The organism is Haloferax sp. AB510 (assembly GCF_024136985.1).
Taxonomy (GTDB): Archaea; Halobacteriota; Halobacteria; order Halobacteriales; family Haloferacaceae; genus Haloferax.
This window is the reverse complement of sequence record NZ_JAMYJY010000001.1, coordinates 1-93,379: the sequence shown is the minus strand read 5'-3', so window position 1 is coordinate 93,379 and position 93,379 is coordinate 1. Positions and strand designations below refer to the sequence as shown.

General features: G+C 64.9%; 79 protein-coding genes, 1 tRNA gene and 4 pseudogenes. 45 read left to right on the top strand and 39 right to left on the bottom strand.

Annotated features, from left to right (window positions below; all coding sequences use genetic code 11):
- From NKF06_RS00425 to NKF06_RS00405, 5 genes and pseudogenes are all read left to right on the top strand, one after another.
- Positions 1-383 (top strand): annotated as a pseudogene (locus NKF06_RS00425) (acetyl-coenzyme A synthetase); the annotation flags it as partial.
- 54 nt (positions 384-437) lie between these two features.
- Positions 438-875 carry a DUF4212 domain-containing protein gene (locus NKF06_RS00420; RefSeq protein ID WP_042662659.1) on the top strand — a complete coding sequence of 146 codons (438 nt, stop codon included), beginning with the start codon at positions 438-440 and terminating at the stop codon, positions 873-875.
- Positions 872-2,521 (top strand): VC_2705 family sodium/solute symporter, encoded by a 1,650-nt coding sequence (locus tag NKF06_RS00415; RefSeq protein ID WP_058826480.1) that lies wholly within the window; start codon positions 872-874, stop codon positions 2,519-2,521. The genes NKF06_RS00420 and NKF06_RS00415 overlap by 4 nt, the downstream gene beginning before the upstream one ends.
- 3 nt (positions 2,522-2,524) lie before the next feature.
- Positions 2,525-3,007 (top strand): universal stress protein, encoded by a 483-nt coding sequence (locus NKF06_RS00410; protein ID WP_253244152.1) that lies wholly within the window; start codon positions 2,525-2,527, stop codon positions 3,005-3,007.
- Between the two features lie 68 nt (positions 3,008-3,075).
- Positions 3,076-3,291: a hypothetical protein gene (locus NKF06_RS00405; RefSeq protein ID WP_042662661.1), complete on the top strand. Its 216-nt coding sequence runs from the start codon at positions 3,076-3,078 to the stop codon at positions 3,289-3,291.
- 72 nt (positions 3,292-3,363) lie between these two features.
- Here NKF06_RS00405 and NKF06_RS00400 read toward each other — a convergent pair whose 3' ends face one another.
- From NKF06_RS00400 to NKF06_RS00375, 6 genes are all read right to left on the bottom strand, one after another.
- Positions 3,364-3,807, bottom strand: coding sequence for a DUF5518 domain-containing protein (locus tag NKF06_RS00400; protein WP_253244151.1), 444 nt, complete (start codon positions 3,805-3,807; stop codon positions 3,364-3,366).
- 596 nt (positions 3,808-4,403) lie between these two features.
- On the bottom strand, positions 4,404-6,071 hold the full coding sequence (locus tag NKF06_RS00395) for an MFS transporter (protein ID WP_253244150.1): 1,668 nt from the start codon (positions 6,069-6,071) through the stop codon (positions 4,404-4,406).
- A gap of 77 nt (positions 6,072-6,148) precedes the next feature.
- Positions 6,149-6,988, bottom strand: a complete 840-nt coding sequence (locus NKF06_RS00390; protein ID WP_253244149.1) for an ion transporter — start codon at positions 6,986-6,988, stop codon at positions 6,149-6,151.
- 72 nt (positions 6,989-7,060) lie between these two features.
- Entirely contained in the window at positions 7,061-8,389 is a 1,329-nt protein-coding gene (locus tag NKF06_RS00385) for a metallophosphoesterase (protein WP_253244148.1), read from the bottom strand.
- 69 nt (positions 8,390-8,458) lie between these two features.
- Complete coding sequence (locus NKF06_RS00380; protein WP_253244147.1) at positions 8,459-9,829, bottom strand: TIGR00341 family protein; 1,371 nt, start codon at positions 9,827-9,829, stop codon at positions 8,459-8,461.
- A 54-nt stretch (positions 9,830-9,883) separates the two neighbouring features.
- Entirely contained in the window at positions 9,884-10,387 is a 504-nt protein-coding gene (locus tag NKF06_RS00375; protein WP_253244146.1) for a hypothetical protein, read from the bottom strand.
- Between the two features lie 238 nt (positions 10,388-10,625).
- On the opposite strand from NKF06_RS00375, the gene NKF06_RS00370 reads away from it, so the two are divergent.
- On the top strand, positions 10,626-11,090 hold the full coding sequence (locus tag NKF06_RS00370; RefSeq protein ID WP_309142098.1) for a DUF1269 domain-containing protein: 465 nt from the start codon (positions 10,626-10,628) through the stop codon (positions 11,088-11,090).
- A gap of 662 nt (positions 11,091-11,752) precedes the next feature.
- Here the strand turns inward: NKF06_RS00370 and NKF06_RS20945 are convergent.
- The 3 genes from NKF06_RS20945 to NKF06_RS00355 all read right to left on the bottom strand — a co-directional run bounded on the left by NKF06_RS20945 (position 11,753) and on the right by NKF06_RS00355 (position 14,921).
- Positions 11,753-12,007: a hypothetical protein gene (locus NKF06_RS20945; protein WP_309142097.1), complete on the bottom strand. Its 255-nt coding sequence runs from the start codon at positions 12,005-12,007 to the stop codon at positions 11,753-11,755.
- An 89-nt stretch (positions 12,008-12,096) separates the two neighbouring features.
- Complete coding sequence (locus tag NKF06_RS00360; protein WP_253244143.1) at positions 12,097-13,290, bottom strand: ABC transporter substrate-binding protein; 1,194 nt, start codon at positions 13,288-13,290, stop codon at positions 12,097-12,099.
- Between the two features lie 380 nt (positions 13,291-13,670).
- Positions 13,671-14,921, bottom strand: a complete 1,251-nt coding sequence (locus tag NKF06_RS00355) for a tyrosine-type recombinase/integrase (protein ID WP_253244142.1) — start codon at positions 14,919-14,921, stop codon at positions 13,671-13,673.
- Between the two features lie 207 nt (positions 14,922-15,128).
- Here NKF06_RS00355 and NKF06_RS00350 point away from each other — a divergent pair, with 207 nt between their 5' ends.
- Complete coding sequence (locus tag NKF06_RS00350; protein WP_253244141.1) at positions 15,129-16,601, top strand: APC family permease; 1,473 nt, start codon at positions 15,129-15,131, stop codon at positions 16,599-16,601.
- The gene (locus NKF06_RS00345; RefSeq protein ID WP_058826488.1) at positions 16,594-17,370 is read left to right on the top strand and encodes a universal stress protein; all 777 of its coding nucleotides are present in this window, start codon (positions 16,594-16,596) and stop codon (positions 17,368-17,370) included. The genes NKF06_RS00350 and NKF06_RS00345 overlap by 8 nt, the downstream gene beginning before the upstream one ends.
- Positions 17,371-18,221: 851 nt before the next feature.
- Here the strand turns inward: NKF06_RS00345 and NKF06_RS00340 are convergent.
- Complete coding sequence (locus NKF06_RS00340) at positions 18,222-19,037, bottom strand: IclR family transcriptional regulator (RefSeq protein WP_253244140.1); 816 nt, start codon at positions 19,035-19,037, stop codon at positions 18,222-18,224.
- 423 nt (positions 19,038-19,460) lie between these two features.
- On the bottom strand, positions 19,461-20,708 hold the full coding sequence (locus NKF06_RS00335) for a Zn-dependent hydrolase (RefSeq protein WP_253244139.1): 1,248 nt from the start codon (positions 20,706-20,708) through the stop codon (positions 19,461-19,463).
- A gap of 403 nt (positions 20,709-21,111) precedes the next feature.
- On the opposite strand from NKF06_RS00335, the gene NKF06_RS00330 reads away from it, so the two are divergent.
- Genes NKF06_RS00330 through NKF06_RS00315 form a run of 4 tightly spaced genes read left to right on the top strand, consistent with a single transcriptional unit; the run spans position 21,112 to position 26,809 of the window.
- On the top strand, positions 21,112-22,785 hold the full coding sequence (locus tag NKF06_RS00330; protein WP_058826490.1) for an ABC transporter substrate-binding protein: 1,674 nt from the start codon (positions 21,112-21,114) through the stop codon (positions 22,783-22,785).
- 15 nt (positions 22,786-22,800) lie between these two features.
- The gene (locus NKF06_RS00325; RefSeq protein WP_004977946.1) at positions 22,801-23,760 is read left to right on the top strand and encodes an ABC transporter permease; all 960 of its coding nucleotides are present in this window, start codon (positions 22,801-22,803) and stop codon (positions 23,758-23,760) included.
- Positions 23,760-24,659 carry an ABC transporter permease gene (locus NKF06_RS00320; RefSeq protein ID WP_253244138.1) on the top strand — a complete coding sequence of 300 codons (900 nt, stop codon included), beginning with the start codon at positions 23,760-23,762 and terminating at the stop codon, positions 24,657-24,659. Before NKF06_RS00325 ends, NKF06_RS00320 begins: the two co-directional genes overlap by 1 nt.
- A complete protein-coding gene (locus NKF06_RS00315; protein WP_253244137.1) occupies positions 24,656-26,809 on the top strand; it encodes an ABC transporter ATP-binding protein in 2,154 nt (717 codons plus the stop codon). Before NKF06_RS00320 ends, NKF06_RS00315 begins: the two co-directional genes overlap by 4 nt.
- Before the next feature lie 44 nt (positions 26,810-26,853).
- Here NKF06_RS00315 and NKF06_RS21105 read toward each other — a convergent pair.
- A pseudogene (locus NKF06_RS21105) lies at positions 26,854-27,541 on the bottom strand (DUF1028 domain-containing protein).
- Between the two features lie 405 nt (positions 27,542-27,946).
- Here NKF06_RS21105 and NKF06_RS00300 point away from each other — a divergent pair.
- Complete coding sequence (locus tag NKF06_RS00300; protein WP_253244136.1) at positions 27,947-28,141, top strand: hypothetical protein; 195 nt, start codon at positions 27,947-27,949, stop codon at positions 28,139-28,141.
- 32 nt (positions 28,142-28,173) lie between these two features.
- Here the strand turns inward: NKF06_RS00300 and NKF06_RS00295 are convergent, their stop codons facing one another.
- The 4 genes from NKF06_RS00295 to NKF06_RS00280 all read right to left on the bottom strand — a co-directional run bounded on the left by NKF06_RS00295 (position 28,174) and on the right by NKF06_RS00280 (position 33,401).
- Positions 28,174-28,770 (bottom strand): SprT-like domain-containing protein, encoded by a 597-nt coding sequence (locus NKF06_RS00295; protein WP_253244135.1) that lies wholly within the window; start codon positions 28,768-28,770, stop codon positions 28,174-28,176.
- Between the two features lie 147 nt (positions 28,771-28,917).
- Complete coding sequence (locus NKF06_RS00290) at positions 28,918-30,252, bottom strand: phosphoglucosamine mutase (protein ID WP_253244134.1); 1,335 nt, start codon at positions 30,250-30,252, stop codon at positions 28,918-28,920.
- Between the two features lie 49 nt (positions 30,253-30,301).
- Positions 30,302-32,038, bottom strand: a complete 1,737-nt coding sequence (locus NKF06_RS00285) for a hypothetical protein (protein WP_253244133.1) — start codon at positions 32,036-32,038, stop codon at positions 30,302-30,304.
- A gap of 10 nt (positions 32,039-32,048) precedes the next feature.
- The gene (locus NKF06_RS00280; protein ID WP_253244132.1) at positions 32,049-33,401 is read right to left on the bottom strand and encodes an aryl-sulfate sulfotransferase; all 1,353 of its coding nucleotides are present in this window, start codon (positions 33,399-33,401) and stop codon (positions 32,049-32,051) included.
- Positions 33,402-33,540: 139 nt separating this feature from the next.
- Here NKF06_RS00280 and NKF06_RS00275 point away from each other — a divergent pair, with 139 nt between their 5' ends.
- From NKF06_RS00275 to NKF06_RS00255, 5 genes are all read left to right on the top strand, one after another.
- Positions 33,541-35,007: a hypothetical protein gene (locus NKF06_RS00275; RefSeq protein WP_253244131.1), complete on the top strand. Its 1,467-nt coding sequence runs from the start codon at positions 33,541-33,543 to the stop codon at positions 35,005-35,007.
- A gap of 61 nt (positions 35,008-35,068) precedes the next feature.
- Positions 35,069-36,949 (top strand): ABC transporter substrate-binding protein, encoded by a 1,881-nt coding sequence (locus NKF06_RS00270; protein ID WP_253244130.1) that lies wholly within the window; start codon positions 35,069-35,071, stop codon positions 36,947-36,949.
- A complete protein-coding gene (locus NKF06_RS00265) occupies positions 36,946-37,779 on the top strand; it encodes a phosphatase PAP2 family protein (protein WP_253244129.1) in 834 nt (277 codons plus the stop codon). The genes NKF06_RS00270 and NKF06_RS00265 overlap by 4 nt, the downstream gene beginning before the upstream one ends.
- Positions 37,776-38,495: a helix-turn-helix domain-containing protein gene (locus NKF06_RS00260; RefSeq protein WP_342766456.1), complete on the top strand. Its 720-nt coding sequence runs from the start codon at positions 37,776-37,778 to the stop codon at positions 38,493-38,495. The genes NKF06_RS00265 and NKF06_RS00260 overlap by 4 nt, the downstream gene beginning before the upstream one ends.
- A 379-nt stretch (positions 38,496-38,874) precedes the next feature.
- Complete coding sequence (locus tag NKF06_RS00255; RefSeq protein ID WP_253244127.1) at positions 38,875-39,354, top strand: hypothetical protein; 480 nt, start codon at positions 38,875-38,877, stop codon at positions 39,352-39,354.
- 201 nt (positions 39,355-39,555) lie between these two features.
- Here NKF06_RS00255 and NKF06_RS00250 read toward each other — a convergent pair whose 3' ends face one another.
- Positions 39,556-39,717, bottom strand: a complete 162-nt coding sequence (locus NKF06_RS00250) for a hypothetical protein (RefSeq protein ID WP_157575435.1) — start codon at positions 39,715-39,717, stop codon at positions 39,556-39,558.
- 268 nt (positions 39,718-39,985) lie between these two features.
- Positions 39,986-40,594 (bottom strand): hypothetical protein, encoded by a 609-nt coding sequence (locus tag NKF06_RS00245; RefSeq protein ID WP_058826500.1) that lies wholly within the window; start codon positions 40,592-40,594, stop codon positions 39,986-39,988.
- Positions 40,595-40,843: 249 nt separating this feature from the next.
- On the opposite strand from NKF06_RS00245, the gene NKF06_RS00240 reads away from it, so the two are divergent.
- The 4 genes from NKF06_RS00240 (at position 40,844) to NKF06_RS00225 (ending at position 45,461) form a co-directional block, all read left to right on the top strand.
- Positions 40,844-41,986 (top strand): DegT/DnrJ/EryC1/StrS family aminotransferase, encoded by a 1,143-nt coding sequence (locus tag NKF06_RS00240; RefSeq protein WP_253244126.1) that lies wholly within the window; start codon positions 40,844-40,846, stop codon positions 41,984-41,986.
- Positions 41,979-42,968, top strand: a complete 990-nt coding sequence (locus NKF06_RS00235) for a Gfo/Idh/MocA family oxidoreductase (protein ID WP_253244125.1) — start codon at positions 41,979-41,981, stop codon at positions 42,966-42,968. Before NKF06_RS00240 ends, NKF06_RS00235 begins: the two co-directional genes overlap by 8 nt.
- 262 nt (positions 42,969-43,230) lie before the next feature.
- The gene (locus NKF06_RS00230; protein WP_058826503.1) at positions 43,231-43,833 is read left to right on the top strand and encodes a hypothetical protein; all 603 of its coding nucleotides are present in this window, start codon (positions 43,231-43,233) and stop codon (positions 43,831-43,833) included.
- Positions 43,834-44,156: 323 nt separating this feature from the next.
- On the top strand, positions 44,157-45,461 hold the full coding sequence (locus tag NKF06_RS00225) for a MarR family transcriptional regulator (protein WP_253244124.1): 1,305 nt from the start codon (positions 44,157-44,159) through the stop codon (positions 45,459-45,461).
- 34 nt (positions 45,462-45,495) lie between these two features.
- Here NKF06_RS00225 and NKF06_RS00220 read toward each other — a convergent pair whose 3' ends face one another.
- The gene (locus tag NKF06_RS00220) at positions 45,496-46,410 is read right to left on the bottom strand and encodes a glycosyltransferase family 2 protein (protein WP_253244123.1); all 915 of its coding nucleotides are present in this window, start codon (positions 46,408-46,410) and stop codon (positions 45,496-45,498) included.
- A gap of 115 nt (positions 46,411-46,525) precedes the next feature.
- Here NKF06_RS00220 and NKF06_RS00215 point away from each other — a divergent pair, with 115 nt between their 5' ends.
- Positions 46,526-47,494 carry a MoxR family ATPase gene (locus NKF06_RS00215; protein ID WP_253244122.1) on the top strand — a complete coding sequence of 323 codons (969 nt, stop codon included), beginning with the start codon at positions 46,526-46,528 and terminating at the stop codon, positions 47,492-47,494.
- Here NKF06_RS00215 and NKF06_RS00210 read toward each other — a convergent pair.
- From NKF06_RS00210 to NKF06_RS00195, 4 genes are read right to left on the bottom strand one after another with little or no spacing between them, the layout of a single operon-like run.
- Positions 47,472-48,155: a hypothetical protein gene (locus tag NKF06_RS00210; protein ID WP_058826507.1), complete on the bottom strand. Its 684-nt coding sequence runs from the start codon at positions 48,153-48,155 to the stop codon at positions 47,472-47,474. The two genes, NKF06_RS00215 and NKF06_RS00210, sit on opposite strands and share 23 nt — an antisense overlap.
- Positions 48,152-49,414 carry a DUF58 domain-containing protein gene (locus tag NKF06_RS00205; RefSeq protein WP_253244121.1) on the bottom strand — a complete coding sequence of 421 codons (1,263 nt, stop codon included), beginning with the start codon at positions 49,412-49,414 and terminating at the stop codon, positions 48,152-48,154. The genes NKF06_RS00210 and NKF06_RS00205 overlap by 4 nt, the downstream gene beginning before the upstream one ends.
- The gene (locus NKF06_RS00200; RefSeq protein ID WP_253244120.1) at positions 49,411-49,992 is read right to left on the bottom strand and encodes a hypothetical protein; all 582 of its coding nucleotides are present in this window, start codon (positions 49,990-49,992) and stop codon (positions 49,411-49,413) included. Before NKF06_RS00200 ends, NKF06_RS00205 begins: the two co-directional genes overlap by 4 nt.
- Positions 49,989-50,816 carry a DUF4129 domain-containing protein gene (locus tag NKF06_RS00195; RefSeq protein WP_058826510.1) on the bottom strand — a complete coding sequence of 276 codons (828 nt, stop codon included), beginning with the start codon at positions 50,814-50,816 and terminating at the stop codon, positions 49,989-49,991. Before NKF06_RS00195 ends, NKF06_RS00200 begins: the two co-directional genes overlap by 4 nt.
- A 201-nt stretch (positions 50,817-51,017) precedes the next feature.
- On the opposite strand from NKF06_RS00195, the gene NKF06_RS00190 reads away from it, so the two are divergent.
- Together NKF06_RS00190 and NKF06_RS00185 are read left to right on the top strand one after the other, a co-directional pair.
- On the top strand, positions 51,018-51,980 hold the full coding sequence (locus NKF06_RS00190; protein ID WP_253244119.1) for a hypothetical protein: 963 nt from the start codon (positions 51,018-51,020) through the stop codon (positions 51,978-51,980).
- Between the two features lie 130 nt (positions 51,981-52,110).
- Positions 52,111-54,666 (top strand): oligosaccharide flippase family protein, encoded by a 2,556-nt coding sequence (locus tag NKF06_RS00185; protein WP_253244118.1) that lies wholly within the window; start codon positions 52,111-52,113, stop codon positions 54,664-54,666.
- 102 nt (positions 54,667-54,768) lie between these two features.
- On the opposite strand, the gene NKF06_RS00180 is transcribed toward NKF06_RS00185, so the two are convergent.
- The 3 genes and pseudogenes from NKF06_RS00180 to NKF06_RS00170 all read right to left on the bottom strand — a co-directional run bounded on the left by NKF06_RS00180 (position 54,769) and on the right by NKF06_RS00170 (position 58,817).
- The gene (locus tag NKF06_RS00180) at positions 54,769-55,992 is read right to left on the bottom strand and encodes a glycosyltransferase (RefSeq protein ID WP_253244117.1); all 1,224 of its coding nucleotides are present in this window, start codon (positions 55,990-55,992) and stop codon (positions 54,769-54,771) included.
- Between the two features lie 60 nt (positions 55,993-56,052).
- Positions 56,053-57,681 carry a right-handed parallel beta-helix repeat-containing protein gene (locus NKF06_RS00175; RefSeq protein WP_253244116.1) on the bottom strand — a complete coding sequence of 543 codons (1,629 nt, stop codon included), beginning with the start codon at positions 57,679-57,681 and terminating at the stop codon, positions 56,053-56,055.
- 105 nt (positions 57,682-57,786) lie between these two features.
- Positions 57,787-58,817: pseudogene (locus NKF06_RS00170) on the bottom strand (glycosyltransferase family 2 protein).
- A gap of 163 nt (positions 58,818-58,980) precedes the next feature.
- Between NKF06_RS00170 and NKF06_RS00160 the strand changes: the two are divergent.
- Positions 58,981-59,652, top strand: coding sequence for a helix-turn-helix domain-containing protein (locus NKF06_RS00160; protein WP_082677670.1), 672 nt, complete (start codon positions 58,981-58,983; stop codon positions 59,650-59,652).
- Between the two features lie 59 nt (positions 59,653-59,711).
- On the opposite strand, the gene NKF06_RS00155 is transcribed toward NKF06_RS00160, so the two are convergent.
- The 4 genes and pseudogenes from NKF06_RS00155 to NKF06_RS00140 all read right to left on the bottom strand — a co-directional run.
- Complete coding sequence (locus NKF06_RS00155; protein ID WP_253244113.1) at positions 59,712-61,223, bottom strand: hypothetical protein; 1,512 nt, start codon at positions 61,221-61,223, stop codon at positions 59,712-59,714.
- A 160-nt stretch (positions 61,224-61,383) separates the two neighbouring features.
- Positions 61,384-61,953: a metal-dependent hydrolase gene (locus tag NKF06_RS00150; protein WP_253244112.1), complete on the bottom strand. Its 570-nt coding sequence runs from the start codon at positions 61,951-61,953 to the stop codon at positions 61,384-61,386.
- Positions 61,953-62,561: a DUF1616 domain-containing protein gene (locus tag NKF06_RS00145; RefSeq protein ID WP_253244111.1), complete on the bottom strand. Its 609-nt coding sequence runs from the start codon at positions 62,559-62,561 to the stop codon at positions 61,953-61,955. Before NKF06_RS00145 ends, NKF06_RS00150 begins: the two co-directional genes overlap by 1 nt.
- Before the next feature lie 73 nt (positions 62,562-62,634).
- Positions 62,635-62,964 (bottom strand): annotated as a pseudogene (locus tag NKF06_RS00140) (DUF1616 domain-containing protein); the annotation flags it as partial.
- A 384-nt stretch (positions 62,965-63,348) separates the two neighbouring features.
- Here NKF06_RS00140 and NKF06_RS20935 point away from each other — a divergent pair.
- The 8 genes from NKF06_RS20935 (at position 63,349) to NKF06_RS00105 (ending at position 71,551) form a co-directional block, all read left to right on the top strand.
- Positions 63,349-63,477 carry a hypothetical protein gene (locus tag NKF06_RS20935; RefSeq protein WP_256364932.1) on the top strand — a complete coding sequence of 43 codons (129 nt, stop codon included), beginning with the start codon at positions 63,349-63,351 and terminating at the stop codon, positions 63,475-63,477.
- The gene (locus NKF06_RS00135; protein ID WP_058826517.1) at positions 63,474-64,055 is read left to right on the top strand and encodes an acyltransferase; all 582 of its coding nucleotides are present in this window, start codon (positions 63,474-63,476) and stop codon (positions 64,053-64,055) included. The genes NKF06_RS20935 and NKF06_RS00135 overlap by 4 nt, the downstream gene beginning before the upstream one ends.
- Entirely contained in the window at positions 64,052-65,440 is a 1,389-nt protein-coding gene (locus NKF06_RS00130) for a nucleotide sugar dehydrogenase (RefSeq protein ID WP_253244110.1), read from the top strand. Before NKF06_RS00135 ends, NKF06_RS00130 begins: the two co-directional genes overlap by 4 nt.
- Positions 65,433-66,719, top strand: coding sequence for a nucleotide sugar dehydrogenase (locus NKF06_RS00125; RefSeq protein ID WP_253244109.1), 1,287 nt, complete (start codon positions 65,433-65,435; stop codon positions 66,717-66,719). The genes NKF06_RS00130 and NKF06_RS00125 overlap by 8 nt, the downstream gene beginning before the upstream one ends.
- Before the next feature lie 9 nt (positions 66,720-66,728).
- On the top strand, positions 66,729-67,754 hold the full coding sequence (locus NKF06_RS00120) for a DUF354 domain-containing protein (RefSeq protein WP_253244108.1): 1,026 nt from the start codon (positions 66,729-66,731) through the stop codon (positions 67,752-67,754).
- A 186-nt stretch (positions 67,755-67,940) separates the two neighbouring features.
- Positions 67,941-68,999 carry an ATP-grasp domain-containing protein gene (locus NKF06_RS00115; protein WP_253244107.1) on the top strand — a complete coding sequence of 353 codons (1,059 nt, stop codon included), beginning with the start codon at positions 67,941-67,943 and terminating at the stop codon, positions 68,997-68,999.
- A gap of 35 nt (positions 69,000-69,034) precedes the next feature.
- A complete protein-coding gene (locus NKF06_RS00110) occupies positions 69,035-71,002 on the top strand; it encodes a glycosyltransferase family 39 protein (protein ID WP_253244106.1) in 1,968 nt (655 codons plus the stop codon).
- A gap of 99 nt (positions 71,003-71,101) precedes the next feature.
- The gene (locus NKF06_RS00105; RefSeq protein WP_253244105.1) at positions 71,102-71,551 is read left to right on the top strand and encodes a hypothetical protein; all 450 of its coding nucleotides are present in this window, start codon (positions 71,102-71,104) and stop codon (positions 71,549-71,551) included.
- Between the two features lie 183 nt (positions 71,552-71,734).
- Here NKF06_RS00105 and NKF06_RS00100 read toward each other — a convergent pair whose 3' ends face one another.
- Positions 71,735-72,763 (bottom strand): thioredoxin domain-containing protein, encoded by a 1,029-nt coding sequence (locus tag NKF06_RS00100; RefSeq protein WP_253244104.1) that lies wholly within the window; start codon positions 72,761-72,763, stop codon positions 71,735-71,737.
- 366 nt (positions 72,764-73,129) lie between these two features.
- On the opposite strand from NKF06_RS00100, the gene glmS reads away from it, so the two are divergent.
- The gene (gene glmS, locus NKF06_RS00095) at positions 73,130-74,938 is read left to right on the top strand and encodes a glutamine--fructose-6-phosphate transaminase (isomerizing) (RefSeq protein ID WP_253244103.1); all 1,809 of its coding nucleotides are present in this window, start codon (positions 73,130-73,132) and stop codon (positions 74,936-74,938) included.
- Between the two features lie 24 nt (positions 74,939-74,962).
- Complete coding sequence (locus tag NKF06_RS00090) at positions 74,963-76,672, top strand: asparagine synthase-related protein (protein ID WP_253244102.1); 1,710 nt, start codon at positions 74,963-74,965, stop codon at positions 76,670-76,672.
- 209 nt (positions 76,673-76,881) lie between these two features.
- Here the strand turns inward: NKF06_RS00090 and glmU are convergent, their stop codons facing one another.
- The 3 genes from glmU to glmM form a co-directional block, all read right to left on the bottom strand.
- Positions 76,882-78,063: a bifunctional sugar-1-phosphate nucleotidylyltransferase/acetyltransferase gene (glmU, locus tag NKF06_RS00085; protein ID WP_058826188.1), complete on the bottom strand. Its 1,182-nt coding sequence runs from the start codon at positions 78,061-78,063 to the stop codon at positions 76,882-76,884.
- 100 nt (positions 78,064-78,163) lie between these two features.
- Positions 78,164-79,531, bottom strand: a complete 1,368-nt coding sequence (locus NKF06_RS00080; protein ID WP_253244101.1) for a succinylglutamate desuccinylase/aspartoacylase family protein — start codon at positions 79,529-79,531, stop codon at positions 78,164-78,166.
- A gap of 298 nt (positions 79,532-79,829) precedes the next feature.
- Positions 79,830-81,155: a phosphoglucosamine mutase gene (gene glmM, locus NKF06_RS00075; RefSeq protein WP_253244100.1), complete on the bottom strand. Its 1,326-nt coding sequence runs from the start codon at positions 81,153-81,155 to the stop codon at positions 79,830-79,832.
- A 391-nt stretch (positions 81,156-81,546) separates the two neighbouring features.
- On the opposite strand from glmM, the gene NKF06_RS00070 reads away from it, so the two are divergent.
- Positions 81,547-81,777 carry a helix-turn-helix transcriptional regulator gene (locus NKF06_RS00070; RefSeq protein ID WP_082256459.1) on the top strand — a complete coding sequence of 77 codons (231 nt, stop codon included), beginning with the start codon at positions 81,547-81,549 and terminating at the stop codon, positions 81,775-81,777.
- 117 nt (positions 81,778-81,894) lie between these two features.
- A complete protein-coding gene (locus tag NKF06_RS00065) occupies positions 81,895-82,920 on the top strand; it encodes a rhodanese-like domain-containing protein (protein WP_253244099.1) in 1,026 nt (341 codons plus the stop codon).
- A gap of 246 nt (positions 82,921-83,166) precedes the next feature.
- Here the strand turns inward: NKF06_RS00065 and NKF06_RS00060 are convergent, their stop codons facing one another.
- Together NKF06_RS00060 and NKF06_RS00055 are read right to left on the bottom strand one after the other, a co-directional pair.
- On the bottom strand, positions 83,167-84,156 hold the full coding sequence (locus NKF06_RS00060) for a hypothetical protein (protein ID WP_253244098.1): 990 nt from the start codon (positions 84,154-84,156) through the stop codon (positions 83,167-83,169).
- Positions 84,157-84,252: 96 nt separating this feature from the next.
- Entirely contained in the window at positions 84,253-84,906 is a 654-nt protein-coding gene (locus tag NKF06_RS00055; protein ID WP_253244097.1) for a ribonuclease HI family protein, read from the bottom strand.
- 373 nt (positions 84,907-85,279) lie between these two features.
- On the opposite strand from NKF06_RS00055, the gene NKF06_RS00050 reads away from it, so the two are divergent.
- Positions 85,280-86,002 carry a hypothetical protein gene (locus NKF06_RS00050; RefSeq protein ID WP_253244096.1) on the top strand — a complete coding sequence of 241 codons (723 nt, stop codon included), beginning with the start codon at positions 85,280-85,282 and terminating at the stop codon, positions 86,000-86,002.
- 437 nt (positions 86,003-86,439) lie between these two features.
- Here the strand turns inward: NKF06_RS00050 and NKF06_RS00045 are convergent.
- Positions 86,440-86,514, bottom strand: a tRNA-Met gene (locus NKF06_RS00045).
- Between the two features lie 250 nt (positions 86,515-86,764).
- On the opposite strand from NKF06_RS00045, the gene NKF06_RS00040 reads away from it, so the two are divergent.
- The 5 genes from NKF06_RS00040 to NKF06_RS00020 all read left to right on the top strand — a co-directional run bounded on the left by NKF06_RS00040 (position 86,765) and on the right by NKF06_RS00020 (position 91,042).
- Positions 86,765-87,406, top strand: a complete 642-nt coding sequence (locus tag NKF06_RS00040) for a hypothetical protein (protein ID WP_058826301.1) — start codon at positions 86,765-86,767, stop codon at positions 87,404-87,406.
- Between the two features lie 127 nt (positions 87,407-87,533).
- Positions 87,534-88,370 (top strand): hypothetical protein, encoded by an 837-nt coding sequence (locus tag NKF06_RS00035; protein WP_042665517.1) that lies wholly within the window; start codon positions 87,534-87,536, stop codon positions 88,368-88,370.
- Between the two features lie 108 nt (positions 88,371-88,478).
- Positions 88,479-89,231: a pirin family protein gene (locus NKF06_RS00030; protein ID WP_253244095.1), complete on the top strand. Its 753-nt coding sequence runs from the start codon at positions 88,479-88,481 to the stop codon at positions 89,229-89,231.
- Between the two features lie 99 nt (positions 89,232-89,330).
- Complete coding sequence (locus NKF06_RS00025) at positions 89,331-90,329, top strand: ring-cleaving dioxygenase (protein ID WP_253244094.1); 999 nt, start codon at positions 89,331-89,333, stop codon at positions 90,327-90,329.
- Positions 90,329-91,042 (top strand): dienelactone hydrolase family protein, encoded by a 714-nt coding sequence (locus NKF06_RS00020; protein ID WP_058826285.1) that lies wholly within the window; start codon positions 90,329-90,331, stop codon positions 91,040-91,042. The genes NKF06_RS00025 and NKF06_RS00020 overlap by 1 nt, the downstream gene beginning before the upstream one ends.
- A gap of 130 nt (positions 91,043-91,172) precedes the next feature.
- On the opposite strand, the gene NKF06_RS00015 is transcribed toward NKF06_RS00020, so the two are convergent.
- A complete protein-coding gene (locus tag NKF06_RS00015; RefSeq protein WP_058826284.1) occupies positions 91,173-91,757 on the bottom strand; it encodes an FAD-dependent oxidoreductase in 585 nt (194 codons plus the stop codon).
- 174 nt (positions 91,758-91,931) lie between these two features.
- On the opposite strand from NKF06_RS00015, the gene NKF06_RS00010 reads away from it, so the two are divergent.
- The gene (locus tag NKF06_RS00010) at positions 91,932-92,819 is read left to right on the top strand and encodes an EamA family transporter (RefSeq protein WP_253244093.1); all 888 of its coding nucleotides are present in this window, start codon (positions 91,932-91,934) and stop codon (positions 92,817-92,819) included.
- Positions 92,820-92,923: 104 nt separating this feature from the next.
- Here the strand turns inward: NKF06_RS00010 and NKF06_RS00005 are convergent, their stop codons facing one another.
- Positions 92,924-93,106, bottom strand: coding sequence for a hypothetical protein (locus NKF06_RS00005; RefSeq protein WP_058826282.1), 183 nt, complete (start codon positions 93,104-93,106; stop codon positions 92,924-92,926).
- Between the last annotated feature and the right edge of the window lie 273 nt (positions 93,107-93,379).

Here is a 93,379-nt window from a genome sequence, read left to right as displayed (position 1 = left end):
TCTCGGGTCACCGCCTCGGAACGATGGAAATCGAGTCGGCCATCGTCGGCGTCGAAGGCGTCGCCGAGGCGGCGGTCGTCGGCGGCAACCACGAGGTGAAAGGTGAGGCCGTCTACGCCTACGTCATCACCGAAGACGGGTACGAGGAGGGGGAAGACCTCCGCGCGCGCATTATTGAGGGCGTCGAGGACGCCATCGGGCCCATCGCCAGACCCGAACAGGTCGTGTTCACGCCGGAGCTGCCAAAGACGCGCTCAGGCAAAATCATGCGTCGCCTGCTCGAAGATGTGGCGAACGGCGCGGAACTGGGCAACACCTCGACGCTCCGGAACCCCGATATCGTCGAACAGATAGAAGCGAAGGTCCACGCACAGAGCGACTGAGCGGCCGCCTTCGGCCGCCCGTATCGAGTGTAACTACGAGACGACCAACAATCTATGTCACGTGAATCAACCGAGTCAGAAATTGACTCACACGCCGCGAACACCGACCGGAGCACAGCTCCCGAACACGACGAGGTAGACTACCTGTCGAGGGAGGTGAACCTGCTGAAACCGAGTACCCCGTTCATGCGAGACCACCTGAAAATAATCTGGGCCGGATTCATCGCGTGGGCGCTCCTCACGTTCGGACCGCCGGTGCTCACCTACTTCGCACCGGCGACGATGACCGCGGAGCTTCCGGTCATCGGCTTCCCGGCGCACTACTTCCTCGTCGCCGTGTTGTCGCCGACCAGTTCGCTCGTCCTCGCGTTCGTCTACTCCCGCAAGCGCGACCAACTCGACAGGCGGTACGGCATCGACCACGCGGCCTCGAAGTCGCGCTCGAAGAGTGAGAGCGAGGCCGCCGTCACCGACGGAGGGAGCGTCGAATGACGCCGAGCGTGTTCCTCCAGTCGAGTGATCTGCTCCCCGAGGCGCTCAACATCTCGTTCAAACTCGTGCCGGCCATCATGGTCGTCGGGATGTTGGCCCTCTTTCTCGCCATCGGCTACGTGTTCAAAGTCGCCGACACGGAGGGGATGTGGGTCGCCGGCCGGTCCATCGGAAACGTCGAAAACGGGATGGCAATCGGCGCGAACTGGATGTCGGCGGCGTCGTACCTCGGATTAGCGGGACTGGTCGCCCTCGCGGGCTTCTACGGGCTCGCGTTCATCATCGGCTGGACGGCCGGCTACTTCGTCCTCCTCATCTTCCTGGCCGCGCAGATGCGTCGGTTCGGGAAGTACACGGCACCCGACTTCGTCGGCGACCGATTCAACTCCGATACGGCGCGGGCGATCGGCGCGCTGACGACCATCCTCATCGGGTTCGTCTACTCAGTCGGACAGGCCCGCGGGATGGGCCTCGTCGGACTGTACGTGTTCGGGACCGACTACGTCACGATGGTCGTCGTCATGATGGCGATTACGGTCGGCTACCTGACCATCTCCGGCATGATGGGCGCGACCAAGAACATGGCCGTCCAGTACGTCATCCTCATCGTCGCGTTCCTGACGGCCGTCTACGTCGTCGGGTTCACCGGCGGCTACTCGACCGTCCTCCCGCAAATCGAATACGGCCAGCTCATCGGCGAGCTGTCGGCCGAGTTCTCCGAACCGTTCGCCAACGCGGGGTTCTACCTCTGGATCGCCACGGCGTTCTCGCTCATCTTCGGGACCTGCGGCCTTCCACACGTGCTGGTGCGGTTCTACACCGTCGAAAACGAAAAGACGGCGCGGCAGTCGACCGTCTGGGGGCTGTTTTTCATCCTGCTCCTGTACTGGAGCGCCCCGGCGCTGGCGGCCTTCGGTGTCGACCTCTACGACGCCTCCCAGTACGGCCCGACGTTCGCGGCCAACGGCGGCATGAGCGGCGGTGAGGGCGACCTCATCGTGGTGCTCGCAGCGCAACTGTCGAACCTGCCGACGTGGTTCGTCGGCCTCGTCGCGGCCGGCGGTATCGCCGCCGCCATCGCGACGACGGCGGGGCTGTTCATCACCGCCTCGTCCGCCGTCTCCCACGACATCTACACGAACATCATCAACCCCGACGCGACCCAGCGCCAGCAGGTGTTCGTCGGTCGGGCGACGATCGTCGCGCTCGGTATCATCGTGACGATAACCGCGTTCGACCCGCCCGCGCTCGTCGGCGAACTGGTCGCGCTCGCGTTCTCGCTCGCGGCTATCGTGCTGTTCCCGATGTTCTTCCTCGGTCTCTGGTGGGAGAACACCAACCGTCAGGGCGCGCTCGCGGGTATGAGCGTCGGCCTCGTGCTCTGGATTGCCGCGGTGGTCAACGACCTCATCTTCCACTTCAGCGACCTCTTCGCCGAGTTCGTGCCGGCCATCGGCGCGGCACTCGTCGGCACGCCGCTGGTGTTCGTCATCACCATCGCCGTCTCGATGGCGACGGACGAACCGCCCGAGCGAATCAAGAAGATGGTTCGGCAGTGTCACAGCCCCGAACCGATGGGTCAGCAACAGTCCGCAGAAGACGTCGTCATGAATGCCGACGGGGGCCAGTCCCCCGCGGACGACTAACCAATGTACGAACATATCCTCATTCCGACTGACGGAAGCGACGCGGCGGAGTACGCCGTCGAACAGGCGGTCGACATCGCGTCGAAGTACGGGGCGACGGTTCACGCGCTGTACGTCGTCGACGTGGACGCCACCAGCTACTCGCTGGGAACGGAACAGGTCGACCGCATCCGACAGGGCCGCCTCGACGACATGCCCGAAGTGAAGGAGGCGGCCGACAAGGCGACGGGCTACGTCGCCGACGTCGCCGCCGAACACGGACTGGCCGTCCGCGAACACGTCGTCCCGGGCGAACCGGCGCGAGCCATCAGGAAGTTCGTCGAGGACAACGACATCGACCTCGTCGTGATGGGCTCGCACGGCCGTTCCGGGCTCTCCCGGGTCGTCCTCGGGAGCGTGACCGAACGCGTCCTGCGGCGGACCCGACTTCCGGTGCTCGTCGTCGACGTCCACGAAAAGGAAGCGGAAACGGAAGCGGAAGCGTAACGCATGTACGATACGACCCACGCGAGGATGACCGCACCACCCGCGGCTCCCGACGGGGTGACCCGCCGATGAGCCTCGCGGAGACGATTCGAACCCACGTGCGCGAACACCGCTCGGGAATGCTGACCGACCTGCTGTTCGCCCTCGCGTGGGTAACTGTCGTTTCGGTCCTGTTCGACGTGGTCGACGGGCCGCAGTGGGCGTTCTACCTCTGTCTGGGTGCGGGCGTCGTCGCGTACTTCGGCTTCTTCGCGTCGGTCGAAGCCGCGCGCGAGCAGCGCTGACACCGGATTCACTCCCGGACTATTTTCTCGTACGGACTCGGAGCGGTTGCGGGTTCGTGCTCGCCGGTGCGGTCACTCGTTGGTCGCCGTCGGTGACGGCGGGTCAGACGTCGTCAGCGCCGCACCGACTCTCGCGCCCGCTTCGCCAAGGAGCGCGGACAGACCGAACCCGAGCAGGCCGACCGTGGCGACTCCGCCGAGCACCATCAGCCAGCCCGCGACGACGAACCACGTCGGGCCGGACAGTCCGGTCGCGAACGCGAGCACGTCGAACAGTACCCAGAGGATGGGAAGCCCGCCGACGAGGCCCGTCCGGACGCCGACACCGGTCGCCGTTCCGTGCCGTCGCTTCGCCACCGCGCCGACGACGAGTCCGGCGAAGAACACCGCGGTCAGCGACATCGCCGACCGCCCGTCGAGATAGCTCCACGAGACGAACACCGCCGCGACGAGGCCGCCGACGAGGCTGTACCGCCGTCGCCACGAGCGTTCGCTTGGAGGGCTGAGGCGTTCCATACATTCGATAGTGTATGCTATCTAATAACTCTGTTCACGAATCGGGGAAAAATTGGACCGCTCCACGACTACTCGTCTCGCTCCCGTTGTCGGGAGGCGACGCTCACTCCAGCGGCGAGTAAGACGGCACCGACGACCTGTTCATCTCTCTGTCCCCCGCAACCTGCCTTGTGTACGCTTGGATATTACTTCCCTGCCGAATTAGATTTCATCTCCGATAATTAGGCGATCCGGGCTGTTTGGATATAATATACTAAATTTGATGAAGTCGAAATATACGGTGTATCTATTCTGGTGTATAACTGAACGAAACCGTAGCAATACTAATAATGTGTACTACTATCTGGGTGAAATGATTTTTGTCCTAAAATCCTGATTTAGCGATCGCATCCAAAATTTTGGAAAACCATGCTATATGTGGTGTGAGGGGTTCTGAAACATAATATGATACTCTCGTTAGGATTATCAAACTGGATATCTTGGCGAGCCTGACGTACCACCGATGTTCCCTCCGTCTGAACATCCGCGGCGCAGATTCTTCCGAGGCGTCGGTCGAATATACCGTTCCGCTCTTCGGAAGAGCAGTACCGCTGCGCTCACGGTCCGCTGTCGGTCTCATCGTCCGGGAGGAGCGTCGAAACGAGGAGCACGAGCAACACGAGAAGCGCGAGGAGCAACAGCGTCTCCCGCTGTGCCTGCACTATCGCGGCGTCGAACACGTCGGCCAACAGTTCTCGCTGTGCCGGAGCGAGGCCGTCGAGGACTGCCCGCTGGGTCTCTTTGGTCGCCGTCTCCGCGGCGTCTTCGAGCGCGATGACGAGCGCTTCCCGGTCGCTCGTCGACACGCCCGCGCCAGCGACGGCCAGCACGCCCTCCACGACGCCGCCGTAGAACCGCCGGAGCAGGTACGTTCCCACGATAGCGGTCCCGAACGAGTAGCCGAGCATCATCGTCGCGTTCAGCAGGCCGGACGCCGCCGCCGAGTCCCGCTGTTCGACGGCCGAGAGCGTCATGTCGATGAGCTGTGCCATCACGAGGCCGAGGCCGAGGCCGACGAGCGCCATCGGCACGGCGAGTTGCGTGACCGTCGCGTCCAGCGCCGTCTGCGACACGAGCGCGAGAACCCCGAGCCCCATGAGGACGACGCCGCCCTGAATCAGTAGTTTCGGCGCGACGAACCGCCGCCAGCCGGTCGTGAAGATGGACGCGACGAACGTCGCGACGGAGAACGGAAGCATCGCGACCCCGGTCTCGAACGCGGTGTAGCCGGCCCCGGACTGGAGGAAGACCGGAACGACGAAGATGAACCCCGCGAGGACCAGCGACCGCGCGGCGTTCGTGACGATACCGGCCGTGAACGGCGCGTTCGACAGGAGACGGACCGGGACGAGCGGCGACCCGCCCTCGCGCTCGACGCGACGCTCGTACTGGACGAAGGCCGCGAAGACGACGATTCCGAAGCCGACGAGCCAGACGGTCGGCGACGCGCCGAACAGATCCAGTCGAACGCCACCGACGGCGAACGGCCGGCGGGCCGATATCCATCCGTACCGCCCGGCCAAGAGGACGCCGGCGACGAGGGCGGTCGTCCCCGCTATCGAGAGGACCGTCCCGCCGACGTCCAGTTTCGTCCGCGTCTCGCTCAGGGACTCCTCAGGGAGATACCGGACGAACGCGAGCGCGACGAGAACGATGAGTACCTCGACGCCGAACCCCCACCGCCAGCTGGCGAACGTCGTGACCGCGCCGCCCAAAAGCGGCCCGAACGCGGCCCCGGCCGCGTTCACCCCGGCGAGGATACCGAGGGCTTTCGCCCGGTCTGCGCCCTCGTAGCTGACGAGGAGGACCGTGAACGTCAGCGGGAGCAACACGGCTGCGGCGGCCCCCTCGATGACCGACCAGCCGACGTAAAGCACGGCGACGTTCCAACTCAGCGCCGCCAGCGTCGTCCCGACGCCGTACACGAGTAGGGTCGCGGTCATCAGCCGGCGAATCCCGTACATCGACGACAGCTTGCCGCCGGGAAGAATCAGCGCCGCCATGACCATCGCGTAGAACGAAATCGCGCCCTGTACGACCGTGACGGTGGTATCGAGGTCGGTGACGATGGACGGAATCGCGACGTTCATCAGCGTCGAATCGATGACGCCGATGAACATCGCGAGACTCACCGCCACCGCGGGGCCCCAGTACGCCAACCCTCCCGCCGAACCGGTCGTCGCCGCTCTTCTTTCGGGAACGTGAGCGTTCGCGTCTGCGTCCATTGGCCTTCGATAGCACGCCTCACTCAATAAATCTCTCTGACAGAGCGGAGCGGCGTTGGTCTCTCGGTCGGCTCGGTTCAGCCGTGAGACGACTCCGAGCCAAGCGACTCGCCACAGTACGGGCACCACTCGAACCTCGGTCTCTCTCTTGGTTGTGTCTGTTCGCCCGGCTGCGCCCGCTCTTCCGTTCGCTCTGCGAAAAAGCCCGCGGCCAAGATACTCGACGGGAGCGCAAAGAAGGCGACACCGCCCAGCATGGTCGCCGCCCCGAGCAGACGGCCGAGCGGCGTCACGGGAACCACGTCACCGTACCCGACCGTGGTGAGCGTCACGACACCCCACCAGAGCGTCTCCGGAATCGACGAGAACGCCTCCGGTTGGACGCTCCCCTCGACGAAGTACATGAGCGTCGACGAGACGAGGACCAACATCCCGGCTCCGCTGAACGCGACGCCGAGGTCGGAGCGCTGCGCGTCGATGACCCGCTTGAACCGCCCTCGCGAGCGCCTGAACCACGAGAGGTTGAGGACGCGAGCCAGCCAGAAGACGCGGAACAGTCCCGACTCGAACAGCCGTATCTCGAAGAGGAGTCCGACCCAGAACGTCACGATGACGAAGCAGTCGACGACCGCGATGGGGTCGCGGACGAACGCGACCCGACTGTGCCGACCAGACTCGGCCGCGTCGGAGCCGGCGGCCCAGAGCCGGACGACGTACAAGAGTGTAAAGAGGACGATGGAGACGACGAGCAGGCCATCGAAGTAGACGCCGAACCGTGCCGAAAGCGACTCGACGGTCGATAGAACGACGGCGACGACGTTCGCCGAAGCCAAGAGGAACACGAGCCGGCTGAACCGCTCGCCCCATCGGTTCTCGGACTCCGGGTCGACCACTGTCCACACCTGGTCTCGGGACATCTGTGCCATGCCACAGTTATCTTCGCCGAGCAATATGTCGTTACCTCTCGCCTGACGGGTCGGGCCGAGCCGTCAGCGTCCGCTCGGGTCGGACTCGGCGCTCGTCTCGTTCGGCTCTCTCGTCGGTCGGACGACGGTCCGCGGCGGAATCGTGTCCTCCCGCTTCGGCGCGGACGTGACGAGGCGCTGGAACCACGTCTCATCGTCTGGCGCTTGTTTTGCGACGAGTTCGTAGTCGACGGCGACACCGCCGTCTTCCGTCGCCGACACGCGCACGTAGTTGAGTTGGTACCACGAGTAGAAGACGGGCGGGAGGACGCCGAGCACGGACTCGACGCGTCGCAGTCGCTTCAGCCACGTTCCCGTGTTGACGACGACCCGGTCCGCCACCTCGGTGACCGCGGGCCGGTGGGTGTGGCCGTAGACGAACACCGCGACCGTCGGGTCGGACGCGAACAGCGCCCTCGCGCCTTCCAAATAGGTGTCCGCCGAGTCCCGCCCGTCCGGCTGGTCGATGCCGAACCGTCTGAGCGTCTTTCGGACATCTCTGGCGAAGACGAAAAGCGGTATCGCGACGAGTATCAGCAACAGCGTGACGGCGAGGTTCGCAGTTAAAAACAGGTCGACCAGCGTTCCGGCCGGGCCGAACAGCCCGAGGAACCGCTCGATGAGATTCATCGGGAGCGACCAGAGCCCTACCGCGTCGAGCGCGAACGCGAGCACGTAGAGGAACCCGACGTTGAACAGGAGGAGAAACGGGGCGGAGACGTATCTGAGCCACGGGCTCATCTCCCGATAGAAGTAGTTGGACAGCATCCACGCTGGAATCTGCGTCATCGGCGTCACCGCCTGAATGTCTTTGAGCCAGTTGAACTTCCCGCGCTCGGAGAGCCTGCCGGCGCGACTCGTGAGCTGTCTGTTGACGAAGTAGCCAGGTGGGTTCGCGTAGGGGTTTCCGAAGTCGGGAATCCGGTTGTTCGGGTCACGTTGCATCCCGTGTTCGACGTAGACGACGTAGTCGCCGACGTCTCGGGTTATCGAGACCTCCTGTCGGAGCGTGACGTTGAACTCGGCCAGCCGGTCGACGTACGCCGGATAGGCGGCGAGTTCGTAGTCGTGGTTGCCCGGGATGAGCGTGATGGGGATTCGGTCACCGGTCGCTTCGAACTGCTCGAACAACTCCGGATAGCGCTCGACGAGGGCGTCGAACTTGTCGAGTCCCTCGACGTCGGTGAACTCCCACAGCCCGAACGCGTCGCCGTTGATGATTAGCTCGGCGTCCTCGTCGCTCGCTTCGAGCGTCCGGAGGAACGACAGCAGTTCGTCGAGGAAATCGACCTTTCCCAGTTGCTCGTCGCCGCCGATGTGGAGGTCGCTGATGAAGTAGTACGCGTCGGTCACGGTCGGTCCTCCGGGCCGTTTCGGGCCGAGACCCTTCCGCGGCGGTTCACCCCGCGCGGTTCGCATCGCTCACGCATGGTTGCCCCGCGTGATGCGGTCGAACCGCGCGGTACGGTCGAACGCGAAGCCACTCACCGAGGCTCTCGTCGCTGCTCCATCTGAGACCTGCGCCTCGACGAACCCGACTCTGACGATTACGTCTCGGTCAAACTGCTCGGTCAGCCGGTCGTCGAACCGCTGTGCGAGGTCGGGCGGCGCTTGCAAGTCGCGGGGAATCCCGACCAGCACGTCGACCCGCGGCTGGTTTCCGAGGAGCAGGTCGGCCGGTTCGTACTCCACCGTGACGCTGACGAGTTCGACGCCCTCGATGTCCGCTTCGTCGAACTGACGTTGGAGTTCGACCTGCGTCTGCTGTTCGAACGACGTGGTCTGGAACGACGCGTAGGTCACGCCGGCGAGGACGAGCGAAAGGACCGCGATAGCCACCCCAATGACGGCGATTCGGGAGGCGATAGACGCTTTGACCCGCTCCCGTTGGTCGGTGTCGAACGGCTTGAACCCCGATAGATAGAACAGAATCAGCGCCGAGAGGTTGATTGCGAGGAGGTTGACGACGACGAGCACCGCGCCCGCGACGGTGACTCCCGGGAGACCGAACGCCAGCCCCAAGCCGGACGTCGCCGCCGGCGGGACGAGCGCGACAGCGATGGCGACCCCGACGAGAGTCGAACCGGAGCCGCGCATGATGCTTATCGCCCCCGCGATTCCCGACCCCAACGCGAGGAACAGCGACAGGACGTTCGGGCTGGTTCGCTCTGCGACCTGTGGAATCGATTGAATGTCGAGCCCCGGCGGGATGAGTATCGTCTGCTGGAGTACTACTCCGAACACCGCGGCCGTCGCGATGGCAGCTAAGAGACCCAGAACCTGCAGGGCGACGCCGCGAGACGCCATCTGGCGGTCGGCCAGCACCGCCCCGACGGACGCGGAGACCGCCGGTCCCATGAGTGGAGCGACGACCATGGCTCCGATAATCGTCGCCGCGGAATCGAGCAGCAGGCCCGTCGCGGCGATGACCGTGCTGAGTAGCAAGAAGCTAAAAAACGTCGAGTTCGCCGGCGCGAGGTCCTCCGCTCGGGCGTGCAGCTCCTCGCGGGAGATTCTGAGGCCGGGAAAGCGCTCCTTCAGGGCCGAGATGCGCTGCGAAACGACCGTCTCGGTGGGGAGCACGATGGTGTAGGTGTCGTCCCGGACGCCCGCGTTCGTCAGTTTCTCCATCACCGTCTCGACGCCGCTGGGCGGAACCGGAAACTGCACCATCGCCTCGAAGTCACCTCGACCGACCTCTTCGAAGACGGCGTAGTCGATGCCCTGATCGTCAAGTGACTCAAGTACGCTCTCTCGTCTCCCCCGTGGTATCAACACCTGAACGAGTCGCATACTGGCTACAACGTCACGTGAACACAAAAAGTATGAGTGCTTTGATACGATGGCTCACTTGATTGTCTCGCTCGACGCGTCGTCGATGGCGAGCGTCTCCCCGATAGCGTCGATGAACGCCCGCTCGGCCGGGCTGACCCGCCGGCCGCCCAGTCGGAGTATCCCGCCTTCGATGCCGGCGTCCGCGACTCGTTCAGCGCACCACGTGACGAACTCCTCGTACTCGTTTTGCTCCGCCGCGGTCGCCCGCACTCGGACGATTGCCGTCGCCTCCCGACAGTAGTCGTGCGCGCGAGCTATCGTCACCGCGCGGTTGAAATCGCGCGTCTCCGCGTCGTGTCGCACCCGGTCGGCGTTCACCCGGACGAACCCGGCGAGGTGCGTGACGAGTTCCGACTCCGGGTCGAACTCGTCCGTGTGTCGGAGGGTCTGGCGAACCGTCTTGAGCTCTCGCCGCAAGCCGCCGTTCGAGGCGACGACGACGCCGAACATCACCTCGACCGGCGTCTGCGCGAGCGTTCGCCACTCCTCGGGCGTGAACGACTCTCGACTGGTCATAGCGAACTATTGGCGGGCGACGAATATAGCGTCGCAGGTCGTCGCGGGCCGAATCGGCGGACTCTCTCGGGCCACCGGGTGCGGTCGGTTCGGGACACCGCCCGGCCGCTTTCGCGCCCGACGAATTACGGGATGTGAGACAATCAGCACCTCGATAAATGCAGTTTATTATGTTATCTCACTTACGTGTGGTCGGGTTGAAAAGATGAGTTCACTAGTAGTACTCGCGTTCGATACGATGGACGGCGCGGAGAACATGCGGGAGAAACTGTATCACCTCCAGCGTCGCGAACTGATTACGATCGAGGACGCCGCCATTGCCGTTCGAAAAGAGAACGGTCAGGTGAAAGTCAAACAGGCCCAGAGCCTCGTCGGCGTGGGCGCGCTCGGCGGGTCGTTCTGGGGGCTCCTCATCGGCGTCATCTTCTGGATGCCGTGGCTCGGGATGGCTGTCGGGGCGGTGACGGGCGCGCTCAGCGGGAAGTTCACCGACATCGGCATCGACGACTCGTTCATCAAAGAGGTCGCGAACACGGTCGAACCCGGAAATTCAGCGCTGTTCCTCCTGTCCCGCGGCGCGCAGATGGACCGAATCAAGGCGGAACTGTCGGACGACGAGTTCGAGATTATCGAGACGAACCTCTCGCCAGAGGACGAAGACCGACTTCGTGAAGCGTTCGCCGCCGAGGAAATCGCGGGATAGGTTCCGAACGCCGACAGGCGACCGTCTGCACGGTGCGGAGAGCATCGCCCACGCGCGACGAGGTGTGCGCCGGTCGCCCCGGCACGGTCCAGGTCCAACTTGCTAGTTTTTGTCTCACCTGCTTCGCTCGCGTTATCTCTCGGAGACGTGCGAAGAATATCTGCGAACCGCCTCAGACGGACGTTTCGGCGCTCGCAAGTATCTTACTCCCCAGAACGAGATTCACTATACTTTACAAAGGTAGTTGTGTAACAAAAACGTCGGTGAGACATCATTATCGGGGGTTGACGGGTGCTTGATGGCGGCGTAGTCTGCCACCGATTCGGTGGAGAGGGCCATCCTCTGGTCTGAAATAGGCGTTCTCAGTGAACAGTCGGTGCGTTCCGAACGCTGGTTGGCTTTTCAGTACAGAAACGCGTCTCCACGACCTCGGAGGATAATTTTGATGCGTGCCTTTGTTTCACCAAAGTCAGATCTATATCACTGATCATCGCACAGGAACCGGCTAGCGAGGCTGACCGGCGCAGTGCTCTCGACTCGATCGTCCTGCTGACCATTCCAGTCGGCATCGAACCGTATCATAGTCACTTTCCGGAACGCTATCTGTCTCCGCGGAAACGCTCCGACAGTACGTCTATGGTATTCTTAACTCATTGTCTGATTCAAGCGTAGAGACGGCCGTGTTCGTCAAAATCACGGAGTTGATACACCAATTCACGAATCTGCGATGCTTCACCGTGACAGAATATGGTCTCTAAGCACCATTCGCATTGGTGCATATGGCCAGTAGTTTCGATTATCTCCTGAAAATCGTGTTGAATGCTATGGAGGTCACCAATACTCGGCTCGGTCGATGAACTGAGCGAGCAAGAGCGTGAAGAACTAGTCGAAGAACACAGTGTGGAAGAGCTCCGCACTGAGCACACCGAGGACGAACTCACGAAGCTCGGCGTCACTGCCTGAAACAGAAGTTGTCCCTCGGCGAGTGATTTATTTATAAACCGTCTCAGATATTTCCTTTGACAATTTCTGCGATGCGTTCACGGTCGAACAGCGTCACGTCCTCAAACGAATCGGGGTAGATGTCTTTCGCCGCCCGGTCGGTATGGTAGAAGTTGATAATTGGGCCTTGGTCAAGATAGCCAGCGCTGTAGATGGCACCGTCTTGAACTGCTTGTACACTGTTCGATCCACCTTCTTCTTGCAGTGGCTCGACAACTTCTGTTTGGAACTCAGATTCGGACGCTCCTCCGTAATTCCGCACTAGTAGTACCTCGGGGTCGATTTCAATCAAGGCTTCTAGATCAAGCGTTCCCCTGTCAGAGAAACTGTAGTGTCCCACATCTGTCGCGGCAAGTGCATCGGTCAGACCGAGTTCGCGCCACTGCTTGGTGCTGACTCCTCCATCATCAAACCGAAACGGATAGAATTGGAACCCTGATCCGTCAGCCGGATACACCAGTAAGGCAGTCGGTCGCTGGTCGGCCGGTGGCAAGTGCTCATCAATGGACTCAAGCATCTCCTCGTGGAGTTTGACGTACGCTTGGTAGCGCTCCTGTGCCTGAAAAACCTCAGCCATCAATTCGAAGGCCTCATAGAGGCTGTAGTAGCGGTAATCGTGCCAGTCGTCACTATGACGACGGATAAAATTGCCAAAGAACGGGCCGAGGTTCTCCGAAACCTCATCGACGTCAGCCTGGTCCCAGTCGTACCAGAGTCGCAGGATATGTGGATCAACGAAATGGACGTCGGCATTCATTTCATAGAACAGTTCCTTACTCACGCCGCCTGCAACGAGTTCCACGATGTCATCTGCGTTAAATTCTATTCCGGGGAGTTCCTCGAAGGCCTCGTTCGCAAACCGGTTGTGGTTCTGAATGCCGAGTGTCTGCCCACCGCCGAGTGCAAACGCCATATCGGCGAACGTCGGTAGCAATGCGGTCCACCGCTCGGGCGGGCTATCGAACTCAACTGCACCCATCGGCTCGATTTCGACAGTGTACGAATTATTCGTTTCCGTCCCAGCATCCGTTTCAGAGACGGCTTCCTGTGTCGATGATGTGCTTGATTCTGTCGACGAACTCGTTGACTGGGAGTTGCTCGAGCAGCCCGCAAACAGACCGCCACCGATGATTGCCCCGCCGTACCTCAGGTAGTCACGCCGCGTCGGCGCCTCGTGGTCGCTGGAATCGCTTGGCATATATTTTAGGCCTACCTAAATATTCAAAAGCGTTCCGAATTTTAGGCCTGCCGAAAATATCAGCGAGGCGCACCGCAGCGCGGACACATCGGCGGGCCGCTCTCGGGCAGCGAGCCCGCAGTGTGGACACGCGCTGCCGTCAAGTGTGGTGATCTCCTCGACCACCTCATCCGTGGCTTCCCGACTCGACTCGCTCGTCCCGACTCCGTCTGGGGCTTCGCCGGTCAGTGGGATGCAGGGCGAAGAAGAGCGGGCGTTCAAGTTCGCGATCCGAAACTGTGGACGTCTCGCCACGGCTAGTTGCATATCGCGATATACAATTTATGGCGGCCACCACTCCACCTCGTGCCTTACGCAGAGACCCGTGACAAGCCTAACAGCTACTGCAGCACGTGCTCTTCGACGGTCACGGACTCGTCGGTAGATTCGAACACGTCGGCCAGCGTCTCGCGCATCGCCTGCCGGCGGAAGGACCGCCGGCGCTCCTCAGAGAGGTAGTTCGACATGACGATGTCGGCGCTCTTCGACCCCTGGTCGGCGGCGACGCCCTCTAACTGTGCGAGCATCTCGTCGACCGCCGCCTGATAGGCTGTGTACCAGAAGCGCCGACAGAGCTTCGCGGTCGGGACCTCGCCGTCGACGGTCACGCCCGCCTCGTCGGCGAGGCGCTTGAACCGCCGGTTGACCGTCTCGCGGGCGATGTGCCCCGAGGCGGCCCGCGAGGAGGGGAACAGCGCGCCGTTCCAGTCGTCGTCCTCGGCGAGCGCGTCGATTCGGGCGGCGACGGCGTCGACGCCGTAGAGGAGCGCGACGGTCCCCGGGCCGTTCTTCCGCGCTTCGAACGCGATGTGGGGGTCGTCGCCGGAGAGAACGAGTTGCGACGCGCGGAGCGACGCGAGTTCGTTCGGGCGGAGCCCCCACCCGGCGAGACCGAGGACGAGAAGCCGGTCTTCGAGGTCGTCGGCGACGGCGTACACGTCGCTCACTTGGTCCGCGGTCATCGTGCGGTTGTCGGGTTGCCCCTGCTCCCAGCGGAACTGCTTCGCCGCGTTCTCGACGGGATTGTACCGCGCGCGCCGGAAGTCCACGAGGTACTCGTAGAACGACCGGACCGTCTGGAGGTATTTGAGCTTCGTCCCGTCGGTGGCGAGTTCGGCGTCGAACTCGTCGAGGACCGCGAGACAGCGGTCTATCTCGTCGGGTTCGGCGTCGCGGTCGTCAAGTCGTGAGAGCAGGTCGGCCGACTCGTGGCGGTCCCGGTAGACTCGGGCGAACCGCGCGAGGTGCGTCCGGCGGGTCGGCAGTGTCGAGTCCGCGAGGCCGCGCCGCGATTCGAGCATGTCGAGGTAGGACTCGAACGCCTCGACGGTCCGGTCGTCGTCGATGCCCCAGTCGTAGCCCTCGTCGGCGTCCTCGTCGCCGAGGCCGACGACGCCGACGAAGAACTCCCGCGGCGTGAGGTCGTGTTTCTCGCGGAGCGCGTAGGCGATGCCCGACCAGCCGCGTTCGGTCAGCCACGCGTAGGTCGGCACGTCCCGCGTCGGGTCCATCCCGTCGCGGTCCATCGCGGGCGCTATCGTCTCCCAGTAGAACGCTTCGAGTTCGTCGAGTGACTTTCGCGACCAGTTCACCGCGGCTCACCCCGCTCGAACCGGCCGCCGCGTCGCGTTCCGTGCGCCATCGTTCTGCATGCAGGGCGTGCCGCGGACGGATTAACACTTTCTCTCGTCGCGGGCGACGACGCGTCGGCGGTGGCGTTGCACCCACCGGCCGACCCGACCACCCTATATATGACGGGTATTAGATATATTGGGGAGCCGTGATAACAGGAACCCACAATGTCCGATGGAAACGACGGCGGTTCGGTACTTGGGGCGGACCCGCCCGACGACGGGCCGGGGGTCGGTGACGCGGACCCGGCGGTCGACGTCGGGGCCGCGGCCGACGAGGTGACGGTCCTCGAAAGCGGGACCGAGTTGGAGCGAACGATCGGTCTTCGCGGCGGGTTGGCAATCGGTATCGGGACGATGGTCGGCGCGGGTATCTTCGTCTTTCCCGGCCTCGCCGCCGGGCAGGCGGGTCCCGCGGCCGCGCTCTCGTTCGCGCTCGGGGCGGTCATCGCGCTGTTGGTCGCGCTCCCGACCTCCGAGTTGGCCACGGCGATGCCGAAAAGCGGCGGCGCGTACTACTTCATCTCCCGCGGGATGGGCTCAGCGTTCGGCGCGGTCGTCGGTATCGGTCTCTGGCTGGGACTCGTCTTCGCCTCGGCGTTCTACCTCGTCGGCTTCGCACAGTACGCTATCGCCGTGCTGGCGGAGCTGGGGATGATGTCGATGATTTCCGACTCCCAACTGCTCGTGGCAGTGCTCGGCGTCAGCTTCGGGGTCGTCCTGACAGCCCTCAGCATGTTCGGGACCGAGAACGCGACGAAGCTCCAGAACGGTATCGTGAGCCTGCTCCTCGGCATCCTCCTCGTGTTCCTCGTCTACGGCTCGCTCGACACGCTCGGGTTGTTCGGCCGCCAGACCGTCCCCGAGAGGTTCATGCCCTACGGGACGCTCAGCATCTTCACCACGGCGGCGCTCGTGTTCACCTCGTACCTCGGATTCGCGCAGGTGGCGACGGTCGCGGGCGAGATAACGAAGCCCGGCCGGAACCTCCCGCTGGCGATGGTCGGGTCCGTGGTCGTCGTCGGGGTGCTGTACGTCGTGACCATCCTCGTCTCGACCGGCGCGTTCGGGAGCGCCAGACTCGCCGCCTTCGGCGAGACGGCCATCGTCGAGGTCGCCCGCTCGTATCTCGGGTTCCCCGGCGCGGTCGCCATCCTCCTCGCCGGGCTTTTGGCGACGGTATCGAGCGCGAACGCCTCGATTCTCAGCTCGTCGCGCGCCCTCTACGCGCTCAGCCGCGACGCGCTGGTCCCGCCGCAACTCGCGCGAATCAACCTCCGGTACGGGACGCCCCACATCGCGCTCGCGCTGGTCGGCGGACCGACGGTCGTCCTCGTCACCGTCGGCCGGACGGAGGTGCTCGCCGAGGTCGCGTCGTTCCTGCACCTCGTCACCTACGGGCTGATCTGTGTGGCGCTCGTCGCCCTCCGTCGATCGAACCCCGCGTGGTACGACCCGTCGTTCCGCGTCCCCGGTTACCCCGTCGTCCCGGTCCTCGGGGCGCTCGCGAGTTTCAGCCTCGTCGCGTTCATGCAACCGCTCTCGCAGGCGGTGGGCGTCGTCGTCGCGCTCGCCGCGCTGGTGTGGTACTTCGCCTACGCCCGCGACGTGCGCCTGAAGGGGGTGAGCACCGATGCGTGACTCCCCCGACGTTCGCGTGCTCGTCCCCGTCGCGGTGCTGGAGGGGCAGGTGATTCCCGACCAACTGGTTCACCTCCTCTCGGAGACGACGGTCGTCCTGCTCGCGTACCACGAGATACCCGAGCAGACGGCCCCCGAACAGGCCAGAGAGCAGTTCGAGCCGAAGGCTCGCGAGGAACTCGACGAACTCGTCTCGGTATTCGAATCCGCCGGTGCGACTGTCGAGACGCGGCTCGTGTTCACTCACGACCTGGACCAGACGACAGAGCGCATCGCCACGGAGGCGGAGTGCGACGCGGTGTTGCTCTCGAACCCCGCTCCGACCATCGACCGCATCATCGTTCCGATAAAGGAGGCTATCAACCTCGACACGATTACCAAAGTCGCCGCGGCCGTCGGAAAACGCGGAGACGTCGACCTCACCCTGTTCCAAGCCGTCCAGGACGACGGCGCGGTTCCGGACGGCGAAGCCCTCCTCGGCGAGGTCGCGAACGACCTGGCCGTTCTCGGCGTCAACCGCGAGCATGTCTCGCGCGTCGTCGTCGTCGCACAGAACCCGATCCAGGCGCTTATCGAGGGCGCGGATGACCACGACGTGGTCGTGATGGGCGAGGAGAAACCCACGCTCCGCGGCCGACTGTTCGGCGAGACCTCCGAGCGAGTCGCCGAGCAGACAGTCGGTCCGGTGCTGGTGGTACGGCGGCCCCTTGAGCCTGAGCCTGATGCCGACGACGCCGACGGTCCCGCTAACCCTGACGGTCCGACGTGAGGCAAACTCACCCCGGACCGCGTTGGCTTCCCAATGTATTCTTGTGTATATAAAACATTTCTGTTGGTACTCCCCCGACTGCCTGAGCACAACTGTCAAATCTGAAAATTATACAATTTTTACAATTTCTACAAATTGTAAATTGTTAGGGTGGATAGAGGCGTCTGAATCGGTTTCCACCGAACCTCAGTCGCTCTTTGATTATCTGGCGAATCCTGACCACTCTCGAAGCTCTGTTTGATAGCTCGTATTATTGCTAAACAGATACATTTCTCTGTTGGTCAGAACACCGTGCTCGGTCCGGTTCGGCCGTCCGCGCACGACAGCCAAACCGCGTCGGCGTGCGTATTTTCATTACACTCTTAATTGTGTCATGGATGTCGAGCCATCGTCCAACGGGTGGTGGCCGTCGCCCGCCCCGCCGGTGCGGCCTCTCGATTTCCACAGAAATCTTTGGAGACTTGCTTGAATGTGGCGTATCATTGAATCTTCTCACACCGATTCCTGGTTCGTGTTCTTATATGGTCAATACGACCGGATATTCGTTTTCCTGTGTCGCTTCTTCGATGTTCCGTTCTCGCAACTTTTCGGGGCGCGTTGACCGTCCGACGTTCGAAACCGTCACTCTCGGCCGACGGACGACATCGACGAGCCGAGTGCGGCGTTGCCGGCGGCGACGCCGAGATTCGAGGATAGAGAAGCCGTTCGGGCCGCCGCGCCGGTATCGTCGGTAGCCGCTGACCCGGCCGCGACTCGGCTGAGACGTCGGTTCTCCGTTTGTGAACCGTGCCGGGCAGTCGGCGACGGGAGGACGATACCGTCGCGGAGGCGTTGGGTGTGACGCGGCCCGACTAACTGAACGTCGGGAAGTCGTCGTCGGACTCCTCCATGTTGACGTTGACCTCGATGACGTTGGCGGTGTTGACGACGCTCTCGATGAGCTGTTCGTGGTACTCCGGCTGTTTCATCCGGCGGACGGGGCCGGAGACGCTGATTGAGCCGAGGACGCGCCCGTGGCGGTTCGTCACCGGCGCGCCGATGGCCTGCAGGCCCTTTATCTCCTCTTCGTCGTTGAGGGAGTAACCCCGGTCGCGAATCGACTCCAACTCCTCGAAGAGTTCCTCGCGGGTCGTGATGGTCGCCTCGGTCTTGCCCGGCAGGCCGTACTGGTCGATAATCCACTCGACGCGCTCTTTCGGGAGGTGCGCGAGAATCGCTTTTCCCGTCGCCGAGAAGTGGAGGTAGTCGGCGCGCTGGAGTTTGTTCACCTGGTAGTCGCTCCCGACGGCCTTCTCGCCGCTCACCTTGTAGAGGTTGACGCCCAGCCCATGCTGCTCGGTCGCCAGATGCGCGTACTCGCCGGTCTTCTCCGCGAGTTCCTCGATTTCGGGCTTGCCGATGCGGTAGAGGATGTTCTGGTACCGGACGTACTCGCCCACGAGGAGAAACTGCAGGGACAGCCGGTAGGTGTCTTCTTCCTTCACGACGAACTTCTCGGCTCGAAGCGTGCTCAGGTAGTTGTAGACGACGCTCTTCGAGAGGTCCAGATGGTTTGCTAACTCCGTCACTCGCGCGCCGTCCAACTCCTCGAGCGCCCGAACGACATCGAACGCACGAGACACCGTCTTCAGCGTCCGCGGCGAACCGGTCGTGTGTTCGTCTGCCATAGTCCAGTTCGAAGCCCCCGCGGCATAGGTGTTTGTATTTGACGAACGTCCACTTCCGTATCGTCGGGGCATTCGCATATATTGCCGCAAAGTGGCGTTGTTTGAGGGATTTCAACTACGTACATCCGCTGAACAGACGCTGAAACAGTCGAATACGCCTGTTAAGGTCTCGCGTTCTCATTGTACAAACATCGCGGTGTTTCGAGCGGTGCGTGTCGCGTCTAATCGCGACCAGAGACGGGAACTGGCGTCTCTAACCGGCGATTCCCGATTCACTCTAGCGGGCGTTTCGACTACGCGGTCGGCGCGGAGATACTGGTCGCAGTCGGTTCGAGCGTGCCGACAGCGCGGGCTTCGGGGGACGGAATCGAAACCGGCGTCGAGAACAGAGTCGAAAACGGAGTCGTCGAGCGGGCGGTCTCGTCACTCGGTCGCGAGGTCGGCGAGCGCGCCGGCGAGCACGCGGGTCGCGTCGGCGCAGTCCTCCCAGTCGGTCCACTCGCGGGGGTTGTGCGAGATGCCGTCGCGGGAGGGGGCAAAGAGCAGCGCGGCGTCGGTGACGGCCGCGACGTGCATGGTGTCGTGACCGGCCCCGGAGTGGAGGTCGAGGGTTTCGAGGTCGGCGTCGATCCCGGCGTCGTGGAGCGCGGCGCGGCAGCGCTCGCTCATCTCGACGGGCTTGCGGTCCCACGGGTGCGAGAGCGCGGCCTCGACCGGGCGTTCGGCCTCGATGCGGTCGAGGCTCGCCTCCGCCTCGTCGATGACGTACTCGATGGAGTCGTACTCCACGTCGCGGATGTCCACGGTCAGGTCGACCTTCCCGGCGATGACGTTGGGCGCGTTCGGCGAGACTTCGAGTTTGCCGACGGTTCCGACCGCGGTCTCCGAGACCTCGTTGCGTTCGTTCGTCGCGCGTTCCACGTCGAGGACGAACTCGCTGGCGGCGGCGAGCGCGTCCGACCGGTCGTCCATGAGCGTCGACCCGGCGTGGTCGGCCTCACCCGTGATTTCGACGGCACAGCGCGAGAGGCCGACGATGCTCGTGACGACGCCGGCGGGGACCGCGGCGTCTTCGAGGCGCTCGGACTGCTCGATGTGAAGTTCTATCCACGCGTCCCAGTCGGCGGCGTCGACGCGCCCTTCGCCCCGGTAGCCGATGTCAGCGAGGGCGTCGCCGAGCGGAATCCCGTCGGCGTCCTCGATGTCGAGGGCCTCTTCGACGCCCAACTCGCCGACGGCGACCGCCGACCCGATGAGGCCGCCGCCGAACCGCTGGCCTTCCTCCTCGGTGAAGTTGACGACCTCGACGGGTCGGACGGGTTCGATTCCGGCGTCCTGCATCGCGCGGACGCTCTCCAACCCCGCGTAGACGCCGAGCGGACCGTCGAAAATGCCGCCCTCGGGGACCGAATCGAGGTGACTTCCCGTGGCGACGGGTGCCGCGTCGGGGTCCGCGCTCTCTGGCTCCCACCGACCGACGATGTTGCCGACTTCGTCGATGGTGATAGAGAGACCGGCGTCCCGGAGGCGCTCGCAGAAGAACTCTCTCGCCCGCCGGTCCGCCTCGCTGCCGCTCAGGACCGTCCGCCCCCGTCCCTCGTCCGTCGGGACGGCCCCGAACTCCGCGTTCGACTCGATGTCGCTGCGGAGTCGCTGCTGATTGACTCGCATGGTTCCCGGATTCGTGACTAACCCTATTTTACTGTTTGGAATTGAATCACATGCGTGACAGTACCGGGCGGCCGCGAACTCCCCGAAATCAGCAGGCATGATGCGCTGGATGTGGGTTCTGCGACTCTGCCCACCACCATGTCGTTCGAGGACGCGCGTCGGCGACGGTTCGGTCGCCCACGAGTGACCTGCGGGACGCCGATGTGGGCCGTCGTTTGCGAGAGGTGGGTTGACATTTGTGGAGCAATCCCGGATAGAGACGAGACGAAATTGGTCATTCTACAGTTTACTCGCGCTCGGCGCTCGGAACGGTATCTGTTATTACATCTCTCTCGTCTCGATATGGTGATTGTACCCACACAACCACAATTTTTATCACACAGTAGCGGATTTGAGCGACTGTATGCAAGAGAATGGCAAGGGGAGCGACTCCTCCGACAGCACCGGCGACGGCACGCGTCGCAGTCGGTTCGACCGCCGTACCTTCCTCGGGGCGGCGGCGACGACCGGCGCGGTGGCGCTCGCCGGATGTACGGGCGGCGGTTCGGACGACGGCACGACCGAAGATTCGGGTTCCACGGACGAGGGCGGCGACACCGAAAACACCGACACGACCGCCGCGAGCGGCGGGAAGCAGGGCGGCACGCTCCAGTGGGGCGGCGCGGTGCCGGTGCAGGGGCTCGACCCGCACATCGACACTTCGGCGGCCTCGAAGCGCGTTCTGGAGAACATCTACGAGGAAGTCGTCGCGCTGCAGGACGACTACTCTATCCAGCCGCACCTCGCGGAGTCGATGGAGCAGTCCGACGACAACACGCTCCTGACGTTCAACCTCCGGCAGGGCGTCACCTTCCACAACGGCAAGGAGATGACCTCCGAGGACGTGCTGGCGAGCTACGAGCGCGTCCAGAACGGCGACTACCTCGCCACCGGCTTCTTCGACTACGTCGAGGAGCTTCGCGCTCCCGACGACTACACCTTCGAAGTCCAACTCACCGAACCCTTCGCGCCGTTCCTCGCGAAGATGGCGACGGCGGAGCTGTCGGTCATGCCCGCCGAGAACGCCGAGAAGGACATGGTCGAAGAACCCATCGGGACCGGCCCGTACGTGTTCGAGAGCCGCGAAATCGAGACTTCGTTCACGATGTCGCGAAACGAGGACTACTGGGGCGCGTCCGACGAGGACGGCCCGTTCATCGACACCATCGTCAAGAGCGAGGTTCCGGACCCGAGCGTCCGCCTCCAGTCGTTCCTCGCCGGCGAGTACGACTTCATCAACGGTATCGCGCCGAAGGACGTCTCCCGCGTCGAGCAGGCCCCCGACGTTCGATTCGAGAAGCAGTTCCCGAAATCGCTCGTCTACCTCGGCTTGAACTGCGACGTGGCTCCGTTCGACAACAAGGACGCCCGCCTCGCGCTCGACTACACCATCGACAAGGAGAAGGTCGCCGAGGCGGCCCTCTACGGGACCGGCCAGACCACCGCGTCCCCGGCGACGCCCGGCAGTCCGTGGGTCAACCCGGACATCGAACCGCGCCCACGTGACCTCGACAAGGCACAGGAACACCTCGACGCCGCCGGCATGTCCGACGGCTTCACGGCGACGTTCAAGATTCCGCAGTCCTACCCGACGCAGGTGCAGGCCGCGGAGGTCATCGCCGCCGACGCCGCCGAGGTCGGAATTAACCTCGAAATCCAGCAGATCACGTGGAGTACGTGGCTCTCCGACGTCTACTCCAACCGCGACTTCCAGGCGACGACGAGTTCCTACCTCGCGCTCTGGTACCCCGACGTGTCGTTCTACAAGTTCCTGCACCCCAACGGGGCGTTCTTCTTCACCAACTGGGTGAACGAGGACTACAACGCGCTCGTCGAGGAGGCGCGCACCATCTACGACGAACAGGAGCGCGCCGACCTCTACCACCAGGCGACGGAGATTCTCCACGAGGAGCGCGCCGGCCACCTCTTCCTGTGGTGGCAGCCGAGTCTCTACGGGGCCGCCTCGCAGTACAAAGGCGACATCGGCGCACCCGACGGGTCGACGCTGCAGTTCGGCGACAACTGGCTCGACCGCTAACAGAGATTCCACACAATGTCGATGTACAACTACGTCTTTCGGCGCGTCGGGTTCATGGCGGTGACGCTGTTCTTCGTCACGCTCATCGCCTTCGCCGTCACCAACATCCTGCCCGGTGACGTGGCCCTGCTCATCTTGGGCCCCAACGCGACCGAACAATCGCTCGAAGCGCTCCAAACCCAACTGGGACTCAACCGCCCGCTGTACGTACAGTACATCGACTGGGTCGTCGGGCTCCTTCAGGGGAACATGGGCGAATCGCTCCGGTTCGGTGAACCCGTGGCGCAGCTTATCGCCGAGCGCCTGCCCCGGTCGATGATGCTCGCGGTCGCCGCGACGCTCGTCGCCGTCGTGTTGTCGGTCCCGCTCGGCGTCTACGCCGCCGTCAACCAGAACGAAGCGCCCGACGTGAGCGCCTCGATGTTCGCCTTCGTCGGCATCTCGATGCCGATTTTCCTGTGGGGATTGGTGTTCATCCTGGTGTTCGCCGTCTGGCTGAACCTCTTTCCGACCGGGGGGTACGTCTCCCCGAGCGAGGACCTCGTCGGGTCGCTCACGCGACTCGTCCTCCCCGCGGGGGCGATGGGCTTCGCGCTCACCGCCTACATCATGCGGATGACCCGGTCGTCGATGCTGGAGGTGCTCAGCGAGGAGTACATCAATCTCGCGCGTGCGAAGGGGATGAGCCAACGGGTCATCGTCCTCAGACACGCGCTCAAGAACGCAATCATCCCCGTCATCACGGTCATCGCGTTCCAGTTCAGCTACGCGTTCGGCGGGGTCGTCGTGCTCGAAGAGGTGTTCTTCTGGCCCGGCATCGGTCGGCTGACGCTGACCGCGATTCAGAGCCGCGACATCCCCCTGATTCAGGGGTGCATCCTCGTGGTCGCACTCATCTACATGTTCTCGAACTTCGCCGCAGACCTGCTGTACGCGTACTTCGACCCGCGCATCCGCTACGGAGGTGACGACTGATGGCGACCGAACAAGAGACCGAACGCGGTCGGTTCACCATCACGCAGTCACAGCGCGACCGCATCGCCCGGTTCGTCCGGAAGTTCCGGAGTAACACGAAGGCGATGCTCGGCTTCTCCATCGTGGTTCTGCTCGTGCTCGTCGCCATCTTCGCGCCGGTCATCGCGCCGTATCCCATCGACGCGACGAACATCGAAGACCGCTCGCAGGCCCCGTCGGTCGAACACCCGTTCGGCACCGACGACCTCGGCCGCGACATCTTCAGCCGCGTCGTCATGGGGAGCCGTATCTCGCTGTACGTCGGCTTCGGCGCTATCTCCGGCGCGCTCGCGGTCGGGGCGGTCGTCGGCGTCGTCGCCGGCTACGCCGGCGGGTTAACCGACGAGATACTGATGCGCGTCATGGACGCCGCGATGGCGTTCCCACCGGTGTTGCTCGCACTCACCCTGCTCGTCGTCCTCGGCCCGGAGTTGAGTAACGTCATTATCGCGCTGGCGTTCGTCTACACGCCGTACATCGCCCGCGTCTCGCGGAGCGCGGCGCTGGCCGAACGCAACGAGGCGTACGTCGAGGCCGCCGTCGCCCGCGGCGAGAGCGACTCGCGCATCGTCTTCAGCGAGGTGTTCCCGAACTGCATGGCTCCCATGCTGGTGCAGGGATCGCTGAACGTCTCGTTCGCCATCCTCGCGGAGGCGAGCCTGTCGTTCCTCGGCCTCGGCGCGCAGCCGCCGCGGCCGTCGTGGGGGCTGATGATTAACACCGGTCGCGGCTTCATGGAGACCGCGCCGTGGATGTTGCTGTTCCCCGCGCTGGCTATCGGCATCGCCGTCGTCGGATTCAACATGCTCGGCGACGGACTGCGTGACGTGCTCGACCCCAAAGTGGAGGCGATAGAATGAGCGCTCCCACCACTGCAACCGACGCCGAGGCCGACGACGGCCCGCTGCTCGACGTGCGCGGACTCAGAACCGAGTTCCGCACCGAGGGCGGCCCCATCGTCGCCTCCAACGAGGTGTCGTTCTCGCTCGACCGCGGCGAGACCATGGGTCTCGTCGGCGAGTCGGGCGCGGGCAAGTCCGTGACGGCCCGCTCGCTCATGCGCCTCATCGACTCGCCCGGCGAAATCACGGGCGGGCAGGTCGTCTTCAACGGGGAAGACCTCCTGCAGAAGACGGAAGCCGAGATGCGCGACATCCGCGGCAACCGAATCGCGATGATTCCGCAGGACCCGATGTCGTCGCTCAACCCGGTGATGACCGTCGGCGAGCAGATTACGGAGACGATTCGCCGCCACCAGGATGTCTCGAAGTCGGAGGCGCGCCGCCTCGCCATCGAGTCGATGGACGACGTCGGCATCCCAGACGCCGAAGAGCGCATCGACGACTACCCCCACGAGTTCTCCGGGGGGATGCGCCAGCGCGTCCTCGTTGCCATCGGCTTCTCCTGCGAGCCGGACCTCATCATCGCCGACGAGCCGACGACGGCGCTCGACGTGACGACGCAGGCGAAGATTCTCGACCTGCTCAACGAGATGCAGGAGCGCGAGGGGACGGCCGTGCTGATGATCACCCACAACCTCGGCGTCGTCGCCCAGACGTGTGACCACGTCGGTGTCATGTACGCCGGGAACCTCGTGGAGACTGCCGAACTCGGCGACCTGTTCGACCGGCCGCGGCACCCCTACACCCGCGCGCTCATCGACTCCATCCCGGAGGTCGATACGGACTACGACGAACTGCCGACGCTCGACGGTGCGATGCCCGACCTCGGGAATCTTCCGAGCGGGTGTAACTTCGCTCCGCGGTGTCCCCACGCCACCGAGGCGTGTCGGACTGGCGGCGACCCGGCGCTCGACGCCGTCGGTGACGACTCGTCGCGCGCGGCGTGTCTCCACGCCGCCGACCTCGACCTCTCGGAGAGCACGGTCCCCGAAGCCGGGGCCGGCCGCCGCGACATCGACCGCAGCGGCCAGCCGCTGTTCGAGGTGCGGAACCTGAAGAAGTACTTCAACGCCGGCGAGGGCGTCTTCGGCAACGTCCACCTCTCGTGGGAGGGCGGCGGCCTGCCGACCGTCGAGCGGCGACACGTCAAGGCCGTCGACGACGTGAGCTTCGACGTCTACCCCGGCGAGACCGTCGGGCTCGTCGGCGAGTCCGGCTGTGGCAAGTCCACGGTCGCTCGCACCGCGCTCCGACTCCTCGAACCGACCGACGGCGAGGTGTATTTCGAGGGACAGCCGCTCCACGAACTCGGCTCCTCGGAGATTCGGAGTCTGCGCCGCGAGATGCAGATGATATTCCAGGACCCCCAGAGTTCGCTCAACCCACGGAAGACCGTCGGCCAAATCGTCGGCCGCGCGATGGAGAAACACGGCATCGCCACCGGTGAGGAAAAGCGCGAACGCGTGGGCGGCCTGCTCGAACGCGTCGGCCTCTCGCGGGCCGCCGCGAGCAAGTACCCCCACGAGTTCTCCGGGGGCCAACAACAGCGCGTCGCCATCGCGCACGCGCTCGCGGTCGAACCGAAGCTCATCGTCTGCGACGAGCCCGTCTCGGCGCTCGACGTGAGCGTGCAGGCGCAGATTCTCAACCTCCTGAACGAGATTCAGGAAGACGAGAACATCTCGTTCCTGTTCATCTCGCACAACATCGGCGTCATCCGGCACATCTGCGACCGCGTGGCCGTGATGTACCTCGGGAAGATCGCGGAGTTCGGGAGCATCGAGCAGGTGTTCTCGCCGCCGTTCCACCCCTACACGGAGAGCCTCCTGTCAGCGGTCCCCCACGCGAACCCGGACCGCGAGACGGACCGCATCTTGCTTGAGGGGAGCGTCCCGAGTCCCATCAACCCGCCGTCGGGCTGTCCGTTCCAGACGCGCTGCCCGAAGAAAATCGGCGACGTCTGCGAGCAGGAGCTCCCAGAACTCGAAGCGGTTGGGGGCGCGGACCACTACATCTCCTGTCACCTCTCCGAGGAGGAGATGAGCCAGCGTGACTCCTTTATCACGCCGTCGAAGCGCGCGGAGACCAGTCCGGCCGACTCGGACTGACGCCGCCCGCGCGATCTCTTCTCAGTATTTGACGCGAAGCCGGATCAGTACTTGACGCCGAAGTCGAGAATTTCGTCGGGGTAGTCGCCGAACTGTGCGTCCGTCTCCCGTCGAATCTGGGCTTTCGCGCGCCGCGCCTCCGCGAGCAGGTCCCGGAGGTCGGACACCGGTTCGTCGGCGAGGTCGACCCGGAGGTTGTGGTAGAACTCCGGCGTCGGCGCGTGAACGAGCAGTGCGGCGCTCATCTCGCCGCGGTCGTCGCCGCCTGCCGCCTCGCCGGCTTCGAGCGCCGAGACGAGTCGCTCGGCCATGTCGCCGTCGGCGGACTCGTAGGCCTCGGCGGTCGCCTCGACGACCGCCTCGCTGGCGAGCATGTTGCCCGCGACGGTGTAGTCGTCGCCGACGCGGTGGCCGGCCCACGAGACGCACTCGCCGCCGGTGAAGGCAAACTCCTCGCCCGCGCCGACGCCGTGGACCTGTCGGTGAGCGCGTGGTCGTCGCCGTCGAGGAGAGCTTCGAAGGCGTCGTCGATGCGCTCGCCGGCTTCCGCGCGGCGACCGCGTCGCGGCCGTGTTCGGTCTTCGTGTACGACTGCGTGACCGCCGCGCCGCCGGCGCTCACGTAGGGGCAGGTCGCGCCGACGGCGACGGTTCCGGTCGTCACCGCCGTGCCGAAGACGTTCGCCTCGGGGTCGCGCGCCGCTATCGAGAAGGTTCCTGGGACGTGTCGCATGGTTCGGTACTGCGCTTCGGTCACGCTCGCGCGGTAAATACTCTCCCTCTCGCGGAGCGGACCGGAGACGCGGGTGGTATCCGAGCGCAGCGTAACAGTTAGTTCCCTGTCAAACCCCGCCCCGGGTCCCGTGTCCTGTTTCTATTCTCGACTGCCACAATAGAATTGCAGATAAAATACATTATTGCTCAGCGCAATATCTTATTTATCGGAGTTTCTTATCCGGATGTTTTTGAAATAGACGTGAATGATTGCATTGTCATCCCAGATTCGAGCTGAGCGGAAAAGCTAATCTGAGGGCCGTTCTGCGGTGGCGCAGTATTTGTGTTGACGGGCAATACCACGTGTCTCTCGGGCTGGCGGTCGTCTCCAACGCTTATGTTGTCGCGGTGGCAAGACCGACGTATGAGACTGGGTATCGGTCGAACCGGCGTGGCGATTCTCGTCGCGCTGTTCGTCATCCTCGGTGCGGAGGACGTGTACGTCTGGGCCGTCGCCGGAACCGTTCCCGGAGTCGAGTTCTTCCTGGCGCTCGTGTTCGTTCTCGCCGTCGTATTCGTGGCGATTCGGGAGGCACGGGCGCACCCGCCGAGTCGGTAGTCGTTGGGCGGTCGGAACGTGGTTTTCGCCCGCTAGTCTTGCCGCTCCCGGCAGTCGAGCGGCGCTTCACAGCAGGCGGATCGATAGGCGGACGACTCGCGGACCAGTTTGCACTCGCGGTAGCGGTAGGCGACGTCCGCGCCGCAGGCCTCGCAGGTGAGGGTGTACTTCGGTTCCGCGAACCGGCGGACGCGGACCGGCGCGTCGACCGCCTCGGCGCGGCGCTTGAACGCCGGGCCGTGGTCGGTCGCGCCGAACGCCTGAAACTGCTCGACGTGAACCAGTTCGTGTCGGAGCGTCGCGGTCCACTCCCCGCGGTCGAACGACTCGAACGCCCGCCACGACAGCGACATGGTACACCTGGGTGCGATGTCGAGTTCGACCGACTGCGAGGACGTGCCGGTCCACCGCCTCGGCTCCCCGACCTCCGCGTCGTCAACGTTCGGTGTCTTCACCGCCGCCGCCCGCCGCTTCGCGCGGGTAGACACTTCCCACTGGACGCGATGTAAGTCCACGTCGAACTCGTATTGGCTCGCCGCGTGGCGGCAGTACGTCCGTGACCAGCTCACCAACTCGTCGCCGGTTTCGATAGCGTCGTACCCGCCGGGGCTCCCATCTTCGTGTCCCACGACTTCGAGCCGTGGTTCGGAGCGAGCCGATATGTGTGTTGTGCCCACCCGAAACGGTCACCGACGAGCGGTGTTGGTTCGGGTGTGGGTGTGGATTAGTGCGGGTATGGATGTTGGGTTCGGGTGTGGGTGCAGGTGTGGACGCAGTCAGGCGGTGAGCGTCGTTTTCTCGTCGGACACGAGCGCCCGCACCGCGTCGAACAGCCGCTTCGCGCTGTCTCGGGACGTTCCTTCGACGGTCGCGCGAAGCACGCGCTCGGTTCGGCTCGCCCTGACGACAAACCACGCGTCGTCGCGCTCGACGAAGATTCCGTCGTCGGTCCGAACGTCGTCGAAGCGTTCTTGGCACTCGGTCGCCAGTCGCGTCATCTCGCGGGCGCAGTTGTCGACCGCGAACGAGTCGAAAAACAGCGGGTACGCCGCCACGTCGCCCGCCTGCTCGGAGAGCGCGTCTCCCTCGTCGACGAGCCGCGCGAGGCGAATCGCCGAGAGCGTCGCGTCCGGACAGGGCGACTCGGCCGGCCACTGGTAGACGCCGGTCGGCTCGCCGCCGAAGACGACGTCCGCGTCCGCAGCCGGTCCGGACCCCGGAATCCCGTCCATCTCGACCCGGACGATGCTCCCGCCCGCGTCGGAGACGACCTCTCCGATGCGACGGCTCGCCTCCAGCGGCACGGCGACGCGGGCGTCTCCGTCCGCATCGCGGACTGCCTCGCGTGCGAACAGCCCCAACAGCGCGTCTCCGCCGACGACCTCGCCGGTCTCGTCGACGGCCACGAGGCGGTCCGCGTCGGCGTCGTGAGCCAGACCGATATCGGCGTTCGAGGCCGCGACCGCTCGGCGGAGCGTCCCGCACGCATCGTCGCCCGCGGCGACCCGACGGCGCGGAAACGAGTCGTCTGCGGTTCCGTCGAGGCGCTCGACGTCGCAGCCGAGGCGTTCGAGCGCCTCGGCCATGATGTCGTCGTCCCGCTCGCCGACGTCAACCACGACGCGCGTGTCGGAAACCGAAGTTCGTCCCTCGCAGAGATGGTCGAGGTGATGCGCCGTGGCGTCGTCCCAGCGACGTTCCTCGCCGATTTCGTCCCACGGGGCGACCTCGGCCGACGAGCCGTTGACCCGGCGGACGACCCTACTCTGTCGCTCCCACGAGAGGCGCGAGCCGTCGTCGTCGAACAGTTTCAGCCCGGTGTCCTCGGCGGGGTCGCTGACGGTCGTCACCGCCACGCCGGCGTCGCCGCCGAGTTGCCTCACGCCGTGAGAGACGGTTGGGCTCGCAACCGGTCCGAGTCGATGGACGGTGCCACCGCACTCGCAGACGCCGGTTGCGACCGCATCCGCGAGGAGACGAGCGCTGTCGCTCGGGTCGTGACCCACGACGATTTCGTCACCCATTCCGGCGAGGGCGCGACCGGCTTTGAGGGCGAGTTTCGCGGTCACCTGCGTCCCGTACGAACCGCGAATGCGTGATGGTGCGAACATACCCCACTGTCCGTCCAAGGGATGTTTACTATCGGTCGGATAATGTCGGTTAGCGTCGCTTAGCGTCTGACAAACCGGCGGCTTCGGTCGTCGAGGCGTCGGTATTGGTCTCGATGCCAGTGTCGGCGTTGGCATCAATGCTCGCGTCGGCGTCGGTATGGTCCGACATGATTTCGTACACCACGACCCCGTCGTTACCGTAGACTCGTCGATACCGGGGACTGTCGGCGAGCGAGGCGCGAAGCCGCTCGGCCCCGTCTTCTTCGAGCCCCCGGACGGTGTACGTCCCGCGGGGGACGTACAGGTAGTCGGGCGAGACGCCGACGGACTCCATCGACGCGGTCACGCAGGTCGCGTTCTCGCAGGTGCTCGCCGTTTTGAACGCCGAAATCTGGTCGTAGTACCTGTCGGGGCTCTTCCATTCGACGCCCCACGGCCCCACGAGCATCGTCCGCTTCGCGTAGTGCGGGAACAACTCGGCCGCGTCCGAGAGCACGACGAACGACGCGTTCGCATCGGTGTTGTTCCTCGCCCACTCCATGGCCTCCCGGTCGTCGTCGTCCATGAACGATGGGAGACTCGGACTGCCGTGGTGTGCCGCGCCAAGACCGCTCGCGGCGTAGAACCCGCCGAGGCTCGTCGCGACGACGAGAACCACGACCAGCGACGAGGCCATCAGCTGCCGGTTGTCGAGCGACCCGCGAACGCTGTCGGTCAGCCGCGGCACGACGACGCCGAACAGCACTGTCGAAATCATCATCGCGCCAGCGACGAACTGGAAGCGCTCCTTTCCGATGACGTACGCGCAGACGAAGAGCCAAAGCGGTAGCGTGAACTTCTTCCGAGAGCCGAGCACGGCTGTGGCGGCGAAACTCGCGAGGAAGAACACCGTGACGACGGTCGGGTCCAGCGGATAGACGAACTGGTCGAGGAGCCGACCGATGCCGCCGGCGATACCGCTGTGACTGCCCGCCGCGCCCGCGAAGGCCCCGATGCCGTGAGTGGTGACGACGTTGACCCACCATGGTGCGGCGAGGACGAGTCCCCCGAGGGCCACCGCGGCACCGCTGACGAGGCCGGGGAGTGTCCGGTCGAGCATCGCGTAGAGGACGAGCCAACTGACGCCGAAGAAGACGGTGTACGTCGGGTGCGAGAGGACGGTCAGCCCGAAGCAGATGATACCGGAGCCGACCCACAGCGGCCGCCGAGTGCCGCGTCGGAACAGCCTCGCCCCGACGTAAACCCCGCAGAGAGACAGGAAGAACGCGGACGCGCGGACGATACCGCCGGCAGAGAGGTGCCACTGGAGAACCGGCGGCGTGACCGCGAGAATCGCCGTCGCGACCCCCGCCTGCCGCGGCGTCGGGAGGAGTTCGAGCGCGATGCCGTAGTACGGCACGAGATAGAGAACCGTGACGACGGTCGGGAGGACGAGGCTGAGCGTCGTCCCCGAGGCGCCGAGGTCGGTCAGGAACGCGACCACGTAGAACTGGAGCGGTGGGTACGCGAACGGAATTCCACCGTCGTAGTACGGTATTGTCGTCGGGAGCGCGTAGCCGTTGGCTCGAATCTGCTCGGCGATTTCGAGGTACAGCCCGGACCCGTAGGCCGGGTAGTCGTGGGTCACCACGTACGTCACCGAGACGATGAGTCCGGCGATGAGGGCGAGTGCGAACCACGCGTGGCTCTCGCGGCCGAGGCCGGGAACGCCGTTGGTGAACGCGTTCGCGCGGCCCGGTGCCGCGGGGTCGAGACCGTTCGCCGTGTCGTCGGTCGTTGAGTTCATGGAGTAGCTCTCACTTTCGCTTTCGAAGCGAGACGGGGTTCGTGAGCGAGACGCGGTACGGGAGCCACCGCAGTTCGGCGGCGGCCCACGCGAGTCCGACAGCGAGGGCGAGACAGGACACCAGCAGCTCTGTGACGCCCATCCACTGCGGGAGGACGTAGTAGACGGCGTTCACGACCGGTCCGGGGAGTACCGACGACTGAGACGGGCCGCCGTCTCCGAGCGGCGAGCCACCGGCCGTCTGGTTCTGGAGGTCGAGTTCGTGTGCCGGCGGACCGCCGGCGCTCTCGTCGCCGGTCCCGAGCCGCTCGGCCTCGTAGGGGAACGCGACGGGGACGCTCCAGACGACCTCGCCGGTCTCGTCCAGTTCGAACACGCGGTTGCCGTTCGAGTCAGTCACGAGCGTGTGCCCGTTCGGGAGTCTGTCCGCGTCGCGCGCCCACTGGAGTCGCTTGTCCTGCCAGACCCACGAGCGAACCCACTCGCCGTCGTCGTCGCGGTATTCGACGAGACGGTTGTTCTCAGAGTCGGCGACGAGGACGGCGTCGTCGCCGTCCGGGTTCTCGATGTAATCGGGATTGTGCTGTTCGTAGAGGACGTCGTGAGACCCGTTTCCGAGCGTCCGGTTCTCGACGAGACCGGTCTCGCGGTCGAGGTACACCACTCTGTCGTGGTTGCGGAGGCTGACCTGAATGAGCCCGCTTTCGAGCACCTCCACGTCGTTGAGGTGGGTCCAATCGGACGGATACGGCCCGCCGGTCGTCGCGGGGTCGAACGCCGCCTGCGCGTCCCATGACCACTCGACGATGCCCGTCGTCGTGTTCACGACGAACACGCGGTCAGCGGCGATATCGGCGACGACGTACGTCGAATCGCTCAGCCTGTCGCCGTCGTGCCACCGCGTCGAGTGCTTCCCGACGGTCACGCGACTGTAAATATCCTCGACGTTCCCGGTGGTGAGGTTCACGCGCTCGATACCGTTTCGCGTGCACACGCTCTCGCCGCCGCACTCCTCGGGGGTCAGGTGGTCCGCGTAGAGGTACTCGACTGTCGCGTTCGTCCCCTCGACGGGGTCGACGTCCCAGTAGCGAGTGTGGGAATCGTCGTAGTATCGCCGCTCACCGTCGGCTCCGAAGGCGACGAGCTCGGCGTTCGCTCGCGGCCCGTCGCTTTCCCGTCCGAGCCACGTGTTCGAATCGGTCGCGATGACGGTCGTCCCGTTCGCGGGCGCGACCCGTGCGCTCTCGCCGGTCGCGTCCGTCACCGCCGCGGTCGGCCGGCTCAGGTACGCAGCTCCGACGATACCCGTGCAGACGAGGAGGGCGACTGCCGCGGCGACTCGTAGATGCGTCCGCTCGACCATTGCGTAGTCGTGGGTGGGTGGACGGTCTTACTATCTGGATGCTAAACCGCGGATGCGCCCGTGCCCACCGACGTGGAATCCGTCCACTCGTACCTTACGCACGGAATAATTAGGGTCCCGAGGGCGGGAACACGACACAATGGCGTCTCGTCTCGGGGCGGCCGAGAGCCTCGTCGTCCTCGGTGTCGTCCTCCTGTTGGCGACGGCAGCGGTGCCGACCGCGAGCGTCGTCGACTTCGGCGCGAACGGGGGTGTTTCGACGGCCGCGACGACCGAACCGGCACCGAACGGTCCGAAATCGGCCGCCGACGTTCGGCTGGTCTCGGTCGGCGACCGGGGTGACAGGCTCTGGCCGTTCACCAGCCGTGACCGGTCGTTCGAGACGCTGACGCTCCCGGTGAACGTCGTCGTCGAGGGGAACCCCGCCCGGGTCCGCTCGCTGCTCATGTACTCGCGCGACGCGACGTGGGACGAGACGAACGAGTCGTGGCAACAGGCGTCCACCGAACAGCCCCCCACCCCCGAGGCGGGCACTCCGTGGGGGTCGGCCACGGGCGCAGACCGGTTTACCTTCGTCGACACCGCGGACTCGGGCGGGCTGTGGATTGCGGAGTCGATGCAGCTCCACGACGGGACGTACTTTGGGAGCCGCATCCACCTCCGCCTGTACGGCGGCGGGACGCCGGACGACTCGTGGACGGCGATTCAGGCCCACCGTGACTACTGGGACTGGTTCCGGCTTCGGCACACGGTGACGAGCCTGTCCGGCCCGCAACACGTCGTCGAGCGGGACCTGATGCGGCAGTCGACTGTCGTCGACGTCCGTCGCGAGCGGTTCGCCAACGGCGGCATCATCGACGCCGACGGCTGGGTGTCGGTTGTCGAACTCGGTCCGCCACAACTCTCGACGCTCCCGAGAGACGACGTGCGCCGCTCCATGCCCGTCGAGTCGGCGACCAGTCGGAGTGAGGCCGCAGAGCGCGCCGGCTCCGAACGCGGCGGCACCCCCTCGGTACTCGATACGCCCGCGAGGGCGGCGGGCGTCGGAACCGTCCTGTCCGTGCTCGCCATCGGCTTCGTCGGCGTCGGCGGCCTCGCCGCGCTCGCCACTCGCCGAGACGAACTCGGCGCGCTCGTCGAGCGTCTCCGCTGGTCGCGCCTCGCCGACGACCGATTCCAGCGCGTCGTCGCGCTCGCGGTCGCTCTCGTTGCGCTCCCGGTTTTGGTCCGCTCGGCCGCTCTCGGACTCGAACGCGTCGTTCCGAACCATCCGAAGGTTATCGCCGGACTGCTCTTTCCGGTGTTCGCGTTCACGCCGGCCGTCCTCGCCGCTCACCTGCCGCGGGGGTACTCCTCGGAACTGTGGTTCGGCACCGCGTTCGTCGGCTACGGGACGGGTCTCGTCGCCGACTTCGCGATGATAGGAGTCGCTGTCGTCCCGGTCGAAGTCGTCCTCCACCGGTTCGCCGTGCTCGTCGCGCTCGGCTGTCTCGCCGTCGCCGGCCACCGTCGATTCGAGGCGTCGGAGCCCCGCCGAGCGCCGCTTTGGGCGGCCGTTTGCCTGTGGTTGCTACTGTTCGCGTGGCCGCTTTTCTTGGGCACCTAGGCGCTTAGCCCCCGGATAATAACGACACCGCGCCCCAAGACAGTTACCTGCCCTCCCGTACATGTCATCAACACGGCTCTCTAGACGGTCGGTTTTGGCGCTCGCAGGCGCGAGCCTGACCAGCGGGTGCGTCCGGCAGCTCGAATCGACGGTCTCGCGCGACGAGCGGACGCCGCTTTCGCTCTCCATCAAGACCGTCCCCGCGGACGCCGACGCGACGGCGACGAAGCTCGCCCGCTACCTCGCCACTCGCCTCCAGGCGGTCGGCGTCGCGGCGACCGTGGTTCCGATGAGCCGGGAGGAACTCCTCCGCGACGTGCTCTCGAACCACGACTTCGATATCTACGTCTCCCGGCTGCTGCTCCGGCGCGACCCGGATTTCCTCCGTCCCCTGCTCCACTCTCGCTACGGCCCGGGACGCGGCTGGCAAAACCCGTTCGGATACGGCGACCTGTCGTTGGACTCGCTTCTGGAGCGACAGCGGACCGAGACCGGCTCCGTCCGCGCCGCGACGCTCGCTGAGATTCAACGGCGCATCGTGGAGGCCCAACCGTTCACGCCCGTCGCGGCCCCGCGCCCGGCTCAGGCGACGCGGCCGGTGCGGGTCGACTGGCCGGACGGCGTTGGAATCCACAGCCTCACGGGATATCTCGGTGCTAGAGCTGTCACCACCACGTCGACCGCCTCGCGGACCGAGTCGACAGCCACGTCGTCGGCGACGCCCGCACCGACCGAGCAGTCGACGCCTGCAACGACCTCGACGCCTGCAACGACGACCGACGAACCGACCGCCGAAAACGAACTCCGAATGACGCTGGGCGACTCGCGCCCGACGGAGAATCTCAACCCGCTTTCGACGCCGTTTCGGTCGGACGGGACGCTCCTCGACCTCGTCTACGACTCGTTGGGTCGTCCGGTCTACGACCGGATGCGGCCGTGGATGGCCGCGTCGTGGGAGTGGGCCGACGGGGACGAGACGACGCTTTCAGTCCGGCTCCGCGACGACCTCGCGTGGCACGACGGCGAGCCGATAACGGCGGCGGACGTGTCGTTCACCTTCCGGTTCATCTCCGACACGGCGCTCGGCTCGCTCGACCAGCCGGTCCCGTCGCCGCGGTACCGCGGCCGCGCCTCGCTCGTCGAGTCGGTCGACGCCACGTCCGACCGCGAGGTGACGATTCGGTTCGGCGACGTGAGCGAACCGGTCGCGGCGCGCGCGCTGACGATCCCGGTGCTCCCCGCACACGTCTGGGAGCCGTTCGCCCGCCCGACGAGCGTCTCGTGGCTCGACGGCGGCCACGTCACCGAGGCGCTCGTCCGGAACAACCTCGAACCGGTCGGAAGCGGACCGCTCCGCGTGACGGAAACGGCGGCCAGGGAGTCGGTTTCGATGGAACCGTTCGAGGACCACTTCCTCGCCGCCGACGCGCTCGACGGCCGACTGTCCCGGTTTGACGGCGGTTTCTCGTTCGACTCGCTGCGGTTCGATGTCGTTCCCTCCGACGGCGCTGCCGTCGAACTGCTCGCGACCGACGCCGTCGACGCGACGGCGAACTCGCTGTCGGCCGATTCGAGGGCGGCCGCGGCGGACGAACCCGGAATCTCCGTTCGCACCAGCCGCCCCGAGTGGTGTTATCACATCGGCTACAACCACCGACGGCCGCCCTTCATGAACCCCAGGTTCCGGCGGGCGGTCGCCCGGCTCGTCGACCGCGAGTTCCTCGTGGACTCGGTGTTCGGCGGCGAGACCGAACCGGCGTCGTCACCGCTGGTCGCGACGACGTACGTCCCATCGGGTGATGCGTGGGAGGAGGCCACGTCCGAACTCGAATTCGTCGGCGACTCGGGGACCGGCACGCTCGACGCGGAGCGAGCGCGGTCGGTGTTCGAAGACGCGGGATACGCCTACTCGGGCGACGGCGACCTCCTCATTCAAGAATGATCGCCGCTCAGTCTTCGATAGGCGTCTCACCGCTCGTCGCGGTTCTCGCCCGCGTGCTCGGCGGTGCGGCTGTCGCGTTGGCGCTCGCAACGCTCACTATTATCGGGCCGTCGCGTCTCACGACGGCGTACGGGTCGGGGAGCGACCGCTTGCGCGAGGCCGCGCCGTACCTCTGCCTGCTGGCGGTCGTTCTCCTCGTGAACAAGGTCGCCCGCGGCGTCGGCCCGGAAGTGTCGTGGGCGCTGGGCTGGAACGCCACCGGCGTCATCTACGCTATCGAGGGGAACTTCGTTCAGCACGTTCAGTCGCTCGCGACGCCGATGCTCACCGCCGTCCTCTCGCGGGTGTATCTTTCGGGATACGTCTTTCTGCTCACGTTTCCGTTCGTCGCGTACTTCGCGGCGGCCGACGAGCGGCCGCTGAAACTCACCGCGGTCACGTACGCGGTGAACTACGCCATCGGCCTGACCTGCTACGTCCTGTTTATCTCCTACGGTCCCCGTAACCTCCTGCCGGGACAGGTCGAGTCGCTCCTGTACAGCACCTACCCGCAGACGCAGATACTCACCGGCGAGGTGAACGTGAACACGAACGTGTTCCCGTCGCTTCATACGTCGCTTTCGGTCTCGGCGGCGGCGATTGCGATTCGGACGCGGGAGACGTACCCCGCGTGGGCCGTCGTCGCGTCGGTGCTCGCCGCCGCGGTCGCGTTCTCGACGATGTACCTCGGGATTCACTGGGGGACCGACGTAGTCGCCGGCGTCGTCCTCGGGGTCGGCAGCGTCGCGTTCGGCGATTGGCTCGTCGGCCGCCGGTCCGCGGACGCGTGACCCTTACCGCCCGGATAATAAGGTTCGGCCGATTCCTGCGGTCGGTCGTGAGCGCCATCATTACACTTCGAATCCCGGCGTCCGCGTTCGTTCTCGATGATGTCCTCTCACGCAGTTCCATCACCGAGGCGCGTCTGGTTCGCTCCGTGCAACTCGATGAGCCCACGCTCTCGCCACTGCTGTGGGTCCGGAGCGACGACCCAGCGCAGATCGCGTCGTCGCTTCGTGACGACCCGAGCGTTGGTTCGGTCGCGCCGTTCGCCTCGTCAACCGGCGGCGGCGTCTACCGCCTGAGCCTCAGACCGCTCGCCGACGAGTTCATGCGACTGTTCGCCGACGGCGGTCTCAGCGTTCTCGACGCCCACGGCCGAGACGGTGAGTGGGTGGTCCGCGTCTTCGCCCGCGACCGCGACTCGATCGGGTCACTCGGTGACGGATGGCGACGCACCGGGCCGGAGTTCGATGTCGAACGAGTTCGGTCGCCCGAGAACCTCGGAGACCCGACGCGGTTCGGACTGACCGACCGGCAGCACCACACCCTCGTCACCGCGTTCCGACAGGGGTACTACAGCGTCCCCCGCGATTCGGATATAAGGGAGCTCTCGAACACGCTCGGTGTCACCCATCAGGCGACCTCGCAGCGGCTCCGACGCGGTCACGAACGGCTGATTCGGCGGGCGCTCGTTGAGCAGCCGTCACCGAGTCTCCCTTATTAGGCGCTTGCACTTGCAACCGATAAGACGAGAGGTCTAGTCGATATACCAACTGTTGGAATGAGTACTCGGTGCGAACGACAGAGCCGTACGCTGTGACCTCTCACTGAGCAGTCGGTCCGAGGGACCGACTGCGCGCTCTGTTCTGTCGGTTCCGGGACCCTACGCGTCCCATCGATCGCGTACCCCGCCCCGACGGTTCTACCGTCGTCGAACGCTCGGCTCGGCGGGTACTCGTTCCCGCCCCGATATCGACATCGACGAGCCGTCGGCTATCCGGCGACCGAACCAGCAGAGGACCGTTACCGAAATCTATGACACAGAACGCATCCCTAATCACGTTGGTAACACGTACAAAAAGATGAGGAACAGATAGTGAGCTATGGCGGACCGCAGTAACGACGACACCCACTTGGCCGGGACCGTGGCAGGCATCGCCGGAGCCGGGGGTAGTGCGCTCGGGTATCGACGAGCCATTGCCTCGCGTTTCGCGGCCTGCTGGCACGCGTTCGTCCGTCTCGTTGCGTCCCTCTCGAATCGGTCCGGCCGCAGAGACGGTGGGCCACCGACCACCGATTCGGCGGGCACGTCCCCGTGTTCCGAGGGACACGCATCGTCCGACCCCGACGCGAACCGCGGGCTTCTCGGCATCGACCCCGAACTGCTCAACTCCGAGCGCCGAATCCTTCAACTGCTCATCGTCGAGGGCGGGCGACTGCCGCAGTCGCAGCTGGTCGAGCGGACGCGGTGGTCCGACTCGACTATCAGTCGAACGCTGTGTCGGATGGAGACGCAGGGGCGAATCGAGCGCTTCCAACTCGGGTCGGGGAAGTGCGTCGTTCTCCCGCAGGACGACGAGTAGCCGAGTCGACCATTCGGTCGCCTCACAGTGACTCCGCTTGGACCTCCGACCGCGTTTGGGATCGAGTCGTATCGCCTCCCGGCGGCGCCACCGACGACACTCGACCGAGCGTGCCGTGAGAGAACGTCTCCGCGCACCGACGCGACGAGGACGCCGGCGTGAGACTCGATGGCGGGCCGGGTGACGCTCCCCTGTCGCGATTCACAGCGCGAGCGTGACCGTCCCGAACAGCATGAACAGGAACACGAGCTGGCGCGCTCGGACGTACGACGGTCCGACGCGGTTCACGTGCCCAAGCCCTGACGTGACGACCGCGAGGCCGACGAACAGTGCGCTCACTGCGACGAATTGTCCCGTGAGCATTGGTTACCGGACCTCCACAGCGGCAGCGATTGGCGTCTCAATCCCGCTTGTTACGTGTCCACGAGGCATGGACGTGAGTTGTGTGCATTGGCATATCCTTATTCAGGCTGTAACTGACACGGAAAAGACGGCGCATTCATAATATCATGTTGTCACTTTCTCGGGTTTTCTGCGTTCGACTCGGCGTCGGCCGGCATTACAGCCCCGGTAAACTGAGCGAAATAGTGCCGCGAGACGAACCGTTCGACTTCCCAAGGATTCGCTGGCGTCACTCCTCGGTGAGGGCGCGGTAGCCGAAGAAGAGGACGACGAGCGCGGCGGGGACGAGGGCGAAAGACGTGTCGAATGGGCTCACGCTCGATGCGGTGACGGCGACGCCGGCGACGCCAACCAAGATGACGCCGACGTTCACTAACCGCTTTCGCGAGACCGTCACTCGGTCGTCAGTCGACTCGGTCGCGACCGAACCTCGGTCCGTGCCTCTCGCGTTATCGAGGGTCGAACCCGGGTCTATCTCGGTCGACGTGCGAGTCGCGTGGGCCGCCTCGTGGGTCGGCGAAAAGACGCGCCCGCTCTCGCGGTGGAAGACGAGACGACCGTCGTCGTCGAGCCGCGGCAAGTCGAAGTCGAAGAGCACGCTGTGTATCTCCTCGTCCGTCGGGACCATCCCGTCCGTCTCGTCTTGGAACCACTCCGAGAGCGCGACGGTCAGCTCGCCGACGGTGTACGGCGTCTCGGAACGCTCGTTCACGAGCGAAACGATGGTGTCTCGTCGTCGAGATTCGGTGACGCCGCCGAGGCCGGGTCTGTCGTCGAGTGAGGGTCCAGATTCCTCTCCGGTGTCGTCGGGGCCGCCCGGTGCCCACGCTGGAGCCATTGACGTTTCCGGCTATGTAATCTATAAAAATAAAACCACGGTGTCCGGCCCCGATGAATCGGTGGAATCGACGCTTCAGTGGCGCTGTGTGCTTATCTAAACCATAATAATGGGTTCCTGGTGTCTGGCACTCGACAGCGGTCGCAGGACCGCAGGACATGCTATGAGACGCACACACCCAAGCGATTATCGACGCGACTGTTCGGCGCTTCACGGCGCGGCGGCTCCGACGCACGGAGGACGACGCCGATGACTGGAGACATCAGTATCGCCTCCCCGGTTCTCGGAGACGAAGAACTCGACCGCATCGAATCCGTCGTCGAGTCGGGGATGATCGCGGACGGCCCCGAGGTACGAACGTTCGAGTCCGAGTTCGCGGACTACTGCGACGCCGACCACGGCGTCGCCACGTCGAACGGGACCACCGCGCTGCACACGGCGCTCGAAGCGGTCGGCGTCGGCCCCGGCGACCGCGTTCTGACGACGCCCTTTTCGTTCGTCGCGACGGCGAACGCGATTCGATTCGCCGGTGCCGAGCCGGTGTTCGCTGACATCGACCCCGAGACGTTCAACCTCGACCCCGAGCGGGTCGAAGCGACCCTCGAATCGCTCGAGTCGGACGTGCAGGCGATGGTCGTCGTCCACCTCTACGGCCTCCCCGCGCCGATGGACGAACTCCGTGACATCGCCGACGACTACGACGTGGCCCTCGTCGAAGACGCGGCGCAAGCCCACGGTGCCGAGTACTTCGGCACGCCGGTCGGGTCGCTCGGCGACGCCGCGAGCTTCTCGTTTTACCCGACGAAGAACATGACCACCGGCGAAGGTGGGATGGTCGTCACCGACGACGAGACCGTCGCACAGAACGCCGCGAGCTTCGTCAATCACGGCCGGGAGACCGACGGCTACCGGCACGTCTCGCTCGGTCACAACTTCCGGATGACGAGCGTCGCGGCCGCGATGGGACGCGCCCAACTCGAACGCCTCTCCGGCTTCATCGAGGACCGTCGCTCGAACGCGGCGCGACTCGACGAGCTGTTGGCCGACACGGACGCGGCGACGCCGACGGTCCCCGATGGGTTCGACCACTCGTACCACCAGTACACGATTCGGGTCGGCAACCGCGACTCGGTCGTCGAACAGCTGGACGAACGCGGCATCGGGTGCGGGATTTACTACCCACGGTGCATCCACGACCAGCCCGCCTACGACTTCCTCGACGTGCGTGCGCCCGTCGCCGAGCGGGTCGCAGAGCAGGCCCTCTCCATCCCGGTCCATCCGAGTCTCACCGAAGCGGAGGTCGAGCGAGTCGGGACCGTCCTCCGAGACGAGGTCTCTATCGAGCCTCCGTCCGGCACTCGCGCGTCTACCGTGGGGGCGTCCGATGACTGACGGCACCGTCGCGGCCGGGGTCATCGGCGTCGGGAGTATGGGACAGAACCACGCTCGGGTGTACGACGAACTGGGCGACACGGAGCTCGTCGGCGTCTTCGACGTCGACGACGACCGGGCCGAGTCCGTCGCGGACGACTACGGGACGACCGCGCGGTCGATGGACGACCTCCTCGACGCGGCGGACATCGTCTCCGTCGTCGTCCCGACGCAGTTCCACTACGAGAACGCGAAGCGCGCCCTCGAATCGGACGTTCACGTCCTCGTCGAGAAACCGTTCGTCGAAGACCCGGACAACGGCCGGGAGCTCATCGACATCGCCGACGAGCGAGACCTCGCGTTACAGGTTGGTCACATCGAGCGGTTCAACCCGGCGGTTCGCGCTCTCCGCGACCTCGTCGACGACCTCGACATCCACGCGGTCTCGACCGAGCGACTCGGGCCGCCCGTCGACCGCGCCATCGACGACACGGTCGTGATGGACCTGATGATTCACGACCTCGACATCGTCCTCGACATCGTCGACGGCGAGGTCGACTCGTACGACGCCGTTGGAACGCCGGACTGCAGCCACGCGAACGCGAACCTCGCGTTCGACTCCGGGGTGACGGCGTCGCTCACGACGAGTCGCGTCACCCAAGAGAAGGTTCGGGGTCTCACTATCTCGGCGGCCGACTGCCGCGTGAAGGTCGACTACATCGACCAGAACATCGAGATTCACCGCTCGTCGGTCCCCTCGTACATCGACGACGAGTCGCTTGTCCGCCACCGCCACGAGAACTTCGTGGAGACGCTCGCGGTCGAGCAGGTCGAACCCCTCCAGAGCGAGCTGCGGTCGTTCGCGAACGCCGCTTCGACCGGTACGGAGCCCGTCGTGGACGGCGAGCAGGGGCTTCGGGTGTTGAAGCTGACGAAGAAGCTCGACGAGACCGCGCGGGAAACACTCGATGACGGGGCTCCACTGACCTCCACGGTCGACTGAAACACGGGCTTTACCGGGTTTATCACGTGCCTTTGGTGGAACAACAATCCGACTTTCGCTGAATCGCTATCGGGCGCTTCTCGACTGCTGTCAAACGTTCAATAAAGCCGCTGTCTTGCGATTACGCACCGATGAAACAGTCTGAAACAGTCACTAAACTGCTGCAATACGTCTTGATTCCGGTCGGGTTTTCACAACAGTTCGGAAAATCCGGGACGGTGTTGACGCTTTATTGGGGGTCACAGTAACGGTTGGAGCGAGCATGACCACTCAAGTGAACGGTACCGAAAGCGCGCTGATCGACCAGCATACGAATGCGGCCGAGCAGAACACGGAACTTGGGAAGGACGAGATATACCACCTGCTCCAGAACGAGCGCCGTCGGAAGGTCCTCGAATACCTGCGCGACCGCGAGGGACCGGTTCAGATGCGGGACATCGCGGAGCAGGTCGCCGCGTGGGAGCACGATACGACCGTTCAGGCGTTGATGTCCGACCAGCGCCAGCGCGTCTACATCGCCCTCTACCAAGCGCACCTCCCGAAACTCGACGAAGAGGGCGTCATCGACTACAATCAGAGCAGGGGTATCGTCGAGAAGACACCCCTCGCAAACGAACTCGCCGCTCACCTCGAACTCCCCGGCGATGACGACGACGAGATGGACGGCGAGTCCGAGCGACCGTGGGGGGCATACTACCTCTCCGTCTCGGGGCTGAGTACGCTGGCCATCGGTGCATCCGGACTCGGACTCTTCGGGCTCGGCTCCGTTCCTCACCTCCTCGTCGCGCTCGCGGTCATGAGCGTCTACACGGCCCTCACGTTCTGGCAGGTCCTCGACAACTTCGAGACCGGCGACGAGGACTAACGCTTTTCGAGTTCTACTGCGCAGCGCACGCCGTTCGTCTGGTTCCGACATAAATACCCGCTATATCATGGGGGTTCATCCGTCTCTCGACCCGAACTCTCCAGGCCACCAGATGAAGGTCTCTTGTCATCTGAAGCCGTGAGATTCATATTGCTGAACTAGAATCATCGATATAGCGCAAAATTGGCCCCAATGATTTCAGACGCGCGCCCACCCCGTTCGCGAGCACCCGGTAGAGTCTCTCAATGGCCTACCGCGAGCCAAGCGAACGTCGCGTCACCGCCGAGCCGACGCGCCCGAGCCGAGGTGACTCTTCGATAACCATGTCGTACGCTCGAGCGACATTCGTTCTGGTTCTGCTCGTTCTCTCCGGCGCAGTCGTCCCCGCGCCGGTGCTGGCGATGGACGACGAGACGACCAACGAAACGTCCATCGAAGGGACGTTCACGAACACGGTTCCGGTCGACCAGCCGAGGGAGTCGACGTTCCTCTGGGCGTCCGAACGCAACACGCTCTCGGTCGAGTTCGACGCCCCGAACGAGTCGAACATCTACGAGGTGTGCGTGAGAAACGGGAGCGGCGACCGGGTCGAATGCACCGATAAGAGCGTCTCGTCTGGCACGCAGACCGTCGAGTTCACGTACGAATCCCTCTCGGAGTTCGAGGGCTCGAGCAACGTTTCCGTCGTCCTTTGGAACAGCTTCCCGGGGCAGTCGGAGCAGATTGCCAGCGACACGGTCAACGTCACGATACTCCAGAAAGACGGCGACATCGACGGCGACAAACTCAGCAACGCGAACGAACTGTCCAACAACACCTCGATGTTCCTCATGGACACCGACAGGGATAGTCTCCAAGACGGGGCCGAGGTGAAAAATTACGGGACGTCCCCGACGACGCCCGACACGGACGGCGACGGGCTGAACGATGCGGCCGAACTGTCGAACTCGCTGGATCCGACAGACCCCGACACGGACGGCGACGGCATCCCCGACGGCGTCGAGATGCGACTCGGAACGCCCCCGAACGACAGCACTGCCGACACGGACGGCGACGGACTGGACGACGGGTACGAGTACGAACACGGGACCGACCCCGTCGACCCCGACACGGACGGCGACGGGCTGAACGACGGGCTCGAGCGGAAGCTCGGAACGGACGCCACCGACGGCAGCACGACCCCGATGCTCGTGTTCACCGGCGGGACGCTGCTCGGCGTCGTCGCCGTCGGCGGCCGCTGGTTCATCGCCTCGTCGGAGTACCAGCTCGAAGCACCGGTGTCCGCGCCGCAACTGTTCAAGCCGGACGGGATCGACGCGGACGCGGAAGACGACGCATCGGAGTCGCCACCGATGCCGCCGGAGTTCGACCGAGACGAACTCCAGCAGTCGTCACAACCCGTCTTGACCGATGAGGACAAAGTCATCCAACTGCTCCGCGACAACGGCGGCTGGGTCTACCAGAGTAAAATCGTCGAGCAGACGGGCTGGTCGAAATCGAAGGTCAGCCGACTGCTTTCGAGCATGGACGAGTTCGGAACGGTAGAGAAGATCTCTGTCGGCCGGCAGAACATCGTCGCCGAAGAGGGGTCGATGCCCGAGGGTGCGGGGTCACCGTTCGACGAGTGACCCGCGCGGTCGCGGCCGCGTCCCTTTCCCCGCGTTACGCGCCCACTCTGTTCTGAACGCCTCTGACGACGCTGTAGACGAGCCCGGGGAGCTGCGCCGGGCGGGGTGTCGAGCCCGCGCGTAGGTACGCCAGTCCCGCGTCGAACCGCCCCTCGCGGAGGTACTGCGCGGCGAGCGCGTACTGGTGAGTGCCGGTGACGTCGTAGCCGCGGGTCTCTAGCTCGACGACCTCCTCGGCGAACGTCTTGAGGAAGTGCGCGTTGGCCCGCCGGACGGCGTCCGCGCTTGGTCCGCCGGAGGGATACCGCCGCAACAGGGGCTCGTCGACGTAGGCGAGCTTTCCTTCCTTCAGGACGCGAATGAGGAACTCGGTGTCCTGGTAGCGGTCGAACGACTCGTCGAACCCGCCGATTCGCTCGACGACCTCGGACTCGACGACGAGCGTCGAGCCCGCGCTGGTGTGGAGGTTCTCCATGAGAATCTCCTTGATGAGTTCCTCGCCGCCTTCCGCCCCCTCTCGGGAGTCGTGTGTTCCGAGGACGGACTTGACGCGTTCCACGAGCGGGTTGGCGTCCGCGTCGTCGAGAATCACCGTTCCGCAGTAGGCGGCGACCCAGTCGTCGGACCGCCGTTCGAGCGTCTCGACCTGCCGTTCGAGCTTCGTCGGTGCCCACTCGTCGTCGGAGTCGAGGAGCGCGACGTAGTCGCCGGTCGCGACCTCGATTCCGGTGTTCCGGGCGGCGCTTCCACCCTGATTCGTCTCGTGGACGAGGTAGTTCACTCTCGGGTCGTCGTAGGCGGTGACGACCGACGCTGTGTCGTCCGTGGAGGCGTCGTCGACGACGATGACCTCAACGTCCGACAGCGTCTGGTCGAGCGCGCTGTCGATGGCACGCGGGATATCGTCCGCGCGGTTGTACGTGGGAATGATGACGCTCACTGTCGGCATCGGGTATCTCCTGTTACTCTCCGTCGGGGGCGCATTATTATCGAGCAGGTAACGCGCGGGTCAGTGGCGCGCTTACCGATGGCATAATAATGGCCGGCTGGGCTGACTCCGGGGTATGGACGTCCGCGAACTCCACGACCACAGCACGCGTGTTCTCGACGAGATAGCTCGGTCAGTCGTCGTGGACCGAGCCGTCCTTCGGCGCATCCTCACCGGGGTGCTCTCGCAGGGACACGTTCTCCTCGAAGACGTTCCCGGCACGGGAAAGACGCTGACTGCACAGAGCTTCGCCACGGCGCTCGGCCTTTCGTTTAGCCGAATCCAGTTCACGCCCGATCTCCTCCCCGCCGACGTGACCGGGACGTACGTGTTCGACGAGCGAGACCGGTCGTTCGAGTTCAGCGAGGGCCCGCTGTTCGCGAACGTCGTCCTCGCCGACGAGATCAACCGCGCCTCGCCGAAGACGCAGGCCGCGCTCCTCGAAGCGATGGCCGAGGGGCAGGTAACCGTCGACGGCGAGACGCACCCGCTTCCGGACCCGTTTTTCGTCATCGCCACCCAGAATCCGGTCGAACAGGGGGAGGGAACGTTCCCCCTGCCCGAAGCGCAGAAAGACCGGTTCCTCGTCAAAGACAGTCTCGGCTACCCGGACGAGGAGGGCGAACTGGAACTGCTCGACCGCCGCGACGCGCGCGACGCGCCCACGCCGACGGTCTCTTCGGTCCTCTCGACGGACCGCGTCCGCGAGATGCAGCGCGTCCCGGAGACGGTCCGCGTCGACGGCGAGATAAAACAGTACATCGTCGACATCGTCCGCGCGACGCGGGAGAACCCCCGCGTCGCGGTCGGCGTCTCGCCGCGCGGCTGTCAGCGACTGTTCGAGGTCGTCCGCGCGACGGCCGCAGTCCAGGGCCGGAGCTTCGTCATTCCGGACGACGTGAAAGCCGTCGTCCACGCGACGGCTGCCCACCGAATCGTTCCGACCGCCGAGGCGACGGTCGACAACGTCGAGCGGAGCCAACTCGTCGACGACGTGCTCGCCGAGGTCTCGGTCCCGACGGTCAGTCGTGCAGAGCGAGCGTGAGGAAGACCAAGGCGACGAGCATGAACGCGACCGCGTGAAGCGGCAGACCTGGCGTTCCGAGGTCGCGGACCACGAGCCCGGCACCGACCGCGACGCCTCCGACGAGCGTCGTCCCGCCGAAATGGGCCGCTTCGACGGTCCACGTCGTCGCCTCCCGGCCGAGTTGCTCGCCCACTGTTATCGAGTTCTCCGCAGCGTCCCACGAGACAACGAGCGCCGCGCACGCAACGAGCAGGGCCACGGCGTCGGCCGTCTGGAACAGCCCGCCGGCGACGACAGTCAAGAGGAGCGCCGCGCAGCCGAGTTTACTCAGTCCGCGCGACCCGGACCCGCGAAGGGGAAGCACGCCGAGGCCGAGACAGAACACGCCGAAGAGTCCGAGTCCGGCCTCGATGAGCTGTGACTGGCCGGTGGCGCTCGTTACGGCGAGGCCCGCACCACCCGTCGCGACGAGGACACCGACGAGTAGCCCGACAGTCCCGAGCAGTCGCTGCCCCGTTCGGAACCGGTGTGCGCCCTCGATAGCGAGGACGAGGCCGGCGACGGCGACGAACGTCCCGACCGACGCCCCGGTGTTCACGAGCGAGACGGAAAGCGCGGCGGCGAACAACGACAGCGCCGCGCTGAGCCGCGCCGGCCGTCTGGTTATCTCTGCGCTCACGTCCGAACCCCCCGCTGTGCGTCGATTGCGAGCGCGAGCGGGTCGCCGAGGGGCCAGTCGATGACGGGGATACCGACCTGCCGGAGCGCCCGCAATCGGTTCCGGCGCTCTGCGGCCGCCAAGCGCTCGCCGGGCGTCTCGTTCGCCGTCGCGTCCGGGGAGACGACCGTGACCGCGTGGCCGTGCCCGTCGAACCGGTGCGCAACTTCGACGGCGGTGTCGTCACAGAGCGGCGAGACGAAGAGGATCTGCGTCTGTTCGCCGAGCCGTCCGAGGTACGATTCGACCTGTTCGTCGACCGGGTCGTCCGTGTCTGTCGGACTCGCGGCGAACGCCGAGTGCCTCGAAAGCAGTTTCCGCAACCGGAGCCGGTGTTCTCGCCCCGCGCCCGGCGCTCGGAAGCAGTCTTCGGCCGAGAGCGCGGCGAGGCCGACGTGGTTCCGGCCGTTCAGCAGGGCAGTCGTCAACTGGGCCGCGGCGGACGCCCCGGCGTCGACGGCGTGTGTCTCCCCGGGCGGGCCCCTGTAGGCGATCGCTCGCGCGTCGACGAGGACGAGGATTGACGCCGCTTGCTCTTCCCTGAAGTCGACGGTCGTCAACTCACCCGAAGCGGCGTAGCGCTTCCAGTCGATTTGGCTGACCGGGTCGCCGCGGCGGTACGACCGCGTCTGTTGGAACTCGATGCCCGAGCCCGTCCCGTTCGCGGCGACGCTGCCGACGGTGTCGAGCGTCTGTGACCGACGCGGCGGCTTCGTAATCTCGGTCGTGCAGTCGAGTTCCGTCTCGTCCGCGGCGCGAACGTCGAGTTCGACCTCCCTGTCACCGCTGGGGTCGCGGACGATGGCGGTCGCGTCGTCGAACGCGTGCCGCCCGCGTTCGGCTTCGACGGCGTACGAGAACGTCCGCGTCTCGCCGGGGCGGAGCACCATTCCGCGCCTCGCCGGGCCGTCCGTGACGGTGAGCGCCGGGGGGACGCCGTCGACGATTCGGCAGTCGTACAGCGTCTCGTCGCCCTCGTTCGTCACCGCGACTTCGATTTCGACCTCGTCGCCGCTCGCCGGTGAGGCGGTGTCGACCCGGCGGTTGAGGGACAGATTCGGCGTCGGCATCGGGACGGCTCGATGGTACGCCGCGAAGACGACGCCGACCGTCGAGAGCAAGAGGAGCTCCTGTCGCTTCGCCAGTAGCCCGGCGGCCGCGACGACGAGCGCGACGGCGATGACGCCCCGCCAGCGGTTCGTCTGTTGCGGCGTCGTCACCGTCTCGTCCCCCCATCGACCGCGTAGACGGCCTCGGCGGTCCGCCGGGCGCGGAACTCAGCGGGCGTCTGTCGTCGCCGAAGCGCGCTGAATGCGGTGGCGAGCGTCGACCGGTTCGGACTCCCGAGGAACGACGCCGCCTCGGCGTCGTCGGTCCACTCGCCGCGTCGAACGAGTTGACGCGCGCGGCTCCGACCGCAGTTCCGCTCGCGCATCACCGCCTCGACGGCCGCCGTTCGGAGCCGCGTTTTCACTCGCGCTCGGGTACTGTCGCCGAGAACGGGGGTTCGATAGTCCCATCCCCGAACCGTCTCGTCGAACTCGCGGCCCGCGGGCGGGACCCGAACAGGGACCTCCGGGTCCGACGTTTCGACCTGTTGCAGTTCGCTCTCCCGGCCGGAAGCGATGACCGGGAGCGCCGCGAGTAGCGCGACTCCCGAGAGCGCGGCTACGAGGACGTAGTCACCACCAACCCCGGAGACGAGCGCCGTCACCGGGAAGGACGTCTCGCGTGCGACCGTTCCGGCGGCGAGACAGCCGAGTCCGAGCAGCCCGAACAGTAGCTTTCGGCGGTTCACGACTGGTCTCGCCCCCCGGATGACCCGAGTCGTTCGAGACACTCTCGCGCGCGCCGGCGTCGGTCCTCGGTCACCGGCGCACCGCCGTATCTGACTTCTTCGAATAGCTCCGTGAGCGACCACACCGAGTTCGCGTCGGCCCCGTTTTCGCGGGCGATTGCCGCCCGCTCTCGCGGCGTGAGCAACTGACGGTCGTCGAGTCGGAGGCGTTCGACCATCTCGTACCACGCTTCGGTGACCTCGTTCTCCGGTTCGGGCGGCGCATCGAACCCGCCTTCGGCGCGTTCTTCCGCCGGAGACTCGTCCCCGCGGAAGCGGGGAATCATCGGCGACAGTCGCGCCGCGATGCGGTCTCGATACCGAGCGACGAGCGCGACGGCGACTACCGCGATGATTCCGACGACCAGTTCGACGAGACGCGAGAGCAGCGCGAGCAGGGCGTCGATGAGCGCCTCTAGCCTGTCTTGCTCGCCCGGTGTTTCTTTCGACCCCTCCGACTGGTCACGCTGTGAGTCCGAACTGTCGGTCGAACTGTCGGACGTGGAATCGTCGTTCCCGTCGTCCGGACCGCTCGCGCTAGACTGTCCCGACTGTGACGACTGTTCGCCGCCGTGTTCCTGCTGACTCGGGTTGTCCGTCAGCGTCTGGTATTCGCGCTTGATGTCGTTGGCGTCGCCCTTGTCGAGCGGCAGCGAGGAGTAGTCGAGGTCAATCGCCTCGCTCGGCGAGGAGTCGACGGCCGATTCGAGCGAGCCGGCCGCCGAACCGACGACGAACAGACACACGAGAGCCAGTCCGAGCGTGACGAGCACGTCACTGTCCATCCGACCGACCTCCGTGGGTGTCGAGGCGTATCACGATGGGTGTAGACCCGCCCCCGCTCATACTAATTATCCGCCCGATAAGCCGCCGCTACGTAGTCGATAATAACGGTGGGTGGCCGTGATGTCTCGTTTGAGTTCGAGATGGAAATCCCATCCAATACACTGAAACGTGCGAGTATCGCCCTCCTCGTCGCGCTCTTGATGACGACAGCCGGTTGTTCGTCATTCGCTGGCGGCGACGCAGGAGACACGGCAGCGGCGAACGAAACCGCCGAAACGACGGAGATGACGACTTCTGACGTTGAGACGACCGCCAACGACACGGCGTCTTCGGACGACGTGACGAACGAGTCGTCGGATTCCGACTCCGATTCCGATTCTGACTCCGACTCCGACCACGACTCACACAGCCACGACTCGACGACGAACGCCAGTAATGAGTCGTCCGTCGACGCGGCGTACACCGGTCAGATGGCCGTTGTGGTCGCCGGCGAGCGCGTGAGCCTCACGGAGGACCTCGACGAGGACGCGCCGGTCCACATGAGCGACGTCGACTCGTGGCACACCAACGAGAGCACGACGCTCGCGGCGGCGCTCGACGCGGCCGATGTCAACGCCACCGAGTCGTCGCTGACCTACGACGGCGAGACCTACGAGGAGTCCGAAAACGGGACGAAGCTCATCTACCGCGTGGACAGCCACGAGGTCGACCCCGAGGAGTACACGCTCGAATCGGACGACAAGGTGTGGGTGCTCGCCGTGACCGACGACTCGAACGTCACCACCCCCGGCGAGTACATCCCGCCGGAACAGCTCCACGTCCACGGGACCATCGACTTCACCGTCGACGGCGAACGGCTCGACTTCAGCCGCGACAAGTACCAGCAGGCGGGTCACAACGACCACTTCCACTTCGAGGGCGGTCACGCGAACCCGTGGCACGCGCACTCCGCGCACGTCACGCTCGCCTACGGCATGTCGACGCTCGACGGCATCAACATGACCGACGAGGGCGTCACCTACAACGGGACGACCTACGCGTACGACGGTGACGGTGACAACGCGACTGCGAACGTCACTGTCAACGGCGAGTCCGTCGACCCGACCGACTACTACCTCAAGAACGGCGACTCGGTCTCTATCGAGATAGCGTCTTCCGATTAATCTCCCGCGTTCGTTTATTTATGTACACGAATCACCGAACAGCAGGCGGTCTACGACTGATACGACGTTCGTCTCCGCGCGTCGCACCGGCGCGGACCCCCGACGAGAGCGGCGCAGACGGGTGGTGTGAATGAAGCGGAACATGGTCACCGCGTTCCTCTCTATCTTCGGGGGGCGCATCTTCATCGTGCTGTCTTCGGTGGTCCTCACGCCGCTTCTCATCACGACACTCGGGTTCGAACTGTACGGTCGCTACGGCACCCTCACCGCCGTCTTCGGTATCTCGACTATCTTGATGAGTTCCGGCATCAACAGCGGTGCCCGGAAGTTCCTCGCCGAAGACCGCTCGATCTCCGACTGGCAGACTCACGTGTTCGGCTACTACTTCCGCCTCGGGACGGTCCTCGCGGTACTGACCGCGCTCGCGTTCGCCGCCGCCGCGCGATTCGGCGTCGTCACCCGATTCCTCGGTCCGGAGTACGTCGTCGGCTTCTACGGCCTCGCCGGACTCACCATCGCGACGCAGTTCCGCGAGTACGCCCGCCGGTCCCTGATGGGACTCAAACAGGAGCACCTCTCGGAGCCGCTTCGGGTGCTCAACAAGGTCGGAACCCGGCTCGCGCTCATCGGTATCGCCTACCTCGGATACGAAATCGGGGGGCTGATGGTCGGCCTCATCGTCGTCAACAGCCTCGTTGCGCTCCTCGCGCTGTGGTGGGTCCGCAAGAACGTCTCGCTTCGCGGCATCTTCAGCACGACGCCGCGGGAGTTCCCGACGAAGGAGCTGTTCAGTTTCAACCACCTCTCGGTGGTCTACATGCTGTTTCTCACGTCGATGTACCACGTTGACGTGCTGATGCTGGCGTCCCACGTCACGGAGACGCGCGTCGGTTACTACAAGTCCGCACTGGTCATCAGCCAGTTCCTCTGGGTCATCCCCCGCTCGATTCAGTCGATGCTCGTGCAGTCCGTCTCGGACCTGTGGGCGGACGAACGAATCGACCAGATAAACGAAATCGCCTCTCGCGTCACCCGCTACGGGATGCTCGTCATCGTCCTCCTGTCGCTCGGGCTGGCGGCGCTCGCGAAGGACTTCGTCCCGCTGTACCTCGGTTCCGGGTCGATGCCGGTCGTCACGCCGCTTCTCATCCTGCTCCCGGGGACCATCGGCTTCGCGGTCGTTCGCCCCATCCTCGCCATCAGCCACGCGAAGGCCGACATGAAGCCGCTCATCGCGGCGACCGGTGCCGCGGCGGTTCTGAACATCGTCTTGAACGTGGTTCTCATCCCGCGTCACGGCATTCTCGGGGCCGCCGTGGCGACGACCATCGGCTACTCCTCGCTCCCGGTGTTCAACCTCGCCAGCGCGCGCTACCTCGGGTTCAAGCCGTTTTCCGACGCTCGACTCGTGCGAGTGCTCGCGACGGGGTTCATCTCCGGAGTCCCCATCTTCCTGCTCTCGATGACCATCGAGAGCAGTCTCCTCGCGTTGGTCGTCGTCCCCATTATCGGCCTCCTCGTCTTCGTGACGGTGGCGTTCGTGGTCGGGGCCGTGGACGCCGACGAGGCGCTGGACCTGCTGAGTTCGCTTCCCGACCCGGTTGGTTCCCGCGCCACCGCGATTCGCGTCCGTCGCGGCAGCGGTAGCGCCAACGCCGGGACTCCCGCGTGGGGCAACGAATCCTGGGCCGAACGGCACAAAAACACGCTGCAACGCGTCCTGCTCGTCGCCGGCGTCCTGCTCTCGCTCTCCGGTGTCGCGCTCGCCGTCGGCGTCCCCAGCGTCGGCATCGCCCCCTCAGTCGACGGCGACTCGCCGGTACCGCAGGTGAACAACACCACCCCGGTCACCGACACGCCGATGCCGACGACCGATACGCCGGTGACGACGACGCCGCCGACCGAGACGGATACGGGGACGACCGACACGGCGACATCGACGAACACCACCAGTCCGCCGTCGAATACGACGACGACCGAGTCGGACGACGGCGGCGGCTGGCTCTGGGGCGGTGACGACGACGATGACGACGACGGCGATGATAGCGACGACCAGACGACAACCGCGTCACCGACAGCGACGGAGACGCCATCGAACAACACGACGACAGCGACGACGACCGCGTCACCGACGACGACGGACACACCGTCGAACAACACGACGACAACGACCACTTCGTCGCCGACGACGACGGACACACCGTCGAACAACACGACGACAACGACGACGACCTCGTCACCAACGACGACAGATACGACCACCACAACGACCGACACAGCTACGACAACGACCGACACAGCTACGACAACGACCGACACAGCCACAGACACGACGACTACGACCACAGAGACGACGACAGCGACGAATACAACCACGACTGAGACGACGACCACGGATACGACGACCGACACGACGACGACCACAGATACCACGACAACGTCCACGGACACCGACACCACGACGACGGATACGTCCACGACCGACACCGCGACGACAGACACGACAGCGACCGATACCACCACGACATCGAATACGACCGACAGCGGGTCGACGCTCCTGATGACGCAACCGCTTTCGGCGGTCGAGTGGCTCGATTTGCAGTCGTCTCCGCTCGGCGGGTCGCCGTGGTTCCACTCGGTTCTGTTCGTGGGAATCGTGGCGCTCGCCGGTCGAAGCGCGCGCTAACGGGCCGTCTGGATTTTTTGACGCCGACCGTCGGGCCCGAGTGCTACGCGGACCGCCTCCCGACAGAAACAGATAGCGCGGTTCTGGTGCCGTTCCGGAGCCTTACTGCGCGGCGACGGCTTGCCGCTCGCTCTCGGTCTCGTCGAGGACTTCGACGTAGAGGTCGGCGATGTCCTCGCAGACGTTCTCCCACGTGCACTCGTTCGCGTACGCCTGAATCGCGTCCGCGTCCCACCGCTTGTGAAGGGCATCGATGACGGCGTCGGCGAGTTCGTCGTGCGACTCCGGCCCCTCGACGAGGAAGCCGTAGTCGTCGCTCGTGACGACCTCTTCGCTCCCGCCGTTTTTCGTCGCGACGACCGGCGTCCCGCAGGCCATCGCTTCCAGTTGGACGACGCCGAAGCTCTCGCTGTAGCTGGGGAGGACGAACACGTCGGCCGCGTTCATCCAGTCGTTGAGCGTCCCCGACTCGACGTAGCCGAGCAGGTCGGTCCGGTCGTCGATACCGAGTTCCGCGGCGAGCGATTCGAGTTCGTCGCGCATGCCGCCCTGCCCGCCGATGACGAGTCTCGCTTCGGGTTCGGAGTCGCGGACTCGCGTCATCGCTCGCATCAGGTGCTGGAAGCCCTTCCGCGGTTTCAGCGTCCCGAGCGCGAAGACGATGGGTTCGTCGTCGCCGATGCCGAGTCGCTCGCGGGCCGCGGCGGTGGAGATGCGCTCGAACACGTCGGTGTCGTAGCCGTTGGGGATGTGGACCACGTCGTCGTTGTAGGCCTCCAGTTTCGAGCGATCGCGCCGGTTGACGCGAACGAGCCGGTCGGCGTCGGTCCACGCTCGCTTCAGCCGGGCGTTGTCGGAGTCGAGTTGTGTTTGGAACCAGTTGCGGTTGGCGTGGACGGTGAGGACGTACGGGATGCCGAGTTCCTCTTTCAGACGCGCGCCGACGTACCCGGAGGTCCACGTCATGTGGCAGTGAATCAGGTCGAACGAGACAGGATAGTCCGCCAGTTTCTTGCGGACTTTCCGGGCGTGTTGCTGTCCGAGGATGTGCTCGCGCTGCGCGTCCACCGGGAGGTACAAAAGCGGGGTCTCGATGACGTGTACGTTGTCGGGCACGTCCGTCGTGGCGATTTTGGCGTCTCTTCCGAACCCCTCGCCGCCGCCCACGGGGAGTCGAGACGCCACGTCGGCAAACCAGTTGTACCTGACGCAGACGGTGATGGAATCGAAGTACTCCGCGAGCACGTCGACCTGCGACTTGACGAAGTGTTTGTAGCCGTGTGAGACGACGAGGAGGTCCTTATCGGCCAGTCGGTCGTGGTCCATGCGTTACCCGCAGTTGCGTACCGACCCCCATGATTATCGGGTCGGTAAGGTCCGTTCGTCTCAGGCGGGTGGCAGTTCGGTGTTGTCGACGACGAACCCCTCCGCGCCGCCGTCGATGTAGCCGCCGTAGAGCACCGAGTCCATGACGACCACGTCGGTCCCCTGCGAGTACAGCTTCATGGCTTGTCGCCCGCTGAGGGACCGCGCGGTGATGCCGTCGAAGCGCGTCCGGTTGCCCTTGTTGATGAAGGGGTGGTGCGTCGCCTCGTAGGTCCCGCCGACGAACAGGGCGTCGTCCGCGAGAATTTCGGCACAGCGCCGGTAGCTCTCGCCGGGTTGGTGGACGGTCAGGTTCTCGAACCGGGCGTTCGCGCGCTCGACGCGAATCGCCTCGCGCTGGCCGTCGCCGGGTGCCGAACCGGTGATGGTGACGTTCTTGACGAGCACCATCGGGTCCTCCGGAAGGTTTTGTCCCTGAAGGTAGATGGCGAAGTTCGACCCGTGGATGTCGATGGTCGTGTCGAGGACTTCGAGGCGACCCGCACCGGGGGTCACCTGAATGCCGCGCGCACAGCCCTCGTCGTCGTTGAGAACGATGCTGCAGTTCTTGATAACCGAGGTCTGCGCGTCGTCGAGGACGCGAATGGCGTTCTCCGCGGAACCGGTGACCTCGACGGTGGTGTCTTCGATGCGGAGGTCAGCCCCGTCGTCGAGGCGGATACCGCGCTGGCTGATGCCGGGGACGAGTTCGTCGATGACGACCGTCGCGCCGCGGACGCTGCTACCGTACCCCTTGAGCCGAATCGAGGAGACGGTGCTGTTCTTGTACGTCCCGCCCTCGACGTGGACGACGCCCTTCGAACCCGAGACGTACAGCCCGTTGTCCGGGAACCGACCGAGTTCGCAGTCGACGAAGCGGAGCGTCCCCGCGCTGTTCGGGTCGATGAGTATCCCGGTGGGGCCGAGGTTGATGTCGCCGATGGTGTCTTTCGTGAACGCCGCGCCGTCGGGCGCGCTGAACCGCTCGACGGTGCCGGTCCCGCCGGCGGTGGTCACGCTGAACAGCGCCGGACCGAGGGTCCCGGTGTCGTGTTCGCCCGCGATGGTGATGTCGCGGACTTCGAGCCCGTCCGTGACGTAGGCCTCGATGGCCCGAATCCCGTTCTGCGGGGCGGTGAAATCGAACGTGAACCCCTCGAAGAGGAGGTCTCTGCCTGGGGCGTAGATGACGCCGAGCCGGAAGAACCGGGCCGCACCGGTGAAATCGCCCTCGGTGACGACGTTGCTGTCGATGGCGTCGATTCGGCCGTGCGTGAGCGTCGCGTTCGGCCCGTAGAACCCGAGGTTCTCGAATCCGGTCTTTCGGAGTTGCCTGTGCATCAGGTATCGCCCCTCCGGGAAGACCAGGAGCGTGTCGTCCGCGACGTGCCGCGAGAGCACGTCGTCGATGGGTTCGACGCCCTTCGGGTCGGCTCCCGCGTCGACGACGTTGACGACGTTCGAGAACCGGTCGAGGTACGCCCGCGGAACGTCGACGCTCATCGTGTTCGCCTCGACGCTGTTGACGGGGTGCGACAGATAGCTTCCGACCGCGAGGGTGCCGACGGCTCCGAGGAGATACGAGCGCCGCGTAAGCTTCGGGCCCCGGGAGTCATTCGCGTCGGTATCGTCAGATTGCGTGAATCTCATATAACCGAGAACGTCGTATACTCACGAACGTTCCCGGCTTCACATGTTCAGCCTTTAAGTATGTCTGCGGATTTCGGCGGCCTTCGGCCCCCGATTCGACTCGGGTTACTCGCTCGGAACCTCGGTCTCGTAGGTGTCGTCGTCGACCCGGATTTCGAGCGCTTCGTTGTCGTTGTGGTCGAGGACCGTGCCGAAAAGCAGGAACGTGATACCGAAGAGAAGACCGATTGCCCAACTGCCGAGGCTGGGTGAGTCGTCGTCGCCGTCGCCACCCGTCAGTCCCGAGCCGATGAGGCCGATGGCCGCGACGCCCGCGATGACAGTTCCGAGGTAGTAGAACGCCGCGAGCGGGTGGAAGTCGCGGAGCATGTACTTGTTTTTCAGCCGCCAGAAGTAGTTCCGGAGCAGCATGCTCGAGACGCGGGGGACGTACTCGCTGTAGTTGATGTGGCTCTTCCAGTCGTCGTCGTACAGGTACTCCGCGGAGCAGGCGATGTCCGCGACCCGAAGGTTCTCGGCGTTGAGTTTGACGAGCAGGTCGTTGCAGTAGCCGTAGTACTCGTACATGTTCTCGATGTCGGCCTGCCGAAGCGCCTCGTGGGAAATCGCGGTGTAGCCGTTCTGCGGGTCCATCGTCTTCCAGTAGCCGCTGGCGAACTTCGTCAGGTACGAGAGGATGGAGTTACCGACGAGTCGATAGCCCGGCATGGCGTCGAGGTCCGACTGCTCCATGAATCGGTTGCCCTTCGCGTAGTCGGCGTCGCCCTCCGCGATGGGGTCGAGATACTTCGCCAGTTCGTTGGGGTTCATCTGCCCGTCGCCGCCGAGGACGGCCGTGATATCGACTTCGTCTTCCAGCGCGTGGAGGTAACCGGTCTTGAGCGCGCCGCCGACCCCGCGGTTCTCCTCGTGTTGAATCGGGACGACCACGTCGTCGTACGCCGTCGCTTCGGGGGTGTGGTCCTCGTTGAACGCGTCGGCGTGCGTCACGATTTCGTCCCACGTCCCGTCTGTCGACCCGTCGTCGAGACGTAGGCCAGGTCGACGAATGAGGGGAGAGTGTCGATGACGTCCCCGACGTAACCCGCTTCGTTGTAGGCCGGCACGACGACGGCGATTGAGTTGTCTTTGTACATTGTAGTCGGAGTCCTACCGAACTGTGGACGTTTCGGTGTCGTTATTATGGGTATCGTAGTTGCTCACAGCCCGCCGACAGGTTCGGGAGCGACCCCGCGGAGACGCGGCTACAGACGCTTATCACCCGCATAATAACCCGTACCGATTATCGAACAACAGGCGATGCACGAGGACCGAAGGGGGGACGACGCTCGACCGATATACTTGGAGATAACGCTTGAGGACCCGAGGCTGATTCTCTCGTCGTTCGTCACGGGACACCGGGGGCCGGTCGAACTCGAATTCCAACCGACCGAGGGATTTGGCTGGGACTGCGCGTTCGTCGTTGTCGAACAGGGTCCCGTCGATTCAGTCGGGGCGTCCCTCGTCGTCGACCCGACCGTGATAGAGGCGGATTTCCTCGGTTCCGTCGGCTCCGACCACCGGTTTCGCGTCCTCTTCGGGAGCGGCGTCCGCCTGATTCCCCCGTCCTCGACGGAGATGGGCGTTCGGGTCATCTCCGTTCGACACAAAGACGGCAGGTGGTCCATCCAGATGCACCTCCCCGCTCACTCGACGCTGCACCGCGTCCAAGAACACTACCACGACAACGATATCTCATTCCGGGTAAAGCGCCTCCACGTCGCCCGCGACACCGACGTGGGGACCGAGACGGCGCTCCTCCCGGGGCAGCGCAAGGCGCTTCTCGTCGCCCACGAACACGGTTATTTCGAGGTCCCACGGCGGTCCTCGCAGGGCGAACTCGCAGCCATCCTCGGCATCTCCAAGTCGGGGGTCTCACAGCGGATTCGCCGGGCCATCTCGCGACTCATCGAGGCGACGCTGTCGCCGTGACTCCAGCCGGCCGCAGAGAGGTGAGTCGCGGCGGGGACTCGGGGCCAAACCGTCGTGGCTCAGAACCAGTTTCCGTCGTACGTGACGTCGACGTCGCCGTACTCCCAGACGCCGTTGTGAATCACAGATTCGGTGACTTCGACGCCGCTCGACCCGTCGATGACTTTCATTCCTTCGTAGCCGTCGTGCGACTCGGCGGTGATGCCGCGGAACGTCGTCCCGTCAGCGTCGTTGACCAGCGGGATGTGGCCCGTGTCGTAGTCGCCCCAGACGAACGTGCTGCCGTCGCCGAGTACCTTGACCGCGCGTCGATAGTCGCCACCGGTCTGCTCGACGTCGAAGCGGTCGAGCGTGCAGTTCCCTCGTTCGAGCCGGACCGCGTGCCGACCGTTCGACCCGTCGCCGGAGCCGCCGACGCTCGACTTGAGAATGTAGACCGGGTCCGCGTCGGCGCTGCTCGGCCCGCCCACGACGAGCGCGTGGCCGCTGGTGTTGAACTCGATGTCCGTGTTGATGATATCGATTTTTCCGGCGCCCGGCGAGACGGTGACGGCCTTCGTCGACACGTCTCCGTTGACGATGACGCTCGAGTTCTGAATCCGCGCCCACTCGACGTCGTTCTGGACGCTGATGGCGCGCCCGTTCGGCTCGTCGATTCGGACGACGGTGTCGTCTATCCAGTTGTACGCACCGCCGTCGAGTCGGATGCCCCGCTGGTTCGTGTCGTCAGTGCGGCGTTCGTCCACGATGACGGTCGCGCCGTGAATCGAGCTGTAATCGCCCGAGAGCCGGATGTTGGCGATATTACTGTTCTTGAACACACCGCCGTCGACGACGACGCGGCCGCCCTCGGTCGAACAGTAGAGGCCGTTGTCGGGCCACGCGCCGACCTCACAGTCGCGGACCCAAAGCTTGCCGTCGTGGTACGGCGACACGATGATTCCCGTGGGCCCCACGTCGATGTCGCCCGGCGTGTTGTCCGAGAACTCGCCGCCGTCGGGAATCCTGATGTTCTGGAGCGTCCCGATGCCCGACGAACTGGTGACGTCGAACGCGAACGGGCCGTACTTCCCGCTGTCGTGTTGGCCGACGACGGAGAGGTCCCGCGCGAGGAGGTCGTCTCTGACCTGCGCTTGGACGACGCGAAGTCCCGTGTCGTCGTCGGTGAAGTCGAACTCGAAGCCCTCGACGACGAGGTCTTCCCCCGGTTGCTCGAACGTCCCCAACTTGAACAGCCACCTGCCGTCGTAGTCGGCGGCCGGGACGATTGTCGCGTTATCCCCCCGCAGTTCGAACCCGCGGAAATCGACGTGACGGAACGAGTCGTCCATGAGATACTCGCCCTCCGGGAAATACAGAACCGTCCCGTCGTCGCACTGGATATCGTCTAAGACCGGATTGATAGATTCCCCGCCGGTCGGATCGGCTCCCTCGTCGACGACGTTGTACCAGTCGTCGTCGGCTGATGCCGTCCCGGCGAACGAGACCGCCGCGGCCGCCCCGCCGATGCCCTTCAGTACCTGTCTCCGAGAGACTGTCCTCCTGCGCTCTTCTGCGCCTTGATTCCGCATCGAGAGAACGTCTCTGCCTCTGTCTAATGAGTATTTTTAGCGTTTATCGTATTATTCAAACAGAATGTCCTTCCATATCGACGATTAGGGATGCAACTGTTAAGTAGGACTGCTTTTGTCAAATTATATCTCCGTTATCCGTTACAAGACGGGCCGCGAATCAGCGGCGCAGGCCGGCGGCACGGCGAGCCCACCGAAGTCCCGGCGTCCCGTCGAGCACCCACAGCAGAACGACCACCCCGAAGACGGCCGCGTAACCGACGACGAGCCACGTGTTCTCGGGGCGCAGCATCTGATAGAGGAACGTCTGGAAGTACTCCGCGAACCGCTGGACAAAGCCGAGGTCGTTCGAGTACGGCTCCCGCGGTGCGAGCGGCCAGAGCAGCCGGCCGACGTTTGGCCCGTTCGCCCGGAGTGCGAGCAGGTCGCCGACGAGGTGCGACCCGTAGCCGACGACTGCGGCGACCGCGAGTTTCGCCTTGTTCCGCGTCCAGAGCGCCCCCGCGAGGAGCGCGACGAGCGGTGCGCCGACGAGGAGCGAGTGCGCCGGCCCGTAGCCGGTCGTGACGACGCCGAACGACCACGAGAGCGGCTTGTCCACGAGGTCGGGAACCTGTGTCATCACCGCGAGGGTGACGCCGGCTGCGTCACCGATAGGCGTCTCCCACGCGACGCGGTTCGCGAGGGAGTACAGCACGTAGCCGAAGACGAGATGCTCCCACGGCCACATCAGGCCGAGATCCCCCCAATCGAACCCGGCCGACCGAGTTGCGCGGTGGTGTCGCCGCCGCCGTCGCCGACCGACACGACGAGTTGGACGGTCCGATACGAGTTCTCGCGGTTCGCATCGTCGGGAGCGTCACCTTTGTAGACGTGATAGACGAGTCGGAGCGACTCACCGGACATCGTCGGTCGAACGTCCTGTTGGACGTAGGCGGTCTCGTTGTCCTCGACCGACGCTTGCGTTCGGTCGAGCTCGCGCTCTTCGACCACCTGTGTCCCGTTCGGCGTTCTGTCGAGTCGCTGAAGCTCCGTGACGACCGTGTACGTCGTCGACTCGTGTTCGTGGTTCTCCAGCGCCAGCGTCACCGGGACTTGCTCCCCCGAACTGAGCTGCTGGGGATAGCCGCTGGCCTCGTAGCCCGACTCGTTTTGGGTCACGAGGTACGCTTCGGTGAAGTCCGACTCGGGAGTCTGCGTCTCGACCATTGCGAACCCGACGCTGCTGAGGAACGCGACAAGGCTGACAACCACGAGGAGGTTGACGGCGAGCGAGACGGGCGAACTCCGCGACTCGGAGGACAGCGGGGACGTGACCGCACCGGCGGTCGCCGCCACGCTCCCGAGGACGGTACTGAGCGGCGGGGCTCCGGCTCGCGCGTCCGGGGGGGAGCAGCAGGCGCCGGGCGACGGCGACCGCGGTGAACAACATCGTCACGCCGAACACGCCGAGCGCGACGATGCTCGCGTCGAACCCCTGTCCGACGAGGTTGGTGACGAGCGCGACTGCGGCGACGAGCGCGAGGCTCAACGCCGCCGAGAGGACCAGTCGAACGGAGTAGAGCAGTCCGGCGGTGTGGCGCGTCGGTCGCGTCAGCGCCGACTCGTCGTCCATGGTGTCGGACTCGACGTCCGACCGCCGTTCCGGGAACACCGCGGCGAGGAGCGCGTATCCCGGGTAGAGGACGATGAGCGGCACGACGAACAGACTCCGGACGACAGACCCGGAGAAGTCGAGCATGACCACCGCGAGCGCGGCGATTGCCCCCGCGACCACGAGGAGTAAGTCGAGTGTCCAGCGACGGGTAGACGACTTCATCACCCGCGCCTTGACAGTCCGTGTTGAAAAATGGCCGCGACCGTTCACGCCCGAAACCGGTCGAAAGAAGGGCTTAGCGGTCTGATAAGGGCGGATGGCTGACTGCGCCGACGGCGGCGGTCAGGGGGTGACGCTCCGAAAAATCGAGGAATTCCGACGCTGGTTGGTGAGCGTTCGCACGGCCGGGACGACTCGTTTTCCGCCGTTTTCGGGCGTCTGCGGGCTTATCGTCCCGATAATAATGGCCGTTTCGCGTGACCTCCGTTTCGAATCGCGGGCCACGACGGCCCGCGGCGTGACCAACACATGCGCACCAAAACCAAACTCCTCGCGGCGCTCGTCGCACTGTTCGTGCTCGTAACCACCCTCCGGTCGGACGGCGACGTGTCGCCCGCCGACGAGGACGAGACGATCGCCGATTCGGCCCAGACATGAACTTGTACGTCACGGGGTCCAACTGCGAGATAGACGACGACGTCACCCTCGGGTACCCGGCCAGCGACGAGTCACAGCAGACGATCGTCGGCGACGACGCCCGAATCCGCTCGGGGACCATCGTCTACAGCGACGTGACCATCGGCGACGGCTTCGTCACCGGCCACGATGCGCTCGTCCGCGAAGACACCCGAATCGGTGACAACGTCGTCGTCGGAACCAACACCGTCATCGACGGCACCGCGACCATCGGTTCGAACGTGAGCCTCCAGACCCGGGTCTACGTTCCGACCCACACGCACATCGGCGACGACGTGTTCGTCGGGCCGGGCGCGGTGCTCACGAACGACCCGTATCCGGTCCGGCAGGACGTCGAGATGACCGGTCCGACGCTCGAAGACGGCGTCTCGGTCGGCGGGAACGCAACGATCCTCCCCGACGTGACCGTCGGCGAGAACGCGTTTGTCGCCGCCGGCGCGACCGTCACCGAGGACGTTCCTCCGGAGACGCTCGCGGTCGGAACGCCCGCCGAACACCGCCCACTCCCGGCGAAGCTCCAGGGAGCGAACACCATATGAGCACGCAATCTTCAGTCACGACTATCTACGGCTCCGAACGCACCGAAGACGAACAGATAGCCGCGCTCACGTCCGGCGACGTGCCGGTCGGCGTCTACGGCCTCGGCAAGATGGGACTTCCCCTCGCCTCCGTCTACGCCGAGACCACCGGTAACGTCACCGGCGCGGACATCGACACCGACGTCGTCCGCGAGATAAACGCCGGTCGCAACCACATCGTCGGCGAACCCGGACTCGACGAACTCGTCGAAGAACTCGTCGGGGACGGCGCGCTCGTCGCCAACACGGAACCGCGTGAGGTCGCCGACGAGGCGAGCATTCACGTGGTTATCGTCCCGACACTCGTCGACGAGGCGGGCCGTCCGGACCTCTCGGTCATCGAGGCGGTCGCACGAGACATCGGGAAGGGACTCGACGAGGGCGACCTCGTCGTCTTCGAATCGACGCTCCCGCCGCGCTCCTGTCGCGACGCGCTCCTGCCGCTTCTCGAATCCGAAAGCGGTCTCTCGCTCGGCGAGTTCGGCCTCGCGTTCTGCCCCGAGCGGACCTCGTCCGGGCGCGCGTTGAAGGACATCCGCGGGGCGTACCCGAAGGTCGTCGGCGGCGCCGACGACGAGAGCACCCGTGCCGCGTCGCTCATCTACGACCAGATTTCGTCGAACGAGGTCATCACGGTCTCGGACACGACGACCGCGGAGGCGGTCAAGGTGTTCGAGGGCGTCTACCGCGACGTGAACATCGCGCTCGCGAACGAACTCGCCACCCACGCGGGCGAGTTCGAAATCGACGTGACCGAGGCCATCGACGTGGCCAACACCCAACCGTTCTGCGAAATTCACACGCCCGGCGCGGGCGTCGGCGGCCACTGCATCCCGTACTACCCGCAGTTCCTCATCACGCAGTTCGAGACGGGGTCGCCGCTCATGGAGACGGCTCGCGCCGTCAACGACGAGATGCCGCACGTCACCGCGCAGACGGCGCTCGACCGACTGGCGGCGCGGGGTATCGACCCCGAGGACGCGACCGTTCTCGTCCTCGGTCTCACCTACCGCGCCGGCGTCGAAGAGATTCGCAAGACGCCGGCGCTCCCCGTCGTCGAACATCTCGATGAAGCGGGCGCGGACGTGGTCGCGACCGACCCCATCCTCGACGACACCGCCGTCTTCGAGGACGCCGGCGCGACGGTGATGCGCGGCGTGACGAGCGACGACCTGTCGCCGGACGCCATCGTCCTCGTGACGGCCCACGAGTCGTTCGACCACCTCGACGTTCCCGCCTTCGCCGACGACGACCGCCCGGTCGTCTTCGTCGACGGGCGGCAGGCCGCCACGGAGTACCGCGACCACGACCGCGTCGACTACGAGGGAATCGGTCTTCATGACTGACACCGTCTGCGTCGTCGGCCTCGGCTACGTCGGCCTGCCGCTGGCCATCGAGTTCGACCGCGCCGGGAAGTCGGTCATCGGCTACGACGTCGACCCAGACAAGGTCTCGACACTCTCGGCGGGGACGGACCCCACCGGGGACGTAACCGACGAGGGCGTCGCGGCCTCAGACGTGCTGTTCACGACGGACGCGACGCACATCTCGGACGCGGACTTCGTCATCGTGACGGTCCCGACCCCGGTCGACAGCATGGAGAATCCCGACCTCACGTTCGTCGAATCCGCGGCCGAGACCATCGGCCAGCACGTCTCTCCGGGGACGACCGTCGTCCTCGAATCCACCGTCTATCCCGGCGCGACCGAGTCCGTCCTCGTCCCCGCGCTCGAATCCGAGTCCGGATTCGCCGTGGGTGAGGACATTTTCGTCGGCTACTCGCCGGAGCGCGCGTCGCCCGGCGACACCGGGCGGAGCGTCAAGGACGTGGTCAAGGTAGTCGGTGCCAACTCGGAGGGGGTCCGCGAGCGCCTCGCCGACCTCTACGGGAGTATCGTCGACGCCGGTATCCACCGCGCGCCCGACATCGAGACGGCGGAGGCGTCGAAGGTCATCGAGAACGTCCAGCGCGACATGAACATCGCACTCGTCAACGAACTGGCCATCGCGTGCGACCACATGGGCCTGACGACCAAGGACGTACTCGAAGCCGCGGGGACAAAGTGGAACTTCCACGACGGCTACTCCCCGGGCTTCGTCGGTGGCCACTGCATCCCCGTCGACCCGTTTTACCTCACCTACCGCTCCAAGCGCGAGGGCTTCTCGCCGAAACTCGTGTTGCAGGCGCGCGAAATCAACGAGTACGTCCCGGTTCACGCCGCCCGCAAGGCGGTCAAGACCATCAACGAGTCGGGGCGCGTCCTCCAGGACACGCGACTGCTCGTCCTCGGACTCGCCTACAAGCCGGGCGTCGGCGACATCCGAAGCTCCGACGTGAGCACGATGATAGAGAAACTCGACGAGTTCCACGTCGACTGCGTCGGCTACGACCCCCACGCCGACCCCGACGAGTCGCGGGAAGTCTTCGACATCGAGGTGGTCGAGTCGGTCGACTTCGAGGCGTATGACGGCGTCGTCGTGGCGACCGGCCACGAGGAGTTCACTGACTACGACCTCGACGAGATGGCCGCCGCGCTCGGGTCCGACCCGGTCATGATAGACGTGGCCGACGTGTTCGACGCCGACAAGGCCGACGAGCGCGGCTTCCACTACGCGCAGCTCTGAGACACCGCGATGGACATCCTCATCACGATTCAGCACCCTGCGCACGTTCACTTCTTCAAGCACGCCATCGACGAGTTCGAGGCCCGCGGCCACGGGGTCCACGTTCGCGCCCTCGACAAGGACGTCGCCGTGGACCTCCTCGACGAGTACGAAATCGACTACGAGGTCGTCGGCTCCCGCGGCGATTCGCTTTCCGGCGTCGCGCTGTCGACGCTCGGTATCGAGTATCGCCTGTTTCGCGCCGCGCGGGACATCGACCCGGATGTCGTCGCCTCCATCGGCGGGTTCGAGGCCGCACACGTCGCGAAACTCGTCGGGGCCGAGTGCGTCGTCTTCACCGACACGGAGCACGCGACGCTCTCGAACGCGCTGACGTTTCCCTTCGCCGACGAGGTCGCCACACCGAAATGCTACCGCGACGACGCCGGTTCGAACCACTACCGGTACCCGAGTTACCACGAACTCGCGTACCTCCACCCCGACCGATTCGACCCCGATCCGTCGGCGCTCGACGGCCTGCCGGTCGACGCCGACGACACGTACGCCGTCGTCCGGTTGGTCAGTTGGGGCGCGGCGCACGACATCGGCGACGAGGGTCTCGACGGCCTCACCGACCTCGTCGGTCGCCTCGAAGACGCGGGCGCATCGGTACTCATCTCCGCGGAGGGCGATTCACTTCCCACTGAGTTAGCAGACTACGCCATCACCATCGATCCGCACCTCATCCACCACGTGCTCGCGTACGCCGACCTCTTTATCGGCGAGAGCGGGACGATGGCCTCCGAGAGCGCCGTGCTCGGGACGCCGACCGTCTACGTCCACAGCGCGAACCCCGGGCTCATGCGCGACCTCGCCTCGTTCGACCTGCTGTTCGGGTACCACGGCGAACACCGGAACGAACGCGCCGCGGACCGGGCGGTCGACATCCTCCGGTCGACCGACGCCGACTGGGAGGCCCGCCGACAGCGACTCCTCGAAGAGAACGTCGACGCGACGGACATCATCGTCGAACGGGTTCTCGCGGCCGTCGAGTAGCGGCCGTCGACTAGCCGCTCGTCCCCGCGTTTCGCCGCTCGTTCTCGGACCGTGACTGAGGCCTCGAAATAGCCGATTTTCGACGGTTCACGCCGTTTATCTGCTATATAATAAGGGGCCCTTGGTGCCTGTCTCGTCTCGATGACACTGCTGGATACAGTCCGACCGTCGAGCCGGGACGGCGATGTGACCGTGCTGGTGACCGGTGCCGGTACCTTCGGCGCTTCGGGTATCATCAAGGCGATTCGACGGGCCGACGCGTTCGACGCCCACATCGTCGGCGTCGATACGGACCCGGACGCTTACGGCTTCAGCCTCGTCGACACGGCGGAGACGGTCCCCGCCGGTGACGCCGACGCGTTCGTCTCCGAGCTGCGTTCGGTCGCGCGCCGCGAGAACGCCGACGTGATTTTCCCCCTCAACGCGGCGGACGTCGAGGGCCTCTCCGAGGCGAAGCCTGCCTTCGAGCGCGAAGGTATCGAAGTGATGGCCGTTCCGCCCCAGTCGCTCTCGATTACCAGGGATAAAGGACGGCTGTACGACGAACTCGTCAAGCAGGCCCACCCGATGGCACCCGAGTTCTACCGCGCCTCCTCGTTCGACGAGTTTCTCGATGCGGTCCACGCGCTCGGCTATCCCGACCGCCGCGTCTGCTTCAAGCCACCCGTCAGCAACGACAGGCGCTGCTTTCGCGTCGTCGACCCGGATATGGACCGGTTCAACGCGCTGTTGAACCAGAAACCGGACAGCACCGTCACCACGCTCGACGACGTGCTCCCCGTCCTCCGTGAGACGGCCCAGTTCCCCGAACTCATCGTGATGGAGTACCTCCCCGGCGAGGAGTACACCGTAGACGCCCTCGTTCGCGACGACGAGACGCCGGTTCTCGTCTCACGGTCGCACGCCGCGACGTGCGACGACTCCTCGTTCGTTGGCACCGTCGAGAAGAACCCGGAACTCCTCGGGGACGCCCACGAGCTCTGCTCGCTCTTCGGGTTGGAGTACAACGCCACGTTCCGGTTCAAATACACCGCCGACGGCAGGCCGAAACTCGTCGACGTCCATCCGCGAATCTCCCGGTCGGTCACCGCGTCGGTCGGTGCGGGCGCCAATATCCCCGCGCTCAGCGTGCAGTACGCGATGGACCGTGAGCTTCCCGAACTCGACATCGAGTGGGGAACCCACGTGACCCGCGACTGGCAGGACGTGTTTTACGGCCCCAATACGGACCCGACCACAATCTGACGGACGCTCTTCGAACCACAACTCTCAGCTCATACATGACGATGCTCTCATCGGTATACGACCGCTTACAACGAGCCGAACTCGACGTGCTCGCGGCGGCCCTCGGAGTCGTGCTCGCGCTCGCGTTGTTCCCGCTGCGGTTCCTCTCGTCACAGATCTTCATCGTGACGCTCCCGATACTCCTCGGCGTCGGGAGTCTCCTCTATCTCGCGGCCGCCCGCGGGAGGGGGACCACGAACGGCCTCCCGACGCTCGCGCCGTCGCTCGTGCGACTCATCTCGGCCGGCGTCTTCTTCGGCCTCGCCGTCATGGTCGTTCTCGCGGTCGTTCAGGGCGAACGAAGCATCCTGTTCATGGACATCGGCGGCGTCGTCGGCACGCTCCTCCTCGGACAGATACTGCTCGCCCCGGACGACGAACTGCGGCCGAGCGTCTTCCTCGCGGAGATTCTCGTGTACTCGTTCGTCGTCCGATTCGCCGCGCTCTACACCGCGCCGGGTTACATCGGAATCGACATCTGGTCGCACACGACGTTCGTCCAGATGATTCTTCAGGCGGACTCGCTGTCTGCCATCAACGACATCAAGTACTATGCGTCGCCGCTGTTCCACCTGCTCACGGCGGCGTCGACGCACCTCCTCGACCTGTCGCTTCGGAACGCGCTGTACCTCTCGATCGGCGTCGTGATGCCGCTCGTCCCGATTTTAGTCTACGGGACGGCACGACTGCTCGTCCCGCTCCGGTGGGCCCTCACCGCCGGCGCGCTGTACGCGATGGGCGACCAGGTCGTCCGCTGGGGCATCCACCTCATCCCGACGAGCCTCGGCCTGCTGTTTTTCCTCGCGTGTCTGTACTGTCTCGTGCGGATCACCCACGCCAGCGAGCGATGGCGCGACTTCGGCCTGCTCGTCCTGTTCAGCACCGCCGTCATCCTCACCCACCAGGTGTCGTCGTTCATCATGTTGGTGCTCCTCTTCGCGGGGTTCATCGCGCAGGTGTTGCTCCGGTTCGACTTCTTCACCGAGGACCCCGACCCGCTTTCGTTCTCGGGCGGCGCGTCCAGCCCCGTGAACCTCGCGGGACTCGTGGGATTCAACCTCGGACTCATCGTCTTCACGTGGTCGCTGACGCCGTATCAGGGCGACACCTTCCTCGAAACGGTCATCAACTACCTCGTGTTGAACCTGTTCAACGCCGGGTTCCTTCAGGGCGTGAGCGGTAGCGGCGGGTCGGCCGGCGCGTCCGGTGTGGCCGGTTCGGCCGGTCAGACGTTCTTCTCGCAGCTCTCGACGTACGTCACCGAAGCCGGCTTCCTCATGCTCATCTTCGCGGGTCTTATCGGGTGTCTCACGGTGCTCAACCGCTCGCGGGCGACGCAGACGACGTACACGTTCGTCGGCGCTATCGTGGCGATGCTGTTCGTCGTGCTCGGACTGCCGCTCGTCGGTATCGAGAGCTTCGTCCCCGGTCGCTGGTTCGCGTACCTCTACGCCCTCCTCGCCATCATCGGCGTCCTCGGATTCCGCCACCTCGCGAACCGGACCTCGCTCAAGGTGGTCGGCGTCATCCTACTCCTGTTCGTGCTCGTCTACCCGAACGTGATGCTCATGTCGAACGACGGCGCGATGGACAGTCCGGCGTTCCCGGACCAACACGAACGGCTCTCGTACACCGAACAGGAACTCGCCGCCATCGACACGTACGGTTCGGCCCGCTCGTCGCAACAGGGCGGCGAACTCTACACCGACCTGCCGTACGGGACGGTGTGGGAGCGGACGAACGCGTATCCGGCCGAGCCGTTACCGGCCGAAGAAGGGAGGCCAGTCCCGCAGGGGATAACGGCCTATCGGGAGTACCAATCACAGAGCGCCTCGTACTTCCCGAACGAACAGGACGTGGCCACGAACCTCGACCCGTCGAAGACCGAGGTCTGTCCGCCGACGACGAACTACGTCTACGCGAACGGCGAGGTCACCATCTGTTCGCTCCCCGGCGCTAACTGACCGCTCGGCTCGCGGTCGTTCTTTTTGTCACTCGACAGTGTGGATTAGCACTACATGCCGTCCCGAACTCATTTGTTCACATGAGTGAAAGATGGTGCCATGCCCTCCCGACGCAAATACCTCGCCGGCTTCGCCGTCACATGGTCCATGGGAGTTGCTGGCTGCGCTGGTTTCGGTAGCTCAGACCCCCTCCATCGAGTCGAGATGGACAACAACACTGGCAGAGATATCGAGGTGTTTGTCGAGGTGATGAACGACGCTGACGGGACACTATTTCAGCGGTCGTTCGCCATCGAAGCAGGGAACCAAGACGAAGGTGCCGACTGGTTCGAGGGAGTCCCGACCAAACTCTCGGTCGCAGTGGGTGACGCACAGCCGCTCACCGCGGCGTGGCCATCCAAAATCACCGAAGTAAACGCGGGCGAACGACCCGAGACGCACGGTATCCCTCCCTGCATTCGTGGGGGAGACTCGATGACCGGTGTTTTCGTTCGCATCGCTTCTGCCGAGAGGATGTGGCTCGAACCAACGTGTGGAGACCCACAGTGACTCACAGCCCCATTCACTGTATCTCCCTCGTCTGAATGCTCGCTCAAACTCGACTTGAGAGTGATTGGTACGCGCGCTATTCAGCACGCCCGCAGCACCTCGGGCGGGAACCGTATCACGACTCCCTCGGCCGGTGCAGGCGGCTCACACCCGAAGAATAAGCCTCGACAGCGTCGCGAAGAACTAGAACGTGTCGTCGTCCGACTCGGTCGTCTCGTTGCTTCCGAACGTCGTCGAACTGTTGTTCGTCGCTCCGGTCTCGTTTCCGCCGGACGACGACCCGAAGGCGGTGTCGTTTTCAGTCGTAGACTCTCCGAACGAGGTGTCGTTTTCGGTCGATCCTCCGCCGAACGTGGAGTTACTCTCTGTGGTTCCGCCGAACGTCGACCCGCCGTTCGCGACCCGCTCAAGCTGTTCTCTCGTCGCTTCGGGGTCGACCGTCGGTGCCGTCACCTCGTCGTCGGTGGCGATGCGCGGGACGGTCGTGATGCCGAGTTCGGCCGCGCTGTCGGCGGACAGTTGGACGCTTTGGGCGTACGCGCGCGAGCGAATCGCCCGCCGAATCTGGTCGATGCCGTTCGTGTCCGCCGCCTCGGCGAATCGGACGAGGTTCTCGGTCGTCGCCCAGTCGCGGCGCTCCTGGGGCTGGTTCGCGAAGACGTAGGAGAAGTACGTCCAGAACGACTCGGGGTCGATGTTCCAGACCGCGAGCCCGGCTTCGCTCGCCCGAGGCGCGTCCGGCCCGAGATACGGCTCGCCGTCCATGTACGCCACGTTCCGGAACTCGATGGAGAGGTCTCCGGTCGCGACGAAGTCCTCGACCAGCCCGCCGAACTGCTGTCGCACGAACTCCTGGGTGTATGGGCATTTCCAGCTCCCGTAGACCGTTACCGTCGTGTCGGCCGTGCCGATGGTCGGATACCGCGCGTCGGTCTGCAGCGACCGGAGGGCACCCGTCTGGAGTTCGAACGACGGGTCGGACACCGTCTTCGGACGCATCTCGACGGACGCGTTCGCGTCGGTCTCGTTGCCTGCGGCCGTCCGCGTCTCGGGCTGCGCGGTCGTCGTCTGCTGTTCCGACTGCCCCGCCGGCGTGTCCGCTCCGCCGCTGTTCGCCTGCTTGGCGAAGCTCGCACAGCCGCTCAGTGATGCGATGGCCGCGACACCGGATAGCTTGAGAATACTCCGTCTGTCTGTCTCTCGGTCAACCATACACCACACCTAGTCGTAAACGGCATTATTATCGGCCGTGTAAGCAATCCCGGCGCGCGCTCTACGGTCTGTTCGGTGCCTAATTCGTCGTTCGACCCGCCGATGTCACGTTTCCGAAAAACCGCACGACAGCGACGCGTTTGTTTCGGTTGTGGAGTCGCCACCGTCCCTTAGCGCGTCTATAGTAATGGCCGCTTCCCCGTATCGTGGTTTCACGGACAGCTCACCCGCTGACCCCACAAACCATGACACATCAGAAACAACTCTTGGGGGAGTCGAACATCTCCACCCCGTCCGCTCTGAACCGACCACAGCCAACGACGACCGGGACCGCGCGTGTCTCGCAGTCCTCGGAGGGTCGCTGACATGTGCGGAATCATCGCTCACGTCGGTGAGAAGCGGGCTATCAGCCCGCTCGTGACCGGACTCGAGAAACTGGAGTACCGCGGCTACGACTCCGCCGGTATTGCGGTGAAAAACGGCTCGGGACTCGACGTATGGAAGTGCTCGGGTCAGGTTTCCGACCTCAAGGACACAATCGACGGGGTCGAATCGAGCGCGACGCTCGGTATCGGACACACTCGGTGGAGCACCCACGGGCCGCCGACCGACGAGAACGCGCACCCGCATACGAACCAGACGAATCAGGTCGCCGCGGTCCACAACGGCATCATCGAGAACTACGCGACGCTCAAGGAGACCCTCGAAGCCGAGGGCTACGAGTTCACGAGCGACACCGACACCGAGGTCATTCCGAACCTCGTCAGCCACTACCTCGACCGCGGAAACGAACCGCTGGCGGCGTTCCAGCACGCGGTCGATGCGCTCGAAGGAAGCTACGCAATCGCGGTCGTCGTCGACGGCAACGACTCCATCTACGCCGCCCGGCAGGGGTCGCCGCTCGTCCTCGGCGTCGACGAGAGTAGTTACTACCTCGCGAGCGACGTGCCCGCCTTCCTCGACCACACGCGGAACGTCGTCTACCTCGAAGACGGCGACACCGTCGAGGTCCGCGCCGACGGCGTCGACATCACCGACGAGAACGACGAGACGGTGCGGCGCGAAGTCGAGACGGTCGACTGGAACCCCGACGAGACCGGAAAGGGGCAGTTCGACCACTTCATGCTCAAGGAGATTCACACGCAACCGACCTCGCTCCAGAAGACGCTCGAGGGCCGTCTCGACCAGGAGGCTGGCGACATCAACCTCGACATCGAGACCGACCTCTCGGACATTGACTCCGTCCAACTCGTCGGATGCGGCACCTCGTACCACGCCGCGCTGTTCGGTGCGAGCCTCCTGAACCGCTGTGACGTTCCGGCGCGCGCGATTCGCGCGAGCGAGTACGACTTGACGACGGGGTCGCTGACGGACAACACGCTGTTCATCGCGGTTACGCAGAGCGGCGAGACAGCGGACACGCTCAGCGCACTTCGGCAGGTCAACGACGAGGGCGTCGAAACGCTCGCGGTGACGAACGTCGTGCAGTCGACCGCCGCCCGCGAGGCCGACGAACCGATTTACATCCGCGCCGGCCCCGAAATCGGCGTCGCGGCCACGAAGACGTTCTCGTCGCAGGCGGCAGTGCTCACGCTCCTCAGCCAGCACCTCTCGGACATCGTCGAATCCGGCGTCCCCGCGGACAACCTCGACCGACTCGTCTCCGATCTGGCCGAACTCCCAGACGCCGTCGAGCGGGTGCTCCAGACGAGCGACGCCAAGCGACTCGCTCGCGAGTACCTCGACATGAACGCGTACTTCTTCATCGGCCGCGGACTCGGCTGCTCGGTCGCCAAGGAGGGCGCGCTCAAGTTCAAGGAAATCACCTACGAGCACGCGGAGGGGTTCGCCTCCGGCGAGCTCAAGCACGGTCCGCTGGCGCTCGTCACCGACCGGACCCCCGTCTTCGCGGTCTGTACCGACGGCAGCGACAAGACGGTGACAAACGCCAAGGAGGCGAAGACCCGCGGCGCGCCTATCGTCGCGCTCGGCCCGTCGGACCACCAGATAATGGACACTGCGGACGAACAGCTCTACGTTCCCGACAGACATCCCGTCTGTGAGAACCTCCTCGCGAACGTCCAACTACAGCTGCTGTCGTACTACTGTGCGACCGAGTTGGACCGCGAGATAGACAAGCCGCGAAACCTCGCGAAGAGTGTCACGGTCGAATAATCTCACGGAGACCAGCCACCCACAATGAACAAAGAACTGTTTGGCGTCCTCGACGACGACGGGGCGTTCGACGACCTCGCGTCTCGGTCGAGTTTCGACTGGGTCGCCGACGGCGAGCGCGCGACTGTCGCTATCCGCGACCCCGCGCTCGGGTTCCCGGGGCGCTCGTCGACGTATCAAGACGAGCGAGGGAGCTGTATCGTCTGGGGCGAGGCGTTCTCCCCCGATGACGTTTCGACCCCGACAGCGGAGTACGCCCTCGAACGGTACGCCGCGGTCGGAGCCGACGCGTTCGGTGAACTCAACGGGTCGTTCCTCGTCTTCGTCGAACTCGACGGCGACGCGATAGTCGCCTCGGACCCCGCCCGAACGTGGCAGTGTTTCTACACCGACACGCCCGACGGGCGGGTGTTCGGTACGAATCCACAGCGCGTCCTCTCGGCGGCAACCGGGCTGGAAGTCGACACCCGCGGCCTCCTCGAGTACATCCACATGGGGGTCGTCGTCGACGAGCGGACGGTCTACAGCCGACTCAGCTGCATCCCGTTCGACGGCTACTTCACCGCCGACGAGTCGGGGACGCTCTCTCGGTTCGTCTACGACCCCGCCGACCCCGACGAGTTCGACTACGTCGACGAGCTCGCGGCGCGCCTCGAACGGGCGATAGCCCGTCGGGCGAACTACCCCGGCAAACAGGGCGTGCTCCTGAGCGGCGGCTACGACTCGCGAGCAATCGTCGCCCAGCACCCCGACATCGACGTCTGCTACACGCTCGGCGCGCCCGACCATCCCGAGGTCGAAGCCGCCCGGAACATCGCGAACCAGTACGGTGCCGACCACGAGACGCTCGTCCCCGACGACGACTACATCAACGTCGACGAGGACGTCATCGAGTACTCGCTCGGCACGCGCGAGTCGGTCCACGTCCACCACGCGGGTTGTGACGAAAAGATGGACGCCGACACCGTCTTTCACGGACTGCTCTTCGATACGTTCCTCCGCGGACACTTCCTCCCCCAGAACGTCGTCGAAGTGTTCGGCAATCGGTTCCCGTTGCAGGGTCTGGACCCTGACCCGGACCCCGCTGAGGTGCTGTCGTCGAAGTTTGGCTACCACCCGGCGTGTGACCACGTCTTCCCCGAGTGTTACGACGAGTTCGACACGAGCATGGAGTTCATCAACGATGTCGTCGACGAGCAACTCGACAAGTGGTCGGACCGATACGACAACGTCTACGACAGTATCGAACTCATCGGGATCCAAAACCAGCCGTCGGTCCCGTTCCACTTCGAGCTATCGGACAACTACATCGAGTCGTTCGTCGCCGCCGACGCCGAACTCATCGACTGGCACCTGAAGACCCCGCCCGAAAAGCGCAACACGAACACGATGATGGCGGCGATGCAGAAACTCAACCCGGACATCTTCCGCCACCGGCCGCCGGACAGACCGCACAACTCGTTCAGGAGGAACCAAATCGAGAAGTTCGTCCGCCGGAAAATCCCCGGTATCGAGCCGTTCAGTTCTCCGTGGCCCGACATGGAGGCGCAGTACGAACGGAACGAACTCGACCGGAAGCTCTTCCCCGGCTACCCGAGCATCCACGAACTTCCGGTCAGAGTCAAACTCCGAATCAACGACATCACCACGTGGATGAACGCCGCGGATGACGACAGCGTCCTCACTCCCAACGACGTGCTGTGTCCGCCGGTGCGGATGCTCACCGACTCCTGAACACCCCGTTCCTTCTCCCCGATTGATCGACGACTCGTGCTCGCGACGTCGTCTCGCTCGTTCTCCGCCGCCACAGACTGCTGTCAGTACTGACGCACCTCGACATCGACGACGACTGACAAGAATATGCGACGGTACGGAGAGATTCGGACTGTTCCGAGGTGTCGCAACCGGTGTGAGAAGAAGGCCGTCTCGTCGCTGTCGTCGCGTTATCGGTCGGTCGCCACGGTCTCGCCGGGCATGGTACGAGCGCCTTCGGAGAGTTTCACCCCGGCGTTGAGCGCCGTGTTGATGCCGGTCTTCGCGTCGTCGCCGACGACCGCGCCGAACTTTCGGCGGCCGGTCGAGACCCGTTCGCCTTTGACCGTCACGGAGACGGCCTCGCCGTCGTGGCGGAGGTTGGCGACGTTCGTTCCCGCGCCGAGGTTGACGCGTCGGCCGACGACGCTGTCGCCGACGTACGAGAGGTGGCCGACGCTCGTCTCCGCGAGGAGGACGCTGTTTTTGATTTCGACGGCGTGGCCGACGTGAACGTTGGGCCCGACGAACGTGCAACCGCGCACGTACGCGTTCGGTCCGACCGTCGCGCCCGCCGAGATGTAGGCGGGCCCCTCGACGACGGAGCCGTCTTTGACGGTCGCTCCCTCCTCGACGACCACGTCGCCTTGGACCGTGGCGTCGTCGCTCACGTCGCCGTCGATGCGGCGGTCGAACGTCTTGAGCTTCCACTCGTTGGCTTCGAGGAGTTCCCACGGTCGTCCAACGTCCATCCAGCGGTCGAGGGTCACCGGAGAGACGTTGAACTGGTCGATGACCCGGTCGAGAACGTCGGTGAGCTCGCGCTCGCCGCGCTCGCTCAGCGGTACGTCGAGCATGTCGCGGGCCTCGGCGGGGAACACGTACGCGCCGGCGTTGACGAGGTCGTTCTGCGGAGCGTCGGGTTTTTCGACGATTTCCGCCACCGCGCCGTCGCTGACGTTCAACACGCCGTAGTTGGAGGGGTTCGGGACGCGGACCGACGCGATGCTCGGTGCCGCGTCGAACAGGGCGTCGATTCCGGCGGGGTCGTAGAGGTTGTCACCGTAGAGGACGGCGAACGCGCCGTCGATGTGCTCCTTGGCGGCGCGAACCGCGTCTGCGGTCCCCTGCTGTTCGTCCTGTTCGACGTACGAGACCGGGACGCCGCGGTAGGACGAGCCGAAGTGTTCACGCACCGTCTCTTGGCCGTACCCGACGACCACGACGAGTTCATCGGCACCGGCTTCGACCGCCGCCGCGGCGGTGTGGCCGACGATTGGCTGTCCGGCCACGCTCAGCATCGGTTTCGGAACCTCGTTCGACAGCGGGCGCATTCGCGTGCCGCGTCCGGCTGCCAGTAGAATCGCTTGCATACCACGCCGTAGTCGAACGACGGGCGTTATTATACGTGAGATAAGTGGTCGTTGTCGGCGATTTTCGGCGAGTTGGTCGCGTTAGGCGCGCCGTAGTGGTTCACCCGTGGTAGACGCCGTGTTGCCACAGCAGGTCGCGAGCGACGGCGACTTCCCACGTCACGGCGTCTTCGAGGGTCGTCCCTTTGCGGGTCGTCTCGACGATGTAGCCGGGGAGGTGCAGGTCGCCGTACACCTTGTGGACGAACAGCGGTCGCGAACCATCGAGGGAGTTCCCGCAGTCGAAGTCGTAGTACGACGGGTACTCCGAAAGGTCGATGTACTGCTCGTTGACGTAGTCGCAGGCGTTCACCGCGTTCATCGGGGCTGCGCGGGTCGGGAAGACCGCCTGCCCGACTTTCCCGTCGTGCTTGTAGATGCCGCTGGAGCTGTGGAGGTCGACGACGACGTCGGGGTCGTGCGAGACGAGTTCGTCCCAGAGCGCCCGCGCGAGTCGGGACGTGGGCTGCGCCCCCGTGGGGAACTGCCGGTTCAGGTCGCCGTCTTCGGTGTACCGAGCACCGATGCTGATTGCGGGCGCGTTCGCGTGGGGGACGACGACGATCTTGCCGCCGGTCGGGCGGAGATGTCTGATATGGTCCGCCGCGTGGTAGCCCTGGGGTTCTTCGCCGTGGATACCGCCGACGACGAACGCCGTCGGGCCGGGCTTTCCGGAGTCGATGACGTAGACGGGCGTTTCGTAGTTCGTTCCCGAAAGGAGCGAGTGGGTGCGGACTGACCCCGCGTCGACCCGGTCGAGACGGGTCCGAATCCAGCCGAGGATGTCGGAATAGTTGCCGTCCTTGTGGTCTCGAAGCAAGCGAACTCGCGGCACGTCAGCGATGCCGTAGCGGACGGCCTCGTCGGTCGCCGAGCGGACGAGGCTGTCGTAGCGGTCCTCGTAGGCGCGGTTGGCGATTTTCGTGATGTTGCGGACTCCCGCGAGGTCCATGTAGGATTCCAACCGAGCGTGGGTGTACGTCTTGGTCGTGAAGTTCCAGTACATGAACTCGAAGAACTGCCAGAAGTTCTCCGGTTCGACGTCCCAGACGCCGTGAGCGGCGCGGGCGGCGCGGGCTTCGCCCTCGTCGTCGCCGACGAGGTAGGTGTCGATGGCGTCCGGCCTGTACGAGAGGAACCGCAGTTCGAGGTTGAGGTCGCCCGTCTGGACGGACTCGCGGACGATGTCTTCGAGGTTGTGCTGGACGAAGTACTGCGAGGACTCCGACAGGAAGTTCACGTAGACGACGAGCGTCGGGTTCGAATCGTCGGTGCCCATCGTCGGGTAGAGCCTGTCGCGGAGGTACGGCGCGGTCCCGACGACGCCCGGCGAGAACCCCGCAGCGGCGGGTCGAGTTCCGACAGCTCCGAGCAGCGCGAGTCCGCCGGCGGCGGTGAGAAAGGTGCGACGAGTAAATTTCGAGTTCATTGTATCCAATTTCCTGAACGTCATAAAACGGAGAAACTTCGAGCCTTCACATGTCCAGTCTTTTTATATCTGTGTGTACAGTTAACGCACTAAATCTCGGCGATTTGTAGGTGTGTCACACTCTCTGACGGTCAAATTTAGATATTCCTCGACTCCACGCGGGGACGAGAACGAGATTCACCGAGTCTACGCGTCCGCAACGCCGTTCGATTGGCCAACAGTCCGGCGGTGTCACTCGGTGGTGAACCCCGCGGGACGCTCGAATCTCCACCCTCCTTCAACGAGGATTATCCCCGATTCAGGCGCGAACGGTGTCGGTGCGAGACTCGACGAGTGCCAGCGCCTCGTCGAACAGTCGGTCAGTCGCCGCTTCGGACCGGCCCTCGGCGGTGACCCGCACGAGCGGTTGTGTTCCGCTCGCCCGGACAAGGAACCACCCGTCGTCGGTCTCGACACGGAGTCCGTCGCGGTCATCGATGTCGTCGTACTCCTCGCGCACCGTCGCTTCGACGCGTTCGAGGACGCCCGCTTTGTCGGTCGTCTCGACGCTCTCGCGGCGAAGCGGGTAGGCGTCGATATCGTCCACAAGGTCGGCTAGCGGGCCGCGCCGCGAGACGAACTCGACGAGTTTGCACGCCGCGAGCGGGCCGTCGGGACAGGGCGTCTCGTCGGCCCAAATCCACGCCCCGGAGGGCTCGCCACCGAAGACGACGCCCGGTTCGGCACACCTCTCGGCGACGAACACGTCGCCCACGCGCGTCCGGACTACGTCTGCGCCGACGGTCGCGACCGCGTCGTCGACGGCGAGGCTCGTGTTCACCGGAACCGCGATTCGGTCGCCCTCTGACGCGGCCTCGCGCCCGAACAGGGCGAGGAGCGCGTCGCCGTCGACGAAGTTTCCGTCGCCGTCGACGGCCATCATCCGGTCTGCGTCCCCGTCGTGGGCGACGCCGAGGTCCGCCTCGGTCGCGGCGACGTGGGACTTGAGCCCGCGAAGCGTCTCGTCGGTCGGTTCGCTCGGACGGGCGGGGAACCGACCGTCGCGTTGGCCGTTGAGCGTCGACACCGTACAGCCGAGCTCCGAGAGCGCGTCCGCCGTGAGCCGCCCCGTCCCGTTCCCGATGTCGACGACGACCGAGAGGTTGTCTTCGAGGTCGACGCTCGATTTGAGCGCGTCGCGGTGGCGGTTTTCGATACTTCGGTCTCGCTCGGTTCCGACGCCGTCCCACGCGGCGAGTTCGTAGTCCTCGTCTTCGATACGTCGCTCGATGGCGGCGCGCTGGGCCGAATCGAACGCCCGGCCGGACGCAGTCCAGAGCTTCACGCCGTTGTCGGTCGGCGGGTTGTGCGAGGCGGTGACGACGGCACCGGCGTCGGCGTCGAACCACTCGACGGCGCGGGCGATAGACGGTGTCGGCCGGGTTCCGAGTCGGAGTACGTCGATTCCGCACTCCAGAATCCCGGCGACGAGTGCGTGTTCGAGCATCGTTCCGCTTTCGCGCGCGTCGCGGCCGACGACGACGCGTCCGGAGACCTCGCTACCGAGCGCCCTTCCGATACAGAGCGCCACTTCCGCCGTCACGTCTTCGCCGACGGCACCGCGAACGCCGCTCGTTCCAAACATACTCTGCACGTGGTCGGCGGGGTTCCTTACTATGGGATGAGTAAGGAACCGCTGGGTCGGGGCGTTCGCTCCCGGATGGGCGCAGTTAGCGGGCCGGTCATCGCCTGGCGTCCGCTGGTCGGCAGTCGCGGAACGATGGCGCGCTCGTCCGGGTGTGCGTGATTTCGTGCGTTCGAGCGGTCGGGGCGACCCCGATTTATGATGTGTCTATTCACTCAGTCGTCGTCGGTTCTGAGAGCAAACTCCGAGAAACGACCGTTCCACCCGTTCTAGGGGTTCTTTAGTACCACAACTATCTCCGAAGTTCATGTAGGGTGCGTCCGTGGCATCCCCTATGTGCGTACACGAATTAACCGCGATTCAACGCGATTTGCTGTTCGTTGTGCGAGGAATGAGCGACTCCTCGGGACAGACTATCAAGACCGAACTCGAAAAGACGCAGGGGCGCGACCTGCTCACGGGCCGCGTGTACACGAACCTGAACGAACTCGTCGACAAGGACCTCGTCAACAAAGGGAGCAAGAACGGACGGACCAACGAGTACTCACTCACTGACGAGGGCCGCGAAGCGGTCGAGACGCGTCGTCGCTGGGAGAAACGGTATCTCAAGCAGACCGCGTGACCGGCGGTTTAGCGGCTCGATACGTTCGTCGCTCGTAGTCCGTCTTTCCACGCGAGTACGGGCGTACAGCGCTTACTCTGTATATAATAAACCACTACTGCTCAGTACGGATGGGTGATGACAGAACGACAGTCGAGCCGCAGACGGTTCCTCCAGTTGACCGGTGCAGCGACGATTGCCGGGCTCGCGGGCTGTTCGAGCGGGTCCCCCGAAGGGACGACGTCCACGTCGACCCAGACGACCACCGCCAACGCGACGCAGACGACGACGCAAACGACGACGGCCGCGCCGGAGAATCAGATGCGAGGCCCGCGCGAGGGCGACGACCTGCCGACCGATTCCAAGCCCTCGGACGGCTACCCGCCGGAGTTCGACACCGTGCCGGAAGAGCGGTCCATCGACACGAGTTCGTACGACACGCTCACGCGAGAGGTGCACGACGTGACCGTCGAAGTCCCGCTCGTCCCCATCGAGGACGCGTACTACTGGTACGCGCGCGGGGAGGCGCGCTTCGTCGACGCCCGCAGCGAGACCGGATACGATGTCTCCCACATCTTCGGATCCGTTCTCAGCCCCGCACCGGACGGTCGGACGCTCGACCCCACGGACGACTGGAACGAGGCGGACCGCGTGGTGACCTACTGCCACTGCCCGCACCACCTGTCGTCGCTCCGGGCGGCGATGCTGCTCGCAACCGGCTTCGAGAACGTGTACGCAATCGACGAAGGCTTCCAGGCGTGGCTCGACCGCAACTACCCGCTCGCGGGGTCCGATACGAACCGGGATTACACGGTTCGCACCATCGAAGGCGAGACGAGTCGGCTCGACGCCGGCGAGACGGCGTGGGCGTTCCACCCCCAGACCGACCAGGTCGAAGCGACCGAAATCGGGTCCGACGGCTCGTACGCGCTCGAACTGAAGTTCGTGCAGGTCGACGCCCAGAGCACGATTCAGGTCGAGACGCCGAGCTACGCTATCCAGGCCCCGCTGGGCGAACTGACGAGCGGAACCGTCACGGCCGATACGGGTGAGCCGGCCGAGCAGACGAAGACGACCACAAACTCCACGAACGGGACGACCAACAGCACGGGAACGAACGATACCGCGACGAACGACTCGTTCTCGCTGAACTGGCGCATCTGACCGGTCACCCGTCGAGAGAAGACCGAACACCGACCCCTCGATAATTCTGTGAGTCCCGATTTCGAGTGAGAGGCGAGAAGTATTTGATAATTGTCTGTTTTTGTTGTGTCGTTGTCGGTGTCAGACAACGAGGGTTAGTAATTTGTCGGCCAATTCGCGCGATCAACAAATAAACTTCATATCGCTATATAAAATTGAATGTCGAGGCCAACGCCAGTTCGGCTCGAGTCGGTGGGCAGAAACGCGTCACTCGGACGTGAATCTGAGCCCGTACGTGAAGTAGCGCTCGTCGTACAGGAGGAACCGACGCTCCGACCCCGTCTCGACGCCCGCGTCTTTCTCGACGTTGCCATCGAGATACGACCAGTGGCCGAGTCGCTTCAGTAGCGATGCGAACGCGGTGGAGTACGGGTACGACTCGCGGTAGGACTCCACCGTCGCTTCCCGGAGAATTTCCCGCTCCGCTTGCGAGAGGTCCGCCCGCGTCACTCGCGCGTCGAGTAGTGACGCTCGAAGAACCGTCTCGACTTCGGACGCCGAGTCGGCGACCGGGTCGACGTCGGCTCGGTAGACCGCTTCGTGAAACGTCTCTCGTGTGACTTCGACTTCGTAGACTGCGTCTCGATACTCGACGTGGGACGGACCGGCTTCTTCGAGGAGGTCACTTGCCCCCGCTGCATCGTCGTCTCGGTACACGTAGCCGTCGCGCTGGACGAGCCCGCGCGGAACACCACCAGCGTTACCTCGCGCCCGTGCGGCAAAATACGCGATTCGCACCGCTCGTTGGTCGGCCTCGGGGAGCGACGAGTGTGCGACGTGGTCTGGGACGGTTTTGAGTTCGTCGGGGCGGCCGACTTCAAACAGCCGGAGCACTGGGTGGGTGACGGTCTCCTCGCCGACGACGAGTGAATCGAGGTGGTAGTACGTCCCGTTTCGTCGCGCGTAGGTCGGGGTGTCGTCCCCTCGAGCGAGGAACGGCGTGTGATGTTGGGTCGTGTATTCCTCGCCGTCGAGGGTGATGTTGAATGCCGTTTCGTCCCACGGCGGCCGCGTCTCGGTCAGGTCGACGACGTACCGCTCGCGGAGCGGCCCGTCGAGCGGGGACAGCGACAGGACGAGTTGTCGAGCGTCGGTCTCTGACTCTGGTCTGAGTTGCGAACAGCCGCTAAACGTCGCCGTCAGCAACGCGCCGCCGGTCGCTAAGAGTCCTCGCCGCGTGGTTGTTTCGGAGGGCACGACTAGCCACCTCTGTCCGGACTGTCAAAATCGTTCTTTTTTGAAAGGAACTCTGGCGGTCAACGACCCGCTCAAGGACAACTGGTTGTGTCGTCGCTATCCGGGCCCCAACGCCGCGATGTCGGCACCAACCGTCGCCAGCGCGTCGGCGGGGTTCGGGTCGCTGTCGGCCAGGTGCGTGTAGCGGTGGTTCGGAACGCTCGCTAGTGCCGCGGCGATGGCCTCGCTGTACGCGTCGACTCCCGGCTCCGTCGGGTCGTCACCGCCCCATACGTCTCGGATGACGGTCATCGAGTCGATTCGCACTTCGAGGTGGTGCGGCTCGTAGCGCGCCAGCAGTTCGGAAAGCCCGAGTTGGAGCGCGACGTACTCGGCAGTGTTGTTCCCCGCCCGGGAGCCGACGGGACGGCCGAGTCGGGCGAGCTGGGTCTCTCCCGAGTCCATGATGACCGCGCCCGCACCCGCCGGGCCGGGGTTGCCGCGCGAACTGCCGTCGACGTACAGGATGAACGAGTCGTCGGTCGGCTCAGAAACGGGTGGTTGAGCGAGCTCCGACGCCAGCAGTTCATCGAGCGCGCGCCGCAACCCGCCCGGGGTCGTCGTGGGGTCGAACAGGCCGCCGTAACCGGGCACGGCGTCGTCGATGGCGTCGGTGGCGGCGGCCATCTCGTAACCGACCCCTGCAAGCACCTCGTCGACGAGCGTGGCGAGCGGCGAGAGGTATTCGGAAGGGAGCGACTTCTCGGTCACGCCACCGGGACCTCCGTTCGGCCTCTGTTCCGAGCCGTCACAGCCTCGCTCTCGGACGCCCTCGTCGGTTCGTCCAACAACTGCATACCTGTTCTCAGTCGTCGAGCGGGATAATCCCTTCAGGTGTACTGGCGAGTCAGTCGGCTCGGGAGAGCTCGACGGCGAAGGCGCTCTGTGGGTGCTCGGAACGCGGCACACGGTGTGCAAGGTGTGCCAGCGCGCACACCCAAGACTATCCGTCTCGTAGTGGAACGAATCACTCATGCAACCGTATCCATCGACGCCTCATCTCGAAGATGCCCCAGATGAGTTGCTGTCGAGCGGTCACCTGTGGCTCCGTGAGTACGTCGCTGGTCCTCGGTTACGGTTTCAGATGAAACCGTCGGGGCGTCTACTGTTCGGCGACCGAGACCGAGTCTTCGATGACGTGCCTCCGCCGTACGAATACGCCGTTCGGCACGTTCGAGAGCAGTTCGACCGCGACGCGTTCCACGACGCGGTTGACGAGCCGGGAGCGTACGTCTTCTTCGGTGTGGCACCGTGCAATGTCGGTATCGACTACGACTGGGAGCGACTCCCGGCAGTTCTCGGCTGGACCATCTGGAACGGGACCAAAGAGCGGCTGTTCCCCATCGACAAAGCCGAGCAGGTGTTCGAACGGCTGGGTCTGACACCGGTGAACACCTTCCAGAAGGAACTGCACGTCCGAGATTTCCACCCGGAGCGACTCGACATCCCCGAATCCGCGTGGTACGCCGGACCCGCCGCAGGTGTCGTCATCGAGAACCGGCGTGGCGGATGCGCGCTCATCGAAGGCCCCGTCCTCGACGAGATGGACGACCACGAGCCGATACGAGGCGAGCCAGCGGAACTCGCCGACGAGTTCGTCACCGACGCGCGAGTCGGTCGCGCTATCAAAGCCGTCGAAACGTCCCAAAAGACACCCACAACCGCCGAGATTCACGCACGCGTGTTCGAGATGATCGTCCGAGAGGAGTACGCCCGACTCGACTCCGGTCGAGTCGATTGGAAGGCGTTGCGGTCGGCAGTTGGGTCGGTCGTCTCCGAGAAACACGGTAAGTTGGCCGACAACTGAGTTGCCAGTCTCTTCGTTCCGAACCCGGTCTTCTCTTGATGGTCGGGGAGAGCGGACCTCACTCGGAACATGAGGTGTTGCTCACCGGTTCGACTGACTGATTATGAAGCCGACCTCGTGGGTCGCGCCGAGCCGAGACTCGGCGCTCAGGAGTTGAGGTCGGCAAAACCATAGCGGGAGGTAGATTTGAACGACGCGACTCTCGCTTCGCTCGGATCTCTGGTTCAAACTACCTGTTGCGATTGCCACGTAAAACGGGCCGCCGCAGCGCGATAAACCGCGCTGCTTGGGGTGTCGTTTTCAGGAGAATAACGGGAGGTAGATTTGAACCCCGGTCGCTGACGCTCCCCGGTTCAAATCTACTGAGCTATGAGGCCGACCTCGTGGGTCGCGCCGAGCCGAGACTCGGCGCTCAGGAGTTGAGGTCGGCAAAACCATAGCGGGAGGTAGATTTGAACTACCGATCTCCGGGTTATGAGCCCGGCGGAATCTCCTGGCTATCCCATCCCGCTACTACATCGAACTCGGTTGCTAGTGGTAAGACTTCTGCTTCGGACCCAGATTGTCAACCTAGTTTAATTTAGGTACCAGTACCTTCGGTCGGCCTCGGTCCGTCTCACTCGGTCTTTTCGGGCCCGAACCCGAGGCGTGGCGGTCGCACCGCGACTCGTTGCAAGAGAGGTATATGCCCGCCGATTTTGAAGGACGCTAACGGTGACACACTCTGACGAAAACGAGGCCGTCGTAACGTGGACCGCGGGGATGGCCGGTCTCCGGGAACTCCCGAAGCGAATCGCGTTCAACGGCGTCGATTTCGGCCGCGTGTTGTGGTGGAGCGTGTTCGCCGTCGCCCCCGTCGCGTTACTGATTTTCGGGGCGCTCGCCGGTGACAGCGGTCCGTTCGTGTACAGTATGTACTGCGCGGTGGTACTGACGGCAGTCCTCCAGAGTTCGGAACGGTTCATCGGCATGCGCGTCGCGGTCGACGGCGACGACGGCGAACTCGAAAGCACTTACCACATGGGCGACCCCTCGCTGTTTCGGAGCGACGAGGACGTGACGACCTCGCTTTCGGATGTCGAAACTGCCCGATTCGTGACCTTCGGCGACCAGACTGCAGTCCGGCTGTACTACGGGAAGTCGTTCGTCAACAAGCCCACCATGTTTCTGGTTCCGGACGAGGTCGACTCCCAGTTCCGCGAAACACTCCGACGACACGACGTTTCGATGTCCGCGGATTCGACGCCGAAATCGGCCGATTGGGTGTGGGTTCGGTTCGTCGTGACCGCTCTCGTATTGGGTGCGATCCCGCTCGGCACCGTCTTCGTCTGGCCCGCCGGTTCGGTCCCCTTCCTGCTCGCCGTGTTCGGCCACGCCGCGTTCGTACTGCGGCAGGGGTGGTGACGACGACTGCCACCGCAGTACAGCCACAACATGTTTATCCGCCAATGGTTTTGTCGGTGATGATGCCCTCCGAGTCGTCTCCTGTCTCACCACGGTCGAACCGTCTGCAACACGAACGGGCGTCGTGATGCCGGGGTTCCTGACCCGCATCGCCGACGGCTGGGACCGCGCAGTCAACGACCCGCGTCTCGCCGTGATTCCCATCCTGTTCGGGATTCTCAACGAAGACAAGATATCGAACGTGCTCACGCACGATGGCGTGTACTTCGGAGTCACCTTCGGGACGCCGTTTTCGGTCGGCTCAGTGTGGGAGTTCGTTGCCGCACCCAACAGCGGAGTCAATCTCTCCCCCGGCGTTCCGGTCGGCACAGGGTCGCGACTGGTCGTCCTCGGAGTGGTTGCCATCGTCGTGAAATCGCTCCTCGCGGCGGGCTACTTCGGAAGCCTCGCCGACCAGTTGAAACGCGGCGAGTTCGAGTTCTTCGGGAACGTCCGGGCGTACGCGGTTCCGTTTCTGGTCTTGACCGCGGTGCCGTCCCTCGCCGTCTTCGGCGGTGCGCTCGCGCTCTTCGAGAGCGTACGCAACCCCGGTTCGGAGTTGGTTCTGCTCGTCGTGCTCTCTGTCGTCGCGTACTTCGTTGTGGGGTACTTCGTCTACGCGACGCCGTATCTGATTGTCCTCCGAGACGCTGGACTGTCGGACGCGCTTCGGGCGTCCGTCTCGTTCGCCGTCGACGGCGGGGAGTACTTCAGATATTTCATCAAATACGGGGCGTTGGTGCTCGCCATCTCCGTCTTTGCGACGGTGTTCGTCGTCAACGTGCCGGGTATCGGCCTGCTGGTCGGCGTCATCGGTGGCGGACTGTTGGGACTCGCGCTGAACGCCGCGACGATGCGGTTCGTCGCGGACATCGACTCCCAGTCGCCCTCGCTCGGGTCGTGGGACGACGAGGCGACGGCGTGAACACGGCGTGAGCGGACACCCGAAACGTGCCCCGGTGACACCGACGTCACCTGCTTTCGGTCACGTCGCCGAGAAGGTATATAGATTCGACGCGTAGGTGCGCACGTAATGAAAGTCGGCTCCGAGACGAAGCTCTACAAGGCGGAGCGCACCGACGTCTCCCAGAATCAGGGGAAGTTCCGGACCTACTTCAACTTCCCCGGCCGCGCCCTCCCGGACCACGCGGACCACGGCTACGGCCCGCTCGCGACCATCGTCGAGTCGTTCATGGACCCAGACACCCACATCGCGATGCATCCCCACCGCGACGAGGAAATCATCTCGTGGGTGCCCGCCGGCGTGATGCGCCACGGCGACCAGGACGGCAACGACCTCATCACTGACGCCGACCACCTGATGGTGATGAACGCGGGCGAGACGTTCTGGCACGAGGAGTTCACCCGCGCGGACGACCCGCCGCTGCGGATGCTCCAGATGTTCGTCCGACCTCACAGCCTCGGGCTGGAGCCGAACATCCAACACGAACCCATCGACGCCCCCGTCGAAGGCGAGTGGCGACACCTGTTCGGCCCCGAGGGCTCCGACGCGCCGCTTTTCGTCCGCAACGAAGTCGACCTCTTCGACCTCCGCCTCGACGCCGGGTCGAGCGCAGACCTCCCCGAAATCGAGGGGCGAGACGCGTACTTCTACGTGTTCGACGGCGCGGTCGAGGCCGCGGGGACGCGCTTCGGGAAGACCGAAAGCGGCCTGCTCGTCGACGACGCCGGGGTCACGCTCACCGCCGAGGAGGACGCCACTGTGGTCGCGTTCCTGATAGACCCCGACGCGCCCGTCACCCGGCAGGGAACTATCGGTCGCTGACGCGGCATTGTCCCCACCGAAACGTCACCGCCGCACCAACACGCCACCATCACCCACTACCCCTACCCGCCCATCCACCGAGACACCACACCCAACTCGATGCTCACAGACACCGCCGGAATCCACCACATCACGGGAATCGTCCGCGACGCGCAGGCGAACGTCGACTTCTACGCGACAACGCTCGGCCTGCGTCTCGTCAAGCAGACGGTGAACTTCAACGAGAAGTTCACGCGTCACCTGTTTTACGGCGACGAGACCGGGTCGCCCGGAACGGCCCTGACGTTCTTCCCGTACCCCGCCGAGGAACCCGGACGCCCCGGTACGCCGCAGATTCGGACCGCATCACTGGTGATTCCGCCGGACGCCGTCGACTACTGGGCCGACCGCCTCGCCAGCCGCGGCGTCGAAGTCAACGGCCCGTTCGAGCGGTTCGACGAGACGGTCATCCGGTTTTCCGACCCCGACGGCACCGACCTCGAACTCGTCACCGGCGAGTCGTCGGTCGAACCGTGGGCCGACGGTCCGGTCCCCGCCGAGCGCGCGATTCACGGCATCCACGGCGTCACGCTCCACTCGACGAACCCCTTCGTGACCGCAAGCGTGCTCGATACGCTCGGGTTCGACCTCGTCGCACAGGAGGGCGACCGCGTCCGCTACCGAGCGCCGGGCGACCGGGCGGCCGTCGTGGACCTCCTCGACAGAGACGGCGAGTTCGGCCGTGAGGGTGCGGGGAGCATTCACCACGTCGCGGTCCGCGTCGAGGACGAGGCCCAGTTGTACGAGTGGCACGACCTGTTCCGCGAGCGCGGCTACGACGTGTCGCGGGTGAAAGACAGACACGTGTTCCACTCGCTGTACGTCCGCGAACCGGGCGGTATCCTGTTCGAACTCGCGACCGACGGCCCCGGACTCACGTTCGACGTCGACCCGGAGGCGCTCGGCCAGTCGTTGTACCTCCCGCCGTGGCTGGAGGAGGACCGCGAGATGATAGAAAGCCAACTGCGCCCGCTCGACCTGCCGGGAAACCGCGGAGATGAGGGAAGAGACGCGGATGTCGAAGCCGACGAAGGCAACGGAACCGACGGGTCGAACTGATGTCCCCCCGCCCAACAGCGCCCCGGTCCGCGACCGACCCTCACGAGGGCCAGGAGATTGCGACGGCCGGAGCACCCCCGCAGGTCGCCGACGCGGCGGTCGTCATGCTCCACGGCCGCGGGTCGAAGGCGCGGCACGTCCTCACCCTCGTCGACGAGTTCCTCCACCGGGGCGTGATGTACCTCGCGCCGCAGGCTGCCGGCAGTTCGTGGTATCCGGCCCCGGCCACCAGCCCCACCGAGCGAAACGAGCCGTGGCTCTCCTCCGCGCTCGGAAGGGTGTCGGCCGCGCTCGACATCGCCGCCGATGCCGGGATTCCGCCCGAACGAGTCGTCTTCTTCGGGTTCTCGCAGGGGGCGTGTCTCGCCGCCGAGTTCGCGGTTCGGAACCCCCGCCGGTACGGCGGTCTCGTCGCCCTCTCGGGAAGCCTCCTCGGACCCGACCTCGCGAGTCGGACCGGCGGCTACGGCGGCAGCGACAACGATGTCGACCACGACGGTCACGTCGGCGACGCCGACTTCGACGGCACGCCGGTTTTCTTCGGGAGCGGCCGCGACGACACCCGCGTCGAAGCCGACCGAGTCGAGGCGTCGGCCCGAGTCTTCTCGACGCTCGGGGCCGACGCGACGAGTCGATTGTACGAGGGACTGGGCCACGCCATCAACGACGACGAAATCCGAGTCATCGACTCGTTCATCGAGCGACTCAGCTGAGGCGTGATGCGGTCGTTTTCACGAGTCACGGGACGGTAGCCGCGCAGCTACGCGGTGGTCGTGCCGTCGAAGAAAAACGGAGTGAAGGTAGCGAGGAGACCTAGTCGGCCGGGCCGACCGGGTTCGCCGATTAGACCTCGTCGATGAGGGAGCCGTAGACGGACTCGGCGTCGGCGGGCACGTCGAAGTCGTGGTAGTGTTCGCCCTTCTCGTTCGAGAGGATGTTGAGGGCGGCGGCCGCGCCGTCGCCGGCGGAGATGACGGCCTGCCACTCCTCGGCGCGGACCATCGCACCCGTCGCGTAGGCACCCTCGACGCTCGTCTCCATCGTCACGTCCACGTCGACGATTTCGTCGTCGAACGCGCAGCCGAGCGACTCCGCGAGATCGCGGTTCGCACCCGTGGCGAGCACGACGTAGTCAGACTCGTACTCGTCGTCGTCGGTCGTGACAACGAAGCCGTCGTCTCCCTCGCTCACGTCAGTGACTTCCTCGCCCTGGTGGCGCTTCGCGTCGAAGTGGTCGACCTGCGTGCGGAGCGTCTCCATGTAGTCCGTGCCGTCGATGGAGCCGATTCCGGGGTAGTTGAACAGATGCGCCTTGTGCATCCACGTCTTGTCCGTGTCGAACACCGTCGTGGAGAGCCCGTTCTTCGCGGCGAAGAGGGCGGTTGTCAGACCAGCGGGACCGCCGCCGATGACGATTACGTCTGCCATGTTCCATGGACTAGCGTACTCGATAAAGAACCCCAGTAAAGCGGTTATTTTGTAGTACTCTCGATTACGTGCCGACGTAGGATGGGGTTTGTAGCGCGCCCGCGAGGGGTCGCCCCGCCGCAGTCGATTCCGGATTCCCCTCACTCTTAGTGCCGCGGTTCGTGTGCCCCCGCCATGGGCCGCGACCGACTCTTCGCCGCCGCCCCGCTCCTCGCGGCGGCTATCTGGGGCGGGATGTACGTCGTCAGTAAGTGGGGGTTCCGGTCGATACCGCCGCTGACGCTCGCCTTCCTGCGCGTCGCTCTTGGTGCCGGCGTGCTCTACGTCGCCGTGCGAGCGACCACTCCGTCCCGGTCGTTCGACCGTGGCGAGTGGCGACGGTTCGCCGCGCTCGCAGGGTGGCTGACCGCGGCGCTTTCGACCCAGTTCGTGGGGACCGACCTGACGAACGCGAGTCAGGGCTCGTTGCTGACCGTCCTGACGCCGGTGTTCATGCTCGCGTTGGGTGTGACGGCCCTCGACGAGCGCCTCACGCGCCGGAAGTCGGTCGGGACGGCGCTGGCGACGGTCGGCACGCTCGTCGTCCTCTCGGGGCAGTACGACGCGGCCGCGTTCGCCGGCGGGAGCGTCTCCGGCGTCGCGTTGCTCCTGTTTTCGGCGCTCTGTTTCGCCGCGTTTTCGGTGTTCGCAAAGCCGCTCATCCGACGGTATTCGGCGCTCGAAACCGCGACGTACGCGACGGTGCTGTCGGTGCCGCTGTTCGGCGCGCTCGTCCCCGTGGAGTTCGTTCTCAATCCGGCAGCGTTCGACTCGATTTCGCTCTCACTACCGGTCGTGGGCGCGGTTCTCTACCTCGGACTGCTGAGCACTGCGGCCGCGTGGTACTGTTGGTACAAAGGCATGGAGTACGCGGACGCGAGCGCCGTCGGCGTCTTCTTCTTCGCCCAACCGGTCGTCGGAATCCTGCTCGGTGCCGTCTTCCTGCGCGAACCGGTCGGCCTCGAACTCCTCAGCGGGGGCGCGGTCCTCGCCGTCGGGGTCCTTCTCGTGAACACGGACTAACAGAGGTAACTCGTCCCGTCGGACGGGCTCGGTACCGGCCGGTTCGACGGCCGGATTGACGACCCGCGGGACGCCCGCCGCCCAGTTCGTCTACTCGTGCGGCGTTACTCGTCGAACTGCGACTCGGCGAACGAGACGGCGAACTGGTCGCGCATCTCGCGACGGAGCATCTCACTCATCACCTCGTAAACGACCGGTTGCGGATACTCCTCCAGTAGTGCGGCGAGTTCGACGGCGCAGTCGGATTTCAGGGCGGCGAATTCGGCAGTCCACGGCGGGTTGCTCATCACCCGCACATCCCGTTCCACGTAGTTATGAATTCTGATTGAAACAAAGTACCATAATCGACAGCCTCAGACCCGTCACTCGCCGAAAAATGTGGTCGACGTTCGGTAGAAGGTGCCGGTCTGGCGGGGCGAAATCGCCCCACGGATGCCCTCAATCGAGCACCCTCTCACGGTAACCTGTGGTGGTCGCGCGGTGGTTCGTCTGCGCTACGCTACGTTACTCGAAGAGTTCGACGGCCTGGTCGTAGCGGGCGGCGGGCTCGTCCCAGTCGA

Excerpts from the sequence above, each read along its gene's own strand:
- NKF06_RS00420 (WP_042662659.1), top strand. The coding sequence starts at position 438 with ATGTCACGTGAATCAACCGAGTCAGAAATTGACTCACACGCCGCGAAC.
- NKF06_RS00415 (WP_058826480.1), top strand. The coding sequence starts at position 872 with ATGACGCCGAGCGTGTTCCTCCAGTCGAGTGATCTGCTCCCCGAGGCG.
- NKF06_RS00410 (WP_253244152.1), top strand. The coding sequence starts at position 2,525 with ATGTACGAACATATCCTCATTCCGACTGACGGAAGCGACGCGGCGGAG.
- NKF06_RS00405 (WP_042662661.1), top strand. The coding sequence starts at position 3,076 with ATGAGCCTCGCGGAGACGATTCGAACCCACGTGCGCGAACACCGCTCG.
- NKF06_RS00400 (WP_253244151.1), bottom strand. The coding sequence starts at position 3,807 with ATGGAACGCCTCAGCCCTCCAAGCGAACGCTCGTGGCGACGGCGGTAC.
- NKF06_RS00395 (WP_253244150.1), bottom strand. The coding sequence starts at position 6,071 with ATGGACGCAGACGCGAACGCTCACGTTCCCGAAAGAAGAGCGGCGACG.
- NKF06_RS00390 (WP_253244149.1), bottom strand. The coding sequence starts at position 6,988 with ATGTCCCGAGACCAGGTGTGGACAGTGGTCGACCCGGAGTCCGAGAAC.
- NKF06_RS00380 (WP_253244147.1), bottom strand. The coding sequence starts at position 9,829 with ATGCGACTCGTTCAGGTGTTGATACCACGGGGGAGACGAGAGAGCGTA.
- NKF06_RS00375 (WP_253244146.1), bottom strand. The coding sequence starts at position 10,387 with ATGACCAGTCGAGAGTCGTTCACGCCCGAGGAGTGGCGAACGCTCGCG.
- NKF06_RS00370 (WP_309142098.1), top strand. The coding sequence starts at position 10,626 with ATGGACGGCGCGGAGAACATGCGGGAGAAACTGTATCACCTCCAGCGT.
- NKF06_RS00360 (WP_253244143.1), bottom strand. The coding sequence starts at position 13,290 with ATGCCAAGCGATTCCAGCGACCACGAGGCGCCGACGCGGCGTGACTAC.
- NKF06_RS00350 (WP_253244141.1), top strand. The coding sequence starts at position 15,129 with ATGTCCGATGGAAACGACGGCGGTTCGGTACTTGGGGCGGACCCGCCC.
- NKF06_RS00345 (WP_058826488.1), top strand. The coding sequence starts at position 16,594 with ATGCGTGACTCCCCCGACGTTCGCGTGCTCGTCCCCGTCGCGGTGCTG.
- NKF06_RS00340 (WP_253244140.1), bottom strand. The coding sequence starts at position 19,037 with ATGGCAGACGAACACACGACCGGTTCGCCGCGGACGCTGAAGACGGTG.
- NKF06_RS00335 (WP_253244139.1), bottom strand. The coding sequence starts at position 20,708 with ATGCGAGTCAATCAGCAGCGACTCCGCAGCGACATCGAGTCGAACGCG.
- NKF06_RS00330 (WP_058826490.1), top strand. The coding sequence starts at position 21,112 with ATGCAAGAGAATGGCAAGGGGAGCGACTCCTCCGACAGCACCGGCGAC.
- NKF06_RS00325 (WP_004977946.1), top strand. The coding sequence starts at position 22,801 with ATGTCGATGTACAACTACGTCTTTCGGCGCGTCGGGTTCATGGCGGTG.
- NKF06_RS00320 (WP_253244138.1), top strand. The coding sequence starts at position 23,760 with ATGGCGACCGAACAAGAGACCGAACGCGGTCGGTTCACCATCACGCAG.
- NKF06_RS00315 (WP_253244137.1), top strand. The coding sequence starts at position 24,656 with ATGAGCGCTCCCACCACTGCAACCGACGCCGAGGCCGACGACGGCCCG.
- NKF06_RS00300 (WP_253244136.1), top strand. The coding sequence starts at position 27,947 with ATGAGACTGGGTATCGGTCGAACCGGCGTGGCGATTCTCGTCGCGCTG.
- NKF06_RS00290 (WP_253244134.1), bottom strand. The coding sequence starts at position 30,252 with ATGTTCGCACCATCACGCATTCGCGGTTCGTACGGGACGCAGGTGACC.
- NKF06_RS00285 (WP_253244133.1), bottom strand. The coding sequence starts at position 32,038 with ATGAACTCAACGACCGACGACACGGCGAACGGTCTCGACCCCGCGGCA.
- NKF06_RS00280 (WP_253244132.1), bottom strand. The coding sequence starts at position 33,401 with ATGGTCGAGCGGACGCATCTACGAGTCGCCGCGGCAGTCGCCCTCCTC.
- NKF06_RS00275 (WP_253244131.1), top strand. The coding sequence starts at position 33,541 with ATGGCGTCTCGTCTCGGGGCGGCCGAGAGCCTCGTCGTCCTCGGTGTC.
- NKF06_RS00270 (WP_253244130.1), top strand. The coding sequence starts at position 35,069 with ATGTCATCAACACGGCTCTCTAGACGGTCGGTTTTGGCGCTCGCAGGC.
- NKF06_RS00265 (WP_253244129.1), top strand. The coding sequence starts at position 36,946 with ATGATCGCCGCTCAGTCTTCGATAGGCGTCTCACCGCTCGTCGCGGTT.
- NKF06_RS00255 (WP_253244127.1), top strand. The coding sequence starts at position 38,875 with ATGGCGGACCGCAGTAACGACGACACCCACTTGGCCGGGACCGTGGCA.
- NKF06_RS00250 (WP_157575435.1), bottom strand. The coding sequence starts at position 39,717 with ATGCTCACGGGACAATTCGTCGCAGTGAGCGCACTGTTCGTCGGCCTC.
- NKF06_RS00245 (WP_058826500.1), bottom strand. The coding sequence starts at position 40,594 with ATGGCTCCAGCGTGGGCACCGGGCGGCCCCGACGACACCGGAGAGGAA.
- NKF06_RS00240 (WP_253244126.1), top strand. The coding sequence starts at position 40,844 with ATGACTGGAGACATCAGTATCGCCTCCCCGGTTCTCGGAGACGAAGAA.
- NKF06_RS00235 (WP_253244125.1), top strand. The coding sequence starts at position 41,979 with ATGACTGACGGCACCGTCGCGGCCGGGGTCATCGGCGTCGGGAGTATG.
- NKF06_RS00230 (WP_058826503.1), top strand. The coding sequence starts at position 43,231 with ATGACCACTCAAGTGAACGGTACCGAAAGCGCGCTGATCGACCAGCAT.
- NKF06_RS00225 (WP_253244124.1), top strand. The coding sequence starts at position 44,157 with ATGTCGTACGCTCGAGCGACATTCGTTCTGGTTCTGCTCGTTCTCTCC.
- NKF06_RS00220 (WP_253244123.1), bottom strand. The coding sequence starts at position 46,410 with ATGCCGACAGTGAGCGTCATCATTCCCACGTACAACCGCGCGGACGAT.
- NKF06_RS00215 (WP_253244122.1), top strand. The coding sequence starts at position 46,526 with ATGGACGTCCGCGAACTCCACGACCACAGCACGCGTGTTCTCGACGAG.
- NKF06_RS00195 (WP_058826510.1), bottom strand. The coding sequence starts at position 50,816 with ATGGACAGTGACGTGCTCGTCACGCTCGGACTGGCTCTCGTGTGTCTG.
- NKF06_RS00190 (WP_253244119.1), top strand. The coding sequence starts at position 51,018 with ATGACGACAGCCGGTTGTTCGTCATTCGCTGGCGGCGACGCAGGAGAC.
- NKF06_RS00185 (WP_253244118.1), top strand. The coding sequence starts at position 52,111 with ATGAAGCGGAACATGGTCACCGCGTTCCTCTCTATCTTCGGGGGGCGC.
- NKF06_RS00180 (WP_253244117.1), bottom strand. The coding sequence starts at position 55,992 with ATGGACCACGACCGACTGGCCGATAAGGACCTCCTCGTCGTCTCACAC.
- NKF06_RS00175 (WP_253244116.1), bottom strand. The coding sequence starts at position 57,681 with ATGAGATTCACGCAATCTGACGATACCGACGCGAATGACTCCCGGGGC.
- NKF06_RS00160 (WP_082677670.1), top strand. The coding sequence starts at position 58,981 with ATGCACGAGGACCGAAGGGGGGACGACGCTCGACCGATATACTTGGAG.
- NKF06_RS00155 (WP_253244113.1), bottom strand. The coding sequence starts at position 61,223 with ATGCGGAATCAAGGCGCAGAAGAGCGCAGGAGGACAGTCTCTCGGAGA.
- NKF06_RS00150 (WP_253244112.1), bottom strand. The coding sequence starts at position 61,953 with ATGTGGCCGTGGGAGCATCTCGTCTTCGGCTACGTGCTGTACTCCCTC.
- NKF06_RS20935 (WP_256364932.1), top strand. The coding sequence starts at position 63,349 with ATGCGCACCAAAACCAAACTCCTCGCGGCGCTCGTCGCACTGTTCGTG.
- NKF06_RS00135 (WP_058826517.1), top strand. The coding sequence starts at position 63,474 with ATGAACTTGTACGTCACGGGGTCCAACTGCGAGATAGACGACGACGTC.
- NKF06_RS00130 (WP_253244110.1), top strand. The coding sequence starts at position 64,052 with ATGAGCACGCAATCTTCAGTCACGACTATCTACGGCTCCGAACGCACC.
- NKF06_RS00125 (WP_253244109.1), top strand. The coding sequence starts at position 65,433 with ATGACTGACACCGTCTGCGTCGTCGGCCTCGGCTACGTCGGCCTGCCG.
- NKF06_RS00120 (WP_253244108.1), top strand. The coding sequence starts at position 66,729 with ATGGACATCCTCATCACGATTCAGCACCCTGCGCACGTTCACTTCTTC.
- NKF06_RS00110 (WP_253244106.1), top strand. The coding sequence starts at position 69,035 with ATGACGATGCTCTCATCGGTATACGACCGCTTACAACGAGCCGAACTC.
- NKF06_RS00105 (WP_253244105.1), top strand. The coding sequence starts at position 71,102 with ATGCCCTCCCGACGCAAATACCTCGCCGGCTTCGCCGTCACATGGTCC.
- NKF06_RS00100 (WP_253244104.1), bottom strand. The coding sequence starts at position 72,763 with ATGGTTGACCGAGAGACAGACAGACGGAGTATTCTCAAGCTATCCGGT.
- glmS (WP_253244103.1), top strand. The coding sequence starts at position 73,130 with ATGTGCGGAATCATCGCTCACGTCGGTGAGAAGCGGGCTATCAGCCCG.
- NKF06_RS00090 (WP_253244102.1), top strand. The coding sequence starts at position 74,963 with ATGAACAAAGAACTGTTTGGCGTCCTCGACGACGACGGGGCGTTCGAC.
- glmU (WP_058826188.1), bottom strand. The coding sequence starts at position 78,063 with ATGCAAGCGATTCTACTGGCAGCCGGACGCGGCACGCGAATGCGCCCG.
- NKF06_RS00080 (WP_253244101.1), bottom strand. The coding sequence starts at position 79,531 with ATGAACTCGAAATTTACTCGTCGCACCTTTCTCACCGCCGCCGGCGGA.
- glmM (WP_253244100.1), bottom strand. The coding sequence starts at position 81,155 with ATGTTTGGAACGAGCGGCGTTCGCGGTGCCGTCGGCGAAGACGTGACG.
- NKF06_RS00070 (WP_082256459.1), top strand. The coding sequence starts at position 81,547 with ATGAGCGACTCCTCGGGACAGACTATCAAGACCGAACTCGAAAAGACG.
- NKF06_RS00065 (WP_253244099.1), top strand. The coding sequence starts at position 81,895 with ATGACAGAACGACAGTCGAGCCGCAGACGGTTCCTCCAGTTGACCGGT.
- NKF06_RS00050 (WP_253244096.1), top strand. The coding sequence starts at position 85,280 with ATGAAACCGTCGGGGCGTCTACTGTTCGGCGACCGAGACCGAGTCTTC.
- NKF06_RS00040 (WP_058826301.1), top strand. The coding sequence starts at position 86,765 with ATGGCCGGTCTCCGGGAACTCCCGAAGCGAATCGCGTTCAACGGCGTC.
- NKF06_RS00035 (WP_042665517.1), top strand. The coding sequence starts at position 87,534 with ATGCCGGGGTTCCTGACCCGCATCGCCGACGGCTGGGACCGCGCAGTC.
- NKF06_RS00030 (WP_253244095.1), top strand. The coding sequence starts at position 88,479 with ATGAAAGTCGGCTCCGAGACGAAGCTCTACAAGGCGGAGCGCACCGAC.
- NKF06_RS00025 (WP_253244094.1), top strand. The coding sequence starts at position 89,331 with ATGCTCACAGACACCGCCGGAATCCACCACATCACGGGAATCGTCCGC.
- NKF06_RS00020 (WP_058826285.1), top strand. The coding sequence starts at position 90,329 with ATGTCCCCCCGCCCAACAGCGCCCCGGTCCGCGACCGACCCTCACGAG.
- NKF06_RS00015 (WP_058826284.1), bottom strand. The coding sequence starts at position 91,757 with ATGGCAGACGTAATCGTCATCGGCGGCGGTCCCGCTGGTCTGACAACC.
- NKF06_RS00010 (WP_253244093.1), top strand. The coding sequence starts at position 91,932 with ATGGGCCGCGACCGACTCTTCGCCGCCGCCCCGCTCCTCGCGGCGGCT.
- NKF06_RS00005 (WP_058826282.1), bottom strand. The coding sequence starts at position 93,106 with ATGAGCAACCCGCCGTGGACTGCCGAATTCGCCGCCCTGAAATCCGAC.